A 109,820-nucleotide genomic window follows, 5' to 3' on the forward strand; every position below is an offset into this window, starting at 1 on the left:
AATGACGAGCGCCTGTGGCGGCGGTCGGGGATTTGATTGTCAAAGATCGCGGCACGGCAGAGGGCCCATTATGCGCCGGCCGTCTCCCCAGGCGGGTTCGTGACGCTGGGGTCGGAACGTTGTGTCAGGAATACAGCCGGTTGACTGTTGAAAGTGTGATGGCTGGCGGCGGATTTGCAGCGCAGCAATTCTACTTCCTTCTCCCCGCCGGGGGAGAAGGTGGGCGGCGAAGCCGCTCGGATGAGGGGGATGTTCGAGGGAAGCTGGCAGGCGGTCTGTCCGGAGCCGAATACCCCTCATCCGCCCCTCCGGGGCACCTTCTCCCCAAGGGGAGAAGGATCCGCAGCTCGCTCAATCCGCCCCGTCCTCGATGTGGTGGATCTGGTCGTCGTCGAGGCCGAAATGGTGGCCGATCTCGTGGATCAGGACGTGGGCGATGATCTCGTCGAGGCCGACGTCGCCGCGTTCGCACCATTCGTCGAGGATCGGCCGGCGGTAGAGGAAGATGCGCGAGGCCTCCGGGGCCGGGCCGAGGCCCTCGCGGCGGCCGATGTCGACGCCGTGGTAGAGGCCGGTCAGCTCGAACGGATCCTCCATCTCCATCATCGCCAGGGTCTCGTCGTCGGCGAAGTCGTCGACGCGGATGACCACGTCTCCGGCCAGCGAGCGGAACGGCTCGGGCAGGCCGTCGAACGCCTCGCGCGCCAGCCGGGCGAAGTCGTCGAGGGAGGGGGCGGGTTGGGTGGTCCAGGTGGTCATGGCCGCCACCGTAGAGGCAACAGGCAGCAGGCAACAGGCAGCAGGTGACGTCCGGCGCAGCCAGGCGCTGGCTGGGCCGCCCTGTCCTGCTGCCTGTTGCCTGTTGCCTGCTGCCTGTTGCCTGCTGCCTGCAGCCTGATCCCTCGACCCCCGCCCCCCATCAGGTATGGTTACCGAATCAGGGCGGGAGCTGAACGATCACGATGGCGGAAGCCGACATCGCCTATGTCGCGACCGCGGGCGCCGCGGGGCTGGCGCTGGCGCTCAGCGCCTGGGCGGCGCGGCTGCGCGGGCGGCTGGCCGAGCGGGCCCGGAGCGCCGAGGCGGAACTGGCGGCGGCGCGGGCCGCCCTGGCCGACCGCGACGGGGCGCTGGCGGCGTTCGAGGACGCGCGGCTGGCCCTGACCCCCGACAGCCAGACCCGGCGGCTGGGCGCCCAGGCGGCGTGGGACGCCATCACCCGCGAACTGGCCGGCGGCAAGGCATGGCCCGAGGTCGATCCCGCGCTGGTGGTGCTGGACGCCGTTCGGGCGGCCGCGGGGCCGCGCCTGGACGCGCTGATCGATCAGGGGGAGCCGTTCGACGCGGTGCTGGACGGGGCCGGCGGGGCCTGGGCGGTCGAGGGCCGTTCGTCGGCCGGCGCGGCCTGGCTGAGACTGTCGCGGCTGGGGCTGGTCGGAACGGCGGCGGAGAGCGGCCTGGGACTGCTGGCCGACGCCTATCCGGCTCCGACCTGGATCACCGACGCGGCCGGGCGGCTGGCCTGGGCCAACAAGGCGTGGCTGGCCGAGATGAAGGCCGACAGCATCGAAGCCGCCCGCGAGAAGGGGCTGAGTTTCGATCGCGGGGCGGACGCCATCGTCGCGGAGGCGGGCCGGCTGCACCAGCGCCAGGAGGGCTTCCGCTGGACCACCGGCGGCGGGCGGCGGCGGGCGTGGCGTATCGTGGCCGAGCCGGCGCCCGGCGGGGCCGGGGCGGTGCTGGCCTTCGCCCTGGACATGACCGAGGCGGAGGAGACGCGCGACACCCTGCGCCGTCACGTCGAGGCCCATGACGAGACGCTGAACCACCTCGCCGACGCCGTGGCCATCTTCGGCCCGTCGAAGCGGCTGGCCTTCCACAACACCGCCTTCCAGCAGCTGTTCAACATCGATCCCGCCTGGCTGGACGAGCGGCCGACCCACGCCGAGCTGCTGGACCGGCTGCGCCAGCGCCGCCTGCTGCCCGAGGTGATCGACTACGCCGGCTGGAAGGCCAATGAGCTGGACTTCTACGGCGCCGCCGAGGCCGCGCCCGACGACAGCTGGTCCCTGCCCGACGGCCGGACGCTGCGGGTGGTGCGCCAGCCGCACCCGCTGGGCGGGGTGCTGCTGCTGTTCTCGGACATCACCGACGAGCTGAAACTGCGCAGCCGGTTCAACGCCCAGATCCAGGTGCAGAAGGCGACGCTGGACAAGCTGAACGACGCCGTGGCGGTGTTCGGCTCGGACGGCCGCATCCGCCTGCACAACGAGGCCTTCGACACCTTCTGGGGCGTCAGCGGCGAGGCGCTGGACGCCGCCGGCGACTTCGATGCGGTGGCCGCCCTGTGCCAGTCGACCATGCCCGACCCGGCGCTGTGGCTGGGGCTGAAGGCGCGGGTGGCCGATCCCGATCCGGAAAGCCGGGTGCCGATCTCGGGCGAAGGCCGGACGGCGGACGGGCGCATCGCCTCGTGGCAGACCCGGCCCCTGCCCGACGGCGCGACCCTGGTGGCCTTTTCCGACATCACGGCGCGGCGGGGACTGGAACAGGCGCTGGCGGCCAAGGCCCAGGCGCTGGAGGAGTCGACGGCGCTGAAGCGCGAGTTCGTCGGCAGCGTCAGCTACGAGCTGCGCACGCCGCTGACCACCATCGTCGGCTATTCCGAACTGCTGGAGACACAGGCGGACCTGCCCGAGCGCAGCCGCCAGCACGCCGGGGCGATCCGCGTCGCCGCCAGCCAGCTGGCCGGGTCGATCGACGACGTGCTGGACATGGCCCAGATCGACGCGGGCGAGATGGAGCTGACGCTGGGCGACGTCCGCGTCTGCGACCTGCTGGACGAGGCCGCGGCCAGGGTGCGCGAACGGATCGAGGGCCGGGGCGCGACACTGACCGTGACCTGCCCGGCGGCGCTGAAGCCGATCCGGGCCGACGCCCAGAGGGTCGGACAGGCGCTGGAGTATCTGCTCGACAACGCCGCCCGCGCCGTGTCCGAGGGCGGGGCCGTGACCCTGACTGCCGAGGCCGCGCCGGCCGAGGTGCGCATCCGGGTCCAGGACACCGGGCGGGGCATTCCCTACCATCTGCAGGCCCATGTGTTCGACCGCTTCGTCAAGCGCGAGCGGGGCGGACCGGGCGTCGGCCTGGCCCTGGTCAAGGCGCTGGTCGAACTGCACGGCGGCTGGGCCGAGGTGGAGAGCGAGCCCGGCAAGGGGGCGGCCTTCATCCTGCACCTGCCGCTGGAGGCGACGAGCGCGGCGGCGGCGCCGGAGTTGAGGCTGGGCTAGCTCTCCATCCCGCTCATCCCGGCGAAAGCCGGGACCCAGTGCTTTGGAAGATAACGCTTCGCCAGCAAGCCCCGGTCGGCCGTCCCGTTGCACAGGCGTCAAGCTGGACAGAACTGGGTCCCGGCTTTCGCCGGGATGAGCGGAAGACTATGCAGGGACAGTTCCGCAGGATTCCCCATGGCCAAGCCGCTGAAAACCGCCCTGATCTACGACTTCGACGGCACCCTGGCGCGGGGCAATATGCAGGAGGTCACCTTCATCCCGTCGGTGGGGATGGGGGTCGGCGACTTCTGGGGAGCGGCGGACAAGCTGACCCGCGAGGCGGATGGCGACAACATCCTGATGTACATGCAGCTGATGCTGCAGCGGGCGCGGGAGAACGACCACCCGATCACCCGCAAGCTGCTGGCCGAACACGGCGAGGACGTGAAGCTGTTCGACGGGCTGAGGTCCGACCTGACGGGCCGGGGCTGGTTCGACCGGATCAACGAGGTCGGCGCGAAATACGGACTGGAGATCGAGCACTACATCATCTCGGCGGGCCTTGAGGAGATGATCGACGGCTGCCCGATCCGGCCCGAGTTCCGGCACGTGTTCGCGTCGAAATTCGTCTACGACGAGCACGGGGTGGCGATCTGGCCGGCGGTCGGCGTCAACTACACGACCAAGACCCAGTACCTGTTCCGCATCAACAAGGGCGTGCTGAACCACTGGGAGCACGAGAAGATCAACCGCTTCATGGCCGACGACGACCGGCCGGTGCCGTTCGAGCGGATGATCTTCCTCGGCGACGGCGACACCGACGTGCCGACCATGAAGATGATGCACACCAAGGGCGGCTTCTCGATCGCCGTCTACGACCCGCGCAACTCCGAGCGCGACCAGCAGAAGATCTATGGCCTGATCTCGGAGGACCGGGTCAATTTCGTCGCCGCCGCCGACTATCGCGAAGGCTCGGCCCTGGACCTGATCGTCAAGGGGCTGATCGGGCGGATCGCCATCACCGCCGGAACGATGCCGGACGGCGTGTGATCTCAGCGGCCGCCGGCGCGCAGGAAGGCGGCGCGGGCGGCGGCGAGGCGGGACGGCACCAGCCCCCGCAGCGAGGCGGCGGCGCCGGCGCGCCTGATCCCGGCCTCCATGCCCTTGCGCCAGACCACCTCGGCCTCGACGGCGGTGGCCTGAATCATGTCGATCAGCAGGATGCGGTTCGGCAGGGCGAGGTTGCGGTCCAGCCGCAGGCGGACGCCGGAGTTCGACTGGTCGACGATCAGGCAGGGCAGTTCGAGGCCGGGCGAGACGATGAGGCCGCGCGCATTGGCGGGCGAGCGGGGCTCCAGCCTGCGGTCGTCGGGGCGGCTCATCGCGCGACCGATAGCGGCTGACGGTTTCGATCCAGTTGCACGGTGACGCTCGCCCTGACGCCGCCGTTCAGCATGCGGCGGGTGATGCGCTCGAAATACTGGATGAAGCCGGCGAGTCGGCGGCGCTCCGCCTGCGGCAGATCGTCCGGGGCGAGGCCGAGCAGGTCGGCTTCCTGCTGGCAGCGCCAGTCGAGGACGACGTCGAAGCCGGGGGCCTGCAGGAACAGGACGGAGTCGAAGCGGGCGGCGAAGCCGGCGTAGGGGCCGGAGACGAAGCTGTTGACCGCGCGGCGCCAGCGGCCGTCGGGGTCGTGCTCGCGCTCGAGGGCGTTGACCGGTCCGGCGAGGGCGGACTCGTCCTCCGGCAGGGCGGCGAGGCACCAGGCGTCGATCAGTATGGCCGAGGGGCGACCGGTGAAGCGGCGCCAGCGGTCGGCCGGCCAGCGGTCGTCGCCGCGCTTGTCGAAGTCCGGGATGGCCGTTTCGTCGTCGGGGCCGGCGCTCGAGAGGCGGTCGATCAGGCGCTGGAGCAGGGACAGATCGTGCGTGCCGGGCGGGCCGCGGTGGACGAACAGCGGATGCACCTCGCGGGCCATGGCCTCGCGCCCGGCCCGGGTCAGGTAGACGTCGTCGATGGAGATCTGGGCCGCGCCGAAGCGGGCGGCGGCTTCGCGGGCGAGGGTGGTCTTGCCGGAGCCCTGGGCCCCGACGACGGCGATCAGCGGCGGGCGGTCCTTCGGTCCGGCATCGATCAGCTCGCCGACGAGGTCGACCAGATCCGGGTGCGCGCGGCCCACGGCCGGGTCAGTGCTGGGATTCGGGCAGGCGGACGATCAGGCCGTCGAGATCGTCGCTGACGCGGATCTGGCAGGACAGGCGGCTGTTCGGCTGAACGTTCTCGGCGAAGTCCAGCATCGACTCCTCCATGGCCGAGGCGCGGCCGGTCTCGGCGGCGAAGGCCTCGTCGACATAGACATGGCAGGTGGCGCAGGCGCAGGCGCCGCCGCAGTCGGCGTCGATGCCGGGCACATTGTTGCGGATCGCCCCCTCCATGACGGAGAGACCGTTCTTGACCTCCACGACGTGCTCGCGGCCGTCGTGCTCGATGTAGGTGATCTTCGCCAAGATCAGGCGGCCCCGGTCTTCTTGCGGCCGGGCGAGACCATCAGCTTCTTGGTCTCGGCGATGGCCTTGGCGGGGTTCAGACCCTTCGGACAGACCTGGGCGCAGTTCATGATGGTGTGGCAGCGGTAGAGCTTGAACGGGTCCTCGAGGTCGTCGAGCCGCTTGTCGGTGGCGTCGTCGCGGCTGTCGGCGATCCAGCGGTAGGACTGCAGCAGGGCGGCGGGGCCGAGGTATTCGGTCTGGTTCCACCAGTAGCTCGGGCAGGAGGTCGAGCAGCAGGCGCACAGGATGCACTCGTACAGGCCGTCCAGTTTGGCGCGCTCTTCCGGCGTCTGCAGCCGCTCGGTCTCGGGGTCCGGCTCGTCGGACTGGAGGTAGGGCTGGATGGAGTCGTACTGGGCGTAGAACAGGGTCAGGTCGGTGACCAGGTCCTTGACCACCGGCTGGTGCGGCAGGGGGGCGATCGAGATGGTCGAGGAGGAGCACTCCTCCCAGCCCTTGGTGCAGGCCAGGGTGTTGCGCCCGTCGATGTTCATCGAGCACGAGCCGCAGATGCCTTCGCGGCACGAGCGCCGGAAGGTCAGGGTCGGGTCGATCTGGTTCTTGATGTGGATCAGGGCGTCCAGCAGCATCGGGCCGTGGTCGTCGGCCGAGACCTCATAGACGTCCCAGCGCGGGTCGGCGTCGACCTCGGGGTCGTAGCGGTAGACCTTGTAGGTCTTGACGTTCCTGGCGCCGGCCGGGGCCTTGTGGACCTTGCCGGTGGTGGGCTTCGAGCCCTTGGGGAGGGTAAGCTGGACCATTAGTACACCCGCGCCTTGGGCTCGATGTAATCGATGTCCTTCGACATCGTGTAGTTGTGCACCGGCCGGTAGTCGATCTTCACCGCGTCGCCGGGGACCTTCCAGGCGAGGGTGTGCTTCATCCAGTTGACGTCGTCGCGGTCCGGATAGTCCTCGCGGGCATGGGCGCCGCGCGACTCGGTGCGGTTCAGGGCCCCCTCGATGGTGACCAGGGCCTGGTCGATCAGGTTGTCGTATTCGAGGGTCTCGACCAGGTCGGTGTTCCAGATCAGGCCGCGGTCGGTGGTGCGGATGTCGGCGCCGGCGGCGTGGATGGCGCGCAGCTTGGCCACCCCCTCCTCCAGCGTCTTGCCGGTGCGGAACACGGCGGCGTCGGACTGCATGGCGCGCTGCATCTCGACCCGCAGCTTCGCCGTCGGGGTCGAGCCGTTCGCATGACGGAAGCGGTCGAGGCGGGCGAGGTGGGCGTCGGTGGCCGAGGCGGGGGCGGACGGCACGGCCGAGGCCTTGTCCACCACCTCGCCGCAGCGCAGGCCGGCGGCGCGGCCGAACACCACCAGATCGGTCAGGGAGTTGGAGCCGAGGCGGTTGGCCCCGTGCACCGAGACGCAGGCCGCCTCGCCCACCGCCATCAGGCCCGGCACCACGGCGTCGGCATTGTCGCCGACCTTGGTCAGGACCTCGCCGTGATAGTTCGTGGGGATGCCGCCCATGTTGTAGTGGACCGTCGGCAGGACCGGGATCGGCTGTTTGGTGACGTCGACGCCGGCGAAGATCTTCGCGCTCTCGGAGATGCCCGGCAGGCGCTCGTGCAGGATCTTCGGATCGAGGTGGTCGAGGTGCAGGTGGATGTGGTCCTTGTTCGGGCCCACGCCGCGGCCTTCGCGGATCTCGATGGTCATGGAGCGCGAGACCATGTCGCGCGGAGCCAGGTCCTTCACGGTCGGCGCATAGCGCTCCATGAAGCGCTCGCCCTCGGAATTGGTCAGATAGCCGCCCTCGCCGCGGGCGCCCTCGGTGATCAGGCAGCCGGCGCCGTAGATGCCGGTCGGGTGGAACTGGACGAACTCCATGTCCTGCAGCGGCAGGCCCGCGCGCAGCACCATGGCGTTGCCGTCCCCGGTGCAGGTGTGGGCCGAGGTGGCGGAGAAATAGGCGCGGCCGTATCCGCCGGTCGCGAGGATGACCATCTTGGCGCGGAAGCGGTGCAGCTGACCGGTGTCGAGCTGGAGCGCCGTCAGCCCCGTGCAGGCGCCGTCCTGCATGATCAGGTCGAGGGCGAAATATTCGACGAAGAACTTCACTTCCCGCCGCACCGACTGGCCGTACAGGGTGTGCAGGATGGCGTGGCCGGTGCGGTCGGCGGCGGCGCAGGTGCGCTGCACCGGGCCCTCGCCGAAATTGCGGGTCATGCCGCCGAAGGCGCGCTGGTAGATCTTGCCCTCGTCGGTGCGGCTGAAGGGCACGCCCCAGTGCTCGAGCTCATAGACGGCCTTGGGCGCGTTGCGGACCAGGTATTCGATGGCGTCCTGGTCGCCGAGCCAGTCCGACCCCTTGACGGTGTCGTACATGTGCCACTGCCAGGAATCCTCGCCCATGTTGCCGAGCGAGGCGGAGATGCCGCCCTGGGCCGCCACCGTGTGGGAGCGGGTCGGGAAGACCTTGGTGACGCAGGCGACCTTCAGCCCCTGCTGGGCGGCGCCGAGGGCCGCGCGCAGGCCGGAGCCGCCCGCGCCGACGACGACGACGTCGTATTCATGATCGACGAATTCGTAAGCAGCCACGCGATCAGGCTCCGAAACCAGCCGGCAGCGGGGCCGAACCCAGCGCCAGCCGCACGATGAAGAAGACGCCCGCGGCGGCGAGGACGACGCACAGCAGGCCGATCAGGCCGACGAGCGTGTTCCGCGACACGGGCTTGTGGATGTAGTCGTCGACGATGACCTTCAGGCCCATGTTCATGTGCCAGACGCTGACCAGCAGGGTCACGGCCAGCAGGGTCGCGTTGACGGGGGAGCGGAACCAGGCCAGCGCCCCCTCGTAGCCGGCGCCGGACAGGGTCCAGCCGCTCCACAGGCCCCAGAGGGTGAGCGGGACGAGGATCAGCGACGACAGCCGCTCCTGCATCCACTCGCCGGCGCCGTGGCGCTCGGAGACCTTCACGCCCTTGATGTAGCTCTTGGTCCCGAGGCTCAAAGCGACACCCTCCCGGTCATGAACAGTCCGGCCCAGAAGACGACCGAGACGACGACGCCGAACACGATCGAACCCGTGGCGAGGGCGTTGGCGGACTTCGGCGTCAGGCCCTCCCCGGCGTCCCAGATCAGGTGCCGCACGCCCGCGGCGAGGTGATAGGCGAGGCACAGGGTCAGGCCGAACCAGACCAGCAGACCCAGCGGCGAACCCATCCAGCCGGTGAAGGTCGCATAGGCCTCGGGCCCGAAGGCGAGGGCCAGCAGCCACAGCGCCACCAGGACGGCGCCGCCGGACAGGGCGCCGCCGGTGATCCGGTGCAGGATGGAGCCCAGCATGGTGACGTGCCAGCGCCAGACCTGCAGGTGGGGCGAGAGAGGTCGGACGCGGCCGTTGGGCTGACGCACGAAGCGGCCGGACTGGTCGTCCGTCGGGTCGTTGGAAGAGTCGCCCGGCAAGGGGGAGGTCGACATATGCGAATGGTTCTCAGAAACCTGAGCGAAATCAGCCGCTCGAAATCGGTGATCAGGCTTTAGTCCAGCCGCGCGGCGGGGGTCAAATGAGTGGCGCCGTCGGGACCCCACGATCACGAATTCGCCCCTCCTGCGCGCCGCTTTGCCAGACCGGCGCGAACCCGGCACAGTGGCGCCATGTCCGGGATCGTTCTCGTCGCCCTCGCCGGCCTGCTGGTTCAGCAGGCCGCGCCGCCCCCGTCGACGCTGCAGGCGTATTTCGAGCCGGTGGTCCGTCCCTTCGAGCCGGAGGACGATTTCGGCCGCGACCTGCCGCAAGGCGACGGCGTCGCCGCCCGCCTGGCCCGGCCCCTGACGGCGCCGGTCACGGTCGACGCCTATGACGGGACCTACGAACTTCCTGCGACCCAGCTCGAGATCGCCTATCAGGCCGGAGTCGCCTCGGCCGAGGCGCGCGCCGACCAGTCCGCCGGCCCCCTCGACGGGGTATGGCGCGTCCAGGACGCGGCGGGACAGACCCTCTACGAGATCGCGCTGCTGGATTCCGGCGCCGGACCTGCCGAGGGCGGCTGGCGCGGCGCGGGCGACTCAGGCGCGGCGGTGGCTGACGGGCAGTCGCTGACGCTGGAGGGCGCCGGCGTCATCGCGCTGGAACGCACCAGAACCGGCTGGCGCGGCCAGATGACGCGGGCGGGGAGAACCGTGACGGTAACGCTCAGCCGGCCTGACTGAGCCGGATTCGCGACGCCGCCGCCTGCAGGGCCTGGGCGCCGTAGGGCGCCGCCGGACCGCGCCCCCACACCGGATCAGGCCACAGGCCGTCGTCGTGGCGGCGCCCGACCACATGCAGGTGCAACTGGGCCGTGACATTGCCCAGCGCCGCCACATTGAGCTTCTGCACCGGGCGCAGGGCCGCCTCGCCGAGCATTCGGACCACATCGCCGGCGCGGACGATCTCGTCCATCAGCAAGGTTCGCTCGGGCCCGGTCAGATCCTCGATCTCGTGCAGGCCGGCGCGGCGCGGGATCAGGATCAGCCACGGAAAGCGGGCGTCATCCTGCAGCCGCACCTGGCACAGCGGCCAGTCGCAGACCACGACCGAGCCGGGATCGAAGGCGGGGTCGGCTTTGAAGCGGGGCGTCATCCCCCTCGGTCGCGCGGCTGGCGCGCCGCGTCAACCGGAGCCGCGCCTAGTTCAGCGCATAGACCACGCAGGCGCGGTCGGTCAGTTCGCGCAGCGGCGGCTGGAGGGCGAGGCGGGCGGATTCGATCTGGGCCTCGGTCGGGGCGGCGGCTCCCTGGGCCCTGACAGGAGCCGGCGGCGGCGGCGGCGGGACGAAGGCGGCCTCGTCGAATCCGACGTCTGTGGCGAGGCCGCCGGAGCCATAGGAAGGCCAGCCGGCCAGCACGTCGGTCTCGCAGGCGCGGCCGGTCGGATCGATGACCTTGACCCGGCCCAAGGTCGCCCCGGCGTTGGCGGCGGCTGCACGGGCCCGCGCCGCTGCGTCCTTGACGGCCTCGCCCTGGAGCCAGGTCTTCACGGCGTTGTCCGGCTCGAGATTGAACCCGACCTGACCGATCGAGGTCGGCTGCGAGGCCACCACGGTGGCGTAAACCCGCTCCAGCACCCGGGTGTCACGGACGGTGACGCTGATCGTGGCGTCGGCCTGGTAGCGCTCGATCTGGTCGGCGCGGGCGTTTTCGCGAATGACGCCGTTCTCGTCGCGATACTGGTCGTAGAGGGGCCGGGTCGACACCGTGGTCTCGACGCGAACCGCATCGACGCCGTAGGCGGCGAGGGCCTGGCTGAGGGCGCGGACCTGGTCGGCGGCCTTGCGCGACGCGTCGGGGGCGGTGCGATCGACCGACTGGAAGCTGGCGGTGAAGCCGGCGCGGTTAGCGGCGACCTGGGTGCGAACCTCGCCGATCGAGGCGATCACCGGCTCGCGCATCCACCAAGGGGCGGGGACGTAGCGCTCGCCGATGGTGGCGGGAGGGGTCTGGGCGATGGCGATGGTCGGCACGGCGGTCGGGGTCGCGACGGCGGCGACGAGGGCGGCGGCGATCAGGCGATTCATGAGAGCGCTCCTTGTTCAACTTCACCGTGCCCGACCGCCCTGTGCCGGTAAAGCCATCGGGCCGTCATCGTCAGGCCTCGTCAGCCTATGGCGACAATAGGTAAAATCTATCGAAGAAACCGGACTGCAATCATTGACATTGTGCAGCGCAAACTCCAATTCGCGGCTGCGGCGCCGCTCCCCCGGCGCTCCGGACTTTCCAAACCAGAAACCATCAGGAGAACAGCGCATGCTGGGCGTCGGTCAAAAACTGCCGGAATTCAAGATCACGGGCGTGAAGCCGGGCTTCAACAGCCATGAGGAAAACGGCGTCTCGGCCTTCGAGCCGATCACCCAGGACAGCTTCGAGGGCAAGTGGAAGGTGATCTTCTTCTACCCGAAGGACTTCACCTTCGTGTGCCCGACCGAGATCGCCGAATTCGCCTCGCTGGCGCGCGATTTCGAGGACCGCGACACGGTGGTCCTGGGCGGCTCGACCGACAACGAGTTCGTCAAGCTGGCCTGGCGGCGTGACCACGCCGACCTGAACAAGCTGCCGATCTGGCAGTTCGCCGACAACGGCGGCAAGTTCGCCCGTGCGCTGGGCGTGCTCGACGAGGCCGAGGGCGTCGCCCTGCGCGCCACCTTCGTGGTCGACCCGTACAACGTCGTGCAGCACGTCTATGTGACCAACCTGAACGTCGGCCGCGCGCCGGCGGACACGCTTCGCGTCGTGGACGCGCTGCAGACCGACGAACTGTGCGCCTGCAACCGCCCGGTGGGCGGCGAGACGCTCGCTGCGTAAAGGCGGCTGATCGAGTAGTGAAGGGCGGCGGTGTTCGCGTCGCCGCCTTTTCGCTGCTCGCTTGTTTTTGGGCGCTATGCTCGGCTCGCGGAGCCTCGCGACTTGAGCGCGGTCGCGCCTGTAACCCCACACGCCTCATGCGGCTGAAGCAGCGAGCGACCGCGTCGCGAGCGGCAGCCGCTTCCCGAAGGGAACCCCACACAATGTCCATCGACGCCCTGCGCGACCTGATTCCCGCCTACGCCAAGGACATCTCCCTGAACCTCGGCTCCCTGGCCTCGGAGACGGTTCTGAACGACCAGCAGAAATGGGGCTGTTTCCTCGCCTCGGCCCACGCCGTCGGGGTGGCTCCGGTGGTGCGCGCCATCGAGGCCCAGGCCGCGGCCGTGCTGTCGCCCGAGGCGCTCAACGCGGCGAAGTCGGCGGCCGCCATCATGGGCATGAACAACATCTACTACCGCTCGCTGCACCTGATGAAGAACAACGAGTACACGACCATCCCGGCGCGGCTGCGGATGAACGTCATCGCCAATCCGGGCGTGGAGAAGATGGACTTCGAACTGTGGTCGACGGCGGTCAGCGCCATCAACGGCTGCGGCGCCTGCCTCGACGCCCACGAGGGCGAGCTGCGCAAGCACGGCGTGCCGGCGACCCAGGTCCAGGCGGCGCTGCGTATCGGCGCCGTCGTCCACGCCGCCAGCCGGATCGTGGCCTCGGAGACGGCGCTGGCGGGCTAGCCAGCCACCGGCGGAGGGGCCGGCGTCGCCTTCCCGCCGAGGTGTTCGACGAGCCGGGCGAACTGCCCGGCCATCACATGATCGACGGGGTCGGCGAACCGCGCCGCCTCTTCGCCCCTCACCACATAGACCATGCGGACCATGGATCCGCCGTCCGCCTGGGGGATCGCCTCGAGGGTCAGGATGGCCTCGGTGGTCAGGCCCTGCAGCGGCCCGAAGGCGCCCTGCAGCCTGACGATCCGACTCGGTCCGCGCGGCCACGCCATGATCACCCGGCCGTGCTCGACGCCATCGGGGCCTGAGCGTTCGCAGAAGCAGCCGCCGGGTTCGAGCGACAGGCTCAGGTTGTCGCTGTCGCCGGTGTAGGTGTGGAGAGGATCCCACCACGCCGGCATGTCTCCGAACGCCCTGTAGGCTTCGTCCGCCGACACCGGCATGAAGACTTCGTGGACGCTGTTGAAGCCCTCGTCCGTCCGGCGGGTGATTTCCGCGGCGACCGTGGTCGCAAGGGACATCGTTCCGATCAGGACGGCCGCCTGTAGTGAGTGGCGCCTCATGGTGTTCCTCCCGCCGGCATCCGGACGTATCGCCCGGACGGCGTCAAGTCAGGCCGCCGCGAAGCTCAGCGGCGCACCCCAGAACCGGGCGACGAGGTCGGACTGCGGACCCGGCTTGCCGGTGGTCAGGAAGTCGCGGCGACCGGAGCCGCCCAGCGCATACTCAGGATGGCGCTGGAAATAGCGGTCCAGCGCATCGGCCACCGCCGTCGGCTGGTGGATCACCGGCGTGCCCTCGGGCAGGGCGGCGGCGAACAGGTCGGCGACGATCTCATAGTGGGTGCAGCCGAGGATGGCCTTGTCGGGATGGCGGCCGATGCGGCGGCGCAGGGCGTCGACGTGATCGTTGACCACCACCGTCAGCTCCTCGGCCGGGGCGCCCAGTTCGATCAGGCCGGCGAGGCCGGGGCAGGGCTCGGAGAAGACGGCCAGATCCTCGCGCCGCTTGTCGATCTCGATCTCGTAGACCCGGCTCATGGCGGTGGCGGCGGTGCAGAAGACGCCGGTGACCTCCAGGGCCTCGATCTTGTCGCCGAGGCGCTCTGCCTCATAGGTCCAGGGCAGGCCGGTGGCCGCCTCGATGGTCGGCACGATGATGCCCAGCACATTGACAGGGCGGCCGTGGCGGGCGCGGGCCTCGGGCACCCAGGTCTGCTGCAGGCGGCGCAGGGCGATGGCGCTGGCGGTGTTGCAGGCCAGGACGATGATATTGGCGCCGGCCTCGAACAGCCGCTCGCAGCCGGCCCGGGTCAGGTCGACGATCTCCTCGCCGCCGCGCCCGCCGTAGGGGGCGTTGGCCTGGTCGGCCAGGTAGACGAAGTCCCGGTCGGGAAACCGCCGCGTCAGTTCGCGGTGGACCGTGAGCCCGCCCACGCCGGAGTCGAATACGCCTATCGCCATGCGCGGGTGTTAGCGGCGCGGCCCTTTGTCGTCCATGTCCAAGATTACGGGCCGTTCAGGTGACAGTCAGCGTGCGGAAGGCCTAGGTTGCGCCAACCATCTGAACCGCCGGAGGCCTGTCCATGCATCGACGCCAACTTCTCATCGCCGGAGGGGGCCTGTTCGCCCTGTCGGCCTGCGCCTCGAACGGCATCGACCTCGGCGGCGCCTCGCCCGCCGGCCTGGCGGAAGACGCCCGCATCGGCCGCGCCGTGCTGCCGGCGCAGACGCCGCGCGCCGAGCTGCTGCAGCCGTGGACCGGGCCGTACGAGGGGGTGCCGCCGTGGGACAAGGTCACCGCGCCCAAACTGCGCGAGGCCCTGCTGGAAGGCATCGAGCTGCAGCGCGCCGAGATCGAGGCCATCGCCAACAATCCGGAACCGCCGACCTTCGCCAACACCATGGTTCCCTACCAGATGGCCGGCGAGCCGCTGGACCGCGCGTCCAGCCTGTTCGGGGTGATGACGCAGAACATCGGCTCGGACGACTACCAGGCCGTCGACACCGAGGTGTCGCCCCTGCTGTCGGCCGCCGGTGACGAGATCATCTTCAACGAGAAGCTGTTCGCCCGCATCAAGGCCGTGGCCGACGGCGCGGCCGCGGCGGGCCTGACGGCCGAACAGACCCGGGTGGCGGAGCGCACCCGCGACGCCTTCGTGCGCAACGGCGCCGCCCTCGACGCCGCCGGCAAGGCCGAGCTGGGCCGGATCAACACCGCCCTGTCCAACGCCTTCACCAGCTTCGGCCAGAAGGTCGTCGCCGACGAGAACACCTTCACCCACATCCCGAACGAGGCCGGCGTGGCCGGCCTGCCGGCGTCGAACAAGGCCGCGGCCGCCGCCGCCGCCCGCAGCCGCAATCTGACCGGCTATGCGATCGTCAACACCCGCTCCAGCGTCGACCCCTTCCTGTCCTTCGGCGACGACCGGGGCCTGCGCGAGACGGTCTGGCGCAAATTCGTCAACCGCGGCGACAACGGCGACGCCAACGACACCAACGCCATCATCGCCGAGATCGTGAAGCTGCGCGCCGAGCGCGCCCGGCTGCTGGGCTTCGCCAACCACGCCGAATGGCGGATGCAGGACACGATGGCGAAGACGCCGGCGGCGGCGATGGACCTGATGAACCGGGTCTGGGCGCCGGCCAAGGCCCGGGTGGCGGAAGAGGTGGCGGACATGCGCGCCATCGCCGGCGCCGAAGTCGGAGAGTCTGGTATCGAGCCGTGGGACTATCTGTACTACGCCGAGAAGGTCCGGAAGCAGAAGTACGACCTCGATCAGAACGAGCTGAAGCCGTATTTCGAGCTGAGCAACGTCAAGCGCGGCGCCTTCTACATGGCGGGGCGGCTGTACGGCTACGAGTTCACGCCGCTGCCGAAGGGAACGGTTCCCGTCTTCAATCCCGACGTCGAGGTGTTCGAGGTCACGAACAAGGCCGACGGAAGCCATGTCGGCCTGTTCTACTCCGACGACTTCGCCCGTGCGGGCAAGCGCTCGGGCGCGTGGATGACCACCTACCGGTCCTACTCCACCTATGACGGCGTCAAGAACGTGCTGGCGTCGAACAACAACAACTTCATCAAGGCCGAGGGCGGCGAGCCGATCCTGATCTCGCTGGACGACGCCGAGACCCTGTTCCACGAGTTCGGCCACGCCCTGCACTACCTGTCCTACAAGGTCACCTATCCGGCGCTGGGCGGCACGCCGCGCGACTATGTCGAGTATCCCTCGCAGGTGCATGAACACTGGGTGCTGAGCCGGCCGATCCTCGACGGCTTCATGAAGCATGTGGAGACGGGCCAGCCGATGCCGCAGGCGCTGGTCGACAAGGTCGAGGCCGCCGCCACCTTCAACCAAGGCTATGCGACGGTCAGCTATCTGTCGTCCGCTCTCGTCGACATGGACCTGCACACCCGGGCGACGCCGCCGACCGACATCGACGCCTTCGAGCGCGAGAGTCTGGAGCGCTACGGCATGCCGAAGGAGATCGTGATGCGGCACCGCCTGCCGCAGTTCAATCACCTGTTCACCTCGGACGCCTATTCGGCCGGCTATTACAGCTACCTGTGGTCCGAGGTCATGGACGCCGACACCTGGGCCTATTTCGAGGAGTCGGGCGACGTCTTCAATCCGGACATCGCGGCCCGCTACAAGGCCATCATCCTGTCCGAGGGCAACACCACCGACCGCGGCGAGGCCTACCGCCGCTTCCGCGGCCGCGATCCGGACGTGACCGCCCTGCTGAAGGTGCGGGGTTTCCCGACGTCTTAGTGGCCCTATCGCCCTTCGGGCTGCTTGAGGGCGCCGCTTCGTGGCCCTGTCGCCCTTCGGGCTGCGTGAGGGCGCCGCGCGGAGCGCGGGTGAAAGCGGGAAGGCCCGGCGGAGCAATCCGCCGGGCCTTTTCCGTGCCGGTCAGGCGACCAGCGGGACGCGGCTGAGGGCGTAGTCGACCTGGGCGGCGCCGGGCAGCCGGCTGACGGCCTCGTCGCGCACGGCGGTGTGGCAGGCGGCGCGGCCGCCGATCATCGGCACGCTGCGGCACATCTTGCGGGCCGCGACGCGGACCCGGGCGTCGAAGGCGTCCGCCCCGGCGGCGGTGGACAGGTCCAGGTCGCCCCAGGCGATGCGGGTTTCCTGGGCAGAGGCGGAACCAGCGGCAGCCAGGGTCAGGACGGCGGCGAGAGAAGCGAGAGTTTTCATGGCGATCTCCTGTGGAGAGCTGCGTCGCTCCTTGGCGGCGACGATGCGGGAGATACGGCCACGCTGTTGCGGCCTGATGTGGATTTCGCGGCGGAATAGCGACGCTGGGTGAATTCGCGGCAAACTTATCGGCGATCAGGCGCCTGTCGCCGATTTAACGGGACAGGGGCGCGGCGGGGGGGAATCAATGGCGATGGAGGATTCCGCCATGCATTTCGCCCCCCTCGCCTCTCTCGTCCTGCTGATGGCCGCGACGGCCGCCTCGGCGCAGGTCCCGGACGCGGCCCCGGTGGTCGCCGCCGAGCGGGCCTTCGCCGCCGACGCGCCGTCGATGGGAATCGCCGGCAGTTTCAACAAATGGTCGGTTCCAGAGGCCATCGTGATCGGTGGCGGACAGGCGCGGAGGATCGGCGAGGCCTATCCGGACGGGCCCCGGCCCGCCGACGAGCCGCTGCTGGAGTGGTGGCCGAATTTCGCGGGGATCGCCCGGTCCGGCGACCTCGGCTTCACCACCGGAGGCGTGGCGCTGAACGGCCGGCGCACGGGCCACTATTTCACCATCTGGAAGCGCCAGCCCGACGGCTCGTGGAAATGGGTCTACGACGGCGGCTCGGGGGCCAGTGCGGCGGATGTGCCGGGGCCGGACAGCGAGCCGGTGATCCTGCCGACATCCTCCGCCGGATCCGCGTCGCCCGAGGCCGCCATGGCCGAAGTGCGGGCCGCCGAGGCCCGTCTCGCGGAGCGCGCCGCCAGCGATCAGAAGCTGGCGCATCTGGCCGAACTGGCGGTGGACGGACGCGTGTATGTGGCCCCGCGCCCGCCCGCGATCGGTGCGCGGGCCGCGATGGAGGCGCTGGACGGCTGGCCGGAGACGTTCCGGTTCGGCCCCGCGGAGGGCGGGGGCGCCTCGGACGCCGGGGATCTGGCCTGGACCTACGGCCCGGCGGCCTGGACGAAGGACGATACGGAGCGGCGCGGCCACTATGTCAGGCTGTGGCAGAAGCGGGAGCGTGGCTGGGTGCTGATCCTGGCCCAACTGATCCCGGCCCCTCCGCCAACCCCTCCCGCCGGGGGCTGAGCCGCCCTATCTCCCTTCCATGACCGACCTCTCTCCCCGCGAAATCGTATCCGAACTCGACCGCTTCATCGTCGGCCAGGACGACGCCAAGCGCGCCGTGGCCGTGGCGCTGAGGAACCGCTGGCGGCGCAAGCGCGTGCCCGAGGACCTGCGCGACGAGGTCACGCCCAAGAACATCCTGATGATCGGCCCCACCGGGGTAGGCAAGACCGAGATCGCCCGCCGTCTTGCGAAGCTGGCCGGCTCGCCCTTCCTCAAGGTCGAGGCGACCAAATTCACCGAGGTCGGCTATGTGGGACGCGACGTCGACCAGATCATGCGCGACCTCGTCGAGGCGGCGCTGGTCATGGTGCGTGACAAGCGGCGCACAGGGGTGAAGGCCCGGGCCGAGGCCGCCGCTGAGGAGCGTATCCTCGACGCCCTGGTCGGGCCGGGGTCGCAGCCCGCCACCCGCGAGAGCTTCCGCAAGAAGCTGCGGGCCGGGGAACTGGACGACAAGGAGGTCGAGCTGTCGCTGGCCGACACCGCCTCGCCGATGCAGGGGCTGGATCTGCCGGGCGGTGGCGGCATCGGCATGATCAATCTGTCCGAGATGCTGGGCAAGCTGGGCGGCGGGCGTACGAAAACGGTCAAGCTGCCAGTGCGCGACGCGGTCGGGCCGCTGGTCACCGAGGAGAGCGACAAGCTGCTGGATCAGGAGAGCCTGACCCGCGAGGCCCTGCTGCTGGCCGAGAACGAGGGCATCGTCTTCCTCGACGAGATCGACAAGGTGGCGGCGCGCCAGGGCGCCTCGGGCGCCGACGTCAGCCGCGAGGGGGTGCAGCGCGACCTGCTGCCGCTGATCGAGGGCACCACGGTCTCGACGAAATACGGGCCGGTGAAATCCGACCACGTGCTGTTCATCGCCTCGGGCGCCTTCCATGTGGCCAAGCCGTCCGACCTGCTGCCGGAACTGCAGGGACGGCTGCCGATCCGGGTCGAGCTCAAGGCTCTGACCCGCGACGACTTCGTGCGCATCCTGACCGAGCCCGAGGCCAATCTGATCCGCCAGAACCAGGCCCTGCTGGCCACGGAAGATGTCACGTTGACCTTCACCGACGACGCCATCGCGGCCCTGGCCGACGCGGCGGTGGCGGCCAACGCCACGGTCGAGAACATCGGCGCGCGGCGGCTGCAGACGGTGCTGGAGCGGGTGCTGGAGGAAACCTCCTTCAAGGCCTCGGACCTAGCCGGCCAGACCATCGCCTTCGACGCCGATCAGGTGCGGGAGAAGGTCGCCGACCTCGCCCGCGATGCGGACCTGAGCCGGTTCATCCTCTAGGGCGGCTCAGTCTTCCCGCGCCGCCGCCATCGCTGGCGAGGCGGCGATCTGTTCCGGCAGGGCCTCGACCGTGGCCATGGCCGCCCGGGCGTCCCGGCGGGTGACGTCCGCGCGGAAGACATAGAGGCTCAGAACCGCGACGAGGGTGCAGATCAGGACGTTGATCAGCCACAGGCCCCGGGCGTCTCCATGGTTTCGCCGTGCGCCAGGATCGTCTTCAACCCGCATGTTTCGCGCCTCGCCGAACCCTGATCTCTGATTCATAGGCCCGCCCGGCGAGAGCGCTGCGCGGCGGCTCACCCGCTGTGGACAGCTTGACCGTAGGCGCGTGAGAGCCGGCCCGGTTGAAAACGGAACACAAACGGAACATACAGGAGGCCGTGTCCGCCCTCCTGTCCATCGACCTGGTCTTCAGCCGGCCCGCGACGACGCTGTCGGTCACCCGGGGCGCCGCGCGGCTGATGGCGGACATGGGCTATGCGCCCCTGCTCGAGGTCGGTCTGCCCAATGGCCGGCGCGCCGACGTCATGGCGCTGGGGCCGCGCGGCGAGATCGCCATCTGCGAGGTCAAGTCGGGGCTGGAGGACTTCCGCGTCGACCGGAAATGGGGCGAGTACCGGCCGTACTGCGACCTGTTCTATTTCGCCGTGGCGCCGGAGTTTCCGTCGGACATCCTGCCGGACGAGCCGGGGCTGATCGTGGCCGACGGCTTCGGCGGGGCGGTGGTGCGCGACGCGGTTTCGATCCCGCTGGCTCCCGCGCGGCGCAAGGCCCTGACCATCGCCTTCGCCCGGCTGGGCGCGCTCAGGACGCTGCGGGATCAGGCGGCGGGCTGAGGCGCATCGACGACGCGGCCGCTCTCGCCGGTCGACATGATGGCGGACACCGTGGCGGCGCAGCCCGTCAGCGTCTCCTCGCCGATCCGGACCATGGCCGTCAGCGGGTAGGTCCGGTCGCTCATGCCGTCGCTGCAGTCGGTGGCCGTCAGGGTGACCTTGAGGGGATTGCCCGCACCGGTGGTGGACTCCCAGCTGGCCATGGTGCCCTGCACGACGGGCGGGTTCTGCGGCGCGCGCTGCTCGGGCCGGTCGACTCCGGAGTAGACCATTTCCGAACCGTTCAGCTCCACGGACCAGAACGGCTCGTTGCCACCCACGCGCAGCGGCTTCGTCAGGTCGACGCCTGCCAGGACCGGCGCGGGCGCCGGCGCGGGATCGGGCTGCTTCGGCGCCTCGGCCGGCTGCGAGCAGGCGGACAGGGTCAGGATGGCGGCGGCGGTCAGGGCGAGGGCGCGCATCGGGTGTCTCCGGGTTGGAGGCCATGGAGCGCAGCGGACCGGTCGCGGTCAAGCGTCGCGCTACAGCCAGCCCTTCTTCTTGAACCACGCCAAAGGCATCAGGGCGGAAATCACCATGGCCACCAGAGCGGCCGGATAGCCCCAGGCCTGGGGCAGCTCCGGCATGTGGTCGAAATTCATCCCGTAGATCGAGGCGATCAGGGTCGGCGGCAGGAAGGCGACGGCCGCCACCGAGAAGATCTTGATGATCGACGACTGCTCGATGTTGATCAGCCCGAGCGCCGCCGACAGCTGGAAATTGATCGAGGCCGCCACGGCCTGGTTGTGGGCGATCAGGCTCTGGGCGTCGCGGGTCAGGGAGCCGAGGTGCTCGCGGGTGTCGGGCTGCTGTTCGATCCGGTCGTCGAGGGCGACGAAGGCGAAGATGCGGGCCAGCCCCGCCAGGCTCTGCTCGATGCGCGCATTGGCGATGTGGGCGCGGCCCAGTCTGGTGATCAGCTTCTCGAAGCCGACCGTCTTGCGGCCGCTGAAGACCTGGCCCGACACCGCCTCCACGGTGGCGGCGTTGGCCGCCAGGACGTCGGAGGCGCGGTCGATGATCGCCTCCATCAGGTGCAGGAACAGGTCCGCGCCCGTGCCGCACAGCGCCGGATCGCGGTCCAGCTTTTCCAGCAGCAGGGTGAAGGGCCTGGGATCGACGTAGCGGATCGTGACCAGCGGCCCTTCGGTCAGCACGAAAGTCACCGGATCGAGGCCGGGCATGTCGGCCTCGCCGTGATGCAGGATGTCGGCGGTGACATAGGTGGCGCCGCTCTCGCGATAGAGCCGGCTGGAGGCCTCCAGCTCGGCCATCTCCTCGCGGGTCGGGACGGACAGGCCCAGCGCCCGCTCGACGGCGCGGTCTTCTTCCGGTGTCGGGCCGACCAGGTCGATCCAGACGGCGCCGGGGGGCAGGGTCCAGGCCGAGGCGTCGCCCGCATGGGGGTCGCAGGTCCGGGCGCCGGAGCGGTAGACGCGGATCAAGGGCGGACCCTCCGGGCGAGGGTCAGGGGGTCAGGGCTGGCCGTTGGCGCCCGGAGCCGAGGCCATGAGCAGGCCGTCGGAGGGCTGGGCCGGGGCTTTGTAGATGAAGCCCCAGGTCGGATAGACGGTCGTGCCCAGATCATTGATCGGGTTGTACCACACCTTGACCGCGCTCCAGTCGTTGCCGCCCGAGACGTCGACGACGGTGACGTTCTCCTCGACCTTGCCGCGGCTGCCGCCCCAGTTGGCGTGGGTGACGCGGATGACCCGGTCGGTCAGGACTTCCGAGACGACGGCGACGTGGCCGCGGCTCATCCGGCCGCTCGGCTGGAAGGCGAGCACAGAGCCGGTGCGCGGGCGCTGGCCGGTCTGGAAACGGTCCTGGGCCTGCGACCACCAGGTGTGGGCGTCGCCGAAGATGTCGATGCCCGAGAACATGCGGGCGAAGGTCACGCACTGCCAGTACGGCTCGCCGGCCTTCGCGACCGGAGCCGTTCCGGCCAGTGCGAAAAGTCCGAGGGTCGCCGCAACCGCGGCGGCTGTGAGCCGTTTCATCATGCTGGCTTGGGTCCCGACCTGCCTCAGTGACTTAGCCTTAGACGATAGTTTCCGAGGGTTGAAGAACCCTTTCGGGCGAATCCGCCTGCGATTTCGAGACGGCTTGACCTGAGCCGTGGCGATTGGCGAATCCCCTCAAAGCCTTGCGGGCCGGGCGTTCGACCAGGTGGTAGGTCAGGGCCGCCGCGACCGGAATCAGGGCCAGAACGCCCAGCCACACAATGATGTGAAGCTTCTTGTCCTCGGCCCCGGTCAGGCGCGCGGCGACATTGACGCCCAGCAGCAGCACGGGCGCGCACACCATGTAGATCGAATAGGAGATCTCGCCCAGCCAGACGCCGGCCTTCGAGGCGAGGACGCCGGCGCGGGCGTTGTCGAGCCCGCCCAGTCCGAGGATCAGCCCGCCGGCGCACAGCACCACCAGCGGGTCCCACAGCCCCAGGGCGGCGCTGGCCAGCAGGCCCGCGCCCGAGGCGAGGGCGACCAGGCCCGCATGGGGCACGGGCGCGCGGCGGTGGATCAGATAGAGGGCGCAGCCGAGGGCGAAGCACGGCACGATCCTGAGCGCGCCCCAGCGGAAGGTCGCCTCGGTCAGGGGGAAGCCGGCCAGCCGCTGGAAGGCGGCGTAGAGGGCCAACGCCGCGCCGGCGGCGAGCACCGTGGCCAGCACCGGCCGGCCGCGCATGCGCCAGGCGACGAAGGCGTAGGCCGGGAAGCTCAGATAGGCGAACCACTCGGCCGAGATCGACCACGACGGGTGGTTGAAGGCGGCGCTGGAGGCGAGGCCCCAGGCGTGGGTCAGGCTCAGATGGGCCGGCAGGGAGCGCCAGTCGAGCAGGCTCTCGCTGACCGCCAGGCCGGCGGCGGTGGCCCCGGCGCCGAGGGCGATCATGCCCGCCAGGGTCAGGAGATGCAGCGGATAGACCCGCGCGATCCGGGCCCACAGGAAGCCGCGGTAGCTGAATCCCTCCCGCCGGCCAGCGGCCTCGAGATAGACGTGGCTGAGGATGAAGCCGGACAGGACGAAGAAGACCTCGACGCCCAGATAGCCCTTGGTCACCGCTATGGGGGTGAAGGCGACGTCCAGATGCGGCCAGGCCGCGAACAGCACCACCCACAGGGCGGCGAGGAAGCGCAGCGTGGTCAGGGCGCGCAGGTCAGGCGGGGTCTGGACGGGCGTCATGACCGACCAGACTAGAGGTTCAGGCTCTAGGAACCGTTAAGCGCCGCACTCCGCCGGCCGGGCCTCGCCCGGGCCGTACATCTCGCAGGCGCGGTCGATCTCGCCCTGGATCATGGCGCAGGGATTGGCGGCGTTGCATGGCGGATGGGTCGCCGGGCTGACGGCGATGCAGCGCTGGACCAGGCGGGCCGCGGCGGCCTCGCCGACCTCGCCGAGGCAGGATCCGGGCTCGCCGGCGGGCGCGGCGGCGACCACCGCCGGATCGACCTCTTCCTGCGGCGGGGCGTCGGCGGGCATCTCGGGCGGCGGCGCGGCGGCCGGAGCGGGGTCGGCCGCCGGCGTTTCCGACGGCTGCTGGCAGCCGGCGGCCAGGGCGGCCACGGCCATCAGGGCGAGAACGGTCCGGCGCATCGCATCACTCCGATCGGTCACGAAGCGCCACCTTAGGCACGGTTCGCCACCGGACGAAAGCCGGCCGGGCGAGGCTCAGCCGGCGCGCAGGCCTCGCTCCACCCGCCGGTACGGATAGCGGTCGCGGATGTTGGGACCGAAGAACTGGCCCTTCGAGAAGGCCTCGCGGAAGGCGGCGTTCACCTCCGGGGGCACGCCGTCGTACTCATAGACGTCGCCCGAGGTGAAGGTGACGCGCAGTCGGCGGTGCGGTTCGTCATAGCTGAAGCGGCGGATGACGCTCGAGGGCATGAGGGGGAAACGCCGGATCGCCCCGACGGCTCCCCCGGGCCCTCAGTCGCGCAGGGAGTCCGGCACCAGACCGCCATTCTCGGCCAGCTTGCGCCAGACCGCCTTAGACAGGGCGATGTTCTGTTCGGCGCTGCCATGCGGGCCGGCGTTGACCCCCAGCTCCTGCGCCAGCTCCTTGCGGGCCTCCAGGCTCGAGTCGAGGCCGAGCAGCTTGAGCAGGTCGACGATCGAGGTGCGCCAGTTGCCGGCGCCCTCGCCCTTCAGCTCGGCCATGGAGACGAGCACGGCCTCGACGTCGACCGGCGCTGCAGCGGTTGCGGCCGGCGAGGGCGCGGCGGCGGGCGTCGCCCGGGGCTCCGGCGCCGCGGATCCGGCTTTCGGACGGTTGCCCCGGATGCGGTCCCAGATCGAACTGAAGATGCTCATGCCATGCCACTTTCGTTGGTGAAGGCATGGCAACGCCCCGCCGGGGACGAGGTTCAGTCGGGCTCGCGCTCGCCGACCTCCGCCGGACGCACGGCGAGCAGCCAGCCGTCGGCGATGTGCAGCTCCGGCACGGCGTCCCTTGTGAACGGCAGATACCAGGTAGGTCCGCCGGCCGCCGGGGCGATCTCCAGCATGTCGTCGGCCCCGAAATTCTGCACCGACCGGACGGTTCCGAGCACGGTTCCGGCGGGATCGCGCGCCTCCAGCCCGACCAGATCGGTGAGGTAGAATTCATCCTCGTCCGGCTCGGGCAGGCGATCGCGCGGGACGTGCAGCTTCAGGCCGCGCAGGGCGTCGGCCTGCTCCTTGGTGGCGATCTCCTTCGCCCGGCCGACCACGCCGCTCTTCTCGGGCCGCGCCGAGGTCAGCGTCAGGCCCACCGAGCCGTCGGCCCGCAGGAGCGGCCCGTAGGACAGCAGGGCCATGGGGTCGGCGGTATAGGCGGTCACCCGCACCTCGCCCTTGACCCCGAAGCCGCCGGCGACCTGGCCGACGAGGATGAGTTTGCCGTTGGCGGTCATTTCACCTTCTCCCCTCGGGGGAGAAGGTGGCTCGCGGAGCGAGACGGATGAGGGGGCTGGTCGATCCTGCTCACCCTCATCCATCCCGCTCCACGGCCAGAATCCCCCTCATCCGACCGGCTCCGCCGGTCAACTTCTCCCCCGGAGGGGAGAAGGGTTGTCGGATCAGGCCTCGGTCTTTTCTTCTTCGGTCGCTTCGGCGGCCGGGGCTTCTTCGGTCACGGCTTCAGCGGCCGGAGCCTCTTCGGCGGCGGCCTCGGCCGGGGCTTCCTCGGCGGCGGCTTCCGGCTCGGGCGCCGGAGCGTTCTTGGCGGCCTCGGCGGCGGCCTTGGCCTCTTCCTTGGCGCGGGCGGCGGCCTCGGCGGCCTCGGCCTTGGCGGCGGCTTCGGCCTCGGCCCGGTCGGCTTCACGCTGGGCGCGCTCGGCGGCCCGCTCCTGGGCCTTCTTGCCCGGCTGGGCCTTGTTCGGGTTGTTGCCCTGGGTCCACTTGACCTTGTCGGCCAGCGTCTCGTCCTGCGACAGGAAGCGGGCCACGCGGTCAGTCGGCTGGGCGCCCTTGCCGAGCCATTCGGCGATGCGGTCGGCCTTCAGGGTGACGCGCTTCTGCTCGCCGTCGCGCGGCAGCATCGGGTTGTAGGAGCCGACGCGCTCGATGAATTTGCCGTCGCGCGGCGAGTGGGAGTCGGCGACGACGATGTAGTAGTACGGGCGCTTCTTGGCGCCGCCGCGGGCCAGACGAATCTTCAGCATTTTCAGTCTCTTTCTTTAAGCGATATCATTTCTTGGGAGGAAAGCCCGGCAGGCCCGGAAGGCCTCCCGGCAGTTGTCCGCCGCCCAGGCCGGCGATGCGGTCCTGGATGGCTTTCATTTCATCGGCCGTGGGCTCCGGCATCTTGCCGCCGCCCAGCGCCTTGAGGCGGGCCATGTCGCCGGCCCCGCCGCCGCCCATGCCGGGCATGCCCATCATGGCGGCCATCTGTTTCAGGCCCTTGCCGCCGCCCTTGGACATCGACTTGACCATGTCGGCCATCTGCCGGTGCTGCTTGAGCAGGCGGTTGATCTCCTGGACCTCGACTCCGGCGCCGGCGGCGATGCGCTTCTTGCGGCTGGCGTTGAGCAGGTCGGGCTTCTTGCGCTCGGCCTTGGTCATCGAACTGATGATGGCTTCCTGACGCGCGATCATCCGGTCGTCGACGTTGGCGCTGGCCATCTGGGCCTTCATCTTCGCCACGCCGGGCAGCATGCCCATAATGCCCTGCAGACCGCCCATCCGCTTCATCTGCTGCAGCTGGTTGGCGAGGTCGTTCAGGTCGAACTGGCCCTTGGCCAGCTTGCGGGCCATGGCCTCGGCCTTGGAGGCGTCCAGTTCCTGCGACGCCTTCTCGACGAGGGCGACGATGTCCCCCTGACCGAGAATGCGGCCGGCGACGCGGCGGGCGTCGAACACCTCCAGGGCATCGACCTTTTCGCCGGCGCCCAGATATTTGATCGGCAGGCCGGTGACGGCCCGCATCGACAGCATGGCGCCGCCGCGGCCGTCGCCGTCGGCGCGGGTCAGGACCAGGCCGGTCAGCGGCAGGCGCTCGTGGAAGGCCCGGGCGGTTCGCACCGCATCCTGGCCGGTCAGGCTGTCGGCGACCAGCAGGGTCTCGACGGGTTTGGCGATCGAGGCGACCTCGGCCACCTCGGCCATCAGGCCCTCGTCGAGGGTGATGCGGCCGGCGGTGTCGAGGATCAGGACGTCGAAGCCCTGCAGTTTCGCGGACTGGAGGGCGCGCCTGGTGATCTGGACCGGGCTCTCGCCGGCGACGATCGGCAGGGTCGTCACCTCGATCTGCTTGCCGAGGGTGGCCAGCTGTTCCATCGCCGCCGGGCGGCGGGTGTCCAGCGAGGCCATCATGACCTTCTTGCGGTCGAACTTCGTCAGCCGCAGCGCCAGCTTGGCCGAGGTCGTGGTCTTGCCCGAGCCCTGCAGGCCGGCCATCAGGATGACGGCGGGCGGCGTGGCGTTCAGATTGACCGGGACCGGCTCCTCGCCGCCCAGCATCTCGACCAGGCCGTCGTAGACGATCTTGATCACCTGGTCGGCCGGCTTGACCGAGCGGATGACCTCCTCGCCGGTGGCGCGCTCGGTGGCGAAGGCGATGAAGTCCTTGACGACGGGCAGGGCGACGTCGGCCTCGAGCAGGGCCACGCGCACCTCGCGCATCGCCTCGGCCACGTCCTTTTCGGACAGGGCGCCGCGCCCGGTGATCCGGTCGAAGACGCCTGTCAGCCGCTCGTTCAGAGCCTCGAACATTCACTACCTCATGCCTGCTTTCGCTTCAGGTCACGACGACCTGAATCCCGAAAACGGGCCACTCGACACCGGCGGGTGAAACGGCTCCATACGACAACGGCCCCTGGCGACGATCACGTCGGCAGGGGGTTCTCGCCCACCTCGTCCCGACGGATCGGGGGTCGTGTGGGTGGAGACGCAGGGTTCACTTGCGCCGGAAGCGGCGGCTTATGGCGGAAAAGCCGGGCGAAGACAAGGCAGGCGCCAGGGCGGGCCGGGGCCCGCCCACTACATGCCCTTCGACGGGTCGTCCGACGGCGTGTCCGGATCGGCCTGGCGGGTGGCCTTGCCGCCACGCATCTTCGCCCAGACCAGGGCGAGGCCGAGGAGGACGGGCCCGCCCACGATGACGAGGCCCCAGGGGAAAGCTTCCATGTCGACGTCTCCTTTCCGCGGAGCAACCGCCGACGGCCCGATTTGCTCCGCCGGAACGGCGCCTCAGCCCTCCAGCGTCTCCACCGTCAGGTTGCCGTTGGTGTAGACGCAGATGTCCGCGGCAATGGCCATGGCCCGGCGGGCGATGGTCTCGGCGTCCATGTCGGAATGATCCAGCAGGGCCCGGGCGGCGGCGAGCGCGAAATTGCCGCCCGATCCGACCGCCGCGACGCCATGCTCCGGCTCCAGCACGTCGCCGACGCCGGTGACGGTGAAGATCGAATGCCGGTCCGCGACCAGCAGCATGGCCTCGAGGCGGCGGAGATAGCGGTCGGTGCGCCAGTCCTTGGCCAGATCGACGCAGGCGCGGGCCAGCTGGTCCGGGTACTGCTCAAGCTTGGCCTCGAGCCGCTCGATCAGGGTGAAGGCGTCGGCGGTGGCCCCGGCGAAGCCCGCCAGCACCTTGCCGCCGGCCAGGGTGCGGACCTTGCGGGCCGCGCCCTTGACGATGGTCGGGCCCATCGAGACCTGGCCGTCGCCGGCGATCACGGTGCGGCCGTCCTTGCGCACCGCGAGGATCGTGGTGCCGTGCCAGCCGGGCGATGTGGAGTCGTTCGGGTTCGTCATCCGGCTCAGATGGCGACGAAAATGCGGCGCGGCAAGCCGGTTGCCGTGTGATTCCAACAGCCAGGCCGAGCCATATTTCGACCAATGTAAGCCGTTACCTTGACAATCTATACCCTACAAAATGCCATCTGAGGGAAGCGTCGTGCTTCATCGCGTGATCTACGCCAGCGAAGCCGTCGGCGCCACGGGCGTCTCGACGCTGTCCATCGCCCAGATTCTGGGCGTCTCCGAGCGCAACAACCGGCGCGATCACCTGACCAGCTGCCTGATGTTTCACCAGGGCCATATCCTCCAGGCCATCGAGGGCGCCCGCGCCGACGTGGACCGGCTGATCCGGCGCCTGCTGGACGATCCCCGCCATTCGGGCCTGCGCGTCCTGATCGACACCCCGGTCCTCGCCCGCCGCATCGACGAGCCGATGGGCCTGTGCGGCGATCCGTCCGCCCTGCTGGACCGCGTCGGCCTGTCCTGCCTGTCCCGGGTCACCGCGCGCGAGGCCGAGACCCTGCTGGACATCCGCAAGGCCGCGTGACGCCCGGGGCGTGACCTTCCGCTCATGGCGCCCTAACTGGGGCGGGTGAGCTTTTCCGACGACGAGATCGAACGTTACGCGCGCCATCTGGTGCTCGCCGAACTTGGCGGGCCGGGCCAGCAACGGCTGAAGGCCGCGCGCGTGGCCATCGTCGGACTGGGCGGGGTCGGCGCGCCGGCGGCCCTCTACCTGGCGGCCGCGGGCGTCGGCGCCCTGCGGCTGATCGACCCCGACGAGGTCGGCCTGTCCAACCTGCAGCGCCAGATCGCCTTTGCGGACGACGACCTCGGCGAGCTGAAGGTCGAGGCGGGGGCCCGGCGGCTGGGCGGGCTCAACCCCCATGTGGAGATCGAGGCGGCGCCGGAGCGGCTGACGGCGGCCAACGCCGGCTGGCTGCTTGAGGACTGCGACCTCGTCCTCGACGGGACGGACGATTACGAGACCCGGTTCGCGACCAACGCCGCCTGCGTGGCCGCCGGCGCGCCGCTGGTGTCGGGCGCCCTGGGCCGCTGGAGCGGGCAGGTCGGGGTGTTCGCCGGCCGGCCCTGCTATCGCTGCCTGGTGCCCGGGACGCCGCCGGACGCCGAGACCTGCGCCCGCGTCGGCGTGGTCGGGGCGCTGGCGGGCGTGGTCGGCTCCATGGCCGCCCTGGAGGCGATCAAGCTGATCACCGGCGCCGGCGAGCCCCTGACGGGCCGGCTGCTGATCTACGATGGTCTGGCCGGGACCGCCCGTACGGTGGGCGTCGTCGCCGACCCGGACTGCCCGGTCTGCGGCTAGTCAGCCGGTGACGCCTCCGCCGCCGGAGCCCCGGCCCCGGCCTGGGCGGCGGGAGCGGGCGGAGCCGCCGGAAGGTGCCGGGCGAGGAAGGCCTCCAGCTCCGTCAGGGCCGTGGTGTCGTTGCGGGTCGACCAGTCCGAGTGGCCGGCGGCCTCCAGCACGACCAGTTTCACGTCCTTCCCGGCCCGCCTGAGGGCGCGCTCCATGTCGCGCGACTGGCTGACCGGCACCACGTCATCGTCCTCGCCGTGGATGAGCAGCACGGGCGGGGTCCAGTCGGCGGCGCGCCGCAGCGGCGACACCGCCTCCAGCCGTTCGCGGTCCTCGCGCGGGTCGCCGATGGACTTCAGCCAATAGTCGTAGCGGTCGGAATCGGCGCCGGCCTCCGACCGTTCCCAGCGCATCATCGAAACGAGGTCGCTTGGCCCGGCGACGGAGACCACGCAGCGGTATAGGTCGGCCTGGGTGGCGCCGGCCTGCAGCGCCGCATAGCCGCCGTAGCTGGCGCCGACGACGCAGACCTGGCCGCGGTCGGCCAGCCCCAATGCGATCAGGTGCTCGACCCCGGCCGTCACGTCGTCCTGCATGCGTCCGCCCCACTCGCGGTACCCGGCCTCGGCGAAGGCCTTGCCCATGCCGGAGGAGCCGCGGAAATTGGGCTGGAACACCTGGTAGCCCCGCGTCGCCAGGAACTGGGCCCACTGGTCATAGGTCAGATAGTCGCGGATCTCAGGTCCGCCGTGCGGCATGACCACCAGCGGCAGGACCGCGTCCGCCGCGGCTCCCGGCGGCCGGGTCAGATAGCCGAACAGGGCCTGGCCGTCGGGGGCCGTATAGTCGACCCGCTGCATCACGCCCAGCTCGTGCTCGGGCAGGCGCGGATAGATGGAGCCGACGAACTCCATGTGGCGCCCGGCGACGTTGAAGATGTAGTATTCGCCGGGATTGTTGGGCGCCGAGGCCCGGACCAGCCAGCGCGAGCCGTCGCGGGCCTGCGACACCACCTGGACGCTCCAGCTGTCGCCGAAGAAGCGGCGGATGCCGGTCATCACCGCGTCCTCGCGCCGGTCGGTGAAGTCGCAGCGGTAGATGTCGGCCCAGTAGCACCCGGCCAGCAGCTCCGACGTGTCGGCGTCCAGCACGATGCCCGACACGTCGTACCGGGGATGGCGCCAGATGGTCGGCCCCATGGTGCGGGTGGCGAAGTCGAAGACGTGCACCCCGGCCGTGCTCTCGCCGCCCACGGCCTCGGGCCGGATCGACACATAGATCTTGCCGGGCTCGCTGGTGGCCCCGAGGAAGTCGTAGTCGGGCAGGTTGCGGATCTCGTCCCGGCGCAGGCGATAGACCTCGCTCCAGCCGCCGTCTGCGTTCAGCGCCTCCATCAGCATGATCCGGCCGGTCGAGCCGCGATAGGCGATCCGGCCGACCACGGCGCCGTCGCGGTCGGTGAGATAGTCCAGCACCCGCGGATGGCCGTCGAGGATCTTCGCCGCCTCGCCCGACAGGACGTTGACGCGCGCCACGTTCAGGCCGCCCGACCCGTCGCGATAGCTCATCAGGATGTGATCGGGATCATCGCGCAGGGTGTCGAGCACCTCGCCGGGCAGCGCCTCCCGCGTCCCCGGCGCCTGCAGCGGGACCATGCCCGAGCCGTCCCGCGCGACCGACAGGACGGACTGGCCGAAGGTCCAGCCGCGGATCCGGCCCGTCTCCCGGCCGCCCGAGCGCCTCAGCTCGAAACGGGTCATCCCGATCAGCAGCCGGTCGTCCGTCTTCCAGCGGATCCACTCGACATAGACCCCGCCGAAGCTCTCACGGGCCGACCCCGCCCCCATGACCGAGACCGTGCCCTCCTGCAGGTCGCGGATGTGGACCGCACTCTGCTCGCCGGTGCGTACCGTCCAGACCAGGTAGCGGCCCGTCGGCGAGAGACTGGCGGAGCCGAGCGCGGGCCCGTCGAGGAAGTCCGGGATCGTGAGCGGATCCGCCCGCGCCGGTGCGGCCGCTGCCAGCAGCCAGAAGACCGCGCATGCGGCGGCCAGTTTCCGGAAGACAGTCATCGAAGCGCCCCTACCCCGCTCAAGCTTTCCGCCGGCCCGGATCAGGCGAAGGCGGTCCGGATCAGGTCGACATAGCGGGTCATCAGCGCCATCTCCTGGGCGTCGTCCCAGTCGGCGTGGCCGGCGTCGTCGATCTCGATCAGCTCCACCGTCTTGCCGGCGCCGCGCAATGCGTCGCGCATCCGCCGGGACTGGATCAACGGCACGACCGGGTCGTCCACGCCGTGGACCAGCAGCACCGGGCAGGCCACCTCGGCGGCGCGGCGCCGCGGCGAGGCCGATTCCAGGGCCGGACCCATGGTCCGGGGATCGCCGATGCGCTTCGTCCAGAACTCGTAGATCGGCTGGCCCGGCGTGTCGTCCTGGCGGTCCTCCCAGGCCAGCATGTCCGGCAGGTCGCCGACGCCGCAGATCGAGATGGCCGCCTTGTACAGGTCCGGCCGCCGGACCGCGCCCATCAGGGCCGCATAGCCGCCGTAGCTGGTCCCCATGATGGCGACCCGTCCGGCGTCCAGTCCGCGCAGGGCGATGACGTGGGCGACGGCGTCCTCCACATCCTCCTGCATGCGGTCGCCCCAGCGGGTCCAGCCCTGCTGCGCGAAGCTCTGGCCATAGCCGCCCGAACCCCGGAAATTGGGCCGCAGAACCCACCAGCCCTGCGCGGCGAGAACCTGGACCTGACGGTCCCAGCTCGGCGTGTCCCGAACCTCGGGCCCGCCGTGTGGCAGCACCACCAGCGGTCCCGGCGTCCCGCCCGGAGGCGCGGTCAGATAGGCCTCGATGGCGGCGCCGTCACGGGTCGGCGCCTGCAGCACCTCGCTGGAGCCCAGCCGCGCCGGGTCCAGATTCCGCGCCTGGCCGAGGTTCACGATCGCCCGCGCGTCCTTGTCGTAGAAGAACCAGGCGCCCGGCTCCTCCGGACCGTTGACGTAGGCGATGAAGCGGTTCCGGGCCATGTCGACGTCGGTGAGGTGCACGTCGCACCTGTTGTCGAAGAAGCGGTTCAGGGCGCGGTGGTGGACGGCCAGGGCGGGATCGACGAACTCGTACTCCAGCCGCTCGCGGTAGTAGGCGGCGCCCAGATAGTTGCCCGCCGAGTCCGGCAGGCCGTAGTCGACGTCACGGCCAGGGCGGGCGTTCAGCGGCGGGCCCAGCGCTGTCGTGGTCAGGTCCATCTCGCGAACGCTCAGGACGTCCTCATTGTCGAGACGGGCGATGACCAGCACCTTGCCGGGCGTGTCGCCGGCCCCGACCCAGTGAAAGTCCGGCGCCTCGCGCACCCGGGTGCGGCGCGCCATCTTCCATTCGGTTTCGCCCGGCGCCCGGACCATGATGGTCTCCAGGGTGCCGCGGCTGTTCATGTCGTGGCGCAGGACAGGCACGCCGCCGACGGTCCGCCAGTGATAGGTGCCCGAGCCGCCACGCTCGATCCGGGTCGGCGAACCCGTATTCACATTGACCCGGTGCAGCGCCATCACCCCGTCGGCTTCCCACGCCGCCATCAGGACATGGTCGCGATCGTTGGGCAGCAGGTCGACGATGCGGCCCATGTCGTAGGTGTTGCGCATGCGGGTGCGCTGGTCGCCGAACAGCACGACGACGTCGCCGGTCGTCGCATTCACCGAAACGACGCGGCGCATATAGTATTCGAAGCCCTCCGCCTTGCGGTTGGAGCCTGCGATCGACCGGGCCTCCGTCTCGCCTTTCAGGATCACGCTCGCCAGAACGCGGTCGTCGCTCGCCCAGTCGATGGAACTGACCTGGACCGGGCCCAACTCGATGCGGCGACGCTGACCCTCCGGATCGGCGGCCTCGATGAAGTCGATGGCGCTGCGCGGGGCCTCGTCCGTGCCGAGGTTCTCGGCCATCGCGATCCGGTTGCCCGAGGGCGACAGGCCCGCGCCGCTGCTCATCGTCGGCTTGAAGAATTCGCTCAGGGGATAGGCTGCGTCCCGGGCGCGGGCCACGCCGGGCGGCAAGACCGCCATCCCGGCCAACGCTCCCGCGCCGCCCAGCAGGCCGCGCCGCGACAGGACGGCTCCCGCCGCCCGTGAAAGTCCTGATTGCATCGGTACGCCCCCTACTGACCGCTCAATCAACCGTCCGTTGAGTGCACCGTCAAGCTTCCATTCAAAGCATCGCGGGAATAACCCGGTCCGGCGGCCGATGGCCGTTCCGGAAGGTCAGGATGTTGGCGATGACCCGCTCGCCCATGTCTTGCCGAGCCTCGAGGGTGGCCGAACCGAGGTGGGGCAGCAGCACCACATTGGCATGGCCGGGAAGGCCGGGATGGACGGCCGGTTCGTGCTCGTAGACGTCCAGCCCCACCCCCGCGATGGCGCGGCGCGCCACGGCCTCGGCCAGAGCCGCCTCGTCGATCAGCTCGCCGCGGGCGGTGTTGACCAGAAGCGCGTGCGGCTGGAGCTTCGCCAGGCGCGCGGCGGACAGCAGATGATGGGTCTCGCGGGTGGCCGGGCAGTTCAGCGAGATGATGTCCATCCGCGCCAGCATCTGGTCCAGATCGTCCCAGTAGGTCGCCCCCAGCTCTTCCGCGATCATGTCCGGGACCGGCCTGCGGTTGTGGTAGTGGACCTGCATGCCGAAGGCCCTGGCCCGGCGTGCGACGGCCTGTCCGATGCGGCCCATGCCGACGATGCCCAGCCGCTTGCCCCACAACTTGCGCCCGGTCATCCACGTCGGGGTCCAGCCCTCGAAGCGGCCCTCGGCCATGACCTGGGCGCCCTCGACGATGCGCCGGCTGACGGCGAGAATCAGGGCCATGGTCAGGTCGGCGGTGTCCTCGGTCAGCACGCCGGGGGTATTGGTGACGATCAGGCCCCTGGCTGCCGCCGCCTCGACGTCGATGTGATCCACCCCGGCGCCGAAATTGGCGATCATCTTCAGCCGCTCGCCGGCGGCGGCGATCAGTCCGGCGTCGATGGCGTCGGTGATGGTCGGGACCAGCACGTCGGCCCGCCGCACCGCCGCCTCCAGCGCGGCCCGGTCCATCGGCGTGTCCGTCAGGTTCAGCTCGGCGTCGAACAGCTCGCGCATACGCGTCTCGACCGCGTCGGGCAGGCGTCTGGTTAATACGACCTTAAGCCTGGACGCCGACATTCGGAGCCTTCGATTTCACGGACCGTCTCGTGTCTAGCAAAGCCCGTCGCCACTTCAAAAGGCTGGCCCGCGTCCAAAGGGTGGCTGCAACGGCCGCCGCCGTCTGCGCGGCCGTGCTGGCCGGGGCCGCCCAGACCATGCCCGACGGCCGCCCGACGCCCAGCGGCCAGCCCGTGCCGCGCTGGCTGTCGCTGAAGTCGTCCGAGGTACACGCCCGCTACGGACCCGGCCTCGACCACCGCATCCTGTGGGAATACCGGGTCTCGGGCCTGCCGGTGCAGGTGATCGCCGAGACCACGGAATGGCGCAAGATCTGCGACCCTGAGGGGGCCGTGGCCTGGGTCCACCGCAGCGTGGTGTCCAGCCGCCGCAGCGTCTTCAACGCCTCGGACCGTGAAATCCCCATCCATTCCGGCCGCTCGGAGACCTCCCCCGTGCGCGCCCGGCTGTCGCCACGCTCGCTGGTCTCCATGGACGAGTGCGAGGACGGCTGGTGCCGCGTCCGCGCCGGACGGCTGCGCGGCTGGGTGCGCCAGTCGGCCGTGTTCGGAACCCAGGAGCGGCCGCTGTGCAACGCGGCCCGACCAGCCGGAACGGGGCGGCGCGACTAGCCGCCGTCCACGGCGGTGGTTGAGCCCGCTGCCGCGCTCGTGTAACCCGGCGGCCACACCGGCCTGGAACGGCGTCCGCGCCGCCGGCCCTCTGAGATGCGAGCGTCCGTGACCCAATCGAAATTCCCGTCGTCGTTCGACTACGAGGCGCTGCTGGCCTCGGGCCGCGGCGAACTGTTCGGCGAGGGCAACGCCAAACTGCCCGCCCCGCCGATGCTGATGTTCGACCGCATCACCACGATCAACGGCGACGGCGGGGCCCACGGCAAGGGCTATGTCGAGGCGGAGCTGGATATCCATCCCGACCTCTGGTTCTTCCAGTGCCACTTCATCGGCGACCCGGTCATGCCCGGCTGCCTGGGCCTGGACGCCATGTGGCAGCTGGTCGGCTTCTACCTCGGCTGGATCGGCGGCCCCGGCCGTGGCCGCGCCCTGGGCGTCGGCGAGGTGAAATTCACCGGCCAGGTGACCCCGGACATCAAGAAGGTCGTCTACAAGATCGACCTCAAGCGCGTCATCAACCGCCGCCTGGTCATGGGCATCGCCGACGGGGTTCTCGAAGCCGACGGCGTTCCCATCTATACGGCCACCGACATGCGGGTCGGGTTGTTCGGGGCGACTGAACCCGTCGGCGGCTAAACCCATTCAAAGACCGCGGGCAACGCGGCGATCTGAGTTCAAGAAGGAAGCACCATGCGGCGTGTCGTCGTCACCGGACTGGGTATCGTCTCATCCATCGGCACGGGCCAGGATGAGGTAACCGCCTCCCTGCGCGAGGCGAAATCCGGCGTCCGGCCCGCCGCCGACCACGCCGCCCACGGCTTCCGCTCGCAGGTCTGGGCCCCGCCCGCCCTGGGCGTGACGGCCGAGGACTGGGCTCCCTACGTCGACCGCCGCGCCGCCCGCTTCCTCGCCAACGGCACGGCCTGGGGCCATATCGCCTTCGAGGAGGCGCTGAAGGACTCCGGCCTGACCCCGGACGAGATCAAGTCGGACCGCATCGGCGTCATCGTCGGCGAGGGCGGACCCTCGACCCAGGTCATCCTGCAGGCGGCGCAGACCACCGTCGAAAAGGGCTCGCCCAAGCGCATCGGGCCGTTCGCCGTGCCCAAGGCCATGGCGTCGGGCCCCTCGGCCGTGCTGGCCACCTGGTTCGAGCTCAAGGGAGTCAACTATTCGATCAGCTCGGCCTGCGCCACCAGCGCCCACTGCATCGGCGCGGCCGCCGAACAGATCGCCTGGGGCAAGCAGGACGTGGTCTTCGCCGGCGGCGTCGAGGACATCGACTGGTCGATGTCGAACATGTTCGACGCCATGGGCGCCATGTCGTCCAACTTCAACGACAATCCCTCGAAGGCCAGCCGCGCCTACGACAAGGACCGCGACGGCTTCGTCATCGCCGGCGGCGCCGGCATCGTCGTGCTCGAGGAATACGAACGGGCGAAGGCCCGCGGCGCGACCATCTACGCCGAGGTCACCGGCTACGGCGCCAATTCCGACGGCTACGACATGGTCGCCCCCTCGGGCGAGGGCGCCGAGCGCTGCATGCGCATCGCCCTCGAGATGGCCGGCAATCCGCGCATCGACTATCTGAACCCGCACGGCACCTCGACGCCCGTCGGGGACAGCAAGGAGATGGGCGCGGTGCGCAACGTCTTCGGCGACGACCTGCCGATGATCTCCTCGACCAAGTCCCTGACCGGCCATTCGCTCGGCGCCGCCGGAGCACAGGAGGCGATCTACTGCCTTCTGATGATGAAGCACGGGTTCGCGGCCGAGAGCGCCCACATCGAAAATCTCGACCCCGAGTTCGAGGGCATGCCGATCCTGCGCCAGCGCCACGACGGCGAGCTGACGCACGTCATGTCCAACAGCTTCGGCTTCGGCGGGACCAACGGCACGCTGATCCTGTCGAAGGTCTGAGGGCAACCGGGACGACGCGGACGCGCTATAGTCGGCTTCCAGACATTTGGAGCCGTTTCTGACCTTCGACCCCTACATCCTGTTCCTGCTCGGCCTCGGCGCCGTGGTGCTGCTGGTCTCGTGGGCGCCGGTGGGTCTGAAGCGCGTGCCCCTGACCCTGGCCATACTGTGCGTCGCCATCGGGGTGGCCGTCTTCTCGACCGGTCTGCTGGCCTTCGATCCCGATCCACGCACCTGGGACACGGCGACCGAGCGGCTGACCGAACTGGTCGTCATCATCAGCCTGATGGGGGCGGGGCTGAAACTGGACCGCCCGCCGGGCTGGCGCAGCTGGGCCACAACCTGGCGGCTGCTGGCCGTCGCCATGCCCCTGACGATAGCGGCGACCGCCTGGCTGGGCTGGGCCGGGCTCGGCTTCAGCCTGGCCATGGCGCTGCTGTTCGGCGCCTCCATGGCCCCGACCGATCCCGTGCTGGCCGCCGACGTCCAGGTCGGCCCGCCAAGATCCGGCGACGAGGACGAGGTGCGCTTTGGCCTGACCTCCGAGGCGGGCCTGAACGACGCCCTCGCCTTCCCCTTCGTCCACCTCGCCATTCTCGCCGCCGCCGGCGGCCTCGCCACCCAGTCGGGCCTCACCGACTGGTTCACCGTCAAGCTCGGCTGGAAACTTCTGGCCGGGCTCGGGGCGGGCTGGCTGATCGGCAAGGTGCTCGGCTATCTGCTGTTCCGCAGCCGCCGGGGCCTGTCGCGGCTGGGCGACGGGCTGATCGCCCTGGCCGCCACCCTGATCGCCTACGCCGTCACGGAGCTGGTCCACGGCTACGGCTTCCTCGCCGTCTTCGTCTGCGCCGTGACCATCCGCGCCTCGGAACGGGATCACGATTTCCATCAGGAGATGCACGACTTCTCGGACCAGATCGAACGGCTGCTCATGATGCTGCTGCTGGTGCTGTTCGGCGGGGCCCTGGCCAACGGTCTGCTGGCCAGCCTGACCTGGACCGACGCCCTGGTCGGCCTGGCGGTGGTTTTCGTCATCCGGCCCCTCGCCGGCCTGGTCGCCATGGCCGGATCGGACCAGCCGTGGCGCGAGCGGCTGCTGCTGGCCTTCCTCGGCATCCGCGGGGTCGGCTCGGTCTATTATCTGGCCTACGGCATCAACCACGGCGACTTCGGCGACAGCGAGCGGCTGTGGGCCGTGGTCGGCTTCATCATCCTGGTGTCGATCGTCGTCCACGGGGTCACGGCGACGCCCCTGCTGGCCCGGCTCGCCCGGCGACGCGAAAGCTTCCCCGCCGCCCCGGCCCCTGCTAACCCTCCCGGCTCGAAAAACGGAGACTGACCATGGCGAGCGAGAGCGGCTGGAACATGCCCACGGGCGACCTGATGAAGGGCAAAAAGGGCCTGATCATGGGGGTCGCCAACAGCAACTCCATCGCCTGGGGCATCGCCTCCCAGCTGGCGGCCCAAGGCGCCGAACTGGCCTTCACCTATCTCGGCGAGGGGCTGGAGCGCCGCGTGCGCCCGCTGGCCGAGAGCGTCGGCGCCAGGCTGCTGATCCAGGCCGACGTCACCGACGACGCCTCGATGGACGCCGCCTTCGCCGAACTGGAACGCGAGTTCGGCACGATCGATTTCGTGGTCCACTCGGTCGCCTTCGCCAACAAGGACGAGCTCAAGGGCTCGTTCGTCGACAACACCAGCCGCGACAGCTTCCTGCTGGCCATGAACATCTCGGCCTTCAGCTTCGTCGACGTGGCCAAACGCGCCTCGAAGCTGATGCCGAACGGCGGCTCGCTGGTGACCATGACCTATCTCGGCTCCGAGCGGGCCATCCCCAACTACAACACCATGGGCGTGGCCAAGGCGGCGCTGGAGGCGGCGACCCGCTACATCGCCCGCGACCTGGGCCCGAAGGGCATCCGCGCCAACGCCATCTCCGCCGGCGCCATGCGCACCCTGTCGCTGGCCGGCATCTCGGGCGGCCGCGGCATGATCGCTCAGGGCCGGGCCATGTCGGCGATGAAGGAAGACACCTCGATGGAGGGCGTCGCCGGCTGCGCCCTGTGGCTGTGCTCCGACCTCGGCCTGTCGACCACCGGCGAGGTCATCCACGTCGACGCCGGCTTCCACATGATGGGCCTGCCGGACGGCGAGGAGGGCTGAGGCCCTCAGTCACCGCCCCAGCGCTGCTCGCTGCATCGCGAACAGTTCGGCGCAGCCGCCTTCGGCCAGCTGGAACAGGCGGTCGAACTCGGCGCGGGTAAAACCGCGCTTCTCGCCCGTGGCCTGGATTTCGACGATGGTCCCCGAGCCGGTCAGGACGAAGTTGGAATCGGCCTCGGCGGTGGAGTCCTCCTCATAGTCGAGGTCCAGCACCGGCTGGTCGCTGCACACGCCGCACGACACCGCCGCCACCTGGTCGAGGATCGGATCGGCCTTCAGCACCCCCTCGGCGCGCAGGTAGTCGAAGGCCGAAGCCATCGCCACCCAGGCCCCGGTGATCGCCGCCGTGCGGGTGCCGCCGTCGGCCTGGACCACGTCGCAGTCCAGCACCACCTGCCGCTCGCCCAGCGCCTTGAGGTCGACCACGGCCCGCAGCGAGCGGCCGATCAGCCGCTGGATCTCCTGCGTCCGCCCGGTCTGTTTCCCCGAGGCGGCCTCGCGCCGGCCGCGGGTGTGGGTGGCGCGGGGCAGCATGCCGTATTCCGCCGTCACCCAGCCCTGCCCCTTGCCGCGCATCCAGCCGGGCACATTCTCCTCGACCGAAGCGGTGACCAGCACCTTCGTATGCCCGAAGGTGACCAGGCAGGATCCCTCGGCGTAGCGGTTGACCCCGGTCTCCAGCGTCACGGCGCGGAGCTGTTCGGGGGCGCGGTCGGAGGGGCGGGCGGTGGTCATGGCGGAAATCCTTGGAAGCGGTCGCGGCGCTGCTTATCCTGAAACCGTGAGCCTGTATTCCCCCCTGCCCGCGCCTTCCGCCGTCCGGCTGCGCCCGGCGACTCTGGAGGACGCCGATCTGCTGGCGAGCTGGGACCGCGAGCCGCACGTCATCGCCTGCTCGACGGACGACCCCGACGCCGAGATCGCCTTCGGCGGCATAGAATGGCGCGAGGAACTGGCCGACCAGTCCGACGTCAGCTTCTACCGCATCGCCGAAATCCCCGTGGACGGAGCCTTCCGGCCCATCGGCGTCATGCAGGTCATCGATCCCCATCTGGAGCCGACGCACTATTGGGGCGATATCGACCCGAACCTGCGGGCCATGGACATCTGGATCGGTTCGCCGGATGCGCTGAACAAGGGCTACGGAACACGGATGATGACGCTGGCGATCGACGCCGCCTTCGCCGACCCGAAGGTGACGGCCATGGTCATCGACCCCCTGGCCTCCAACAGCGACGCCCACCGCTTCTACCAGCGGCTCGGCTTCGAGCCCGTCGGCCGCCGGATGTTCGACCAGGACGACTGCCTGGTGCACCGGCTGGAGCGCGCGACATGGGAGGCGCGCCCATGAAGCCGCCCCTGCTCACCTCCACCTCCATGCAGCCCGGCGGCCTCGTGGCCCTTGACGAGCGAGCCCGGGACATCTTCCGCCGCATCGTCGAGACCTATCTGCAGACCGGCGAGCCGGTGGGGTCCCGGACCTTGTCCCTGACGGGCGTGGCGCTGTCGCCGGCCTCGATCCGAAACACCATGCAGGACCTGACCTTGGCCGGCCTGCTGGGCGCGCCCCACACCTCGGCGGGGCGGATCCCGACCCATGCGGGCCTGCGCCTGTTCGTCGACGGCCTGCTGGAGATCGGCGACGTCGGGGCCGAGGAACGGCGCGAGATCGACGCCCGCCTGGCCGGCAGCGGGCGCAGCTTCGACGAGGCGCTGAACGAGGCCTCGTCCCTGCTCTCGGGCCTGGCCGGCGGGGCCAGCATCGTCGCCAGTCCGGTGCGCGACGCCGGCGTCAAGCATGTGGAGTTCGTGGCCCTGGGCCACGACCAGGCGCTGGCGGTGCTGGTCGGCGACGACGGCACGGTCGAGAACCGGCTTATGCCGCTCAAGGCCGGGGTTACGCCCTCGACGCTGCAGGAGGCGTCGAACTTCCTCAACGCCCGGCTCAGGGGCCGGCCGCTGCACGAGGCGCGCACCGAGATGCGCACCGAACTGGATGTCGCCCGCCGCGAGCTGAACGAAACCGCCGCCCGCCTCGTCGAGGACGGCCTCGCCGCCTGGTCAGGCGGGGCCGAGCGCGAGCGGGCCCTGATCGTGCGCGGCCGCGCCAACCTGCTGCAGGACCGCGAGACGGTCGAGGATCTGGAGCGGGTGCGCGTGCTCTTCGACGATCTGGAGCAGAAGGAGCAGCTGATCGGCCTGCTGGACGGCGTCTCGACGGCCCAGGGGGTGCGCATCTTCATCGGCGCGGAAACGCGGTTGTTTTCGCTTTCGGGTTCCGCCGTGATCGCGGCGCCCTATATGACGGGCCGGCAGCGGGTGCTGGGCGCCATCGGCGTCATCGGCCCCGCGCGACTGAACTACGCCCGTGTCATACCGTTGGTGGACTATACCGCCCGGGTGCTGGGCCGGATTCTGGACGGACAAGAGACTTGAGCGACATTCACGACGACACCCCGACCTCCGAAGAGCTGGCCGCCGACATCGGTGAAACCGAACGGTTTGAAGGCGAGCCCGACGACGGCCTCGGGCCGATCGACGCCCTGATCGCCGAGCGCGACCAGTGGAAGGACCGCGCCCTGCGCGCCGTGGCCGAGGCCGAGAACACGAAGAAGCGTGCCGAGGCCCAGAACAACGACGCCCGCGCCTACGCCATCCAGAAATTCGCCCGCGACCTGCTGGGCGTGGCCGACAATCTGGAGCGGGCCCTGCAGGCGGCGCCGAAGAACGCCGAAGCGGGCGAGGCCGGGCTGGTCACCGGCCTGGAGCTGACCCAGAAGTCGCTGCTGCAGGCTTTCGAGGCCAATAATCTGAAACGCGTGGCCCCCGAGCCGGGCGAGGCCTTCGACCCGCATCTGCACCAGGCGATGATGGAACAGCCCTCCGACACGGTCCAGGGCGGCCAGGTGCTTCAGACCCTGCAGGCCGGCTACGCCCTGTTCGGCCGCACCGTGCGCCCGGCCATGGTCGTCGTCGCCGCCAAGGGCTCCGGCGCGGCGGCGGGCAATGCGGCCTATGCGAAGGCGGCCGACCTCGACGGCGGCAATTTCGACGGGAAGGCCTGATCCGGGGGGACTCCCCGCCCTCGACGCTCCTTACACCGTCATCCTCGGGCTTGACCCGGGGATCAGAGGCGAGGGGCGGGCTGTGCGTGCGGGGCGGCCCCGCGTCCGCCACCGTGCGACATTCCACCGAGCACCGGACGGTCTGATCCTCGGGTCAAGCCCGAGAATGACGGCACGAGCGGGAGATCACCCCTTCAGCCGCGCCTCGAACAGCGCCAGCAGCTTGGCCCAGCCGTCCGCCGCGTCGGCGGCGCGGTAGCTGTCGCGATAGTCGGCGTGGAAGCCGTGCGGCGCGCCCGGATAGACCTCGATCCGGCTGTCCGTCTGGCCGGCGCGCTGCAGCGCGCTGCGCATCGCCTCGACGCTGTCCAGCGGAATGCCGCGGTCGGCCTCGCCATAGAGGCCCAGAACGGGGGCCTTGAGATCGTCGGCCACGTCGACCGGCCACGGGGCGCCGGCGGCGGTCTGCTCCGGGGTGGCGTTGGCCGGCGGGGCGAGGCGGCCGTACCAGGCGACCCCGGCGTCGATCGCCGCGAACCGGGCCGCCGCCTGCCACACCACCTTGCCGCCCCAGCACCAGCCGGTGATCCCGACCTTGTCGGCGTTGGCCCACAGCTGCTGGCTGGCCCAGTCGAGGGAGGCGGCGATGTCGCCCATCACCTGCTCGTAGCCGGCCGCCGCCACGATCTCCTGCACCCGCGCCATCTCGGCGCCGGCCGGGTCCGCAACGCGCACGAAGAAGGCCGGCGCGATGGCGGCGTATCCCGCCTTGGCCAGCCGGCGGCAGATGTCGCGGATGTATTCGTGGACGCCGAAGATCTCCGACACGACCACGACGACCGGGAAGGGGCCGTCGCCCGCCGGTCGCGCCACATAGGCCGGCAGGTTGAAGCCGTCCGGCGCCGGATAGGTCACATTGGCCGTCTCCAGCCCGTCCGCCGGCGTGGTCACCGGGCTGGCCTGGGCGGCGAGCGCGGCCGGCGCGTAGCCGGCGAAGAACAGACCCCCGAGCCCGCCCGTGGCGAGCGCGCGACGGCTGAAGCGGAAGTCGTCGGGCTCAGAGCCCTCGGGACGGACGAGGTCTGGCATCGGGGCCTCCATCGTGGAAAGCGGGACAGTGGCGCGGCTTCCCCGGGCCGTCGAGTCACGGGGGAGTGATAGGGGCCCTGTCGGCGCCTGTGGCGACCTTCACCGCGTCAGATAATAATCCGCGATGCGGCAGACGTTGATGTTCTCGCGCAGCAGGACCTGGCCGCCGGCCAGTTCGGCGCGCAGGTCGTAGAGGCAGCCGCCGGCGCCGTCGTCGATGGTCACCGGCGTGCTGGCGCCGCTCGGCACCGGGGTTCCGCCCAGCAGATCGGCCCCGAAGGTCCCGGTTCGCACGTCGGCCGCCTGCAGCTTCTGCAGCGCCACGCCGGTCTGGTTGTGGACGCGGACGCGGCGGTTCTGGCCGTCGCGGGACTGGCCGCCCTGCGCGGCGGCGGCGTCGGCCAGAATCGACACGCCGAGCGAGGCGGCGATCAGGGCGGTGGTGAACAGTCTGCGGGCGAGCATGGCCCCTCCTCCTGACCCGCGCGCCGGCGGATCGTTAACGCCACTATATGCCTTTGCGCGCTTCGTGACACACCTGACGGAGACTGACGCTGAATCGCGATCAGGCCTTGCGGGCGGGGGGCTGTTTCCCATATCCGCGACAGCCGCCGGAAAACCCCGCAGATCGTGGGGCTTTGCGCCGGAACCGTACAATCGACCCAAGACCCTGACACCGGGGGCGGTCACGCGCGGCGCTTAGCTTTGAAAGGCCGCCGCACCGTCCGCTGAAATGGAGTGAAAGACAAAAAACATGGCCAAGATCATCGGCATCGACCTGGGCACCACCAACTCGTGCGTGGCCGTCATGGACGGCAAGAACCCCAAGGTCATCGAGAACGCGGAAGGCAACCGCACGACTCCGTCGGTCGTCGCCATCCAGGACAATGGCGAGGTGCTGGTCGGCCAGCCCGCCAAGCGTCAGGCCGTGACCAATCCGACCAACACCTTCTTCGCCATCAAGCGCCTGATCGGCCGCGCCTTCACCGATCCGGTGGTGGCCAAGGACAAGGGCATGGTGCCCTATGAGATCGTCAAGGGCCCGAACGGCGACGCCTGGGTCAAGGCCCACGGCAAGGACTATTCGCCCCAGCAGGTCTCGGCCTACACCCTCGGCAAGATGAAGGAGGCCGCGGAGGCCTACCTCGGCGAGACCGTCACCCAGGCCGTCATCACCGTCCCCGCCTATTTCAACGACGCCCAGCGCCAGGCCACCAAGGACGCCGGCAAGATCGCCGGCCTCGAGGTGCTGCGCATCATCAACGAGCCGACCGCGGCCGCGCTCGCCTACGGCCTCGACAAGAACGACGGCCAGAAGATCGCCGTCTACGACCTCGGCGGCGGCACCTTCGACGTCTCGATCCTCGAGATCGGCGATGGCGTGTTCGAGGTGAAGTCGACCAACGGCGACACCTTCCTGGGCGGCGAGGACTTCGACCTGCGTCTGGTCGACTACCTGGCCGACGAGTTCAAGAAGGAGCAGGGCGTCGACCTGCGCCAGGACAAGCTGGCCCTGCAGCGCCTCAAGGAAGAGGCCGAGAAGGCCAAGAAGGAGCTGTCCTCGACCACCCAGTACGAGGTCAATCTGCCGTTCATCACCATGAACGCCTCGGGCCCGCTGCACCTCAACATCAAGCTGTCGCGCGCCAAGCTGGAGGCCCTCGTCGAGGATCTGGTCCAGCGCACCATCGAGCCGTGCCAGAAGGCCCTCAAGGACGCCGGCCTCAAGGCCTCGGACATCGACGAGGTCGTCCTGGTCGGCGGCATGACCCGCATGCCCAAGGTGCAGGAGGCCGTGAAGGCCTTCTTCGGCAAGGAGCCGCACAAGGGCGTCAACCCGGACGAGGTCGTGGCGCTGGGCGCCGCGGTCCAGGCCGGCGTGCTGCAGGGCGACGTCAAGGACGTGCTGCTGCTCGACGTGACCCCGCTGACCCTCGGTATCGAGACCCTCGGCGGCGTCTTCACCCCGCTGATCGAGCGCAACACCACCATCCCGACCAAGAAGAGCCAGGTGTTCTCGACCGCCGATGACAACCAGTCGGCCGTGACCATCCGGGTCTTCCAGGGCGAGCGTCCGATGGCGGCCGATAACAAGATCCTCGGCCAGTTCGACCTGATGGGCATTCCGCCGGCCCCGCGCGGCATGCCGCAGATCGAGGTCGCCTTCGACATTGACGCCAACGGCATCGTCCACGTCACGGCCAAGGACAAGGCGACCAACAAGGAACAGTCGATCCGCATCCAGGCCAATGGCGGCCTGTCGGACGAGGACATCGAGAAGATGGTCAAGGAAGCCGAGGCCAACGCCGCGGCCGACAAGGCCCGCAGGGAGCTGGTCGAGGCCCAGAACTCGGCCGACAGCCTGATCCACTCGACCGAGAAGGCACTCGCCGAACACGGCGACAAGGTCGGCGAGGCCGAGAAGACCGCCATCCAGACCGCCCTCGACGACCTCAAGGCGGCCAGGGACGGCACGGATCCGGAAGCCATCCGCGAGAAGACCAACACCCTGGCCCAGGCCTCGATGAAGCTGGGCGAGGCGATGTACGCGGCCTCGCAGGGCGCGGGCGACGGCGCTGCCGCCGAGGCCCCCGCCGACGACGGCGTGGTCGACGCGGAGTTCGAGGAAGTCTCGGACGCCGACGCCGGCGACGAGAAGAAGAGCGCGTAAGCCACAGGCTTCGCGAAACCGCTGCGGCCCCGCTTGTCACCCGACGGGCGGGGCCGTTTCATGGAACTTGCATCAGTCGGCCGGGCGCCCATGTCAGCCCGGTCAGCCTGTTCGGTCAGCGGCCCCCGGAGGCGGCGACGGAACGGCAGGGTAAGAGGACGAACGCCAGATGGCGACGCGTGACTATTACGAGATCCTGGGCGTCGAACGGACCATCGACGCCGCCGGGCTGAAATCGGCCTATCGCAAGCTGGCCATGCAGCACCACCCGGACCGCAACGGCGGCTGCGAGGACGCCATGGCCCGCTTCAAGGAGATTTCCGAGGCCTACAGCGTACTCTCGGACGAGCAGAAGCGCGCCGCCTACGACCGCTTCGGCCACGCCGGGGTCAACGGCGGCGGCGGCAATCCCTTCGGACAGGGCGGCGCGGGCTTCGCCGACGTCAACGACATCTTCTCCCAGGTCTTCGGCGACGCCTTCGGGGACGTCTTCGGCGGCCGGGCCGGAGGCGGCGCCCGCCAGCACGGCCCGCGGCGCGGCTCGGACCTGCGCTACGACCTCGAGATCACCCTCGAGCAGGCCTACAAGGGCGCCGAAGTCGAGATCGCGGTGCCCACCACCGCCACCTGCGAGACCTGCGAAGGCTCCGGCGCCAAGGCGGGGACCAAGCCGGTCACCTGCACCACCTGCCAGGGCGCCGGCCGCGTCCGCACCGCCAACGGCTTCTTCCAGGTCGAGCGCACCTGCCCGCGCTGCGGCGGCCACGGCCAGATGATCGCCGAGCCCTGCACCACCTGCCACGGCCACGGCCAGGTGCGGAAGAACCGCAAGCTCCAGCTCAAGGTCCCCGCCGGCGTCGACGACGGGTCGCGCATCCGCCTGTCGGGCGAGGGCGACGCCGGCCAGCGCGGCGGCCCGCGCGGCGACCTCTACGTCTTCATCTCGGTGACGCCGCACGAACTGTTCGAGCGCGACAACCTCGATCTGCTGGTCACCGTGCCCGTGCCCATGACCACGGCGGCGCTCGGCGGCGAGATCGACGCCCCCTGCCTGACCTCCGACGCCTGCGACGGCCGCTGCAAGGCCGCCGTCTCGGTCCCGGCCGGCTCCCAGACCGGCAAGACCGTGCGCATCAAGGGCAAGGGCATGCCCCACCTGAACGGCAAGAACCGCGGCGATCTGGTGGTCGAGCTGTTCGTCGAGACCCCGACCGACCTGACCCCGCGCCAGAAGGAACTGCTGGAAGAGCTGGCCGCCTCCCTCGGCGACACCCAGACGCCGCGCAACTCCTCCTTCGCCGGCAAGGCCAAACGGTTCTGGGCCGATATCCTCGGGGCCGAAGCCGCGCAGTAGGCCCCTTGAGGATGACGTTCGGCGGGAAAACCTTCACAGTGGCGCCGACATGTTCAGGGGACTGATTTGAGCGCCATCTTCCACGTCGGCATCTCCGGCGCCCGCGGCCGCATGGGCCGGGCCGTCTCGACAGTCCTGGACGCCCGCGAGGATGTCGTCGTGGCCGCCCGGTTCGACCGTGGCGAGACGCCGGACCTGTCCCTGTGCGACGTGATCATCGACTTTTCGACGCCCGACCACTCCGTCGAGCTGGCCCGCGCCTGCGCCGCGCGCGGCGGCCCGGCCCTGGTCATCGGCTCCACCGGCCTCAGCCCTGAACAGGATGCCGAAATCCTCAAGGCGGCCGAGACGGTGGCCATCGTGCGCAGCGGCAATTTCTCGCTGGGGGTGAACATCCTGATCGGCCTGGTCGAACACGCGGCCCAGCGGCTCGACGCCGCCGACTGGGACATCGAGGTGCTGGAGACCCATCACCGCCGCAAGGCCGACGCCCCCTCGGGCACCGCCCTGATGCTCGGCGAGGCCGCCGCCAGCGGTCGCGGCGAGGATCTGGCCGCGGTGCGCAGTCCGCCCTACGACGGCATCACCGGCCCGCGTGAGTCGGGCCGCATCGGCTTCGCCTCGCTGCGCGCCGGCGGCGTTATCGGCGAGCACACCGTGCTGTTCGCCTCGGACGACGAGACCCTTACCCTGAGCCATTCGGCCATCGACCGCTCGCTGTTCGCGAGGGGCGCCGTCGTCGCCGCCGCCTGGGTCCGCAGCCGCAAGCCGGGCCTCTACGACATGCAGGACGTTCTTGGTTTTCGGCAGGCCTAGCCTGCCTGGGCCGCTGCCGCTCGCGACGCGGTCGCTCGCTGCGTGAGCGCCGTCATGCGCGGAGCGCCGGGCCGCGTCGGGTCGGGAGGCCCGAAGGGCCGACGACCGCGGCCCGCCAAGGACAACTGAAGACCGCCAGCTCTCAGTGCGCGTGCTTGCGGTGGCCGACACCGCCGGTGAACAGCGACTTGATCAGGAAGAACACCGCGATGACGATCGCATAGCCGAGGAACAGGGCCAGCACGCCCATCCAGAAGCTCAGGGTCAGCAGGTCCGGCAGGACGAAGGCGGCGCCGTCCAGCACGGGCCGGATCACGCCGATGGCCACATGCACGAGGGCCGCGCCCAGCGCCGTCGCCCACAGCCGGCTCCACGCCGGCATCAGCAGGGCCGCGATCACCGCGATCAGCAGGCCCGTGACCTGGTTGACGCCGTCGAACCCGCCCTGGGCAAGGCCGAACACGCCGCCCAGGATGGCGCCGATCCAATCGAACAGGGACTCCATACGCCAACCTCCGTCTCTCTGCGGCCAGCTTGGCCGTGAGCAGGGTTAACGCCGCTCCGGCGAAATGGCTCCGCTTAGCGCCCGGTCGAGCCGAATCCGCCGGCGCCGCGGGCCGTTTCGTCGAGGGTTTCGACCTCGACCAGGGCGGCCTGCTCGTGCCGCGCGATGACCAGCTGGGCGATGCGTTCGCCGCGCCGGATCACGAACGGCTCCTGTCCGTGGTTGATCAGGATGACCCCGACCTCGCCCCGGTAGTCGCTGTCGATGGTGCCGGGCGAGTTCAGGCAGGTCAGGCCGTGCTTCAGCGCCAGGCCCGAGCGCGGCCGCACCTGGGCCTCGTAGCCCGGCTCCAGCGCGATCTTCAGCCCCGTGGGAACCAGCGCCCGCGCGCCGGGCGTCAGGATCACCGTCGCGTCGTCGGCCAGCGCCGCCCGCAGGTCCATTCCCGCCGAGCCGGAGGTCTCATAGGCGGGCAGCGGCAGGCCTTCGGCGTGCGGCAGGCGTTCGACGCGGAGGGTCGTCATGGTCGGCTGAATCCTCAGGCTCTGAAATGTTCGGCGATCCGGGCGGCCAGCCTGCGCGCCACCTCGGTCTTCGACTGGCGCGGCCAGGACTCGGCGCGGCCGTCGCGGGTGAACAGGGTGACCGTATTGCCGTCGGCCCCGAAGACGTCGTCGGAGACGTCGTTGCCGACGATCCAGTCGCAGCCCTTGCGCGACAGCTTGGCCCGGGCGTTGGCCTCAAGGTCCGTCGTCTCCGCCGCGAAGCCGATGACCAGTTTCGGCCGCGACTTCCCGGGCGCCGACACTCCCGCCAGGATGTCCGGGTTTTCGATCAGGGCCAGCGACGGCGGACCGCCCGGGGCCTTCTTGATCTTGCCCGAGGCCACGCCGTCGACGCGCCAGTCGGCCACGGCGGCGCTCATCACCGCGATGTCCGCCGGCCCCTCTTTCGTATTCAGCGCCGCCTGCACGGCCGCCTGCATCTCCCGCGCGGTCTCGGCCCAGACCCGCTCCACCCCGACCGGCGCCGCCAGCGCCACCGGCCCCGACACCAGCGTCACCCGCGCGCCCAGGGCCGCCAGCGCCTGGGCGATCGCATAGCCCTGCTTGCCGCTGGAGCGGTTGGTCAGGCCCCGCACCGGGTCGATCGGCTCGAAGGTCGGCCCGGCGGTCACCACCGCCGTACGGCCCGCCAGAGGCCGTCCGTCGGGCCCGGCCAGCAGGTCCTCCATGGCTTCCAGGATCGCCGCCGGTTCGGCCATCCGCCCCGGCCCGAACTCGCCGCAGGCCATCTCCCCCTCGTCCGGGCCGACCACCGCCGCCCCATGGAAGCCGTCGAAGCCCTTCAACCGGGCGACATTGGCCTGCACCGCCGGATGCAGCCACATCCGCACGTTCATGGCCGGGGCCAGCAGCACCTTCTTGTCGGTCGCCAGCAGGGTGGTCGAGGCGAGGTCATCGGCGAACCCGTTGGCCGCCTTGGCGATCAGCCCGGCCGTCGCCGGCGCCACCACCACCAGGTCGGCCCAGCGCGACAGCTCGATATGGCCCATGGCCGTCTCGTCCTCGGGCATGAACAGCGCCTGGCGCACGGGATGGCCGGTCAGGGCCGCCAGCGACATCGGCGTGACGAACTCGGCGCCCGCCGCGGTCAGGACGCTCATCACCTCGGCCCCGGCTTTTCTGAGGAGGCGCACCAGCTCCAGCGCCTTGTAGGCGGCGATGCCGCCGCCGACGATCAGCAGGATCTTGCGTCCGGAAAGCGTCGCTGCGGTCATCCCGTTGATCTAGCGATCCCGCCGCACGGCGTCGAGGGAGGCAGACCGAAACAAGAACATTGCATGAACAAGATAACGTCGTTATGGACTCTGCGGGGATTTCGGATGGAGGGTTCGATGATCGGCAGAAACATGCGAACGGGCGCGACGGCGGCGCTGGCGCTGATAGCGCTGGCCGCCTGCGGCAACGGGGGATCGGCGGTCGAGACGCGGGACCGGGCGGCCGAAGGCGCGGAGGCCGTGCTGACCTCGGCCGCGGGCGCTCCGGCGGCGGCGGCCGAGGCCCCGGCGAAGGCGAGGCCTGTGCTGACCGCCAACCGCCGCGAAACCGTCGACGCCAAGGTGGCGCGGCTGTTCGAGCGTAACGGGGCCGACTTCGACGCCGCCTCGGCGGAGGACTATCTGTCGAAGGTGCGGGCCTTCACGGAGCGGCCGCCGTCGGGAACCGAGCGGATCGAGCGGCCCAACGGCGACGTGCTTCTCTACCAGGCCTCGACCAACACCTTCGCCGTGGTGTCGCGCGAGGGGTTGGCCAAGACCATGTTCAAACCGCGCGACGGCGCCGCCTACTGGGCCGAGCAGAAGGCGGCCGCGCCAACCTTCGGGCAGCGGCGGTCGTCGACGGCGGATTAGTGGGCGCCGGCGGGGCTCAGGCCTCGTCGGTTTCCTTGCGGTCGGCCATGTCGCGGATCAGTTCCAGCGCCAGCTTCTGCTGCCGGGTCGACAGCTGGGGCGCCAGGCGGCTGATCTCGATGGTGTAGCGCGTGGCCGGAAAGTCATGGTCGAAGGTCGACCCGCCCTCGGCCATGCCGGCCAGCTGGGCGCCGTTAAGACCCTCGAAGAAATAGCCGATGTCGACCTTGAAGAAGCGCGCGATGTCCCAGAGCTTGGACGCGGAAATCCGATTGGCGCCCTTCTCGTATTTCTGGATCTGCTGAAAGGTCAGGCCGAGGGCGCGACCGAGATCACTCTGGTTGTAGCCGAGCGCCAGCCGCTTCTCGCACACGCGCCGGCCAACATGCCGGTCCACGGGATGGGGTCCATCCTCGCCCTTGCCTCTGGCCATTGTTCGTCGTGCCCTCTCGTGGGTTAAGCTTGCATTGAATGCGCCTGCTTCGCCCCGCTGTCACGGAAAAACGCGCGGTTTCAGGACCGGGCGCAATCAGCGGTAGCGTAACCGTTTAAGCCCCTCTCCGCCCACGAGAAAGTCGCCGAAATGGGACAGAATTAGAGCCGGAAGAGGCCGGCGAATCGCCGCCTCAATCGTCCGGACACGGCCAGGGGAGCGAACCCCGCGAGCAGGCCGAGGGCGAACAGCAGATCGCCGAACCGGCCATAGACGGTCACCCCGGCCGGGGCCGGCAGGCGGGCGTCGATGACGCCGCTCTCGCCGGGCTCCAGCCGCTGATCTCCGACCACCCGCCCCCACGGATCGATCATGGCCGAGACACCGGTGGGGGTGGAGCGGACCACCGGCAGGCCGGTCTCGATGGCGCGATAGCTGGCGAGGTTGAGATGCTGCAGGGGCCCCGAGGTCCGTCCGAACCAGGCGTCGTTGGAGATGTTGGCGATCCAGCGCGGCCGCTCCGCCCCGCCCGGGGTGAAGCCGGGATACAGGCTTTCGTAGCAGATCAGCGGCTGGACCGGCGGCAGGCCGGGGATGGCGATCGGCGCGGGCCGCGGCCCGGCGCTGAAATCCAGCGGCATATGGGTCAGGCTGCGGACGCCGAGCGCCCCCAGCAGGTCCCCGGCGGGCAGGTATTCACCGAACGGCACCAGCCGGTATTTGTCGTAGGTGGCGGTGATGCGCAGGCCGTCGCCGCCCTCGTCGGACAGAGCCAGCAGGCTGTTATAGTAGCGGGCGCCGTCCGGAGCGGCTGGATCGGCGACGCCGCGCCCGAGCCCGAGGATCAGGGTCTGCCCCGGCTGGACCGCCCGCGCGATGGCGATGGCGTCCGGCGATCCGGAGGCGAAGACCTGGTTGGCCGAGGCCGGCAGCGCCCCCTCCGGCCAGATGACGACGTCGGGGACCACCGCGCCCGCGCGCGCGGTCAGGTTCACATAGCGGTCGACGATGCCGCGATAGGCCTCGGGCGTCCATTTGGACTCCTGGGGCACGTCGGCCTGGACGATGCGAACCACCGTATCGGTCAGGACCGGCCTCGCCGCCGAAAGCCGCGTCGCCCCGCCGACGACCAGCGCCGCCAGCGCCAGCGCCCCCAGGGCGGCGGCGCCGATGCGGCCCTTGCGCGATCCAGCCCCCGCCAGCGGAGCGAAGGCCGAAACCGCCGCCACGGTCACCAGGCCGAGGCCGTAGACCCCGACCACCGAAGCGAATTGCGAAGCCGCCGAGCCGGCCTTCCAGCTGGCCCCGGCCGGGTTCCAGGGAAAGCCGGTCAGCACGTGGCCGCGCAGCCACTCCAGCAGGCAGAAGAAGGCCGCGAAGACGAGGGCCCGCCCGACGCCCCCGGGATTGAACCGGCGGTAGAGCGCCGTGGCCGTTCCCCAGAACAGGCCCAGGCCGATGGGCAGCAGCGAGGCTGCGAACGGCGCCATCCAGGCCTGGGCCGGATTGACCAGGAAGGCCTCGGCCACCCACCAGCAGCTGATGAAGAAATAGGCGAAGCCGGCCAGCCAGCCCATCCAGAAGCCGCCCCGCACCGTCGCCGACCGCTCGGCCAGCAGCATCAGCAGCGGATAGCCCAGCAGGCCGGGCAGGACGCCGAACGGAGGATGCGCCAGGGCCGCGCCCGCGCCGGCCGCCAACGCCAGGGCGATACGGCCGAGGCGCAGGATCAGGCGGCCGCGGCGGGAGGCGGGATCAAGCTTGAGCATCGGCCCTGTATGGGTCGGCGACGCCCAGACTGGCAAGGATGCTCCGCTCCTCGGCCTCCATCTCTTCCGCCTCGCCTTCGTCCTCGTGGTCGCGGCCCAGCAGGTGCAGCACGCCGTGGACGGTCAGGTGTGACAGATGGTCCGCCAGCGTCTTGGCCTGCGCCCGGGCCTCTTCCGCGCAGACCCCATAGGCCAGCACCAGATCGCCGAGGTGCGGCGCCCGCCCCGGAAGCGGCATCTCCGCCGCCGGGAAGGACAGCACATTGGTCGCCCGGTCCCGGTCCCGGAAGCGGGCGTTGAGGTCCCGCACCTCCGCGTCGCCGGTCAGCAGCACGACCACGTCGCCCTCGACCGTCCCCAGCGCCGCCAGGGCCGCCCGCTCCGCCACCGCGACCGCATCGGCCAGGGCGGCCGTCCAGGCCTCGTCCTCGACCTCGACCTCGATCATGCGCCCACCCTCACGAGTCCGGGTCTTCCAGGTCGGCGGCCGGGCGGTGCTTCGCCGCGTCGGCGTCGTAGGCGCGCACGATGCGCTCGACCATGGCGTGGCGCACCACGTCCTGGGCCTCGAAGGTCTGGATGGCCACGCCCTTGACGTCCCTCAGGATGCGCAGGGCGTGGCGCAGGCCGGAATCGCGCGGGTTGAGCAGGTCGATCTGCGACGGGTCGCCGGTCACCACCATCCGCGCGCCCTCGCCCAGCCGGGTCAGCACCATCTTCATCTGCAGCCGCGAGGTGTTCTGGGCCTCGTCGACGATGACGAAGGCATGGGCCAGGGTGCGGCCGCGCATGAAGGCGATCGGGGCCGCCTCGATCTCGCCCTTGTCGCGCCGCCGGCGCACGTCGTCCGGCCCGAGGATGTCGTTCAGCGCCTCCCAGATGGGGGCCAGATAGGGATCGACCTTCTCGTTCAGATCGCCAGGCAGGAAGCCCAGCTTCTCGCCCGCCTCGACCGCCGGGCGGGTGATCACCAGCCGGTCGACCTGCCCCCGGCGCAGCAGCGAGGCGCCGTAGGCCGCGGCCAGGAAGGTCTTGCCCGTCCCCGCCGGCCCGACCCCGAAGGTCAGTTCGCAGCGCGACAGCATGTCCAGATAGTTGGCCTGGGCCGCCGTCTTGGGCGCGATCGCCCCGCGCCGCCCCACCGGCAGGGCGATGGCGTTGGGCGCCACGGTCCCCTGCCCGTCCCTCGGCTGCGTCGCCGCCGCGCCCAGCGCCGTGCGCACGTCGGCCTCGGTGATCGTCGCCCCGGTGTCGGCCCGCTCCGCCAGCGTCTGGATCACACGTTTCGCCTGGGCCCGGTCCCGGGTCGAGCCGTTGATGGTCACGCCGCCGCCAGGCGCCTCGACCAGCACCTTGAAGGCGTCCTCGATCAGGGCGACGTGGCGGCTGTGGGGGCCCACGACGGCGCGCAGGGCGGCGTCGTCAAGCGCCAGGAACTCACTCTCACGCGCCATATCTACAGGGTCCCTATCGCTCGACGCGTGGCGTCTCGCTGCTTGAGGGACGCGCCCTCCTGGTTCGTGAGCCGGCCGGTCAAGGAATTCTGCTGTCCCGTCAGTATCTCCACCGGAACGATCCGGCCGATCAGATGATCCGCGTCGTCGACATGCACCGACTGCAGATACGGCGAGCGGCCGACCGCCTGGGCCCCGTGCCGCCCCTTGCGCTCGAACAGCACCGGCAGGGTCCGCCCCGCCTGGCTTTCGTTGAAGGCGACCTGCTGCTCCGTCAGCAGGGCCTGCAGGGCGTGCAGCCGCTCGCGGCTGACGGCGTCCGGAACCTGCGCCGCCATCGTCGCCGCCGGGGTTCCGGGACGCGGCGAATACATGAAGCTGAAGGCGCTGGCGTAGTTGACCCGCCGGACCAGATCGAGGGTCTGCTCGAAATCGGCGTCGGTCTCGCCCGGGAAGCCGACGATGAAATCCCCCGACAGGGCCATGTCCGGCCGCGCCGCGCGGATGCGCTCGACCAGGTCGAGATATTTCGCCCGCCCGTGCTTGCGGTTCATCAGCCTCAGGATGCGGTCCGATCCCGACTGCACCGGCAGGTGCAGATACGGCATCAGGGCGTCGAGCTCGCCATGCGCCGCGATCAGCTCGTCCGACATGTCGTTGGGGTGGCTGGTCGTATAGCGGATGCGGTCCAGCCCCGGGATCTCCGCCAGGGCACGCGCCAGCCGCGCCAGGCTCGACGGCTTTCCGTCCGGCCCCTCGCCGTCGTAGGCGTTGACGTTCTGGCCCAGCAGAGTGACCTCGCGCACGCCCCGCGCCGCCAGCTCGCGCGCCTCGGCCAGCACGTCGGCGACCGGCCGCGACCACTCGGCGCCCCGCGTATAGGGCACCACGCAGAAGGTGCAGAATTTGTCGCAGCCCTCCTGCACCGTCAGGAAGGCCGTCACCCCCTCGCCGCCCCGGGGGACCTGCAGGGCGTCGAACTTCTCGTTCGGCGCGAAGTCGGCGCCGATCCGCTCGCCGCGCGCCCGCGCCGTTCGGGTCAGCAGCTCCGGCAGCTGGTGATAGGCCTGGGGCCCGACCACCAGATCCACCGCCGGCTGCCGCTTCATGATCTCCTCGCCCTCGGCCTGGGCCACGCAGCCGGCCACGGCGATGGTCATGCCGCCCTCGCGCGCCTCCTTCATCGCCCGCAGCTTGCCGAGCTCGGAATAGACCTTCTCGGCCGCCTTCTCGCGGATGTGGCAGGTGTTGAGGATGACGAAGTCGGCGTCCTCGGGCGTGTCCGTGGCCGCATAGCCGAGCGGGCGCAGCACATCGGCCATCCGCTCGGAGTCATAGACGTTCATCTGGCAGCCGTAGGTCTTGATGAACAGGCGCTTGGTCGGCGCGCCCGCCTCGTCCGCGACCGGCGGCGAAACAAGGGTTTCGGTCATGGAGGGACTTCTAATGCCCCCGCGCCCGTCGCGCCATGCCCGCGTCAGTCGACGTCGGCGGGATCGGCCCGGACCGCGTGGCGTCGAAAGATCAGCCCTTCGCGCTTCGACGGTTCGGCCCCGTCGATCGGCTTGCCGTAGAGCTCCAGCTTGTGGCCGATCAGCTCATAGCCCAGCCGCTCGGCGATCTCGGTCTTCAGCCGCTCGATCTCGGGGTCGAAGAATTCGATCACCTCGCCGGTGCGGGTGTCGATCAGGTGGTCGTGGTGGTCGTCCCCGGCCTCTTCGTAGCGCGAGCGGCCGTCGCCGAAGTCGTGCTTCTCGACGACTCCCGCCTCCTCGAACAGCCGCACCGTGCGGTAAACGGTGGCGATCGAGATGTGCGGATCGATCGAGGAGGCGCGGCGGTACAGCTCCTCGACATCGGGGTGGTCGTCGGCGCTGGACAGGACGCGCGCGATGACGCGCCGCTGCTCGGTCATGCGCATGCCGCGCTCGGCGCAGAGTTTCTCGATCCGGTCCATCGGCACAGGATAGGCAAGCCGGGCCGCCTAGGGAAGCGCGCCGTCCAGGTTCAGCGCCAGAAGCAGGGCGTCGCGGCGCGATCCGTCCGGCGCGGCATAGTAGCCGGGGCGCCGGCCGGCCTCGACGAAGCCGGTTCCGGCATAGAGGGCCCGCGCCGCCGCATTGTCTCCGGCGACCTCGAGGAAGACCCGGACCGCCCCCCGCTCCACCGCCCCGGCCAGGCCCTCGAGGACCAGCCGCCGGCCCTCCCCCGCCCGCCGCGCGGCGGGCCGAACCGCCAGGGTCAGGATCTCCGCCTCGTCGGCGACGGCGCGCATCAGGATGAAGCCGTCCCGCGCCTCGACCGCGAACACGCCGGCCTGGTCCAGAAGCCCGGCGAAGGCCGCCGCGCTCCACGGCGTATCGTGCGGTCCGGCGAAGGCCTCGGCGTGGATAGCGGCGAGGCGCGCGGCCCGCTCCGCGGCGGCGGCGGGCGGCTCCCGGCCGGTCACGGAGCGGGGGGCCGGGGCTGCCCCGGCAGACGGGTCGGCGGCGTGGCGTCAGGGGCGCGCAGATACACCGGCCGGGGCGGGGAGGCCGCCGGATCGGCCGCCGCCGTCAGCCGGGCGAGCGCCTCTGGCGTCGGACCGGGAAGGTCCATCACCGCCGCGTCTGGGGCCCCGTCCGCGATCAGGGCGGCGCCCGAACCGATCAGTCGCGCGCCCGACCCCCAGGCCGCCACCCTGTCCCGCGCCGCCTCGAGCGACAGGGCCTCGGCCGGCCCCTGCGCGGCGCCGTCCCGCCAGAAGCGCGCATAGACCTGTCCGCGCCGCGCATCGATCAGCGCCGCCACGGCTCCGTCTCCGCCCGCCGACGCCGCCAGCCCGTCCAGCGTCGAGAGCCCCACCACCGGCCGGTCCAGCGCCGCGCCCAGCCCTTGGGCGAAGGCCAGGCCGACGCGCAGACCGGTGAACGATCCCGGCCCGACCGTGACCCCGATCCGGTCGACGCCGCCGAAGCCCCCGGCCTCGGCCACGGCGTCACGCACCATCCCCGCCAGCCGCTCCTGATGCCCCTTGGCCATCGCCTCGGAGCGCAGGCCGAGCACGCGCGCCTCGCCGCCGTCGACGTCGAACACCCCGGCGCTGCACAGGTCCAGCGCCGTATCGACCACCAGCACCCTCATGCCCCCGCTCCAGGGCCGGCCTTTACTCGTCGCGAGCGAGCGCCCGCACCACCCGGGCAACCGCCTTGCGCAGGTCGCGGTCCTCGATCAGCGGAAAGGCCGAGGCGACCGCCCGCCCGTCCGCCGTGGCCGTGATGTGGCGCAGCGCCTCCCAGCCGGCGTCGGAAGGCCCGCGCGCCGTCTGCACCGGCGGGAAGAAGGCCTCGACCGAGGTGGCCAGCACAGTCGCCACCCGATGCAGCCGCGAGGCCGAGATGCGGTTCTGCCCGGTCTCGTACTTCTGAACCTGCTGGAAGCTTATGCCGAGCTGCTGCGCCAGCGCAGTCTGCGACAGACCCATGGCCGAGCGGCGCAGGCTGATCCTCGCCCCGACATAGGCGTCCACCTCTTCCGGTCCGCCGATCCTGGCCATGGCCGCGCTCCCGCTGTTCACGACGGAACAGTTTCACGTAACCAGGCCATTTGCAACCAAATCGTTTCATCTACATGTCCAGCCGGGCGACGACCGCCGACACCTGCCGGGTCGCGGTCCGCGCGATCCGCTCCTCGCCGCCCCGCACACCGCGCACGAACAGGGCGTCGGCGTCGGCCCGGTCGTAGAGGCGCACCCGCAGCTCCCCGTCGGCCATCTCGATGACGCAGCCCTGGTCCCGGCGCGGCCAGCGCCCCGGTTCATACTCCAGCACCACGCCCGACGCCGCCCAGGGCGCCAGGTCGTCGTCGGACAGCTGCAGCCGACGTGCCCCCGTAAGCGGTCCGGCGAAGGGCCGGCCTGCGCTCTCCATGCCCGAGCCCGGTTCGGCAGCGGCGGCGGGCGGGGGGCCGAGCTTCAGCGCCAGCGCCTCGGGAGAGGCCCCCAGCGCCGTGGTCAGCCGGCGCTGCACATCGGGACGGAAAAGGCCGGGCCGCTTGCCCGATTCGTACAGGCCCCAGCCCTGGCTGGTCATGCCCACCCGCTCGCCGGCCTCGGCCTGGCTGAGTCCGGACTCGCGGCGCAGGGCGGCGAGCGCCTCGCCGAGGCGCCGGGCGTCGCTGTCGCTCTCGAACCGGGGCATGGAAAGAATATGGCTCCGCCAGCCTGCAGAAGCGAGGACGGATTTGTTTCAGCTTCACGCCCGCCGCGCCCTTTGCGACATGCGGCACGCGCTCAAGCAGCGAGCCGCCGCACGGCGAGCGATAGCGCCCTGCCTTAAATGACCTGCTCGACCCGCGTCACCTCGGGCACATAGTGTTTCATCATCTGCTCGACGCCGGCCTTCAGCGTGGCCGAGGACGAGGGGCAGCCCGAACAGGCGCCGCGCATGCGCAGGGTCAGCACTCCGGTCTCCAGATCGAAGGCGTCGAACAGGATGTCGCCGCCGTCCTGGGCCACAGCCGGACGGATGCGGCTGTCCAGCAGCTGCTTGATCTCGGCCACGATCTCGCTGTCCTCGCCGTCGGGCGAGGCGCTGTCGAAGGCGCCGCCGCGCATCAGCGGCGCGCCCGAGACGAAATGATCCATGATCGCCGCCAGGATCGGGGCCTTCATCTGCGCCCAGCCGAGCCCGGCCGGGTCGCGCGTCACCGACACATAGTCCGAGCCGAAGAAGACGCCGGCGACGCCCTCCAGCTGGAACAGCGCCTCGGCCAGCGGCGAGGCGGCCGCTTCATCGATGGTGCGGAATTCGCGCGGCTCGGCCGAGACGTCGCGGCCCGGCAGGAATTTGAGCGCGTTCGGATTCGGCGTCGGTTCGGTCTGGATGAACATGGCCGCTAAGTGCGCTCGCGGAGCGGCCCATTCAAGGCGCCGCGAGGCCGCAGCATTCCTCGACCCTCGGGGGAGAGGGACCGCCGCGGGCGGTGGAGGGGGCCGCGCTCAAGCAGCGAGGCGCCGCGCGCCGAGCGATAGCGCCCTGGCGTCAGGCCAGATCCTCGATCTCTTTCTCGGTCAGTTCCCCCGGCACGATGGTCACCGGCAGCTTGCGGCCGGTGAAGGCCGCGCCCTGTTTGACCACCGCGGCGACCAGCGGCCCCGGCGCGCTCGAGCCGGCCGCCAGCACCAGGATCTTGATGTCCGGGTCCTCGCCGACGACCTTGCGGATGCAGCTTTGCGGGTCGCCGCGCTCGATCAGCAGGATCGGCGTGGACCCCGACCGTTCCGCCGCCTCGGCCGCCCAGGCGTTCAGCGTCGTTTCCGCCTCGGCGCGGGTCTGGCGCTCGATCTCCTCGCGCACCCCGGCCCAGTGGGCGTCGGGCGCGGCCTGGGGAATGATCCGCAGCATGACCAGATGGCCGCCGGTCGAGCGCGCCCGCCGCGCGGTGTAGCGCAGCGCCGCCTCGAACTCCGGACTGTCGTCGACGACGACCAGAAACTTCCGCGGCATCGGCGGCCCTCTTCCTCAGCCCGGACACGCTAGCAGATCACGGCCCGGCTCGCGAAGAGCAAGCGCGCGCCGGGCTCACATCCACCCATCGCCGTCTTCTCGGGTCAACCCGAGGATGACGGACGGACGATGTCCGCGACGGAAACCCCCTCACCCTGCTGACGAGGCGATCTCCCGGATGACGCTGTTGGCGATGGTCAGCTTGGCGAAGGTCCAGCCGGAGCCCGAGGCCTCGATCTCGTCGACCGAGGCGCGAACGCCCTCGACCGTCTTGAGCCGCGGGCCGATCCAGCCGTCGACCGCCTTCTCCGCCGACTTTTCCGTCGCGCCGATCGAGGCGTCGGCCGACCGGGCCACCGCCCGGGTCAGGGCGACCTGTTCGTTCATCAGGTCCTCGATCAGACGGCGCACCGCCAGCCGGTCGAAATGATCGGCCGAGGGCACCGCCCCCGCCGCCGCCCGCAGCCGGTCGAAGTCGAAGGCCGCCCCGACCTGGTGGTACAGGGTGGCCATGGCCGGCTCCGGCCATCCGGCCTCGCGGGCCAGGTCGCCGATGTCGGCCGTGGCCACCAGCGGCCGCAGCATGGCGAAGTCCCGCGCCATCGCCTTCGGCGCGCCATAGCCGGTGAAGGCCGCGATGCGGGCCTCCAGCCGGTCACGCTCGAACCGCGACAGCACCGCCCCGCCGGCCGCGCGCAGGGTGTCGGCCGCCGGGCGGTAGGCGGCGATCAGGCCGTCGACCGAGGCGCCGTCGCGCATCGCCCGGCGGGCCAGCCAGAAGGTCTGGCGGCGCAGCACGGTCGAGATCTCTTGATACAGGGCCGTCTGGGCCTCGGCGGGGATCTTCAGGTCCAGGGCCGAGACCTGGTCCCAGGCCTCGTCGAGACGGAACACCTGCCGCGCCGCCTCGAAGGCGATGACCATGGCCCCGGTGTCGCACTGGGCCGACAGCCGCAGCCGTTCGGGGAAGGTGGCGCCGCACATGTTGACGATCTCGTTCGACAGGATCGTCGAGATGATCTCGCGCTTCAGCCGGTGGCGCTGCATGTCCGGCTCGAACTTCGCCAGCGGGGCGGGGAAGTAGCGGACCAGGGTCTGTCTGAAGAAGGGATCGTCCGGCGCCTGCGAGGCGACGATGTCGTCGAACAGCTCCAGCTTGGAATAGGCCGTCAGCACGGCCAGCTCGGGCCGGGTCAGCGCCCCGCCGGACGCCTTCATCTCGGCCAGTTTGAGGTCGTCGGGCAGGCCCTCGACCTTGCGGTCCAGCCTGCCCCTGGCGCCGAGCTGCTGCATGAAGCGCTGCTGGGCGTCCAGCGCCCCCGCCCCCTCCGCCTGCTGCAGCGTCAGGGCCAGGGTCTGGTCGTAGTTGTGGACCAGCACCTTCAGCCCGACCTCTTCGGTCATCGAGGCCAGCAGTGCGTTGCGATCCTCCGCCTTCAGGGCGCCCGAGGCGATCGCCGCCCCGGTCAGGATCTTGATATTGACCTCGTGGTCCGAGGAATCGACCCCGGCCGAGTTGTCGATGGCGTCGGTGTTGAGGCGGCCGCCGCTTCTCGCAAAGGCGATGCGGCCGGCCTGGGTCAGGCCCAGGTTGGCCCCCTCGCCGACCACCGCCACGCGCAGCTCGGGCCCGTCGACGCGGATGGCGTCATTGGCCTTGTCGCCAACCTGCAGGTCGGTCTCGAACGGCGCCTTCACATAGGTGCCGATGCCGCCGAGATAGAGCAGTTCCGCCGGCGCCTTGAGGATGGCCTTCATCAGCGCCGCAGGGTCGAGCGCGTCCTCGTCGATCTCCAGCAGGGCCTTGATCTCGGGCGACAGTTCGATCGACTTGGCCGAACGCGAGAAGACCCCGCCGCCCTTCGATATCCTGGACCTGTCGTAGTCCTGCCACGACGAGCGCGGCAGTTCGAACATCCGCTTCCGCTCGACCCAGGACGTCGCCGGATCGGGATTGGGATCGATGAAGATGTCGCGGTGGTCGAAGGCCGCGACCAACTTTATCGCCTTGCTGAGCAGCATGCCGTTGCCGAACACGTCGCCGCTCATGTCGCCGACGCCGACGACGGTGAAGGGCTCGGTCTGGATGTCCTTGCCCATCTCGCGGAAGTGGCGCTTGACCGCCTCCCAGGCGCCGCGGGCCGTGATGCCCATCTCCTTGTGGTCGTAGCCGACCGAGCCCCCTGACGCGAAGGCGTCGTCCAGCCAGAAGCCGTAGTCGGCCGAGATGCCGTTGGCGATGTCCGAGAAGGTCGCCGTGCCCTTGTCGGCGGCCACCACCAGATAGGGGTCGTCACCCTCCCACAGCACGACGTCGGCCGGGTGGACCACCGCCCCGTCGGCGGCGATGTTGTCGGTGATGTCGAGCAGGCCGGACAGGAAGGTCCTGTAGGCGCGAATGGCCTCGGCCTGCTGCGCGTCGCGGTCGCCGCCGGCGCGCACGATGGCCGGCAGGTTCTTCGGATAGAAGCCGCCCTTGGAGCCGACCGGCACGATGACGGCGTTCTTGACCTGCTGCGCCTTGACCAGGCCCAGCACCTCGGTGCGGAAGTCGTCGCGGCGGTCGGACCAGCGCAGCCCGCCCCGCGCCACCGGCCCGAAGCGCAGGTGCACGCCCTCGACGTGCGGCGCCCAGACGAAGATCTCGCGGAACGGCCTGGGCAGGGGCAGGTCGTCCAGCTCGCGCGAGGCGATCTTGATCGCGATGTGCGGCCTGGGCAGGCCGTCGGCCGCCGTCTGGAAATAGTTGGTCCGCTTGATGGCCATGACCAGCAGGGCCATGCGGCGCAGGGCCCGGTCGTGATCGAGGCTCTTCACCTCCTGCAGCAGGGCCATCAGCTTGTCGGTCTGCTCGGCCACGGCGGCCTCGCGGGCCCCGGCGTCGCCGCCGTGGGCCGGATCGAATTTGGCGTGGAACAGCGACAGCAGGCCGCGCGCCACCGCCGGATAGTCGCGCAGCGCCTCCTCCTGCACCGCCTGGCTGGGGTCGAGCCCGGTCTGCTGACGGTAGCGGGCGAGGGTGCGGACCAGCGCCGCCTCGCGCCACTCGACGCCCAGCTCGATGACCAGCCGGTTGAAGCCGTCGCTCTCGGTGCGGCCGGTCCAGACCGCCGAAAAGGCCTCTTCGAACGGCTCGCGCACGTCGTCGAAATGCAGGTCGCCGCCGCGCGGGTCCTCGAGCAGGAACTCATGCACATGGATCTGCGGATCGCCCAGCGGCGACAGGGCGTGGCCCCATTCCTCCAGCGTCTTCAGCCCCATGTCGGCGAGGATCGGCAGCACGTCGGACAGCGGCACGGCGGCCCCGCGCCGGTACAGTTTGAAGCGGAAATTGAGCGGCCCGTCCCGCTCCGTCCGGAAGGCGCGCACCGCCACCGGCTCGCCGCCGTCGTTGAGCCCCGAGGCGTTCAGCTGGTCCGCCGCCTGCAGGTCCCGCACCGCCTCGTCGGCGTCGTAGCGGTCGCGGTAGCCGGCCCCGAAGGCCCAGGCCCAGCGGGCGCTCAGCGGCCCCACCTCGACGTCGTCGACGTCGGCGCCCCGCAGGGCGCTCTCGAACCGGTCGACCCAGCTGCGCCCGGCCTCGGCGATCTTCGCCTCCAGTTCGGCCGGGTCGGGGCAGGGATGGTCGCCCGGCGTCACCCCGATGATGTAGTGGATGCGCACCAGCGGCTGGTCCGACAGCTGCGGATACCAGGCCGACAGCCGCCCGCCCCAGGCCTCCGCCAGGATGCGCCCGATCCGCTCGCGGACGCCGGGATTGAAGCGCTCGCGCGGGATGAAGGTCAGCACCGAGACGAAGCGGTCGAACGGGTCCTTGCGGGTGAAGCTCTTGATCCGCGGCCGGTCGTGCAGGTGCAGTATGCCCAGCGCGATCTCCAGCAGCTCGTCCTCGCCGATCTGGAAGAGCTCGTCGCGCGGATAGTTCTCGAGGATGTTCTTCAGCCGCTTGTGGCTGTGCGACCCGGCCACCTTGCCGGCCCGGGCCAGGGCGTTGGCCACCTTGCGCCGCACCAGCGGCACCTGGGTGGCGGTCTTGTCATAGGCCTCGGCGGTGAACAGGCCGACGAAGCGCGTCTCCCCCGAGGGCCGGCCGTCCGGGCCGAACCGCTTGACCCCGATATAGTCCATATAGGCCCGGCGGTGGACGCGCGAGCGGGCGTTGGCCTTGGCCACGGTGACCGGCTCGGACAGGTTCAGCTGGCGCTTCATCGACCGGGTCAGCACCGCCGGCTCGTTGGCGCGGCGCAGCACGGTGCGGTCCGGATCGGCCAGCACGCCCAGCCCCGCGCCCGACTGCGACAGCGGCGCCTCCGCCTCGTAGCCGCCGTCCCTGGTGCGCGGATAGTCGTAGTCGCGGGCCCCGAGGAAGACGAAATGATCCGCCTCCAGCCAGCGCAGGAAGGCCAGGTTCTCGGCCAGGATGTCCGGGTCGACCCCGGCGACGCCGGCTTCCAGATGGGCGATTGAGCGGGCCATCAGGGCGTTCATCGCCGCATGGTCGGCCACCGCCGCGCGTACGTCGGCCATGGTCGCCGCCAGGCTCTCGCCCAGGGCGTCGCGCCGCTCCTGCGGCGTCGGGTCCATAACCACGATGATGATCGAGGTGCGGACCCCGTCCATCTCCACGATCGGGTGGAACATCGAGCGCACCGTGGCCCCGGCCTCGGCCAGCTCGCCCATGACGCTGTCGACGAGGAAGGGCCGGTCGTCCTGAACGATGGCCAGGCTGTCGTAGCCGGTGGACCGGCCGTCGGCGCCGGTCAGGGGGCCGAAGGTGATCACGGCCGCGTCGCCGGGCCGGCGCCCGACCGCCGACTTCCACACCGAGGCCAGCAGATGCGCCAGGTCGGCGCCGCCCAGCTCGGGCGTCTCGTCGGCGACATAGTCGTCGTGGGTCTGGGCCAGATAGGACCGGGCGGCCTCGACGTGGCCGTCCCCCCCGCCACCCCCGGCCGAAACCGCGGTCTGAAAGCTCGCCTCCAGCGCCTCCAGGGTGATCGCCTGAGGGAGCGTGGGGGCGGTGGCGCCGGGCATGGAGTCATCTCTTCGAGGACACGGCCCCCGTGGGGGCCGCCGGGATCGTCGTCAGACTAGGCCGCTTCGCCGCTTCGGCAAGCCGCCCGTCCCGACCGGGCTCAACTAGGACAGGCGGTGCGCGCCGGGAAGCCCCAATTACGCGGCGGCCGGGGCCCGGCGCTGGTCTGTCGATGTCCGGATACGACAAGGCCGCCGGACTTTCATCCGGCGGCCTGTTCGGACCGGCGCCCAGGAGGGGAGGGGTGGCGCCGATCTCTCCGCCGCGGCCATTGGGGGGAGGGGAGCCGCGGCGACAGGGTTGAAATAGGAGCCGGTTGTGGCCGTTCAAGGGCGCCGGGACGGGTCAGTCGGCCTTCGCCTGCGGCGGGTTGACGCGGCGCCGGGCGGGCGGCTTGTCGCCGTTCTCGTCGGCATAGGGCTCGCCGTCGCCGGACAGCAGGATGGCCATCCAGCGCGAGCCCTTGAACTCCGCCAGTATGGCCATGGCCATCACCGCCAGCGGGGTCGACAGGAACATGCCCACCACGCCCCAGACCTTGCCCCAGAAGGCCAGCGCCAGCAGCACCACCACCGGGTCGATGTTCTGGTTGTCGCCCTGCATGCGCGGCTGGATGACGTTGCCGCTGATGAACAGGATGGCCTGCAGCCCGCCCAGCAGGACCGCGGCCTGCCAGTAGGTCTCGAACTGCACCAGGGCGAACAGGGGCGGGACCAGCCCGGCCACGGCCCCGCCGATCACCGGGATGAAGCAGACGATGAAGATCACGAAGGTCCAGAACTCGGCGTTCTGGAGCCCCACCACCCGCATCAGCGCCCAGGCGGCGGCGCAGATCATCGCCCCGGTCACCGTCTGGACCCACAGATAGCCCTCGACCCCGCCGCGGACCCGCTGGAACACCTCCATCGCCTCGCTGCGCGCGGTGCGGTCGGGGAACATGCCGACCAGCTTGCGGCGGAAGCCCGACTGCGAGGCCAGCAGGAAGGCCAGATAGATCAGGACGAAGATCGAGCCGGTGACCACGCCCTGGGCCTGGCGGGCGAAGACGGCCAGGTAGCCGCGGATGTCCAGCTGGCCGATCAGCTCCGAGGCCGTCGGCGCTGTGTCGACGCCGAACAGCTGGGAGACGTCATGGATGATCTGGTCCAGCCGGGGCCCGATCCGGGTCGTCACCCCCGAGGCCTCGTCGAAGAAGTTCAGCGCCCCGTTGGCGATGATGGCGATGGCGGCGAAGAAGCCGAGGATGACCACGATCAGCGCCGCCGCCCCGGCCAGATGGGACGGCACCGGCGTGCGGTCCTCGATGAACCGCTTCACCCCGTCGATCATGATCAGCAGGAAGATGGCCATGGCCAGCGGCGTCAGTATGTCCGCCAGCCAGTACATGGCGCCGCCCACGGCCACGACGGCGATGGCCACCACGGCGTTTCGCCCGACGGTCGAGGTGGGCAGGCTGATCGGCGGTTTCATCGGCATATGGTCACGGTCCCCGCAGCCGGCGTCAACGGGGGCCCCGTCGATCGGCCTTGAACCGCCACGCCGGCCGGTAGAGCATGAGCGCCGAGCCTGTGCAGGAGTTCCCCCCATGCCCGATGCCGCCGACGCCCCCGACGCCGCCCCGGGCCTGTTTCTCGGCCAGGCCTCCGCGGAGGACGGCGGCAGGCCGGAGCTCCTGCTGCTGAACCGCGCCAACCGCCACGGCGTGGTCGCCGGCGCCACCGGCACGGGCAAGACCGTGACCCTGCAGATCATGGCCCAGGGCTTCTCCGACGCCGGCGTGCCGGTGTTCTGCGCCGACGTGAAGGGCGACCTGTCCGGCATCGCCGTGCCCGGCTCGCCCAACGAGAAACTGCTCGCCCGCGCCGCCGGCATGGGGCTGACGCTGCAACCGAAGGCGGCCCCGGTGGTGTTCTGGGATCTCTACGGCCAGAAGGGCCACCCCATCCGCACCACGGTCAGCGAGATCGGTCCGCTGCTGCTGGCGCGGATGCTGAACCTCAACGACGTTCAGGAAGGCGTCCTGTCGGTGGTCTTCCACGTCGCCGACAAGGAAGGCCTGCTGCTGCTCGACCTCGACGACCTGCGCGCCCTGCTGGTCCATGTCGGCGAGAACGCCGAACGCATCGGCCGCGAGGTCGGCAATGTCGCCCCCGCCTCCATCGCCGCCATCCAGCGCTCGATCCTCCAGCTCGAGCAGCAGGGCGGGAAGATCTTCTTCGGCGAGCCGGCCCTGCGGCTCGAGGACATGATGCGCACCGGGCTCGACGGGCGCGGCCAGGTCAATGTGCTGGACGCGACGAAGCTGATGGCCAGCCCGCGCCTCTACGCGGCCTTCCTGCTGTGGCTGCTGTCCGAACTGTTCGAACAGCTGCCCGAGGTCGGCGACCCCGACAAGCCCCGGCTCGTCTTCTTCTTCGACGAGGCCCATCTGCTGTTCACCGACGCGCCCGACGCCCTGCGCGAAAAGGTCGAGCAGGTGGTGCGCCTGATCCGCTCCAAGGGCGTCGGCGTCTGGTTCGTCACCCAGAACCCCGCCGACATCCCCGACAGCGTCCTCGCCCAGCTCGGCAACCGCATCCAGCACGCCCTGCGCGCCTGGACCCCCACGGAACAGCGGGGTCTGAAGGCCGCCTCCGACAGCTTCCGCGCCAATCCCGGCTTCGACACCGCTGAAGCCATCCAGGCGCTCGGGGTCGGCGAGGCCCTGGTCTCGACCCTCGACGAAAAGGGCGCCCCCAGCGTCGTCGCCCGCACCCTGATCCGCCCGCCGGACAGCCGCCTCGGCCCCGCCACCGACGCCGAGCGCGCCGCCGTCATGGCCGCCAGCCCCGTGCGCGGCCTTTACGACACGCCGGTCGACCGGGAGTCGGCCGAGGAAATCCTGCTCGCCCGCCGCGGCGAGGCCGATCAGGCCGCCGCCGAAGCGAAACTGGCCGAGGCCCGCGCGAAGGCCGACGCCGCCGCTGCGAGGGAGGCCGACAGGGCCGCCGCCGCCCGGGCGAAGGAACAGGCCCGCCTCGACCGCGAAGCCCGCGCCCGCGCCCCCCGCCGCTCGACCCGCGAAACCCCCATCGAGGCGGCGACCAAGTCCGTCCTGCGCACCGCCGGCTCGACCCTCACCCGCGAAATCCTCCGCGGCATCCTCGGCGGCATGCGGCGGCGGTGATGATCAGGCCCCTCTCACGATGGGAGAGGGCTTGAGCGCACGACGGCGCAGCCGTCGTTCTCGCGCGAAAGGGTGAGGGCCGAAAGGAGGCATGCGGCGCAAGCCGGTTCGGGTCCGGAGCGGCGGCTACGGCGACTGACCCTGTCGACCCTCATCCGACGGGGCTCCGCCCCGCCACCTTCTCCCACCGGGAGAAGGACGCTGCCCCATGACGCTGTGCTGGCAATCCGCGAAACTATAGTCGGGTTCGGCAGAAACTATACTGTTTTTCCAGTCACTTGACGGATGCCAGAACCAATCTTCCATCCGGACAAACCGGCGGGCGCATAATGGCGCCCGTCCTGTCGTTCCGGCAGGCGCCGCTCTTTGACAATCGCATCCCCGCCGCACCGCCCGAGGCGCGCCGATGTAGACTCTGCCGACTCTGCCCCCGCTGTTCCGGTTGCCGACCCTGCCGACGGCGCCACACCGCTTTCCGGATTTCACCTGGGTGAAACCCGCCGCCCGCTACGGCCGCGGCGCCAGACGCCACATCCTCAGCGGATGCCGCACCGCCCCGGCTTCCTCGCCCGCGGCCGCGCCCCGGCCCATGTACAGGTCGGCCCGCACCGGCCCCCGGATCGCCGAGCCGGTGTCCAGCGCCACCACCAGCCCCCGGTAGCTGCCCCGCGCCCCGGCCAGGTTGCCGCCGTCGGCCGAAAGCCACACCAGGTCGCCGTAGCGCCAGTGGGCCGGGTCGACAGCGATGGCGCGCCGGGCGGGCAGGGGGACGCCGGCCGCCCCGTTCGGATCGCCGCCGTCGTCCGGATCGAGGCTGAAGAAGATATAGCGCGGGTTCAGCGCCATCACCGCCCGCGCCTCCGCCCCCCGGTGCGCCGCCAGCCAGGCCCGGATCGCCTCGCCCGAGGTTCCGTTCGGCGGCAGCAGGCCCTGTTCGGCCATCGGCCGGGCGATGCCGGCGAACGTCTGCCCGTTGTCGGCCGCATAGGCGGCCCGCGCCTTCGACCCGTCCTCGAAGGTCAGATAGCCGGAGCCCTGGATCTGCATGAAGAACAGGTCCTCGGCCCGCATCCAGGCCAGCGGCGCCGACCCCGACACGGCCTCCGGCGCCGCCTCGATCTCCGAACGCGGCGGCAGCATCTGGCCGCGCGTCCAGCCGGCGGGCGGCGCCAGCACCGGCATGTCGAACTCGCCGCCCGGGCTGCGGCGCGCGGCGTACTCCGGCGCGAAATAGGCGGTCAGCAGGCCGGGGCCGCCGTCCTCCGTCTCCGCCGCCAGCACCGAAAAGCCGCTTTCGAAGAAGGCGCGGGCCAGCGACGGGGTCACCGGCTTCGAGGTCTGGCGGATCTGCATCGCCCGGGCGCACTGGGTCTGCGACGCCGGATCGCGGGCCACACGGCAGCTGTCGGTCCAGGCGTTGAAGGCGGCCAGATGGTCCTCGTCGGCCCAGCCGGGCAGGGCGGCGGGGCTCAGCCCCGCGGGGGCGGGGGCGGCCGGGCCGGGAGTTCCGGGCGCCGGAGCAGCGGGAACGGGGGTGGTCGGGGGGGGCGCGGCCGGCGTGGCGCAGGCGGCCAGCGCCAGCAGGCCCAGGGCGAGCGCGGCGGCCCGCGGGAACCTCATGCCGAGGCGGGTTCGGTGCGGGCCAGCAGCCAGTTGGGGTCGCTCGCGCCGAGGCTGCGCTCGAAGGTCCAGACCTCGGCGACGCGGCGCTCCTCGACCTGCTCCTCGGCCGCCGGCTCGGCGGGTTTCACCCGGTTGCGCAGCTCGGCGAGGAAGCGGACCTTGGCGACGGCGCGGTTGTCCTCCGCCGTGGCCAGCTCCAGATCGGCCCGGGCCGGGTGGAGGAATTCGGCCTCCTCGGTTTCGCCACGCGCCTCGCGCGCCGCTATGCCGGCCTCGAACGACTCCATCACGCGGGGGGTCAGCAGCGGCCTGAGCGTCTCCCGGTCGCCTGAGGCGTAGGCGCGCACGATGGTCTCGTGCGCCTGCCGCGCCCCCTCGAGGAAGCGCACCGGGTCGAAATTCGGATCGCGCGCCTTGAGCCCCGCGATCGACGCCAGCGTCGCCGCGTCGAGGATGCTAGAGCGGGCGCCGCCGCTTTCCGCGGGCGCGTTCGGCGCGGCCGGGGCGGCCGGCTGGGCCCGGGCGTCTTCCTCGGGCTGGCGCCCGACCTTCTTGCCCAGCACATTGTACAGCTGGAACAGCACGATGGCCGCGATCACGGCGAAGATGACGATCTGGACCTGGACCGGCACGGGCATTTCCTGATTGGCGCCGGTTGAACGCCGGGCGCGACGAAAGGACGATTAGGGGCTGATATGGGGGCGCGCAAGGCGAACGGCGCCCCGCCCGTCCGGCGACCGATCGCCACGGGGCCGCCGGCCCGCTTGCGCCCCGGGCGAGCGTCGTTGCCGCAACGGGCCCCGCATGCTAGTCGCCGCGCCTTCCGGGCAGGCACGGCCGCGCCCCTCACGCCATTTCCAGACAAGACCGACCGCCATGACCGACGCCGCCCCGCCTGCCGACGCGAACACGCCCGCCCCCGCCCAGAACGGCGCCGAGGCCCCGGCCGGGCCCGGCTTCCGCATCCTCGCCCAGTACGTCCGCGACCTGTCGTTCGAGAACCCCAAGGCCCCGGACTCGCTGCGCGTCGAGGGCAAGCCGGCCATCGACCTCGGCGTCGAGATGAACGCCCAGGGCCGCAAGGACGGCCTCTTCGAGGTCGAGCTGCGCCTCACCGTCAAGGCCACCACCGACTCCCTGACCGTGTTCAATGTCGAGCTGCTCTACGGCGGCCTGTTCGCCCTGTCCGGCGTGGCCGAGCAGGACATCGAGCCGATGCTGCTGATCGAGTGCCCGCGCTACCTGTTCCCGTTCGCCCGCGAGATCATCGCCCGCGCCACCTCGGACGGCGGCTTCTACCCGCCCTTCATGCTCGACCCGATCGATTTCGCCGCCATTTACATGTCGCGCCAGCAGCAGATCGCGCGTGGTCCGGCGGAGACGGCCAAGGCCTGATCCGCCGGTCAGGCCGCTTCGGACGCCGCCTCGACATCGAGCCCATAGGCCGCCCACAGAGAGTGGTCCTTCAGGGTCTCCCGCAGGAAGACCAGATGCGCCGCCCGCTCGGCCTCGGTCGAGCGCGGCGCCAGCGGCCTAGGGCGTGGTCCGTAGGCGCCGGCCGACGCCGCCGCGACATTGGCCGTGGCCGTCCGCGCGCTCGACAGGTCCAGCCGCCGCTCCTTGCCGCCCTTCAGCTCCAGATAGACCTCGGCCAGCAGCCGGGCGTCGATCAGGGCCCCGTGCAGGGTGCGCTCGACCAGGCTGATCTTGAACCGCTTGCACAGGGCGTCCAGCGAGTTGGCCATGCCCGGAAACCGGCTCTGAGCCAGCTTCAGCGTGTCGATCCAGCGCGTTTCCTCGATCAGCGCATGGCCGCACAGGCCGCACTCGTAGTCGATGAACGACCGGTCGAAGGCGGCGTTGTGGGCGATCACCGGCGCATCGCCAATGAAGGCCATCAGCTCGTGCACCACTTCGCGGAATTTCGGCGCGTCCCGCACCTTCTCGTCGGTGATGCCGTGCACGCGGATGGCGTCCGGCGGGATCAGCCGCTCCGGGTGCACCAGGGTGTGATAGGTCCGGCCGGTCGGCAGCAGGTCCTCGATCTCGATGCAGCCGACCTCGATCAGCCGGTCGCCGGTCTTCGGATCGAAGCCGGTGGTTTCGGTGTCGAGGACGATTTCGCGGGCCATGGCCCTTATTGAATCGGTTTGGCGTCTTGCGGAAGCCCGCGGCGCGGAGATGTCCAGCCCGGCGCCAGAACCGTCCCCACGATTTCACGAACCCGGGCCCGCGCCGCCTCCAGTCCCTGGCCAGTGTCGACGATGAAATCGGCCCGCCGGCGCTTCTCCTCGTCGGGCAACTGCCGCGCCAGGATGGCCTCGAAGCGCTCGCGGGTCATGCCGGGGCGGCCCAGAACCCGCTCCGCCTGCACCGCCGGATCGGCCGTCACAACTACCACTGCGTCCACGCTCGCGTCGCCGCCCGTCTCGAACAGCAGGGGGATATCCAGCACCGCCAGCCGCACTCCGCCCCGCTCCGCCGCCGCCAGATCCTCCAGCCGGCCCTTCAGCACCAGCGGATGGACGATCGCCTCCAGCCGCCGGAAGGCGTCCTCGTCCTGTCCCAGCGCTCCGGCCAGGCGGATGCGGTCGACGGCCCCGTCGACCACCACGCCCGGAAAGGCCTGGCCGACCGGCCCGACCGCCGCTCCGCCCCGGGCATAGAGCCGGTGCACCGCCTCGTCGGCGTTCCAGACCAGCGCCCCTTCGTCGGCGAACATCGCCGTCGTGGTGGTCTTGCCCATGCCGATGGAGCCCGTCAGGCCAAGCACGATCATGACGCCTCTCCCAGGGCTTCGAGCACAAGGGCGCGCACATCCACCGCCGGCGGCTCCACACCGAACAGGGCGTGGAATGACGGCCGCGCCTGACCGATCAGCATGGCCAGCCCGTCGACGACGGTCAGGCCTCTCGCCCGACCGGCCGCCAGGAACGGGGTCAGCAACGGCCGGTAGGTCATGTCCATCAGCACGGCGTCCGGCCGCAGCGTCCGTACGTCGAATCCGGGCGCGACGCTGAGGGCGTTGACGACCAGCGCCGCTCCAGCAGCGGCGTCCGGGCTCGCCAGCGCCACGCCGAGTTCCGCCGCCAGCGCCTCCGCCCGGGCCGGCGTCCGGTTCAGCACGGCCACCCTCGCTCCGGCCTGCTTCAGCGCGGCCGCCGCAGCCCGCGCCGCCCCCCCGGCGCCGAGGATCAGCACCGGCTGCCCGTTCACCTCGAGCTCCGGCGCCTGCTCCGCCAGCGCCGCCATCAGGCCCTCGCCGTCGGTGCTGTCGGCTCGCACCCGGCCGTCGTCGAAGACGAGCAGGTTGGCCGAGCCGCACAGGCGGGCCGTGTCGCTCGCCTCGTCGGCCATGGCCAGCGCCGCGCCCTTGAACGGCGCCGTGACGTTCAGGCCCCGCAGCCTCGCGGCCCTGACATCGGCGACCAGGGACGCGAACCCGGCCTCGTCCGCCGGGCCGAAGGCGCGGTAGTCGGCGTCCAGACCCGCCGCGGCGATCCACGCGCGGTGGATAAGCGGGCTCAGCGAATGCGAGATCGGCTGGCCCGCCACTCCGGCGATCGCGGTCATGCAGCCAGCACCCCGGTGCGCCGCAGCTCGGCCAGCACCGGCCACAGCGGCAGGCCGAGAACGGTGAAATAGTCGCCCTCGACCGCCTCGAACAGCTGGGCTCCCATCCCTTCGAGCCGGTAGGAACCGACCGAACCGAGCAGGCCCTCGCCCTCGGCCGCCAGATAGGCGTCGAGGAAGGCGTCCGAGAAGTCGCGCATCCGCATCGTCACGCTGTCGACGCCGGACCAGACGACCTGGCCGTCGCGCGCCAGCGCCGCGCCCGAGTGCAACTGGTGGCTCCGCCCGCGCATGGCCGCCAGCTGCGCCCGGGCCGCCGCCATCGATGGCGCTTTCGAGACCAGTCCGCCGGCGAAGGCGAGGGTCTGGTCGGCCCCCAGCACCCAGGCCTCAGGATCGTGACGCGACACCGCCAGCGCCTTGACCCGCGCCAGCTCGATTGCCAGGCCCGCCGGATCGGCCGGATCATGCGTCGCCTTGACCGCGTCCTCGTCCACATCCGCGACCTGCGCGGAGAACGGAACGCCGGCGCCCTCCAGCATCGCCCGGCGCGCCGCGCTCTTCGAGGCCAGGATGAGTCGCTCGCCGGCGATCACCAGCTGGTCCCCACCCGGTGCGTGCGCCGCTCGTTCAGGACGTTGATGATCGCCGCCGCCGTCTCCTCGACGGAACGGCGGGTCACATCGATCACGGGCCAGCCGCGGCGTTCGAACGCCCGTCGCGCCTTGACCGTCTCCTCGCGCACCGCCTCGTGATCGGTGTAGGCCGAGGCGCGGCCGGCGTTCAGTCCGTCCAGCCGGTTGCGGCGGATCTGCACCAGCCGGTCGGGCGACACCGTCAGGCCGATGATCAGCGGGTTCTTCAGCCCCACCAGCCGTTCTCCGTCCTCTTGTCCCGGCACCAGCGGCACATTGGCGGCGCGGATGCCGCGATGGGCCAGATAGATGCAGGTCGGCGTCTTCGAAGTCCGGCTGACCCCGCACAGCACCACGTCGGCGCTCTCCAATTGCTCGGTCGTGCCCTGGCCATCGTCGTGGGCCATGGCGAAGTCGAGCGCGGCGATGCGGTTGAAATAGTCTGTGTCCAGCGCGTGCTGGGCCCCGACGCGGGTCGACAGGGCGGCGCCCAGGTAGCGCGAGAGGGCGCCGACCAGCGGATCGAGGGCCGCGATCTGCGGCATGTCCAGTCGGCGGCAACCCTCCTCGAGCTGTTCGCGCAGGTCCCTGTCGACCAGGGTGTGCAGGACCACGCCGGGCGAGGCCGCGATCTCTTCCAGCACCCGGTCCATCTGCTTGGCCGAACGGACCAGGGCATAGATGTGCTCGATCGGAATGACGCCATCGAAGCGCGCGACCACCGCCTTGGCCATGGCGTTCAGGGTTTCGCCGGTGGAGTCGGAGACCAGATGGACGTGGAAATAGGTCGCCAGTCGCGAGACGCCGGCGGGACGGGCCGGACTCATGAGGTCAATCCGGTGGATCGGCTCATCGGAAGCTGTCCATGGCGGCGAGACTCCTGTGGACGGGGCCGGGCGCCGATCGCCCCGGCCGGTGCGCCGATCTCTATAGCCGGGTGGACCGGACCCGGCGAGCCGGGATGAAGGTGGATGGCGGCTGTGGCCTTCCGGCGAGTCGTCCCGTCCCGCGGCCCGTGGTTCTGATCGGGTGTGGACAGCCTTAACGAGACCTTAACGGCGCCCAACCACCCCCCGGGCCCGGCCCCCCTTGGAAGCCCGCGCGTTAAGGCCTCGTTAGCATTTATCCCCGCTTTCACCAGCCCGGTGGAGCCGTGGGGATGACGCCGCAGGAGGCTGCGGAAAATCTCTTCCGAAGGGGGCGCCGCGCCCATCTTATCCCCGTCATCCCCGGCCCTGCCTTCTTCCACCATCCTTCTCGAATCTCTTTTCAAGGAAGGATTGGGAGGTGCGACATGTCCGGGCTTGAGCGGGACCCGGCCCCCCGGTAAGCCCGACATCAGATGACCGTCTCCGACACCCCCCTGCTGCTCAAGGTTCTCGCCGGCGAGGCGACGCCGCGCCCACCGGTATGGTTCATGCGCCAGGCCGGACGATATCTCCCGGAGTACAGGGCTCTGCGGGCGACGACGCCGGATTTCATCTCCTTCTGCCTCGACCCGGAGAAGGCGGCCGAGGCGACGCTTCAGCCGATGCGGCGGTTCGGCTTCGACGCCGCCATCGTCTTCGCCGACATCCTGCTGATCCCCCGCGCCCTCGGCCAGGAGGTCTGGTTCGAGGCGGGCGAAGGGCCGCGGCTCGGGGCCCTGCCGCCGGTGGAGGCGATGCGGGCGCTGGCCTCCGGGGCCGGAGAGGCGCTGAAAGAGGTGGGCCAGACCCTGTCGATCGTCAGGGGCGGGCTGGAGCCGGACCGGGCCCTGATCGGCTTCGCCGGCGCCCCGTGGACGGTGGCGACCTATATGCTGGACGGCGAGGCCCGCAGCATCGGCAAGGGCGAGCGGGCCCAGGCCCGGACCTATGCCTATGCCGAGCCGGAGAAGGTGGCGGCGCTGCTCGACGTCCTTGTGGAGGCCACGGCCCATTATCTGAAGATGCAGGCCGACGCCGGGGCGCAGGTGCTGAAGATCTTCGAGAGCTGGGCCGAGGGACTGCCGGACGACCTGTTCGAAAGCCTCGTGCTCAGACCCCACCAAGCGCTGGTGAAGCGGGTCCGGGAGCTCGGCGTGGCCATCCCGCTGATCGGCTTCCCGCGCGGCTCGGCGGCGCTGGCCGAGCGCTACGCCGCCGAGTGCGACGTACAGGCCGTGGCGCTGGATACCGCCTGTCCGCTGGCGGTCGGGCGCCGGGTGCAGGCGATCAAGCCGATCCAGGGGGCGCTGGATCCGCTGCTGCTGCGCGCCGGCGGGCCGCTGCTGGACCGCCGGGTCGACCAGCTGCTTGAGGCCTGGGGGCAGGGGCCGTGGATCTTCAACCTCGGCCACGGCATCCTGCCGGACGTGCCGATCGCCCATGTCGAGCAGGTGCTGAAGCGGATCGGGGCCCAATGAGATCGCTCGCTGGCCGCCGCATCGCCGTGGTGCTGTTCAATCTGGGCGGGCCCGACGACCAGGCCTCGGTGAAGCCCTTCCTGTTCAACCTGTTCAACGATCCGGCGATCATCGGCCTGCCCGCGATCCTGCGCCGGCCCCTGGCGCGCCGCATCTCGAGCCGCCGCGAGAAGACCGCCCAGGCCAACTACGCCCTGATGGGCGGCGGCTCGCCCCTGTTGCCGGAAACGCGAAAGCAGGCCGCGGCGCTGAAGGCCGCCCTGGCTCCGCGGCTGCCCGAGGACGAGGTCCGCACCTTCATCGCCATGCGCTACTGGTCGCCGCTGACCGAGGAGACCGCCGCCGATGTGGCGGCCTTCGGGCCCGACGAGATCGTCCTGCTGCCGCTGTATCCCCAGTTCTCCACGACCACGACGGAATCCTCGCTGAAGCGCTGGAATGCGGTCTATGGCGGCGGGGGCGAGAGCCGCACCGTGTGCTGCTGGCCGGAGGCCCACGGCTGGGTCGAGGCCCAGGCCGCGGGGATTGTCGAGCAGCTGGACAAGGTCGGCGACCGTCCGGTGCGGGTGCTGTTCTCGGCCCATGGCATCCCCGAGTCCCTGATCCGCCGCAAGGGCGATCCCTATCAGGAGCAGGTCGAGAGCACGGTCGCCGCCGTCGTCGGCAAACTGGCGGCCATGGGTCGGCCGGTGGATCACGCCATCTGTTACCAGAGCCGGGTCGGGCCTCTGAAATGGCTGGGCCCGTCGACGCCTGAGGCGCTGGAGCGGGCGGGGGCCGACGGCGTCGGCGTCGTGGTCGTGCCGATCGCCTTCGTCTCCGAGCACGTCGAGACCCTGGTCGAGCTGGACACAGAATACGGCGAACTGGCCCACCGCCTCGGCGTCGCGCCCTATCTGCGGGTTGCGGCCGTCGGCACGGCCCCGGCCTTCATCACCGGCCTGACGGAGGCCGTGCTCCACGCCCTGTCGCGCACCGGGGTGGCGCCCTATGGTCCGGGCTGCAAGGGGGACTGGAAGGCCTGCCCCTGTCAGGCGGAGAGCCGGGCGGCATGAGTTTCGAGACGTTCAACATCGTGCGGGGCCTGCACATCCTGGCGGTGATCGCCTGGATGGCGGGGATGCTGTTCCTGCCCCGCCTCTACGCCTACGACGCCGAACAGGCCGACAAGCCGGAGCCGCTGCGCTCCGAGATGCAGGGTCTGTTGCGGGTCTGGCAGCGCCGCCTGCTCAAGATCATCATCAATCCGGCGATGAACACGGCCTGGATCTTCGGCGTGTGGCTGATCCTCATCCACGTCTACGGCTTCGGCGAAGGCTGGGGCTTCGTGGCCCGGCCGTGGGTGGCGACCAAGCTCGTGGCGGTCATAGCCCTGAGCGGCTGGCACGGCTTCCTGGCCGGCGAGCTGAAGCGCATCCATGCCGGTACCTCGACCCGCTCCGGCCGTTTCTGGCGAATGACCAACGAGATCCCGTTTGTGATCGCCGTCGTCGCGGTGCTGGCTGTGACGACCGAGGGCGTTTTCCGCTGACGATCGTTTGGCACTGTTTCCGGATTCGGGGCGCCAACCGTGCCAAACCGACAGCTCAACCATTTCAAGCGGATGAGCCGGTGGAACGCTGGTCTGGACCCTGAACCGTGCCAGATTTATGCGAAATGCCGCCTGCTGAAGCGCCGCTGGGCCGCCGCGCCTGTTCCGAATTTTCAAAGACCGCGCGCTGTCTTCGGAGCGCGGTCAGGACATGGGCGCCCGCGCGCCACGGTCAAGGCGGATTGCGGAATAAATTCCTTTCGCGCCAGCCGCCGATCCGCTCACGCTTGACCTGACCGCTCCAGCGTGGTTTCGCTGGCGGTGAACCGGTCCTGGCCTTCGCCGGACGGTCCCTCTCTCTCAACGATGCCGGCCGACGACACGGGCGGAGTCCATCGTTTCCCCTTCGGCCGCGAGGCCAGACATCGACAGCCGCCCAGACCCCGCCGGTTCGCGGGCGTCCCGGCGCGCACGCCTGAAGAAGATTTCCATGACCGACGTCCGCGACACCGATCCGACCGCCCCCGAGGCCGAAACCCTCGACGGCGACATGCCCTCCAACGAAGTGGCCGCGGCCGACCTGCCGATGGTCGACCAGGAGGCCGACGAGGACGAGGACGACGGCGAGCCGATCGTCCCCAACGGCCGCATCACCCTGGCCGAGCTGAACGAGAAGACGCCGGCCGACCTGGTCGCCTTCGCCGAAGGCCTCGAGATCGAGAACGCCTCCAACCTGCGCAAGCAGGACCTGCTGTTCGCCATCCTCAAGGCCCTGGCCGACGAGGAGGTCGAGATCATCGCCGACGGCGTTCTGGAGATCCTGCCGGACGGCTTCGGCTTCCTGCGCAGTCCCGACGCCAACTATCTGCCGGGACCGGACGACGTCTATGTTTCGCCCTCGCAGATCCGCCGCTTCGGCCTGCGCTCGGGCGACACCATCCACGGGGCCGTGCGCGGCCCGCGCGAGGGCGAGCGCTATTTCGCCCTGCTCAAGGTCGACACGATCAATCTGGAAGACCCGGAAACGGTCAAGACCAAGGTCCTGTTCGACAACCTGACGCCGCTCTATCCCGAAGAGCGGCTGCACATGGAAATCCAGGATCCGACGCTGAAGGACCGCTCGGGCCGGGTCATCGACATCGTCGCCCCGCTCGGCAAGGGCCAGCGCTGCCTGATCGTCGCCCCGCCGCGGGTCGGCAAGACGGTGATGCTGCAGAACATCGCCAAATCGATCGAGAAGAACCACCCCGAGGTCTTCCTCATCGTCCTGCTGATCGATGAGCGGCCGGAGGAAGTCACCGACATGCAGCGGACGGTGAAGGGCGAGGTCATCGCCTCCACCTTCGACGAGCCGGCCACCCGCCACGTCGCCGTCGCCGAAATGGTCATCGAAAAGGCCAAGCGCCTGGTCGAGCACAAGAAGGACGTCGTCATCCTGCTCGACTCGATCACCCGCTTGGGCCGCGCCTACAACGCCACCGTCCCGTCGTCGGGCAAGGTCCTGACCGGCGGCGTCGACGCCAACGCCCTGCAGCGTCCCAAGCGCTTCTTCGGCGCGGCGCGCAATGTGGAGCAGGGGGGATCGCTGACCATCATCGCCACCGCCCTGATCGACACCGGCTCGCGGATGGACGAGGTCATCTTCGAAGAGTTCAAGGGCACGGGCAACTCGGAGATCGTGCTGGACCGCAAGGTCGCCGACAAGCGCATCTTCCCGGCCATCGACGTGCTCAAGTCCGGCACCCGCAAGGAAGAGCTGACCACGCCGAAGGATCAGCTGGCCAAGACCTATGTCCTGCGCCGCATCCTCAACCCGATGGGTCCGCAGGACGCCATCGAGTTCCTGATCGACAAGCTGCGGCAGTCAAAGAACAATGCCGACTTCTTCCAGTCGATGAACACCTGACGGCGGGGTCGCCGTTTCACGTGAAACAGGAGCGACGCGATGAAGGTCAATGTCGAGATCGACTGTACGCCGGCCGAGGCGCGAGCCTTTCTCGGCCTGCCCGACGTCGCGCCGCTGAACGAGGCCATGGTCGCCGAAATGCAGAAGCGCATGGCCGACAATGTCGCGGCCATGCAGCCGGACGAATTGATGAAGACCTGGACCAGCTTCGGCCTTCAGGCCCAGGACCAGTTCCGCAAGCTGATGGAGGCGGCGGTCAAGCCGTGACCATCGCCTCCTCTCCCTGCGGGGGAGGGGGACCATCCGAAGGATGGTGGAGGGGCCAGCCCCGGACGCCCGCGGATGCCGTTTCGCCCCTCCCTCGCTTCGCGGTCCCCCTCCCCATCGGAGATGGGGAGGGGACATGAGCGCCGACACCATCTTCGCCCTCGCCACCCCGCCGGGCCGCGGGGCCATCGCCATCATCCGCCTGTCGGGACCGGGCACGGACGAGGCGCTGGCCCGCCTTGGCGCTGCCGGCCTGAAGCCGCGCATGGCCGCCCTGCGCGACCTCTCGCTCGACGGACGGGCCCTCGACCAGGCGCTTGTCCTCCGGTTCCCCGCCCCGAATTCCTACACCGGGGAGGACTGCGCCGAGCTGCACCTTCATGGAGGGCGAGCAGTCGTGGAGGCGGTCGGCGAGGCCCTGGTCGCGCTGGGCCTGCGGCCGGCGGAGCCGGGCGAATTCACGCGACGGGCCTTCGAGAACGGCCGCATGGATCTGGCCCAGGCCGAGGCCGTGGCGGACCTGATCGACGCCGAGACTACGGCCCAGGCGGCCCAGGCGCTGGGCCAGCTGGACGGGGCCCTGTCGCAGACCTACGCCGGCTTCCGCCGCGACCTGCTCAAGGCCCTGGCCCTGGTCGAGGCCGAGATCGACTTCCCCGACGAGGAGGTGCCCGACAATCTGGCCCGCACGGCAGGTCCGGTGCTCGACGGCCTGGTCGCCGACCTCAGGGCCGCCCTGGCCGACGCCCGGCGCGGCGAACGGGTGCGCGAGGGCTATCGCATCGTCCTGATCGGCGAAACCAACGCCGGCAAGTCGTCGCTGTTCAACGCCCTGGTCGCTCGCGAGGCGGCCATCGTCACGCCGATCGCCGGCACCACCCGGGATGTGCTCGACGCCGACCTGGTCATCGGCGGCTATGCGGTGACCCTGTCCGACACAGCCGGACTGCGCGAGAGCGATGATCCGATCGAGGCCGAGGGGGTCCGCCGGGCCCGGGCGCGGGCGGGACAGGCCGAGCTGCGGCTCTGGGTCCGCGCGCCCGGCGATCCGGAAGGCCCGGCCGCCGAATTCGTCCGGGCCGACGACCTGCTGGTCCTGACCAAGGCCGACATCGACCGGGCCGCGCCGCCGCCGGACCGGGAAGCGATCGTCGTCAGCACGGAGACGGGGGAAGGGCTCGCCGCCCTGCACGACTGGCTGGCCGCCCGGCTGGCCCGGGACCTGTCGGGCGCGGACTTTCCGGCGGTCACGCGAGAGAGACATAGGCGCCGGCTGGCCGAGGCGCTGGCGGCGGTCGAGGCGGGGCGGCGGGCGCTCGACCTCTCGCCCGAGATGGCCGGCGACGACCTGCGCCGCGCCGCCGACAGCCTGGCCCGGGTCACCGGCGCCATCGGGGTCGAGGATGTCCTCGGCGAGGTGTTCTCGAGCTTCTGTATCGGCAAGTGATCGTCTCCTCCCCATGCAATGGGGAAGGGGACCGCGAAGCGGTGGAGGGGCTCCGTCCGCGCCCCGGTCCGCCAACCCCTCCGTCTCGCCGGCTGCGCCGGCGATCCACCTCCCCATCGCATGGCGACGGGGAGGAGACACTTCTCTGTTTCACGTGAAACAGCCTACGGCGCCGGTGGCGAAGGCGGCGGTTTTCCCCTATGTCCCCGCCCATGAAGCGTTTCGATGTCATCGTCATCGGCGGCGGGCATGCCGGCTGCGAGGCCGCGGCGGCGTCCGCGCGCGCGGGCGCGGCCACCCTTCTGCTGACCCAGAAGCTCGAGACCATCGGCGAGATGTCGTGCAATCCGGCCATCGGCGGGCTCGGCAAGGGCCATCTGGTGCGCGAGATCGACGCCATGGACGGGCTGATGGGCCGGCTGGGCGATCTGTCCGGCATCCAGTTCCGCCTGCTCAACCGGTCCAAGGGAGCGGCGGTTCAGGGGCCGCGCAGCCAGATCGACCGCCGCCTCTATCGCGAGGCGATGCAGGCCGAGCTGGCGGCCACGCCGAACCTGACCCTGATGGCCGGTACGGCCGAAGGCCTGATCCTCGATGGCGGCCGGGTGGCGGGCGTCGTCACGGGGGAGGGGACGGAGCTGCGCGCCGGCGCCGTCGTGCTGACGACCGGCACCTTCCTCAACGGCGTGATCCACAAGGGCGACCAGCGCATCCCCGCCGGCCGGCATGGCGAGGCGCCCTCGACCGGCCTGGCCGCCGACCTGTATGGCGCGGGCCTGTCGATGGGGCGGCTCAAGACCGGGACTCCGGCGCGGCTGGACGGGCGGACCATCGCCTGGGACCGGCTGGAGATGCAGGCGGCCGACGAGGACCCCGTGCCGTTCAGCTTCCTGACCGATCGCATCGACGTGCCCCAGATCGCCTGTGGCGTGACCCACACGACGGCCGAGACGCACCGGATCATCGCCGACAATCTCGGCGACAGCGCCGTCTACGGCGGCCACCTGTCCGGCCGCGGCCCCCGCTACTGCCCCTCGATCGAGGACAAGGTGGTGCGGTTCGCCGACAAGACCTCGCACCAGATCTTCCTCGAGCCGGAGGGGCTGGACGACCCCACGGTCTATCCCAACGGCATCTCGACCTCGGTGTCCGACGCCACCCAGGCCGCCTTCCTGCGCACAATCCCGGGGCTGGAAGAGGTGGAGGTGTTCCGCTTCGGCTACGCCATCGAATACGACTACGTCGATCCGCGCGAACTGACGCCGGCGCTGGAGGTCAAGAAGCGGCCGGGCCTGTATCTGGCAGGCCAGATCAACGGCACCACGGGCTATGAGGAGGCGGGGGCGCAGGGGCTGATCGCCGGGCTGAACGCCGCCCGGGCGGCGGGCGGCTCCGATCCGGTCGTGCTCGGCCGGGACCAGGCCTATGTCGGGGTGATGATCGACGATCTGGTCACACGCGGGGTGACCGAGCCCTACCGGATGTTCACCAGCCGGGCCGAATACAGATTGACGCTGCGGGCCGACAATGCCGATCAACGGTTGACCCCCATCGCCATCGAAGCGGGCATCGTCTCGGCCGCGCGCCAGGCCGCGTTCGAGGCCAAGGCCGCGCTTCTGGCCGAGGCCGCGGCGCTGGTGCGCGGCGCGAGCTATACCCCGAAGGAGGCGGGCGCGCTGGGCGTCGCGGTCAACGCCGACGGGCAGCGCCGCTCGATACGCGACCTGCTGGCCTTCCCGGGCGTCGATCTGAAGACCTTCGAGGCGGCCCACCCGGAGATCGCCGCCTGGCCGCGCCAGGTGCGCGAACAGATCGAGATCGACGCGGGCTACGCCGGCTACCTCGATCGCCAGGCGTCCGACGCCGAGGCGCTGCGGCGGGAGGAGGCCCTGGCCCTGCCGGTCGACCTCGACTACGCCGCCATCGGCAGCCTGTCGAACGAGGTGCGCGAAAAGCTGATGCTGATCCAGCCTCGCACGCTGGGGCAGGCGGGCCGGATCGAGGGTATGACCCCTGGCGCCCTCACGGCCCTGCTGTCGCACGTGAAGCGGACCCGGGTGGCGGCGTGACAGTTGAACGTCTTGTCTCCTCCCCACGCCGTGGGGAGGGGGACCGCGAAGCGGTGGAGGGGCTGTCCGCTCGCCGCGTCGGCGTGTCTGGGGGGAACCCCTCCACCACCCTTCGGGTGGTCCCCCTCCCCATCGAGGATGGGGAGGAGACGCGGTCGTGACCCCTTCCGAATTCCAGGCGCTGACCGGCGCCCACAACGTTCAGCTTGCCGATCTCGAGACCTTCGTCGCTCGCCTGGCCGAGGCCAATGCGGTGATGAACCTCGTCGGGCCGGACACAATTCCGGACGTGTGGACCCGGCACCTGTGGGACTCGGCCCAGTTGCTGGACTTGGCCCCGGAGGCCCGGACCTGGGCGGATCTCGGGGCCGGGGCGGGCTTCCCCGGCGTCGTGCTGGCCATCCTGCTCAAGGGGCGGCCGGAGGCGCACGTCTGGCTCATCGACAGCCTGGGCAAGCGCTGCCGCTTCCTGCAGGCGGTGGTCGACGAACTGGCCCTGCCGGCGACGGTGATAAACAGCCGGGCCGAGGATCAGGCCCTGAAAGTCGACGTCGTCACCGCTCGCGCGGTCGCCCCGATGGAGAAGCTGCTCGGCTATGCACAGCCTTATCTACAGCGCGGCGCACAGGGGCTGTTTCTCAAGGGGGAAAAGGCCGAGGCTGAGTTGATCGAAGCCCGCAAGGTCTGGCATTTCGAGAGCAGCCTGTCCGTCTCGCGCAGCGATCCGCGCGGCCGTATCGTTTCCGTCCGGAGCCTCCGCCGTGTCCATAGCCGGTAAGACTCGCGTCCTCGCCGTTTCCAACCAGAAGGGCGGTGTGGGCAAGACCACCACGGCGATCAACCTCGGCACCGCCCTGGCGGCGATCGGGGAGAAGGTGCTGATCGTCGACATGGACCCGCAGGGCAATGCCTCCACGGGCCTCGGTGTTCCACGTGAAACACGACGGGTGACCATCTACGACGTCATCGTCGACGGGCGGTCGGTGGACGACTCCGCGGTGCAGACGGCGGTGCCGGGGCTGCACATCATTCCCGCGGACGCCGACATGTCGGGCGTGGAGATCGAGCTGAGCCAGGCCGACCGGCGCTCGTTCCGCCTGCGCGACGCCCTCGCCGGCCAGGGGGCGGAGGGGCAGACCCGGTATGACTATGTGCTGATCGACTGCCCGCCGTCGCTGAACCTGCTGACCTTGAACGCCATGGCCGCGGCCGACGCCGTGCTGGTCCCGCTGCAATGCGAATTCTTCGCACTGGAGGGCCTGACGCAGCTGATGAAGACCATCGAGATGGTGCGCCAGAGCCTCAATCCGACGCTGGAAATCCAGGGCCTGGTCCTGACCATGTACGACCGTCGCAACGCCCTGTCGGGACAGGTCGCCGCCGATGTGCGCGCCCATTTCGGCGACAAGGTCTATGAGGCGGTGATCCCGCGCAATGTGCGGGTCTCGGAGGCGCCGTCGTTCGGCAAGCCGGCGCTGATCTACGACCTGAAATGCGCCGGCAGCCAGGCCTATCTGCGTCTCGCCCGCGAGGTGGTGGCGCGCGAGAAAACGCGGCGGCTGCAGGCCGCCTGATGCAATTTCATAGAACGGAATCAGTCTCTTGAGCGAACGTCAACGCGGCCTGGGCCGGGGATTGTCGGCCCTTCTCGGGGAACAGGCGAGCGAGGCCGTGCCGGTCGACGGCTCGGCGGCGCCGGCCGGCGTCCGCTTGGCCCCGATCGAGGCCCTGAAGCCCAATCCCGATCAGCCGCGCAAGATCTTCGGCCAGGCCGAACTGGCCGAACTGGCCGAGTCGATCCGCGACAAGGGCGTGCTGCAGCCGATCCTCGTCCGCCCGCATCCGACCGAGGACGGCGTCTGGCAGATCATCGCCGGCGAACGCCGCTGGCGCGCCGCCCAGCTGGCGCGGCTGACGCAGGTCCCGGTCATCGTCCGCGAGATGGACGACGTCGCGGTGTTCGAGGTGGCGATCATCGAGAACGTGCAGCGGGCCGACCTGAATCCGCTGGAGGAGGCCGAGGCCTACCGCCTGCTGATGGAGCGGTTCGGCCGCACCCAGGACGCGGTCGCCGGCGTCGTCGGCAAGAGCCGCAGCCATGTGGCCAACACCCTGCGCCTGCTGCAGCTGCCGGAGGAGGTGCTGTGGTACGTCCGGAACGGCAAGATGAGCGCGGGGCACGCCCGGGCCCTGATCACCGCGCCGAACCCCGCGGCGCTGGCCGAACAGATCGTCAACGAGGGCCTGAACGTGCGCCAGGCCGAGGCGCTGGCGCGGCGCGCCGCCGAAGGCCCGAAGGCGGGCAAGGCCAGGCCGCGCGCGGGGGCGCAGGCCGGCGAGGGCGGCGCGGATATCGCGGCGCTGGAGCAGGACCTGACCGATGCGCTGGGCCTGCAGGTGCAGCTGGCGGACCGCGGTGGCAAGGGCGAGCTGATCCTGCGCTACGCCACGCTGGAGCAGCTGGACGACCTGTGCCGCAGGTTGATGCGCGGCTAGTCCATGGGGCGTGCTAGGGTGACGGCATGACCGAGAAACCGAGCAATCCGACCGCCGAAGCGATGAAGAAGGCGCTGGCCGCCAAGAGGGCCGGCGGCGGCCCGGCCCACACCGGCCTGCAGGGCTCCGCCCGGGCCGAGGAGAAGGCCCAGAAGGCGCGCAATGTCGCGCTGGCCAAGCCGGCGTTCCGGAAGGCGTCGAAGCGCGGCTAGACCCTACAGACCCAGCCGCCGCGCCCGCGCCGAAATCTCCAGCAGCAGGCGTTCGGCGATAAGCTGGTCGGGCGAACCGGTCGTCTTGGTGGCGACGTCGGCGGCGTTGACGCTGTCCAGCACCTTGTCGAGATCCTCGAGCCGCCAGCTGCGCGCCTGACGCAGCATCTCCGCCTCCTGCTTCCAGAACACGCCGGCGGCCTTGGCCGCCTCCTTCGCCCCCGCGCCATTGGCTTGCAGCACGTTGATGCGGCGCAGCTTGCCGAGGTGTATCGACGCCTGGCGCACGGCCATGACAGGCGACTCGCCCTCGGCCAGGGCGCGGCGCAGGCCGGACTGGGCCGGGGCGGGCCGGCCGCCGAAGGCCTGCAGCGCCGCATCCTGGAGAGAGGCGTCGGGCTCGACGCCGAGGTGCGCCTCCAGTTCGGCGACGTCGATGGTCTTGCCCGAGCCGGGGCCGATGTAGAGGACCAGCCGCTCGATCTCCTGGCGCATCAGGCCACGCTCGCGAGGCAGGCGGGCGACGAAGCGGTCGAGCGCGTCCTGGGTCAGGCCGACCTTGTCGGCGGCCAGCGCCTCGCGCGTCATCCGCGCCACGTCGCCGGTCTCGTCCTCGTAGCAGGCGATGGCCACCGCGCCCTGCGCCGCTTCCGCCGCCTTGCGCAGGGCTGAGTCGCGGCCCAGCGCCCCGGCCTCGACGACCAGCATGGCGTCGGGGTTGTAGGCGCCGTCCGCATGGGCCTTGAGCGCCGCGGCGATCAGCTTGTCGACCGAGGCCTTCTCGCTGCCCAGCCGCACCCGGACAAGGCGGCGGCCGCCGATCATCGACAGGGCGGTCAGGGCTTCGTCGAGCCGCGCCTCGTCGCCGTCTATGTCGCTGTCGGTCAGGACGGTGACGTTGAAGGGGTCGTTCAGGTCGGGGGTTATGGCCCGGCACAACTGGGTCGCGCGCTCGGCCACGCCGGAGCGGTCCTTGCCGTGGATGACGGCGGCGCGCACCGCACGGTCGGGCGACTTGAGGAAGCGATCGACCTCGGGCCGTTTCGCCAGGATCATCGGGGGCCCGTCACGGCTGGTCCGGGAGGGCCCGCATCAGGTCCAGACGGATCTGGCGCGCCAGTTCGGCGGCGGCGCGCTCCTCGCCGTCCTGCTGGGCGGCGATGGCGGCGTAGGGCTGGTCCGCGGCGGCGTAGGTCGTGGTCACCGTCTCGACACCCGACAGCGGCGAGCCGCCGCCCATCGGGGTGAGGGTCCAGGCGCCGCGCACGGTCAGCTCATAGCGGGTGGCGGTGTCGTCGATGCGCCGGCCGAGCGGACGGCGCGACTGCTCGACCGTGGTCTGCAGCCGCCACAGCGGAGCCTGGGCTCCGTCGTAGCCAAGCGCATCCTCCAACTGCTCGCGCAGCCGGTAGCCGAGGCGGTCGTCCTGGGTCGTCACGGCGATGCGCGACAGGCTGGAGCCGACCCCGGCGTCGCCGTAAAGCGGCGTGAACCCGCAGCCGGCCAGCGCCAGTCCCACAAGCGCGACTATGGCCGCCGCGGGCGCGCGCATCAGCCGACCACCAGATTGACGATCCGATCCTTGACCACCACGATCTTCTTCACCGTCTGACCCTCCAGCCGCGCCCGCACGTCCGCATCGGCCAGGACGATGGCCTCGACCTCGGCCGGTTCCAGTCCGCGGGCGACGCGGATCTCGCCGCGGCGCTTGCCGTTGACCTGTATCGGCAGGGTGACCTCGTCATCGGCCGCCAGGGCCGGATCGTACTCCGGCCACGGCGCGTCGAGGATCATCCCCGCTTCGCCGAGCCGCGTCCAGCCTTCCTCGGCCAGGTGAGGGGTGAAGGGGGCGACCAGCCGCAGCAGGGCCGACAGGGCCTGCCGTTTTGCGTCGCCGCCGGCCGCATTGTGATCTCGCACCGTGGCGACGAAGGCATAGAGCTTGGCGATCGCCGAGTTGAAGCGGAAGCCGGAAATGCCTTCCGACACCGCCTTGATCGCCTTGTGGGTCTCGCGGATCAGGGAGGCGTTGGCGGTCTCGTCTCCGGCGACAGCGGGGTCGAAGCTGTCGACCTCGGTCCAGACGCGCTGGACGAAGCGGCTGGCGCCCTCGACGCCGCCGGGAGTCCACTGCACGTCGCGCTCGGGCGGACTGTCCGACAGGACGAACAGGCGGCCGGCGTCGACGCCGTAGGCATCCACGATCTCCTGGGGGGCCACGACGTTCTTCTTCGACTTCGACATCTTCTCGATGTCGCCGATGGTGAGCGTGGCGCCGTTCGACAGACGCCGGGCGATGCGGACGCCATCCACCGTCTCGATGCGTACGTCGGAGGGTTCGACCCAGTTCGGACGCCCAACCTCGTCAACGCCGTCGAAATAGGTCTCGTGGACCACCATGCCCTGGGTGAACAGGCCGGCGAACGGCTCGCGGACGTTCATCAGGCCGGCGTCGGTCAGGGCGCGCGAGATGAAGCGGGCGTAGAGCAGGTGCAGGACCGCGTGCTCGACCCCGCCGATATACTGGTCGACCGGAAGCCATTTATCGGCCGCCGCCTTCGAGATCGGCCCGGCGGCCGTGGGATCGGCGAAGCGGGCGAAATACCAGCTGGAGTCGACGAAGGTGTCGAGCGTGTCGGTCTCGCGCTCGGCCGGGCCGCCGCAGGACGGGCAGCTGACGTGTTTCCAGGTCGGGTGGCGGTCGAGCGGATTGCCCGGGGTGTCGAAGGTCACGTCCTTCGGCAGCTCGACCGGCAGGTCCGCGGCCGCGACGGGGCCGCAGGACGGGCAGTGGACGATCGGGATCGGGCATCCCCAGTAGCGCTGGCGGCTGACGCCCCAGTCGCGCAGGCGGTAGATGGTCGCGCCCTGGCCCTGACCGGCCGCCTCGACGCGGGCGATGGCCTCCGCCTTGGCTGTCTCAATATCGAGACCGTTGAGGAAGTCCGAGTGGAAGATCGAGCCGGGGCCGACGTAAGCCTCTGTTCCGACGTTGAAATCGTCGCCCGCACCGTCAGGTCTCACCACCGGGATCACCGGCAGACCGTATTTGCGTGCGAAATCGAGGTCGCGCTGGTCGTGGGCGGGGCAGCCGAAGATGGCGCCGGTGCCGTATTCCGACAGGATGAAGTTGGCGATCCAGACGCTGACTTCGCGGCCGTCGAACGGATGCAGCACCTTGAGGCCGGTGTCGAAGCCGATCTTTTCGGCCTGCTCGATCTCCGCCTGGGTCGAGCCGCCCTTGCGGCATTCGGCGATGAAGGCGGCGGCGCGGGGATCGCGTTCCGCCAGCTCCCTTGCGACAGGGTGGTCCGGCGCAACGCCCATGAACGAGGCGCCGAACAGGGTGTCGGGGCGGGTGGTGTAGATCTCCAGCCCTTCGGGCGCGGTCTCGGGCGCGGTCCCCGCCCAGCGCCAGGTCATCTGCAGGCCCTTCGAGCGGCCGATCCAGTTCTCCTGCATCAGCCGGACCTTGTCGGGCCAGCGGCCCTCAAGCTCCTTGAGGCCTTCGATCAGGTCGTCGGCGTAGTCGGTGATGCGCAGAAACCACTGGTTCAGCTTGCGCTTCTCGACGATCGCGCCGGAGCGCCAGCCGCGGCCGTCGACCACCTGTTCATTGGCCAGGACGGTGTTGTCGACCGGATCCCAGTTGACCACGGAGTCCTTGCGGTAGACGAGGCCGCGCTTGAACAGTTCGAGGAACCAGGCCTGCTGCTGGCCATAGTAGGCCGGGTCGCAGGTGGCGAATTCGCGCGACCAGTCCAGGGACAGGCCCAGCAGCTTCAGCTGTTCGCGCATCGTGGCGATGTTGGACCAGGTCCAGTCGCCGGGGTGAATGCCGCGTTCGATGGCGGCGTTCTCGGCGGGCAGGCCGAAGGCGTCCCAGCCCATCGGGTGCAGCACGTCGAAGCCCTGGGCCCGCCTGGAGCGCGCCACCACGTCGCCCATCACATAGTTGCGGGCGTGGCCCATGTGGATGTTGCCCGACGGATAGGGAAACATCTCGAGCACATAGTATTTCGGCCGGCCGGTCTCGCCGGTCGGCGTGCGGAAGGCGTCGGCGGCCGCCCAGCGGGCCTGCTGGCGGGGTTCGGCGGTCTTGGGCTCGTAACGGGCCACGATAGTCCTTCAGGCTGCTCCTGAAGGACGCGGCCTTGAGGAGGCTATGGTCGGGGAGAGGGGATCAGCCGGCGTTCTGCAGGTTGAGCTGGCGCGCCTTGGTCAGGATGGCGTTTTCGAGGTCGGTCTCGGTCTGGGCAGCCACGGGAGCGCCGGTCCAGCCGCCGTTGGCGTCGCGCACTTCCTTGGTCACCGTGACGTTCAGCGCGTCGGCGCGAAGACGGGTGTCGAGGATGAAGACGGTGGCCTTGAAGCGCTCGTTCGGAGTCTGGGGGTCGGTGTACCAGTCGTAGTTGATGACGCCGCCCCACGGATCGGCGTTGGCCAGCGGCATGAAGCTGAGGGTGTCCAGGGTGGCGCGCCACAGGAAGGCGTTGACGCCAATGCCCGTCTGGCCCGCCGTAGCGGGCTTGGCGCCGCCGCCCAGGCCCGGAACCCCGCCGCATCCGCCCAGCATCAGACCCGAGGCGATCAGGGCGATCGCTGCGCCGCGAACCAGCACCATCGAGAAACTCCATTCCATCGAGACGTGCGGCGGGCCGTCCCGCGCACGCGCCGGCTCACCCACGGGGGCGCAAAGCCGAAGCGACGCTCTATAACACGGTGAAAAGGGGCGATGACAAGGCGAAGTCGCGGCGCAGGCCCCGCTTGAAGGCGATCCGGCGTCCCGAACGCGTCCGGCGCGACTTGGGACCCGTGACGCTCGCGCCACAGGAGTCCCTCCGAGTCTTGCGGAACCATAGGTAAGAGGCCACGTTTCGTTGACCGGGCTGACCAGCGGTGTCTAATCGCTGGCAAGGACCGTGGCGGGAAACTCCGCCGCGGCATGAAGGGCAGGACATGCGCAAGACGAGCGCCGTCATCGCTGGACTCGCCGCGGGGCTTGCGCTCCTGGCCGTGGCCGACGCCGCCTCGGCCCAGGCCGCTTCCTCGCGCACCCGCGCTCCCGCCGTCAGCCTGTCGGAGGCCCAGGCCGCCCGATCCGCGGCCCCGGGCCAGTCGCGCCTGCGCTTCACCGAACGCGGCCGCTGGGGCCTGGACCTGAACCTGAGCCAGCCCGTCGGCCGCGAGAGCAACCTCGGCGACGTCGAGGCCGGGGCCTACTACCGCGTCAACCCGCGCCTGCGCGTCGGCGCCACCGCCGGCCTGGCTGAGCCGGAAGCCGATCCGGCCCGCGCGCCCCAGACCGACCGCCGCGCCGCGCCGCGTTTCCGGCTGGAATCGATCTTCCGCTTCTAGCGTCAGTCCGGGCCGAACGCCGCCTGGATCGCCGACACCCCCGCAATTCCGCACGCGCCCGAGCCAGCCAGCCGGCGGGCGGCGCCGCTGTCTATGCCGCCGAGGGCGTAGACCGGCGGCGTCGCGCCGAGCGCGGTCGCCCGGAATGCCTCGACTCCCAGCGGCGGCCGGTCGGCGGATGAGCCGCCGGCGGCGAACACCGGCGACAGAACAGCCGCATCGAGGCCTTCCGCGCCCGAGAGCGCCCCGGCGGAATGAACCGCGCCGGTGATCCGCCAGTCCGGCCGCGCGGCGGCCAGGGCGGAGGCCCGGCCGAGCGCCCGTTCGGGCAGGTGGACGCCGTCGGCCTCGACCGCTTCGGCCAGTTCGGCGTCCAGTCCGACCAGCAGGAGGCCGTCGCGGCGGCGGGTGGCCTCGCGCAGGCGAAGGCCCGTCTCTCGCGCGTCGGCGGCCCCGAAGGCCCGGAACACCACGCCCGATCCGGCTGGCAGGCGGACGGCGGTCTCCCACGGGCGCGGGGTGCGCACCGGGTCGGTGAAGAACAGCAGCGGCGGCAGGTTCGGGCCCGGCCGGCCGGCGGCGCGGCTGACATTGGCCGCGTCCCGTGCGAGGAGGCTGGCGACCTCCCACAGGATTTCCGCGTCGGACCGGTTCATGGCTTCCTCTTCTCCCGATCCCGCCGATACGTCCAGCGCCGTCGCCGCGCGGTTCGCGGCCGTGCGCCGGCGCATCGCCGACGCCTGCCGGGCGGCGGGACGGAACCCCGGGGACGTCGTCCTGACCGCGGTCGCCAAGACCCAGTCCGGGGAGGCGCTGGCGGCCGCCCTCGCCACGGGCCAGCGGGTGTTCGGCGAGAACCGGGTGCAGGAGGCGCAGGCGCACTGGCGCGAGCTCCGGCATGGCCTGCCCGATCTGCAGTTGCGGCTGATCGGGCCGCTGCAGACCAACAAGGCGGCCGACGCCGTCGCCCTGTTCGATGTGATCGAGACCCTGGACCGGCCGAAGCTGGCCGATGCGCTGGCGGCGGCGGCCGAAAAGGCGGGTCGGACGGTGCGGGTGCTGGTCCAGGTCAACACCGGGGCCGAGCCGCAGAAGGCCGGGGCGCTGCCCGGGGACGCCGACGGCCTGGTGGAATACGCCCGGGCGAGGGGTCTCGCGGTAGAGGGCCTGATGTGCATCCCGCCGGCGGAGGAGGCGGCCGGGCCCCATTTCGCCCTGCTGCGCAAGATCGCCCGCCGCAACGGCCTGGGCGTTCTGTCGATGGGCATGAGCGGCGACTATGAGACCGCCATCCGCTTCGGCGCGACGCATGTGCGGGTCGGATCGGCGTTGTTCGGGGAACGAAACCGGCCCGAAACGCCCTCTAGAGACTGAAAACCGCTCCGCTTCGGGCCAAACCCTTGGCGTAACGGCCGACGCTCGCCATTCTGGTATCCATGCCCACGCCCAAGACGATCCTGATCATCGACGACGACGACGACCTGCGCGAGGCGCTGGCCGAGCAGCTGGCCCTTCACGAGGCCTTCCGTCCGGTTCAGGCCGCCACGGCCGCCGAGGGGGTGAAGCTGGGCCGCGAGACCCGGGCCGACCTGATCCTGCTCGACGTCGACCTGCCCGACATGGACGGGCGCGAGGCCTGCCGGCTGCTGCGCAAGGACGGGGTCTCGACCCCGATCATCATGCTGACCGGCCAGGCGTCCGACGCCGACACCGTGCTGGGACTGGAATCCGGGGCCAACGACTATGTCACCAAGCCCTTCCGTTTCGCGGTCCTGCTGGCCCGCATCCGCGCCCATCTGCGCAGCCACGAGCAGTCGGAGGACGCCGTCTTCCGCATCGGCCCCTACGAATTCCGGCCCGCCGCCAAGGTCCTGATCGACGACAAGGGTCGCAAGGTGCGGCTGACCGAGAAGGAAACCAGCATCCTCAAATATCTCTATCGCGCCGGGGCCAAGGCCGTGTCGCGCGAGGAGCTGCTGACCGAGGTGTGGGGATACAACGCCGGCGTCACCACCCACACGCTCGAGACCCACATCTACCGCCTGCGCCAGAAGATCGAGCCGGAGCCCGGCCAGGCGCGGCTGCTGCTGACCGACGCCGGCGGCTACCGGCTGCAGCCCTAGACCGCCTTTGCTTCAGGTCGGATCGACCTGAAGCCAGAGACTGGTCCACTATCATGATGGAGCGAGATCTGAGCCGAGTTGGACTGCGCCCGACTCATCCGATTTCGCTCTAGCCGGGTCGCCACTCGCTGAGCGTCTCTCCGGTCGCGCCGTCCTCGTAGGCGAGCCGGTCGAGGACCACGCCGACCGCGCAGGGCGGCCGGCTGTCAGCGCGGTTCACCCGGCAGCGGATCACCCGGCCCCCGGCCCATGGCGTCAGCCGGCCCTCCAGAACCAGGCGGTAGCCCCGCGCCGGATCGGGCGCGGGGGCGTCCCCCTGGGGCCGGACGGTGAAGGTGAAGGCCCGGTCGTCGGCCCGCCCGAGACGCGAGGCGCCCTCGGCGCGGAGCAGCGCCAGCGCCACTTTCGGCGGGGCGGGCAGGTCGAAGGCGTCCAGCACGGGCAGGCCGGGCGCGGGGCAGCCCTCCGACCGCATCCAGGGCTGGTTGACCCAGAGGCCGCCGACCCGCTCGAACCCGTTCACCGCCGGCCCGGTCGCGTCCCCCGCCGTCCAGTCGGCAGGCGTGAAGCGAAGCCGGATCGTCCGGCCGTCGGGGCCGCGGCTCCAGCGGGGCGCCCCGGCGTCGACCGCGCCCTCCGGCGGCGCCGGTTCCGGCCCGAGGCAGCCGAAGGCGATGCGCATCCTGAACCGGCGATTGGCGAGGGAATCCTCCGCCACGGGCGGCAGTCCGGCCGCGGTTCTGGAGGCCGCCGCGTCGACGGCGGAAAGGATCGCCGCCCGGTCCAGGACCGGATCGGCCAGTGGAGCCGCCGCCGGCGGGGCGGGCCGCGGCGTCTCGGGAACGGCCGGCCGCCGCTCGCCGCAGGCCGCCACGGCCAGTCCGGAGACGCCGGCGAGCAGGAAAAGGCGCGCGGGCCGGAGGGCGTTACGGGCGTTCACGGCTCTGTCAGACATGGAACGAGGCTAGCACGTCACGCGCTGGAAACTCGACCTTGACCGTCAGCGAGGGGTTGACGGGGACGGCCGGGGAGGGTCGGGAAGGGCATGACCTTCGATCAGATCGCGGCCCTGCTGGTGCTCGTCGCCGTGGTCGGGGTGCTGATTCACGGCCGGGTTCGCGCCGACGTGGTGGCCCTGACCGGCGCCGCCGCCCTTCTGCTGCTCGGCGTTGTGCGGCCGGTCGAGGTCCAGTCCGCCTTCGCCAGTCCGGCCGTCATCGCCCTGGCCGGCCTGTTCGTCATCGCCTACGCCATCGAGCTGTCGGGCCTGCTGGGTCTGATGATCCGCCAGGCCACGCGGCTGGCCTCGCGGGTTGGCGCGATCGGCATCTGGGCGGTGCTGGGCATGTGCGGCGGCCTTGGCGGCTTCCTGAACAATACGCCCGTGGTGGTGCTGGCCGCGCCGGTGATCCGCGACGTGGCGCAGTCGCTGAAACTGTCTCCGAAGCGATTCCTGATGCCGCTCAGCCATATCTCGGTGCTCGGCGGCCTGCTGACGCTGATCGGCACCTCGACCAATCTGCTGGTCAACGACATGGCCCGCAACGCCGGCCAGCCCGTGTTCAGCCTGTTCGAGATCACCCCGGTGGGCCTGTCCATCGCCGCCGTTGGGGCCCTGTGGCTGTATTTCGTAGGGGCGCGGCAACTGGGCCGCAGCGTGGCCGCGGACGAGGCCGAACAGGCGCGGCTGGCGGAGCTGGAGGAGAGCCGCCGCAAGGCCGAGGCGGAGGCGGCGGCGAGGCGGCGACGCATCCTGCCGTTCAACCTGCCGCGACTCGGCGAGGCGCGCACCAATGACGACGGCTCGGGCGACGCGCACCTGGGCGACGTGGCGCTGTTCGGGGCCGCCGACCGACCGTTCGATCTGAGGCGATCGCTGATCGCGGCCGGGGTCTTCGTCGTCGTCGTGGCCGCGGCCGGGCTCGGCTGGGCCCCCATCGCGGCCTCGGCCTTCGCCGGGGCCGTCGCCCTGATCCTGCTCAAGGTGATCACCCCGGAGGAGGCCTATGCGGGCCTCAGGCCGGAGATCCTGCTGCTGATCGCCGGCATGGTCGTCGTCGGCATCGCCATCGAGGTGACGGGGCTGGCGGCGGCGGGGGCGGGCGTCCTGATCGAGGTGCTGCGGCCGTTCGGCCCGCTGGTCGGGCTGATCATCCTGTACGGCGTCACCCTGTTCGCCACCGAGCTGTTGTCGAACGCGACGGTGGCGGTGCTGATCACGCCGATCGCGGTGGCGCTGGCGGAGAGCTTCGGCGTCGATCCGCGGCCGTTCCTGGTCGGGGTGATGATGGCCGCCTCGGCCGCCTTCGCCACGCCGTTCGGCTACCAGACCAATGTGCTGGTCTTCCAGATGGGCGCCTACAGCTACATGGATTTCGTGCGCGTCGGCGTGCCCCTGAACCTGGTGACCTGGGCGGCGGCCATGGTCGCCATCCCGATCTTCTTCCCGTTCTAGGGTCCGGCTAGACGTCGAGGTCCATGGTCACCGGGGCATGGTCGCTGGGCTGGGTCCATTCGCGGACGGTGTCGTGGATGCGCGCGCTTCCGGGCTTCACCGCGGGCGTCAGACCGGGCGATGTCCACAGGTGGTCGAGGCGCAGGCCGCGGTTCGACTTGCGGAAGTCGGCGGCGCGGTAGCTCCACCAGCTGGCCAGCTTGACCGGCTCCGGTATCTGGGCGCGCACGACGTCGGTGAAGCCGCCGGCGGCCTGCAGGCGGCGCAGGGTCTCGACCTCCAGCGGCGTGTGGCTGACGATCTTCGACATGTAGCGGTGATTCCAGACATCGTTCTCGCCGGGCGCGATGTTGAAATCGCCGGCCAGCACCAGCGGGCGCTGGCGGTCGCGGATCGACATCTCCGCGGTCAGCCGCTCGTAGAAATCCATCTTGTGATCGAATTTCGGGTTCAGCTTGCGGTCGGGCGTGTCGCCGCCGGCCGGGATGTAGAAATTCTGGATCTCGACGCCCTCGACCATGGCCGCCACGCAGCGGGCGTGGCCCTCGCGGCAGACGTCGAGTTTCGGGGCCTCGGCGATCGGCCTGCGGCTGGCGATGGCGACGCCGTGCCAGCCCTTCTGGCCGCCGATCTTCAGATGGGGCAGGCCCATGGCCTCGAAGGCGGCGCGGGGGAACTGGTCCTCCAGGCATTTGATCTCCTGCAGGCACAGGACATCGGTTCCGCTTTCGGCGACGAAGCGGGCGACCTGGTCGATGCGCAGGCGGACGGAGTTGATGTTCCAGGTGGCGATGCGAAGCATGGAGGGTTCTTAGTGGGAGCGCGTCCAAAAGGCTCCGCCTTTTGACGCTTCGCGCCGCCCTTCGGGTCGACCCATTCGCTTTCGGGCCGCATCGGGTCGGGAGATCCCGCAGAGCCGACGATCGGGGCCCAACAAAAAGAGACGCCCGGTCCTTGCGGGCCGGGCGTTCAGAGGTTCGTCTCTCTCGCCGCCGGGAAGGGGATGAAATCCGTAGCGGGTCAGACCGGCTCCCGCCGATCTGTGGCCAAAACAACACGCCCGCGAGAAAAAGTCAACGCGACCGTCCCCAAGGGCACGGGAGAGAATTCGCGTGGGAGGCGATCTAGTTGCGGCGCGGACGCCGGGTCGGGTCGCGCAGCTGGAACAGGCTGGCGGCGAGGCCGGAGGCGGGGCGCAGCGTGGTCAGCTGGGTGCGGGTCGCGCCACCCTGGGCGTCGCGGATGGTCCATTCCTGCAGCCGGAGCGGATTGCCGGCGAAGGCCAGCACCACCGAGCCGTCGTTGGGCCGGCGCGCGTCGCGGGCGGTGATGGCGAAGGCCCCCGACTCCATGCGGGTGACGCGGTCGATGCGCACGCCCTGGTCCAGGCGGACCGTGCGGGCGAGGAAGGTCGACAGCGGCGTCTGGCTGAGCGGAACCTGCTGGAAGTTCTCGAGGCGCGGATCGTAGCGCTTGACGTTGTTCCCGTCGGACACGACCAGCAGGCCGGCCGGGTTGGTGTATTCGAAGCGCATCTTGCCGGGGCGCTGCAGATAGAAGCGGCCTTCCCGGCGCTGGGCGCCCGAGGTCTCGACGAAGGTCCCCTGGGCCGAGGTCAGGCCCTGCAGATAGGTCTGGGCCCGGGCGAGGACGGCGCGGTCCTCGGCGGACAGGCTGGTCTGGGCGTGAGCCGGCAGGGCCGCAACAGCGGCGAGGGCGGCGGATCCGAGCGCGAAGGCGCGGCGTGAGACGGTCATCATGTCTTCTCCCGTTCGGGATGGTTGGAGTCTGCCGTCTTGCGGAACGGGTCTGGCGAGGGCGTGGCCCCAGCCTGACCATATTCAGGCGCTCCGATGAAGCCCTGTTCAGCATTGTCCGGCGGACGGCGGCCCATCCTAACGCGGCGGACCCGCCTCCGTTGCCCGAAGGCGACCTACATCGGCGGCGGGCCGGCGAGGATGTCGCGCTTGCCGGCGTGGTTGGCGGGGCTGACGACGCCCTCCTGCTCCATCCGCTCGATCAGCGAGGCGGCGCGGTTGTAGCCGATCTGCAGGCGGCGCTGGACGTAGCTGGTCGAGGCCTTGCGGTCGCGGGTGACCACGGCCACGGCGCGGTCGTACAGGTCGTCGCCGGAGCCGCCGCCACCCTCGTCGAAGCCGCCGGCGTCGCCGTCGCCGTCCGGGTCGTCGGTGATCAGGTCGAGGTAGTCGGGCTCCGCCTGGGAGCGCAGGTGCTTGCAGACCTCGTCGACCTCCTGATCGGTGACGAACGGTCCGTGCAGGCGGGTGATGCGGCCGCCGCCGGCCATGTAGAGCATGTCGCCCTGGCCCAGCAGCTGCTCGCCGCCCTGTTCGCCGAGGATGGTGCGGCTGTCGATCTTGGAGGTGACCTGGAAGCTGATCCGGGTCGGGAAGTTCGCCTTGATGGTGCCGGTGATGACGTCGACCGACGGCCGCTGGGTGGCCATGATCAGGTGGATGCCGGCGGCCCGGGCCATCTGGGCCAGACGCTGCACCGCGCCCTCGACGTCCTTGCCGGCGACCAGCATCAGGTCGGCCATCTCGTCCATGACCACGACCAGATAGGGCATGGGCTCGGGACGGATCTTCTCGGACTCGTAGACGGGCCGGCCCTGGTCGTCGAAGCCGGTCTGGACGGTGCGCTCGAAATGCTCGCCCTTGGCCTGGGCCTCGCGGGCGCGTTCGTTGTAGCTGGCGATGTTGCGCACGCCGAGCTTGGACATGCGGCGATAGCGGTCCTCCATCTCGCGCACGGTCCACTTCAGGGCCACGACGGCCTTCTTGGGATCGGTCACGACCGGAGCCAGCAGGTGGGGGATGCCGTCATAGACGCTGAGCTCCAGCATCTTCGGGTCGATCATGATGAAGCGGCACTCGGCCGGACTGTGCCGGTAGAGGATCGACAGGATCATGGCGTTGACCCCGACCGACTTGCCCGAGCCGGTGGTGCCGGCGATCAGCAGGTGGGGCATGCGCGCCAGGTCGGCGACATAGGGCTCGCCGCCGATGGTCTCGCCCAGGGCCAGCGGCAGCAGGTGGGCCGGCTTGTCGTATTCGGCCGAGGCCAGCAGGTCGCGCAGATAGACGGTTTCGCGTTTCGCATTGGGCAGTTCGATGCCGATGGCGTTGCGGCCCGGCACGACCGAGATGCGGCAGGCGCGGGCGGACATGGAGCGGGCGATGTCGTCCGACAGGGCCACGACGCGGCCATGCTTCACGCCCGGGGCGGGCACCAGTTCGTACAGGGTGACCACCGGGCCGGGGCGGATCTGGTCGATGACGCCGCGCACGCCGAACTCCTGCAGCACGCCCTCCAGCATCTTGGCGTTCTGCTTCAGCGCCTCCTCGTCGACCGAGGCGACGCGCTTGGCCGGCTTGGTCAGCATGCCGAGCGGCGGCAGGTCGAAGCCGGTCGAGGGGCGGGCGAAGTCGAAGGCGGCCTGGCTGTCGTCGATCTCGCGGCGCGAGGCCCTGGGGGCCTTGGTCGCCGCCACCTTCGGTTCGGGCGCGTTGCGGGCGGGGAGGGGCTCCTGCCAGGGCGGGCCGTCGTCGGCCTCGAGCGAGACGGGGGCGTAGTCTTCAGGCTCCAGGGCCGGCCGGGGGCGCGGCGGGGCCTTGGCGGCGTTGCGGCGGGCGACCGGCGGGGCCGGTCCGGCCCGGCGCGAGCCGCGCGCCCAGTCGATTCCGTCGCGCACATCGGAGACGCGCAGGCCGATGGCGTAGCCGAGGCTCCACAGGCTCAGCGGCAGGAACAGCACCGCCGCGCCGATCGCGGCGCCGGGCAGGCGCAGGGCGTCGAAGGCCATCCGCACCAGACCGACGAGGGCGTCGCCCCACAGGCCGCCGAGCCCTGCGGCCAGCGGCCAGGCGGCCGGCGGCGCGAGGGCGGAGAGGGCCGCCGACAGGGCGAGCACGCCGATGGTCGCCGACAGCGCCTTGAACGGCGTCGGCTTCAGCCGTTGCTGCACGGCGTCGCCGATCGCCCCCGCCAGGCCGAAGGCGATCAGCAGCAGGGCCGCGGGCCAGGCGGCCAGACCCAGCGACTGCATGAACAGGTCGGCGAACAGGGCGCCATTCAGGCCGAGCCAGTTGGTCGGGGCGGCCGAGGAGGCGGCGTTGAGGCTGGGATCGGCCGGGTTCCACGAGATCAGCGCCGCCAGCAGAAGGGCCGCGAGCAGGGCCTGCAGCACGCCCCGGAAGCGCACCACGAACGGCGCGGCCCACAGGATGCGGGCGCTCTCGATGGCGCGGTGGCCGAGGGCGAGGGCGGCGGACATGACGGGCGGCGGACTCCGGGACACGGGACTGCGGCTGTTGTCGCCCGGGCAGGGTTAAGAGGCTGTTTACCCACCGCGACGTCACGGCGCTGGACGGGGAGCCACGGGAGCGCGAAACAGGGCCATGAGCCAGAGCGACCGTTACGACGTGATCATCGCCGGCGCCGGGTTGGCGGGCGCAACCTTCGCCCTCGCCGCCGCCCAGGGCGGGTTGAAGGTGGTGCTCGTCGATCCGCAGCCGTTTTCCGCCCAGTTGGCGCCGTCGTTCGACGGACGCTCGACGGCGATCGCCTTCTCGACCTTCCGCATGCTCGACGCCCTCGGCGTGGGCGAGGCGCTCAGGCCCCATGCCTGCCGGATGGACCGGATCCTCGTCACCGACGGCCGCCGCCCGGGGGCGGCGTCGCGCGCGGCCTCGTCGGCCTTCCTGCGCTTCGACGCCGACGAGATCGGCGACCGCACCGACGGCGAGCCGCTCGGCTACATGGTCGAGAACCGGCGCATCCGCGTCGCCCTCGCCGATGCGGTGACGGCCGCGGGGATCGAGGTCCGCGCCCCGGCCTCGGTCGAACGGGTCGAGGCCGGGCCGGGTCTCGCCACGGTCACGCTCGCAGACGGCGCGACGCTGCGCTCGCCTCTGGTGGTCGGGGCGGAGGGGCGGGGCTCGCGGGTGCGCAGCGAGGCGGGCATCGACACGGTCGGCTGGGGCTATGGCCAGAGCGGCGTCGTCGCCACGGTGCGGATGGGCCGCGACCACGGCAATGTCGCCCACGAGTATTTCCTGCCCTCGGGCCCGTTCGCCATCCTGCCCCTGACCGAACGGCGCGCCAGCCTGGTGTGGACCGAGACGACGCGACGGGCCGAGGCGCTGAAGGCCTGTTCTGACGAGGCCTTCCACGCCCATCTGATGCGGCGTTTCGGCGATTTCCTGGACGATGTCTCGGTGGTGGGGCCGCGCTTCGTCTATCCGCTGTCGCTGCAGCTGGCTGAGCAGCTGACCGCCCCCCGCACCGCCCTGATCGGCGACGCCGCCCATGGCGTGCATCCGGTCGCGGGGCAGGGTCTGAACATGGGGCTGAAGGACGCCGCCGCCCTCGCCGAGGTGCTGGTCGAGGCCGTGCGGCTGGGCGAGGATATCGGATCGGAGACGGTGCTGGACCGCTACGCCCGCTGGCGCCGCTTCGACAATGCGGCCCTGGCGGCCGGCTTCGACGGCTTCGTGCGGCTGTTCTCCAACGACATCGCCCCGGTGCGTCTGGCGCGGGATCTGGGCATAGCGGCGGTCAACCGCATCGCCCCCCTGCGCCGCGCCTTCATGCACGAGGCCGGCGGCGCCACCGGCGACCTGCCCCGGCTGCTGCGCGGTCAGGCCATCTGAGCCGTCCTAATCCAGCTTGCGCGCCTCTTCGGCCAGCATGATCGGCACGCCGTCACGGATCGGGAAGGCCAGCTTGGCGCCCTTCGACACCAGCTCCTGGCGCTCACGGTCATAGGTCAGGCGGCCGCGCGTCACCGGGCAGACCAGCACTTCGAGCAGGCGCGGATCGACGGAGGCGGGGGTGTGGAAGGCGTCGGACATGGCGAAAGGGTATAGGAACGGGGGGCCAGGGGACAGGGGACAGGGGACAGGGAAGAGTACGGCAGGGCGATCCGCTGATAGCTACCTGGTCCCCGGACCCTGGCCTACTGCATCGATCCCGCGTCGCCGTCGCCGTCGCCCGCCGCGTCGATGGTCATCAGGGCGGTGAGGACGGTGGAGCGGTCGGTCAGGCTGGCCGCCTCAAGCAGCGCCTGCTTCTCCGGCGGCTCGAACGGCAGGGCCATCGACAGGCTGTTGATCAGGGCCTCGGGGGGGGCGGTCTCGGCGGTGTCCCAGTCGATGTCGAGCCCACGGGTCTCCAGATAGGCGCGCAGGGCGTCGAGCAGCTCGTCGCGGTCGAGACCGACGTCGTCGACGGGCGGAGCCGCCAGGTCGGCCTCGAAGCCCGAGAAGTCGGCGCGGACCTGGCGATACGGCGTCTGGGTCGGCAGTTCGCTGGAGAGGCGGAAACGGGCGCAGCCGGTCAGGGTGATCAGATAGCGGCCGTCCGAGGTCTCGGCGAAGCTCGTGATGCGGCCCGCGCAGCCGACCGGCGACAGCTTGGGGGCCGCGCGCGAACCGGGCTGGGGCTGGATCATGCCGATGATCCGGTCCCCGGCCATCGCGTCGTCGATCATGTTCAGGTAGCGCGGCTCGAAGATGTTCAGCGGCAGCTGGCCGCGCGGCAGCAGGATGGCGCCGGGCAGCGGGAAGACCGGAATGACCTGCGGCAGGTCGGCGGCCCTGACATAGCCCTGCGCCATGCGAACTCTCCTAGGCGAACAGGATGGAGGAAAGGCGCCGGCGGCCGTCGCGGGCGACTTCCGAGGCGGGACCGGCGGCCTCGAACACGGTCAGCAACTGCTTGCGGGCGGCCTGGTCGTTCCACTCGCGGTCGGCGGCGACGATCTTGAGAAGGCTGTCGACCGCGCCCTGCAGGTCGCCGGCGGCGGCCTGGGCCAGGGACAGGTCGTAGCGGGCCTGGTGGTCGGAGGGATCGGCGGCGACGCGCGCCTCCAGTTCCGAACTCGCCCCGTTCGGGGCCGCCGAGGCCAGCGACAGCTGCGCCCGCACCGACTGGACCTGGGCGTTCTTCGACGCGGCCGGGGCCATGGCGATGGTCTGGCGGGCCTGGTCGACGTCGCCGTCGGCCAGATAGACCCGGGCCATGCCGGCGATCGCACCCTCATGCCCGGGTTCCAGCGTCATCACCTGGGCGAAGGCCTGGGCCGCGCCGCCGAGGTCGTTGAGCGACAGCGATTCCTCGCCCATCGACATCAGCTGTTCGATGTCCGAATTGGCGCTCGTGCCGCCGGTCAGCTTGTCGATGAAGGCCTTGATCTGGCTTTCCGGCACCGCGCCCTGGAAGCCGTCGACCGGCTGGCCGTTGACGAAGGCGTAGACGGTGGGGATCGACTGCACCCGCAGCTGGCCGGCGTAGGCCGGGTTCTTGTCGACGTCGATCTTGACCAGTTTCACGGCGCCCCCGGCGGCGCGAACCGCCTTTTCGAGCATCGGCGTCAGCGCCCGGCACGGCCCGCACCAGGTGGCCCAGAAGTCGACCAGCACCGGCTGACTCTTCGAGGCCTCGACCACATCGGCCATGAAGCCGGCGTCGGAGCCTTCCTTGATCAGGTCGCCGTTTGCATTCGGGGGCAGGGTGGTCGGGTCGGCGAAACTCATCAGTCGATCCTGTCGGTGTGAAGGCCTAACGCGGCAGGTCCAAGATGGTCGCGGCGACCGCCGGCCTCAAGTGGCGCCGCCGCTCAGGTCGGATCGCCGCCGGCGCCGGCCGGGCTGAGCTTCCACCGGATCTTCGTCTCGGAATCGGTGCGGGCCGAGCCGCGCACGACGATCTGGAGCGAGCGGCGGGTGAGCCCGTCGTCGACATGGACCGACGGCTCGATGGCCACGTCTGGCCCGTCAGTGCGGAACCACCAGCCCCGCCCCGAGTGGCCGCGCAGCAGAATGGAGCGGCGGTCGCGGGCCAGGGACGCCTGCACGCCCGGTTCCAGCTGGAAGCGCACCGCATAGGGTGCGGCGATGGCGCGCACCGCATCCTTCTGGCCCGGCGCCGGATGGAGGCGTTCCTCGGCGCGGAGTTCGTCCAGCCTCTGGTCGAGATAGAGGCGGCGCTGGTGCAGCAGGCCGAAGGCGTGGGCCCAGCCGTCGTGCTCGGCCTCGAGCCAGACCGCGCCCTCGCCGTCGCGGCGGTGGACCTCGACGTGCAGGGGCCGGCCGATCAGCCTCTGGCCGAGCAGGTCGCCCTTCCAGCCCCCGAGCGGGGCCCCGATCGAACTCTCGCCAAGGGTCAGGGTCGAATGGCCGGGGGCGAGGCGCAGGCCCTGCCGGTCGGCGGCGCGGGGCGTCCAGCCGCAGCCGGTCACCAGCCGGTCGCGGCCGCAGACGATCTCCAGCGCCAGCGGCTGGGCGCAGGCGGCGGCGGACCAGCCGCCCCGCGCCGGCGCCGCGACGTCGGCGGCCACCGTGAGCAAGGGGCTGCGAATGCGGGCCACTCCTCCGACCGTGCCGACCGGCGGCTCGCCGTCGGCCGCCTCGTCGTGGGCCAGGGCGGCGGCGACCCGGGCGGGGTTCGACGGGCCACCCCCTTGCATGGTCACCAGCCGGCCGTCGGGCAGGCGATGGAACCGGGCTGCGACGGTCAGGCGGCGGATGGCGGTCCGCACCGGGTCGGGCAGGGCCTCGGAGAGCTGGGCGAGGGCGTCCTCGAGGGTCAGCAGGTCGAGCAGCAGCTCCAGCCCCGCCTCCGGACTGCGCGAGGCATGGCCGCCGTCCTCGCCAACGGTTCGGGACAGGGCCGCCGGGAGACGATTCAGGGCCTTTCGGCGCAGGGCCGTTCCCGGCGCGCCGGCCAGGACGCAGCCGGCCACGGCGGCGGCGGCGAGGCGCTCGGCCCTGCCCGCCACGCCGCCCGGCGGACGCAGCAGCTGGCGCCCCTGCCGCCCCAGAACATCGGCCAGCCGCAGCCGCTCGGCCTCGGTCGCCACCTGGCCCATGCGGCGGGCGGCGCAGGCGAGATTGAAGGTGCGGCGGGCCAGGATCGCCGGATCCCAGGCGAAGGGAGACCAGCGGGCGAAGACCGTCGCCCAGGTCAGCGTCAGGCGAAGGGCCTCGCGGGCGCCGCGCTCGCCCTCGAGCATCAGGGACGGCAGCCAGGCGAAGGCGTGCAGCTCGACGGCGAAGGCGCGGGTCGGGCTTGGCCGGTTCCAGGGATCCTCGGGCGCGGCGGCCTCGAGGCTCGAGCCGGCGAGAATGAATTTGCCGCCCAGGAGCGTCTTGCCGGAGGCCGGATCGACGGGGCGGAAGTCACGCGGCGTTGCGGCGAAGCCCTGCGCCGGCCGCCCCTTCAGCGTCATGGCGTAGCCGGGCAGGCCATAGAGCTCGATCCACAGCTGGCGGGTCAGCAGCCGGCCGGCGAGGGCGGGCCACAGGCCGGGGCCGGTGGCGGCGTCCGTGGTGCGGATCGGCGTGCGCATAGGCGCCCCGCGCACGCCCGGGATCGCGCCGGGGACCGGGGCGTCGGCTTCCACGCGGGCGAAGGGGCCGAGCGGGCTCATTCCGGAGCTTGGATCGCCGGAGCGTTGGCGGCCTTCAGGGCCCGGATGTTGTCGGCGTAGGCGGATGGACCGCCCCGGAACACCGCCGTGCCGGCGACGAGCGCGTCGGCGCCGGCGGCGACGCAGGCGCCCGCGTTGGCGGCGGTGACGCCCCCGTCGACCTGCAGGTGCGCCTTCGATCCGGCGGCGTCGAGCAGGGCCCGGGCGCGCTCGATCTTGCGCAGGGTGGACGGGATGAAGGATTGGCCGCCGAAGCCTGGGTTGACCGACATCAGCAGCACCAGGTCGACGAGGTCCACGACCTCCTCCAGCACGGAGAGCGGCGTTCCAGGGTTCAGCACGACGCCCGCCTTCGCGCCCAGCTGGCGGATGCGGCCCAGGGTGCGGTGCAGGTGCGGCCCGCTCTCCGGGTGGACGGTGAGATAATCCGCCCCGGCCTCGCGATAGGCTTCCAGCCAGGGATCCACCGGCGCGACCATCAGATGCACGTCGAACGGCAGGCTGGTGTGCGGTCTGAGCGCCTTCACCACCTCAGGGCCGATGGTGATGTTGGGCACGAAATGGCCGTCCATCACATCGACGTGGACCCAGTCGGCGCCGGCGGCTTCGAGGGCCGCGACCTCCTCGCCGAGGCGGGCGAAGTCGCTGGCGAGGATCGACGGGCAGATCAGGGGCGAGGACATGATCCGGGGATAAGGCGGGTCGCGGGCCGTATCAAGGCGCGGACTGGGTTTCCGCGGCCGCACGGGCTAAACGGTTGGTCATCGCACCGACCCCCCAGCGGAGACCGCCATGAGCGAACACGTCGCAACCATCGAGTGGAGCCGGGACGGGCAGGTCTTCTCCGACAACCAGTACGGCCGGGCCCACGACTGGCGCTTCGACGGCGGGGCGGTGGTGCGCGGCTCGTCGGCCCCGTCCAGCGTGCCGGCGCCGATGTCCGACCCGGCCGCCGTCGATCCGGAGGAGGCGCTGGTGGCGGCCGTGTCCAGTTGTCACATGCTGTTCTTCCTCGCCTATGCGCGGAAGGACGGGTTCATCGTCGACCGCTATCGGGACGGGGCGAGCGGCCTGCTGGGCCGCGACGAGCGGGGCCGGATGTCGATCACGGCGGTGACCCTGCGGCCGGAAGCGGCGTTCTCGGGTGAGACGCGGCCGGACGCCGCCGCGCTCGCCGACCTGCATCACCGCGCCCACGAGGCCTGCTACATCGCCAACTCGATCCGGGCCGCGGTCACGGTCGAGCCCCGCTGAGCCGCCGACAGCCGTTCACAGGCCGGAACAAATGAGGCACAAGGCGGCGATGCCCGCCGACTCGATCCTGACCGCCGTCGCCCCTTCGCTGGCCGAGGCGCGCGCGACGCTGGAGCGCGTCTGGGGCCACGCCGACTTCCGCGGCCGCCAGGCCGAGGTGGTGGCCGAGGTGCTGGCCGGGCGGGACGTGCTGGCGGTGCTGCCGACCGGCGGCGGCAAGAGCGTCTGCTACCAGATCCCCGCCATGCTGCGGCCGGGTCTGGGCCTTGTGGTCTCGCCGCTGATCGCCCTGATGACGGACCAGGTCGAGGCGCTGAAGCAGCAGGGCGTCGCGGCGGCGCGGCTCGACTCCGGCGTCTCGCTGGACGACCGGTCGGAGATCTGGCGCGCAGCCCGGGCCGGCGAACTGGACCTGCTCTATGTCTCGCCCGAGGGACTGGCCCAGCCGCACCTGATCGACCGGCTGCGCGACCTGCCGCTGTCGCTGATCGCCATCGACGAGGCGCATTGCGTCTCGCAATGGGGACATGACTTCAGGCCCGACTATCGAACCCTTGGTCGGCTGGCGGAGCTGTTCCCCGGCGTGCCGCGGATCGCCGTCACGGCCACCGCCGACGCCCGCACCCGCGAAGACATCGTCCGCTCGCTGCGGCTCGGCGACGCGCGGGTGGTGGTCGACAGTTTCGCGCGGCCCAACCTGCAGCTGTCGGCGGTGCGCAAGGAGAACGGTTCGCGGGCCCGCACCGACGCCGCGGTCATCGATCTGGTCCGTCAGCGGCGCGGCAAGTCCGGCGTGGTCTATTGCGGCTCGCGCGACGGCTGCGAGCGGGTGGCCCAGGCGCTGCGCGAGGCGGGGACCAACGCCATCGCCTATCACGCCGGCATGGAGGCGCGCGACCGCGACCGCCGGCTGGAGCGGTTCCTGGCCGAGGACGGCGCGGTCATGGTGGCGACCATCGCCTTCGGCATGGGGGTCGACAAGGCCGACGTCCGCTTCGTCATCCACGCCGATCCGCCCGGTTCGCTGGAAGCCTACTGGCAGGAGATCGGCCGGGCCGGGCGCGACGGCGAGCCCGCCGAGGGCATCACCCTTTACGGCCCCTCCGACATCGCCTGGACGCTGAGGCGGCTGGAAGGCCGACCGATGGCCGAGGAGGTCAAGGCGGTGCAGGTGCGCAAGGCCCGCCAGCTGTTCGCCATGCTCGACGGCGCGGTGTGCCGGCCGCAGGCGGTGCGCCGCTATTTCGGCGAGGGCGACGCCGGGCCGTGCGGCGTCTGCGACATCTGCCAGGATCCTCCGGCCCAGTTCGACGCCACCGTCCAGGCCCAGAAGGCGCTGGCCGCGGTGCAACGGCTGGGCGAGCGTTTCGGCCGCGGCCGGGTGGTCGACCATCTGCTGGGCAAGACGAAGGACGTCCAGCCCTGGGAGACGGCGCTGTCGACCTGGGGCATCGGAGCCGACACGGCCCTGCATGGCTGGCGCGACGTGCTCGATCATCTGATGTTCGAAGGCCTGCTGGTCGAGGACCCGAACGAGGGCAAGCCGCTGGTCAGACTCGGCGATCCCGAGGCGGTGCGCGGGGTCTACCGCGGGGAGCGCAAGATCGAGGTGCGGCTGACGCCGGCGCGCGCCGGGGCCTCGCGAGATCGCGTCCGGACGGGACGCAACGCCGCCCTGGAGTCGATGGACGCCGACGTGCGGGCCCGCTTCGAGACGCTGCGCGCCTGGCGACGCGACCGCGCGGCGGAGCAGAGGGTGCCGCCCTATGTGATCTTCCAGGACAAGACCCTGCTGGAAATCGCCCTCGCGGAACCCGGGGACCTCGAGCGGCTGTCGCATATCCCCGGCGTCGGTCAGACCAAATTGGACCGGTATGGCAAGGGCGTACTGGCGGCTCTCGGGCAATTCGCCGCCTGAGGCGCAACCGGCGACCGGCGTTCCGCTGGTAAGATTCGGTCAAGGTCTCGGAAGGAGGGCCTTAAACTTTCGCCGTCACAGTCCGGCGGTGATCCCCAGTCGCGCGCCCTCTCCGAT

At 70.7% G+C, this 109,820-nt stretch carries 114 protein-coding genes (1 of these 114 running past the window's edge); 44 read left to right on the plus strand and 70 right to left on the minus strand.

The window, feature by feature from the left end; genetic code table 11:
- Positions 1–351: 351 nt before the first annotated feature.
- Positions 352–759, minus strand: coding sequence for a metallopeptidase family protein (locus tag VEA62_RS11835; protein ID WP_324821870.1), 408 nt, complete (start codon positions 757–759; stop codon positions 352–354).
- A 203-nt stretch (positions 760–962) separates the two neighbouring features.
- Between VEA62_RS11835 and VEA62_RS11840 the strand changes: the two genes are divergently transcribed.
- Together VEA62_RS11840 and VEA62_RS11845 are read left to right on the plus strand one after the other, a co-directional pair.
- A complete protein-coding gene (locus VEA62_RS11840) occupies positions 963–3,290 on the plus strand; it encodes a PAS domain-containing sensor histidine kinase (RefSeq protein ID WP_324821872.1) in 2,328 nt (775 codons plus the stop codon).
- Between the two features lie 177 nt (positions 3,291–3,467).
- Entirely contained in the window at positions 3,468–4,322 is an 855-nt protein-coding gene (locus tag VEA62_RS11845; protein ID WP_324821874.1) for an HAD family hydrolase, read from the plus strand.
- Between the two features lie 2 nt (positions 4,323–4,324).
- On the opposite strand, the gene VEA62_RS11850 is transcribed toward VEA62_RS11845, so the two are convergent.
- From VEA62_RS11850 to sdhC, 7 genes are read right to left on the minus strand one after another with little or no spacing between them, the layout of a single operon-like run.
- Positions 4,325–4,654 (minus strand): PilZ domain-containing protein, encoded by a 330-nt coding sequence (locus tag VEA62_RS11850; RefSeq protein ID WP_324821876.1) that lies wholly within the window; start codon positions 4,652–4,654, stop codon positions 4,325–4,327.
- Positions 4,651–5,451 (minus strand): kinase, encoded by an 801-nt coding sequence (locus VEA62_RS11855; protein WP_324821878.1) that lies wholly within the window; start codon positions 5,449–5,451, stop codon positions 4,651–4,653. Before VEA62_RS11855 ends, VEA62_RS11850 begins: the two co-directional genes overlap by 4 nt.
- Positions 5,452–5,458: 7 nt before the next feature.
- Positions 5,459–5,779 carry a 2Fe-2S iron-sulfur cluster-binding protein gene (locus tag VEA62_RS11860; RefSeq protein WP_304930971.1) on the minus strand — a complete coding sequence of 107 codons (321 nt, stop codon included), beginning with the start codon at positions 5,777–5,779 and terminating at the stop codon, positions 5,459–5,461.
- A 2-nt stretch (positions 5,780–5,781) separates the two neighbouring features.
- Positions 5,782–6,582 (minus strand): succinate dehydrogenase iron-sulfur subunit, encoded by an 801-nt coding sequence (locus VEA62_RS11865; RefSeq protein WP_324821882.1) that lies wholly within the window; start codon positions 6,580–6,582, stop codon positions 5,782–5,784.
- Positions 6,582–8,366, minus strand: coding sequence for a succinate dehydrogenase flavoprotein subunit (gene sdhA / locus VEA62_RS11870; RefSeq protein WP_324821884.1), 1,785 nt, complete (start codon positions 8,364–8,366; stop codon positions 6,582–6,584). Before sdhA ends, VEA62_RS11865 begins: the two co-directional genes overlap by 1 nt.
- Positions 8,367–8,370: 4 nt before the next feature.
- Positions 8,371–8,778 (minus strand): succinate dehydrogenase, hydrophobic membrane anchor protein, encoded by a 408-nt coding sequence (sdhD, locus tag VEA62_RS11875; RefSeq protein ID WP_324821886.1) that lies wholly within the window; start codon positions 8,776–8,778, stop codon positions 8,371–8,373.
- Complete coding sequence (gene sdhC, locus VEA62_RS11880; protein WP_324821888.1) at positions 8,775–9,248, minus strand: succinate dehydrogenase, cytochrome b556 subunit; 474 nt, start codon at positions 9,246–9,248, stop codon at positions 8,775–8,777. Before sdhC ends, sdhD begins: the two co-directional genes overlap by 4 nt.
- 177 nt (positions 9,249–9,425) lie before the next feature.
- On the opposite strand from sdhC, the gene VEA62_RS11885 reads away from it, so the two are divergent.
- The gene (locus VEA62_RS11885; protein ID WP_324821890.1) at positions 9,426–9,980 is read left to right on the plus strand and encodes a hypothetical protein; all 555 of its coding nucleotides are present in this window, start codon (positions 9,426–9,428) and stop codon (positions 9,978–9,980) included.
- Here VEA62_RS11885 and VEA62_RS11890 read toward each other — a convergent pair.
- Entirely contained in the window at positions 9,964–10,392 is a 429-nt protein-coding gene (locus tag VEA62_RS11890; protein WP_324821892.1) for an HIT domain-containing protein, read from the minus strand. The genes VEA62_RS11885 and VEA62_RS11890 overlap by 17 nt on opposite strands.
- 46 nt (positions 10,393–10,438) lie before the next feature.
- On the minus strand, positions 10,439–11,326 hold the full coding sequence (locus VEA62_RS11895; protein ID WP_324821893.1) for an SIMPL domain-containing protein: 888 nt from the start codon (positions 11,324–11,326) through the stop codon (positions 10,439–10,441).
- Positions 11,327–11,555: 229 nt separating this feature from the next.
- On the opposite strand from VEA62_RS11895, the gene VEA62_RS11900 reads away from it, so the two are divergent.
- Both VEA62_RS11900 and VEA62_RS11905 read left to right on the plus strand, forming a co-directional pair.
- On the plus strand, positions 11,556–12,110 hold the full coding sequence (locus VEA62_RS11900; RefSeq protein WP_324821895.1) for a peroxiredoxin: 555 nt from the start codon (positions 11,556–11,558) through the stop codon (positions 12,108–12,110).
- A 203-nt stretch (positions 12,111–12,313) separates the two neighbouring features.
- Entirely contained in the window at positions 12,314–12,847 is a 534-nt protein-coding gene (locus tag VEA62_RS11905; protein ID WP_324821897.1) for a carboxymuconolactone decarboxylase family protein, read from the plus strand.
- On the opposite strand, the gene VEA62_RS11910 is transcribed toward VEA62_RS11905, so the two are convergent.
- Both VEA62_RS11910 and VEA62_RS11915 read right to left on the minus strand, forming a co-directional pair.
- Positions 12,844–13,404 (minus strand): hypothetical protein, encoded by a 561-nt coding sequence (locus tag VEA62_RS11910; RefSeq protein WP_324821899.1) that lies wholly within the window; start codon positions 13,402–13,404, stop codon positions 12,844–12,846. The two genes, VEA62_RS11905 and VEA62_RS11910, sit on opposite strands and share 4 nt — an antisense overlap.
- 48 nt (positions 13,405–13,452) lie before the next feature.
- On the minus strand, positions 13,453–14,304 hold the full coding sequence (locus VEA62_RS11915; protein ID WP_324821901.1) for a glutamate racemase: 852 nt from the start codon (positions 14,302–14,304) through the stop codon (positions 13,453–13,455).
- A 122-nt stretch (positions 14,305–14,426) separates the two neighbouring features.
- Between VEA62_RS11915 and VEA62_RS11920 the strand changes: the two genes are divergently transcribed.
- Positions 14,427–16,613, plus strand: a complete 2,187-nt coding sequence (locus VEA62_RS11920) for a M3 family metallopeptidase (RefSeq protein ID WP_324821903.1) — start codon at positions 14,427–14,429, stop codon at positions 16,611–16,613.
- 141 nt (positions 16,614–16,754) lie between these two features.
- Here VEA62_RS11920 and VEA62_RS11925 read toward each other — a convergent pair whose 3' ends face one another.
- Positions 16,755–17,042: a UrcA family protein gene (locus tag VEA62_RS11925; RefSeq protein WP_324821905.1), complete on the minus strand. Its 288-nt coding sequence runs from the start codon at positions 17,040–17,042 to the stop codon at positions 16,755–16,757.
- A 208-nt stretch (positions 17,043–17,250) separates the two neighbouring features.
- Here VEA62_RS11925 and VEA62_RS11930 point away from each other — a divergent pair, with 208 nt between their 5' ends.
- Together VEA62_RS11930 and hslU are read left to right on the plus strand one after the other, a co-directional pair.
- Complete coding sequence (locus VEA62_RS11930) at positions 17,251–18,120, plus strand: DUF4440 domain-containing protein (protein WP_324821907.1); 870 nt, start codon at positions 17,251–17,253, stop codon at positions 18,118–18,120.
- 19 nt (positions 18,121–18,139) lie between these two features.
- Positions 18,140–19,441, plus strand: a complete 1,302-nt coding sequence (gene hslU / locus VEA62_RS11935; protein ID WP_324821909.1) for an ATP-dependent protease ATPase subunit HslU — start codon at positions 18,140–18,142, stop codon at positions 19,439–19,441.
- 6 nt (positions 19,442–19,447) lie between these two features.
- On the opposite strand, the gene VEA62_RS11940 is transcribed toward hslU, so the two are convergent.
- On the minus strand, positions 19,448–19,669 hold the full coding sequence (locus VEA62_RS11940) for a hypothetical protein (protein ID WP_324821911.1): 222 nt from the start codon (positions 19,667–19,669) through the stop codon (positions 19,448–19,450).
- A gap of 164 nt (positions 19,670–19,833) precedes the next feature.
- Here VEA62_RS11940 and mmcB point away from each other — a divergent pair, with 164 nt between their 5' ends.
- Complete coding sequence (gene mmcB, locus VEA62_RS11945; protein WP_414641898.1) at positions 19,834–20,277, plus strand: DNA repair putative endonuclease MmcB; 444 nt, start codon at positions 19,834–19,836, stop codon at positions 20,275–20,277.
- On the opposite strand, the gene VEA62_RS11950 is transcribed toward mmcB, so the two are convergent.
- The 12 genes from VEA62_RS11950 to hslV form a co-directional block, all read right to left on the minus strand.
- Positions 20,262–20,738, minus strand: a complete 477-nt coding sequence (locus tag VEA62_RS11950; protein ID WP_324821914.1) for a hypothetical protein — start codon at positions 20,736–20,738, stop codon at positions 20,262–20,264. The two genes, mmcB and VEA62_RS11950, sit on opposite strands and share 16 nt — an antisense overlap.
- 60 nt (positions 20,739–20,798) lie before the next feature.
- A complete protein-coding gene (locus tag VEA62_RS11955) occupies positions 20,799–21,761 on the minus strand; it encodes a magnesium transporter CorA family protein (RefSeq protein ID WP_324821916.1) in 963 nt (320 codons plus the stop codon).
- A 30-nt stretch (positions 21,762–21,791) separates the two neighbouring features.
- A complete protein-coding gene (locus VEA62_RS11960) occupies positions 21,792–22,316 on the minus strand; it encodes a CHAP domain-containing protein (protein ID WP_324821918.1) in 525 nt (174 codons plus the stop codon).
- A gap of 40 nt (positions 22,317–22,356) precedes the next feature.
- On the minus strand, positions 22,357–23,502 hold the full coding sequence (locus tag VEA62_RS11965) for an acyltransferase (RefSeq protein WP_324821920.1): 1,146 nt from the start codon (positions 23,500–23,502) through the stop codon (positions 22,357–22,359).
- 36 nt (positions 23,503–23,538) lie between these two features.
- The gene (locus tag VEA62_RS11970) at positions 23,539–23,913 is read right to left on the minus strand and encodes a hypothetical protein (RefSeq protein ID WP_324821922.1); all 375 of its coding nucleotides are present in this window, start codon (positions 23,911–23,913) and stop codon (positions 23,539–23,541) included.
- A 75-nt stretch (positions 23,914–23,988) separates the two neighbouring features.
- Complete coding sequence (locus VEA62_RS11975) at positions 23,989–24,204, minus strand: KTSC domain-containing protein (protein ID WP_324821924.1); 216 nt, start codon at positions 24,202–24,204, stop codon at positions 23,989–23,991.
- 42 nt (positions 24,205–24,246) lie between these two features.
- Positions 24,247–24,630: a DUF3597 domain-containing protein gene (locus VEA62_RS11980; RefSeq protein WP_324821926.1), complete on the minus strand. Its 384-nt coding sequence runs from the start codon at positions 24,628–24,630 to the stop codon at positions 24,247–24,249.
- Between the two features lie 53 nt (positions 24,631–24,683).
- A complete protein-coding gene (rimM, locus tag VEA62_RS11985) occupies positions 24,684–25,211 on the minus strand; it encodes a ribosome maturation factor RimM (RefSeq protein ID WP_324821928.1) in 528 nt (175 codons plus the stop codon).
- A gap of 165 nt (positions 25,212–25,376) precedes the next feature.
- The gene (gene rpsP / locus VEA62_RS11990; RefSeq protein ID WP_324821930.1) at positions 25,377–25,961 is read right to left on the minus strand and encodes a 30S ribosomal protein S16; all 585 of its coding nucleotides are present in this window, start codon (positions 25,959–25,961) and stop codon (positions 25,377–25,379) included.
- Between the two features lie 25 nt (positions 25,962–25,986).
- Entirely contained in the window at positions 25,987–27,510 is a 1,524-nt protein-coding gene (gene ffh / locus VEA62_RS11995) for a signal recognition particle protein (protein WP_324821932.1), read from the minus strand.
- Between the two features lie 267 nt (positions 27,511–27,777).
- Entirely contained in the window at positions 27,778–27,924 is a 147-nt protein-coding gene (locus VEA62_RS12000) for a hypothetical protein (RefSeq protein WP_324821934.1), read from the minus strand.
- A 63-nt stretch (positions 27,925–27,987) separates the two neighbouring features.
- A complete protein-coding gene (gene hslV, locus VEA62_RS12005; RefSeq protein WP_324821936.1) occupies positions 27,988–28,551 on the minus strand; it encodes an ATP-dependent protease subunit HslV in 564 nt (187 codons plus the stop codon).
- Positions 28,552–28,693: 142 nt separating this feature from the next.
- Here hslV and VEA62_RS12010 point away from each other — a divergent pair, with 142 nt between their 5' ends.
- Positions 28,694–29,083 carry a BLUF domain-containing protein gene (locus VEA62_RS12010; RefSeq protein WP_324821938.1) on the plus strand — a complete coding sequence of 130 codons (390 nt, stop codon included), beginning with the start codon at positions 28,694–28,696 and terminating at the stop codon, positions 29,081–29,083.
- A 45-nt stretch (positions 29,084–29,128) separates the two neighbouring features.
- Positions 29,129–29,863, plus strand: a complete 735-nt coding sequence (locus VEA62_RS12015; RefSeq protein ID WP_324821940.1) for a HesA/MoeB/ThiF family protein — start codon at positions 29,129–29,131, stop codon at positions 29,861–29,863.
- Here VEA62_RS12015 and VEA62_RS12020 read toward each other — a convergent pair.
- The 3 genes from VEA62_RS12020 to VEA62_RS12030 form a co-directional block, all read right to left on the minus strand.
- A complete protein-coding gene (locus tag VEA62_RS12020) occupies positions 29,860–31,926 on the minus strand; it encodes a S9 family peptidase (RefSeq protein ID WP_324821942.1) in 2,067 nt (688 codons plus the stop codon). The two genes, VEA62_RS12015 and VEA62_RS12020, sit on opposite strands and share 4 nt — an antisense overlap.
- 41 nt (positions 31,927–31,967) lie before the next feature.
- Positions 31,968–33,995, minus strand: a complete 2,028-nt coding sequence (locus tag VEA62_RS12025) for an alpha/beta hydrolase family protein (RefSeq protein WP_324821944.1) — start codon at positions 33,993–33,995, stop codon at positions 31,968–31,970.
- A gap of 61 nt (positions 33,996–34,056) precedes the next feature.
- Positions 34,057–35,043, minus strand: a complete 987-nt coding sequence (locus VEA62_RS12030) for a D-glycerate dehydrogenase (protein WP_324821946.1) — start codon at positions 35,041–35,043, stop codon at positions 34,057–34,059.
- Between the two features lie 80 nt (positions 35,044–35,123).
- On the opposite strand from VEA62_RS12030, the gene VEA62_RS12035 reads away from it, so the two are divergent.
- The 5 genes from VEA62_RS12035 (at position 35,124) to VEA62_RS12055 (ending at position 39,740) form a co-directional block, all read left to right on the plus strand.
- Positions 35,124–35,654, plus strand: coding sequence for an SH3 domain-containing protein (locus VEA62_RS12035; protein WP_324821948.1), 531 nt, complete (start codon positions 35,124–35,126; stop codon positions 35,652–35,654).
- Positions 35,655–35,762: 108 nt separating this feature from the next.
- On the plus strand, positions 35,763–36,293 hold the full coding sequence (gene fabA, locus VEA62_RS12040; protein ID WP_414641896.1) for a 3-hydroxyacyl-[acyl-carrier-protein] dehydratase FabA: 531 nt from the start codon (positions 35,763–35,765) through the stop codon (positions 36,291–36,293).
- A gap of 54 nt (positions 36,294–36,347) precedes the next feature.
- Complete coding sequence (gene fabB / locus VEA62_RS12045; RefSeq protein ID WP_324821952.1) at positions 36,348–37,577, plus strand: beta-ketoacyl-ACP synthase I; 1,230 nt, start codon at positions 36,348–36,350, stop codon at positions 37,575–37,577.
- Between the two features lie 46 nt (positions 37,578–37,623).
- On the plus strand, positions 37,624–38,916 hold the full coding sequence (locus VEA62_RS12050; RefSeq protein WP_324821954.1) for a cation:proton antiporter: 1,293 nt from the start codon (positions 37,624–37,626) through the stop codon (positions 38,914–38,916).
- A 26-nt stretch (positions 38,917–38,942) separates the two neighbouring features.
- Entirely contained in the window at positions 38,943–39,740 is a 798-nt protein-coding gene (locus VEA62_RS12055) for an enoyl-ACP reductase (protein ID WP_324822163.1), read from the plus strand.
- Between the two features lie 9 nt (positions 39,741–39,749).
- On the opposite strand, the gene rph is transcribed toward VEA62_RS12055, so the two are convergent.
- Positions 39,750–40,475, minus strand: a complete 726-nt coding sequence (gene rph, locus VEA62_RS12060) for a ribonuclease PH (protein WP_259553658.1) — start codon at positions 40,473–40,475, stop codon at positions 39,750–39,752.
- A gap of 46 nt (positions 40,476–40,521) precedes the next feature.
- Between rph and VEA62_RS12065 the strand changes: the two genes are divergently transcribed.
- Genes VEA62_RS12065 through grpE form a run of 3 tightly spaced genes read left to right on the plus strand, consistent with a single transcriptional unit; the run spans position 40,522 to position 42,805 of the window.
- Positions 40,522–41,091 carry a GNAT family N-acetyltransferase gene (locus VEA62_RS12065; protein WP_324821959.1) on the plus strand — a complete coding sequence of 190 codons (570 nt, stop codon included), beginning with the start codon at positions 40,522–40,524 and terminating at the stop codon, positions 41,089–41,091.
- 26 nt (positions 41,092–41,117) lie between these two features.
- Positions 41,118–42,176: a heat-inducible transcriptional repressor HrcA gene (gene hrcA / locus VEA62_RS12070; RefSeq protein ID WP_324822166.1), complete on the plus strand. Its 1,059-nt coding sequence runs from the start codon at positions 41,118–41,120 to the stop codon at positions 42,174–42,176.
- A 35-nt stretch (positions 42,177–42,211) separates the two neighbouring features.
- Positions 42,212–42,805, plus strand: coding sequence for a nucleotide exchange factor GrpE (gene grpE, locus VEA62_RS12075; protein WP_414641899.1), 594 nt, complete (start codon positions 42,212–42,214; stop codon positions 42,803–42,805).
- 186 nt (positions 42,806–42,991) lie between these two features.
- Here grpE and VEA62_RS12080 read toward each other — a convergent pair whose 3' ends face one another.
- Both VEA62_RS12080 and VEA62_RS12085 read right to left on the minus strand, forming a co-directional pair.
- The gene (locus VEA62_RS12080; protein WP_324821963.1) at positions 42,992–43,894 is read right to left on the minus strand and encodes a dienelactone hydrolase family protein; all 903 of its coding nucleotides are present in this window, start codon (positions 43,892–43,894) and stop codon (positions 42,992–42,994) included.
- A gap of 99 nt (positions 43,895–43,993) precedes the next feature.
- The gene (locus VEA62_RS12085) at positions 43,994–44,359 is read right to left on the minus strand and encodes a hypothetical protein (protein WP_324821965.1); all 366 of its coding nucleotides are present in this window, start codon (positions 44,357–44,359) and stop codon (positions 43,994–43,996) included.
- Between the two features lie 289 nt (positions 44,360–44,648).
- Between VEA62_RS12085 and dnaK the strand changes: the two genes are divergently transcribed.
- From dnaK to dapB, 3 genes are all read left to right on the plus strand, one after another.
- Positions 44,649–46,565: a molecular chaperone DnaK gene (gene dnaK / locus VEA62_RS12090; protein WP_324821967.1), complete on the plus strand. Its 1,917-nt coding sequence runs from the start codon at positions 44,649–44,651 to the stop codon at positions 46,563–46,565.
- A 169-nt stretch (positions 46,566–46,734) separates the two neighbouring features.
- On the plus strand, positions 46,735–47,919 hold the full coding sequence (dnaJ, locus tag VEA62_RS12095; protein WP_324821969.1) for a molecular chaperone DnaJ: 1,185 nt from the start codon (positions 46,735–46,737) through the stop codon (positions 47,917–47,919).
- Positions 47,920–47,985: 66 nt separating this feature from the next.
- Entirely contained in the window at positions 47,986–48,735 is a 750-nt protein-coding gene (dapB, locus tag VEA62_RS12100) for a 4-hydroxy-tetrahydrodipicolinate reductase (protein ID WP_324821971.1), read from the plus strand.
- Positions 48,736–48,877: 142 nt separating this feature from the next.
- On the opposite strand, the gene VEA62_RS12105 is transcribed toward dapB, so the two are convergent.
- The 3 genes from VEA62_RS12105 to coaBC form a co-directional block, all read right to left on the minus strand.
- Positions 48,878–49,240, minus strand: coding sequence for a hypothetical protein (locus VEA62_RS12105; RefSeq protein ID WP_324821973.1), 363 nt, complete (start codon positions 49,238–49,240; stop codon positions 48,878–48,880).
- 74 nt (positions 49,241–49,314) lie between these two features.
- Positions 49,315–49,764, minus strand: coding sequence for a dUTP diphosphatase (dut, locus tag VEA62_RS12110; protein ID WP_324821975.1), 450 nt, complete (start codon positions 49,762–49,764; stop codon positions 49,315–49,317).
- Between the two features lie 14 nt (positions 49,765–49,778).
- Complete coding sequence (coaBC, locus tag VEA62_RS12115; RefSeq protein ID WP_324821977.1) at positions 49,779–51,020, minus strand: bifunctional phosphopantothenoylcysteine decarboxylase/phosphopantothenate--cysteine ligase CoaBC; 1,242 nt, start codon at positions 51,018–51,020, stop codon at positions 49,779–49,781.
- Positions 51,021–51,137: 117 nt separating this feature from the next.
- On the opposite strand from coaBC, the gene VEA62_RS12120 reads away from it, so the two are divergent.
- Complete coding sequence (locus VEA62_RS12120) at positions 51,138–51,653, plus strand: S-type pyocin family protein (RefSeq protein ID WP_324821979.1); 516 nt, start codon at positions 51,138–51,140, stop codon at positions 51,651–51,653.
- Positions 51,654–51,669: 16 nt separating this feature from the next.
- Here the strand turns inward: VEA62_RS12120 and VEA62_RS12125 are convergent, their stop codons facing one another.
- The 14 genes from VEA62_RS12125 to VEA62_RS12190 all read right to left on the minus strand — a co-directional run bounded on the left by VEA62_RS12125 (position 51,670) and on the right by VEA62_RS12190 (position 67,300).
- Positions 51,670–52,086 (minus strand): helix-turn-helix domain-containing protein, encoded by a 417-nt coding sequence (locus tag VEA62_RS12125; protein ID WP_324821981.1) that lies wholly within the window; start codon positions 52,084–52,086, stop codon positions 51,670–51,672.
- Positions 52,087–52,247: 161 nt separating this feature from the next.
- Entirely contained in the window at positions 52,248–53,855 is a 1,608-nt protein-coding gene (gene lnt / locus VEA62_RS12130; protein WP_324821982.1) for an apolipoprotein N-acyltransferase, read from the minus strand.
- A complete protein-coding gene (gene ybeY, locus VEA62_RS12135; RefSeq protein WP_324821984.1) occupies positions 53,842–54,303 on the minus strand; it encodes an rRNA maturation RNase YbeY in 462 nt (153 codons plus the stop codon). The genes lnt and ybeY overlap by 14 nt, the downstream gene beginning before the upstream one ends.
- Positions 54,304–54,313: 10 nt before the next feature.
- Positions 54,314–55,309, minus strand: a complete 996-nt coding sequence (locus tag VEA62_RS12140; RefSeq protein ID WP_324821986.1) for a PhoH family protein — start codon at positions 55,307–55,309, stop codon at positions 54,314–54,316.
- A 2-nt stretch (positions 55,310–55,311) separates the two neighbouring features.
- Complete coding sequence (gene miaB, locus VEA62_RS12145) at positions 55,312–56,742, minus strand: tRNA (N6-isopentenyl adenosine(37)-C2)-methylthiotransferase MiaB (protein ID WP_324821988.1); 1,431 nt, start codon at positions 56,740–56,742, stop codon at positions 55,312–55,314.
- A gap of 44 nt (positions 56,743–56,786) precedes the next feature.
- Positions 56,787–57,266 (minus strand): Fur family transcriptional regulator, encoded by a 480-nt coding sequence (locus tag VEA62_RS12150; protein ID WP_324821990.1) that lies wholly within the window; start codon positions 57,264–57,266, stop codon positions 56,787–56,789.
- Between the two features lie 27 nt (positions 57,267–57,293).
- Positions 57,294–57,758, minus strand: a complete 465-nt coding sequence (locus tag VEA62_RS12155; RefSeq protein ID WP_324821992.1) for a GNAT family N-acetyltransferase — start codon at positions 57,756–57,758, stop codon at positions 57,294–57,296.
- Entirely contained in the window at positions 57,755–58,432 is a 678-nt protein-coding gene (gene tsaB / locus VEA62_RS12160; RefSeq protein WP_324821994.1) for a tRNA (adenosine(37)-N6)-threonylcarbamoyltransferase complex dimerization subunit type 1 TsaB, read from the minus strand. The genes VEA62_RS12155 and tsaB overlap by 4 nt, the downstream gene beginning before the upstream one ends.
- Positions 58,433–58,454: 22 nt before the next feature.
- Positions 58,455–58,844, minus strand: a complete 390-nt coding sequence (locus tag VEA62_RS12165) for a helix-turn-helix transcriptional regulator (RefSeq protein WP_324821996.1) — start codon at positions 58,842–58,844, stop codon at positions 58,455–58,457.
- A 70-nt stretch (positions 58,845–58,914) separates the two neighbouring features.
- Positions 58,915–59,487, minus strand: a complete 573-nt coding sequence (locus VEA62_RS12170; protein ID WP_324821998.1) for a helix-turn-helix transcriptional regulator — start codon at positions 59,485–59,487, stop codon at positions 58,915–58,917.
- A 134-nt stretch (positions 59,488–59,621) separates the two neighbouring features.
- On the minus strand, positions 59,622–60,179 hold the full coding sequence (locus tag VEA62_RS12175) for a NifU family protein (protein WP_324822000.1): 558 nt from the start codon (positions 60,177–60,179) through the stop codon (positions 59,622–59,624).
- A gap of 151 nt (positions 60,180–60,330) precedes the next feature.
- Positions 60,331–60,795, minus strand: coding sequence for a universal stress protein (locus VEA62_RS12180; protein WP_324822002.1), 465 nt, complete (start codon positions 60,793–60,795; stop codon positions 60,331–60,333).
- 150 nt (positions 60,796–60,945) lie between these two features.
- Positions 60,946–65,829 (minus strand): NAD-glutamate dehydrogenase, encoded by a 4,884-nt coding sequence (locus tag VEA62_RS12185; protein WP_324822004.1) that lies wholly within the window; start codon positions 65,827–65,829, stop codon positions 60,946–60,948.
- Between the two features lie 346 nt (positions 65,830–66,175).
- Complete coding sequence (locus VEA62_RS12190) at positions 66,176–67,300, minus strand: AI-2E family transporter (protein WP_324822006.1); 1,125 nt, start codon at positions 67,298–67,300, stop codon at positions 66,176–66,178.
- A 115-nt stretch (positions 67,301–67,415) separates the two neighbouring features.
- On the opposite strand from VEA62_RS12190, the gene VEA62_RS12195 reads away from it, so the two are divergent.
- A complete protein-coding gene (locus VEA62_RS12195; RefSeq protein WP_324822008.1) occupies positions 67,416–68,996 on the plus strand; it encodes a helicase HerA-like domain-containing protein in 1,581 nt (526 codons plus the stop codon).
- Positions 68,997–69,503: 507 nt separating this feature from the next.
- On the opposite strand, the gene VEA62_RS12200 is transcribed toward VEA62_RS12195, so the two are convergent.
- Together VEA62_RS12200 and timA are read right to left on the minus strand one after the other, a co-directional pair.
- Positions 69,504–70,616: an MltA domain-containing protein gene (locus tag VEA62_RS12200; RefSeq protein WP_324822010.1), complete on the minus strand. Its 1,113-nt coding sequence runs from the start codon at positions 70,614–70,616 to the stop codon at positions 69,504–69,506.
- The gene (timA, locus tag VEA62_RS12205; protein ID WP_324822012.1) at positions 70,613–71,257 is read right to left on the minus strand and encodes a TIM44-related membrane protein TimA; all 645 of its coding nucleotides are present in this window, start codon (positions 71,255–71,257) and stop codon (positions 70,613–70,615) included. Before timA ends, VEA62_RS12200 begins: the two co-directional genes overlap by 4 nt.
- A gap of 238 nt (positions 71,258–71,495) precedes the next feature.
- Here timA and secB point away from each other — a divergent pair, with 238 nt between their 5' ends.
- A complete protein-coding gene (gene secB, locus VEA62_RS12210) occupies positions 71,496–72,014 on the plus strand; it encodes a protein-export chaperone SecB (protein WP_324822014.1) in 519 nt (172 codons plus the stop codon).
- A gap of 8 nt (positions 72,015–72,022) precedes the next feature.
- Here the strand turns inward: secB and dnaQ are convergent, their stop codons facing one another.
- From dnaQ to VEA62_RS12235, 5 genes are read right to left on the minus strand one after another with little or no spacing between them, the layout of a single operon-like run.
- Entirely contained in the window at positions 72,023–72,751 is a 729-nt protein-coding gene (gene dnaQ, locus VEA62_RS12215) for a DNA polymerase III subunit epsilon (RefSeq protein WP_324822016.1), read from the minus strand.
- A 5-nt stretch (positions 72,752–72,756) separates the two neighbouring features.
- Positions 72,757–73,398: a dephospho-CoA kinase gene (gene coaE, locus VEA62_RS12220; RefSeq protein WP_324822018.1), complete on the minus strand. Its 642-nt coding sequence runs from the start codon at positions 73,396–73,398 to the stop codon at positions 72,757–72,759.
- Positions 73,395–74,192 (minus strand): shikimate dehydrogenase, encoded by a 798-nt coding sequence (locus tag VEA62_RS12225; RefSeq protein ID WP_324822020.1) that lies wholly within the window; start codon positions 74,190–74,192, stop codon positions 73,395–73,397. Before VEA62_RS12225 ends, coaE begins: the two co-directional genes overlap by 4 nt.
- Positions 74,189–74,734 carry a Maf family protein gene (locus tag VEA62_RS12230; protein WP_414641900.1) on the minus strand — a complete coding sequence of 182 codons (546 nt, stop codon included), beginning with the start codon at positions 74,732–74,734 and terminating at the stop codon, positions 74,189–74,191. Before VEA62_RS12230 ends, VEA62_RS12225 begins: the two co-directional genes overlap by 4 nt.
- A 50-nt stretch (positions 74,735–74,784) precedes the next feature.
- A complete protein-coding gene (locus tag VEA62_RS12235; protein WP_324822025.1) occupies positions 74,785–75,654 on the minus strand; it encodes a pyruvate, water dikinase regulatory protein in 870 nt (289 codons plus the stop codon).
- Positions 75,655–76,169: 515 nt separating this feature from the next.
- On the opposite strand from VEA62_RS12235, the gene hemE reads away from it, so the two are divergent.
- From hemE to VEA62_RS12290, 11 genes are all read left to right on the plus strand, one after another.
- The gene (hemE, locus tag VEA62_RS12240; protein ID WP_324822027.1) at positions 76,170–77,213 is read left to right on the plus strand and encodes a uroporphyrinogen decarboxylase; all 1,044 of its coding nucleotides are present in this window, start codon (positions 76,170–76,172) and stop codon (positions 77,211–77,213) included.
- A complete protein-coding gene (gene hemH / locus VEA62_RS12245; protein WP_324822030.1) occupies positions 77,210–78,268 on the plus strand; it encodes a ferrochelatase in 1,059 nt (352 codons plus the stop codon). The genes hemE and hemH overlap by 4 nt, the downstream gene beginning before the upstream one ends.
- Positions 78,265–78,744, plus strand: a complete 480-nt coding sequence (locus VEA62_RS12250) for a CopD family protein (protein WP_324822033.1) — start codon at positions 78,265–78,267, stop codon at positions 78,742–78,744. The genes hemH and VEA62_RS12250 overlap by 4 nt, the downstream gene beginning before the upstream one ends.
- A gap of 490 nt (positions 78,745–79,234) precedes the next feature.
- Complete coding sequence (rho, locus tag VEA62_RS12255; protein WP_324822036.1) at positions 79,235–80,650, plus strand: transcription termination factor Rho; 1,416 nt, start codon at positions 79,235–79,237, stop codon at positions 80,648–80,650.
- Positions 80,651–80,689: 39 nt separating this feature from the next.
- Positions 80,690–80,917, plus strand: coding sequence for a DUF6489 family protein (locus tag VEA62_RS12260; RefSeq protein ID WP_324822038.1), 228 nt, complete (start codon positions 80,690–80,692; stop codon positions 80,915–80,917).
- Positions 80,918–81,053: 136 nt separating this feature from the next.
- On the plus strand, positions 81,054–82,364 hold the full coding sequence (gene mnmE / locus VEA62_RS12265; protein ID WP_324822041.1) for a tRNA uridine-5-carboxymethylaminomethyl(34) synthesis GTPase MnmE: 1,311 nt from the start codon (positions 81,054–81,056) through the stop codon (positions 82,362–82,364).
- 212 nt (positions 82,365–82,576) lie between these two features.
- Positions 82,577–84,433 (plus strand): tRNA uridine-5-carboxymethylaminomethyl(34) synthesis enzyme MnmG, encoded by a 1,857-nt coding sequence (gene mnmG, locus VEA62_RS12270; RefSeq protein WP_324822044.1) that lies wholly within the window; start codon positions 82,577–82,579, stop codon positions 84,431–84,433.
- Between the two features lie 157 nt (positions 84,434–84,590).
- Positions 84,591–85,211, plus strand: a complete 621-nt coding sequence (rsmG, locus tag VEA62_RS12275) for a 16S rRNA (guanine(527)-N(7))-methyltransferase RsmG (RefSeq protein ID WP_324822047.1) — start codon at positions 84,591–84,593, stop codon at positions 85,209–85,211.
- On the plus strand, positions 85,201–86,007 hold the full coding sequence (locus VEA62_RS12280) for a ParA family protein (RefSeq protein WP_324813668.1): 807 nt from the start codon (positions 85,201–85,203) through the stop codon (positions 86,005–86,007). The genes rsmG and VEA62_RS12280 overlap by 11 nt, the downstream gene beginning before the upstream one ends.
- 28 nt (positions 86,008–86,035) lie before the next feature.
- Positions 86,036–86,929: a ParB/RepB/Spo0J family partition protein gene (locus VEA62_RS12285; RefSeq protein ID WP_324822050.1), complete on the plus strand. Its 894-nt coding sequence runs from the start codon at positions 86,036–86,038 to the stop codon at positions 86,927–86,929.
- Positions 86,930–86,955: 26 nt separating this feature from the next.
- Positions 86,956–87,141 carry a hypothetical protein gene (locus VEA62_RS12290; RefSeq protein WP_324822053.1) on the plus strand — a complete coding sequence of 62 codons (186 nt, stop codon included), beginning with the start codon at positions 86,956–86,958 and terminating at the stop codon, positions 87,139–87,141.
- A 3-nt stretch (positions 87,142–87,144) separates the two neighbouring features.
- Here VEA62_RS12290 and holA read toward each other — a convergent pair whose 3' ends face one another.
- The 4 genes from holA to VEA62_RS12310 form a co-directional block, all read right to left on the minus strand.
- On the minus strand, positions 87,145–88,197 hold the full coding sequence (holA, locus tag VEA62_RS12295) for a DNA polymerase III subunit delta (protein ID WP_324822056.1): 1,053 nt from the start codon (positions 88,195–88,197) through the stop codon (positions 87,145–87,147).
- Between the two features lie 10 nt (positions 88,198–88,207).
- Entirely contained in the window at positions 88,208–88,693 is a 486-nt protein-coding gene (gene lptE, locus VEA62_RS12300; protein WP_324822059.1) for an LPS assembly lipoprotein LptE, read from the minus strand.
- Positions 88,693–91,260, minus strand: coding sequence for a leucine--tRNA ligase (leuS, locus tag VEA62_RS12305; RefSeq protein ID WP_324822062.1), 2,568 nt, complete (start codon positions 91,258–91,260; stop codon positions 88,693–88,695). Before leuS ends, lptE begins: the two co-directional genes overlap by 1 nt.
- 64 nt (positions 91,261–91,324) lie before the next feature.
- The gene (locus VEA62_RS12310) at positions 91,325–91,765 is read right to left on the minus strand and encodes a DUF3576 domain-containing protein (RefSeq protein ID WP_324822066.1); all 441 of its coding nucleotides are present in this window, start codon (positions 91,763–91,765) and stop codon (positions 91,325–91,327) included.
- Between the two features lie 335 nt (positions 91,766–92,100).
- Between VEA62_RS12310 and VEA62_RS12315 the strand changes: the two genes are divergently transcribed.
- Complete coding sequence (locus VEA62_RS12315) at positions 92,101–92,499, plus strand: NtrZ family periplasmic regulatory protein (RefSeq protein ID WP_324822069.1); 399 nt, start codon at positions 92,101–92,103, stop codon at positions 92,497–92,499.
- A 2-nt stretch (positions 92,500–92,501) separates the two neighbouring features.
- Here the strand turns inward: VEA62_RS12315 and VEA62_RS12320 are convergent, their stop codons facing one another.
- The gene (locus tag VEA62_RS12320) at positions 92,502–93,155 is read right to left on the minus strand and encodes a thiamine phosphate synthase (RefSeq protein ID WP_324822072.1); all 654 of its coding nucleotides are present in this window, start codon (positions 93,153–93,155) and stop codon (positions 92,502–92,504) included.
- Between VEA62_RS12320 and VEA62_RS12325 the strand changes: the two genes are divergently transcribed.
- Positions 93,154–93,873: a YggS family pyridoxal phosphate-dependent enzyme gene (locus VEA62_RS12325; RefSeq protein ID WP_324822075.1), complete on the plus strand. Its 720-nt coding sequence runs from the start codon at positions 93,154–93,156 to the stop codon at positions 93,871–93,873. The two genes, VEA62_RS12320 and VEA62_RS12325, sit on opposite strands and share 2 nt — an antisense overlap.
- A 62-nt stretch (positions 93,874–93,935) precedes the next feature.
- On the plus strand, positions 93,936–94,622 hold the full coding sequence (locus tag VEA62_RS12330) for a response regulator transcription factor (protein ID WP_324822078.1): 687 nt from the start codon (positions 93,936–93,938) through the stop codon (positions 94,620–94,622).
- Positions 94,623–94,731: 109 nt separating this feature from the next.
- Here VEA62_RS12330 and VEA62_RS12335 read toward each other — a convergent pair whose 3' ends face one another.
- Positions 94,732–95,577 (minus strand): hypothetical protein, encoded by an 846-nt coding sequence (locus tag VEA62_RS12335; protein ID WP_324822079.1) that lies wholly within the window; start codon positions 95,575–95,577, stop codon positions 94,732–94,734.
- 90 nt (positions 95,578–95,667) lie between these two features.
- Here VEA62_RS12335 and VEA62_RS12340 point away from each other — a divergent pair, with 90 nt between their 5' ends.
- A complete protein-coding gene (locus VEA62_RS12340; RefSeq protein ID WP_324822081.1) occupies positions 95,668–97,077 on the plus strand; it encodes an SLC13 family permease in 1,410 nt (469 codons plus the stop codon).
- 7 nt (positions 97,078–97,084) lie between these two features.
- Here the strand turns inward: VEA62_RS12340 and VEA62_RS12345 are convergent, their stop codons facing one another.
- The 3 genes from VEA62_RS12345 to VEA62_RS12355 all read right to left on the minus strand — a co-directional run bounded on the left by VEA62_RS12345 (position 97,085) and on the right by VEA62_RS12355 (position 101,374).
- Entirely contained in the window at positions 97,085–97,879 is a 795-nt protein-coding gene (locus tag VEA62_RS12345; RefSeq protein WP_324822084.1) for an exodeoxyribonuclease III, read from the minus strand.
- Between the two features lie 322 nt (positions 97,880–98,201).
- Positions 98,202–98,834, minus strand: a complete 633-nt coding sequence (locus VEA62_RS12350) for an outer membrane lipoprotein carrier protein LolA (protein WP_324822087.1) — start codon at positions 98,832–98,834, stop codon at positions 98,202–98,204.
- A gap of 176 nt (positions 98,835–99,010) precedes the next feature.
- Positions 99,011–101,374, minus strand: coding sequence for an FtsK/SpoIIIE family DNA translocase (locus VEA62_RS12355; RefSeq protein WP_324822090.1), 2,364 nt, complete (start codon positions 101,372–101,374; stop codon positions 99,011–99,013).
- Between the two features lie 124 nt (positions 101,375–101,498).
- Here VEA62_RS12355 and VEA62_RS12360 point away from each other — a divergent pair, with 124 nt between their 5' ends.
- Entirely contained in the window at positions 101,499–102,752 is a 1,254-nt protein-coding gene (locus tag VEA62_RS12360) for a UbiH/UbiF/VisC/COQ6 family ubiquinone biosynthesis hydroxylase (RefSeq protein WP_324822093.1), read from the plus strand.
- Between the two features lie 6 nt (positions 102,753–102,758).
- Here the strand turns inward: VEA62_RS12360 and VEA62_RS12365 are convergent, their stop codons facing one another.
- The 5 genes from VEA62_RS12365 to rpe all read right to left on the minus strand — a co-directional run bounded on the left by VEA62_RS12365 (position 102,759) and on the right by rpe (position 107,214).
- A complete protein-coding gene (locus tag VEA62_RS12365) occupies positions 102,759–102,953 on the minus strand; it encodes a Trm112 family protein (RefSeq protein ID WP_324822096.1) in 195 nt (64 codons plus the stop codon).
- A gap of 104 nt (positions 102,954–103,057) precedes the next feature.
- Entirely contained in the window at positions 103,058–103,717 is a 660-nt protein-coding gene (locus VEA62_RS12370; RefSeq protein WP_324822098.1) for an LON peptidase substrate-binding domain-containing protein, read from the minus strand.
- 10 nt (positions 103,718–103,727) lie between these two features.
- Entirely contained in the window at positions 103,728–104,636 is a 909-nt protein-coding gene (gene trxA, locus VEA62_RS12375; RefSeq protein ID WP_324822101.1) for a thioredoxin, read from the minus strand.
- 83 nt (positions 104,637–104,719) lie between these two features.
- A complete protein-coding gene (locus VEA62_RS12380) occupies positions 104,720–106,531 on the minus strand; it encodes a heparinase II/III family protein (RefSeq protein WP_324822104.1) in 1,812 nt (603 codons plus the stop codon).
- On the minus strand, positions 106,528–107,214 hold the full coding sequence (gene rpe / locus VEA62_RS12385) for a ribulose-phosphate 3-epimerase (protein WP_324822107.1): 687 nt from the start codon (positions 107,212–107,214) through the stop codon (positions 106,528–106,530). The genes VEA62_RS12380 and rpe overlap by 4 nt, the downstream gene beginning before the upstream one ends.
- Positions 107,215–107,323: 109 nt before the next feature.
- Here rpe and VEA62_RS12390 point away from each other — a divergent pair, with 109 nt between their 5' ends.
- The 3 genes from VEA62_RS12390 to VEA62_RS12400 form a co-directional block, all read left to right on the plus strand.
- Positions 107,324–107,785: an OsmC family protein gene (locus VEA62_RS12390; protein ID WP_324822110.1), complete on the plus strand. Its 462-nt coding sequence runs from the start codon at positions 107,324–107,326 to the stop codon at positions 107,783–107,785.
- 49 nt (positions 107,786–107,834) lie between these two features.
- On the plus strand, positions 107,835–109,703 hold the full coding sequence (gene recQ, locus VEA62_RS12395; protein ID WP_324822113.1) for a DNA helicase RecQ: 1,869 nt from the start codon (positions 107,835–107,837) through the stop codon (positions 109,701–109,703).
- Positions 109,704–109,791: 88 nt separating this feature from the next.
- On the plus strand, positions 109,792–109,820 hold the 5' portion of the coding sequence (locus tag VEA62_RS12400) for an aldo/keto reductase (RefSeq protein WP_324822116.1). Its footprint extends 892 nt past the window's final position; the window shows 29 of its 921 coding nt (coding positions 1–29); it begins with the start codon at positions 109,792–109,794; its stop codon lies off the right edge, out of view.

The organism is Brevundimonas sp. (assembly GCF_035627475.1).
GTDB lineage: Bacteria > Pseudomonadota > Alphaproteobacteria > Caulobacterales > Caulobacteraceae > Brevundimonas.

What these genes read in the sequence shown, in the direction of transcription:
- VEA62_RS11835 (WP_324821870.1), bottom strand. Translation starts at nt 759, where the DNA reads ATGACCACCTGGACCACCCAACCCGCCCCCTCCCTCGACGACTTCGCC.
- VEA62_RS11840 (WP_324821872.1), top strand. Translation starts at nt 963, where the DNA reads ATGGCGGAAGCCGACATCGCCTATGTCGCGACCGCGGGCGCCGCGGGG.
- VEA62_RS11845 (WP_324821874.1), top strand. Translation starts at nt 3,468, where the DNA reads ATGGCCAAGCCGCTGAAAACCGCCCTGATCTACGACTTCGACGGCACC.
- VEA62_RS11850 (WP_324821876.1), bottom strand. Translation starts at nt 4,654, where the DNA reads ATGAGCCGCCCCGACGACCGCAGGCTGGAGCCCCGCTCGCCCGCCAAT.
- VEA62_RS11865 (WP_324821882.1), bottom strand. Translation starts at nt 6,582, where the DNA reads ATGGTCCAGCTTACCCTCCCCAAGGGCTCGAAGCCCACCACCGGCAAG.
- sdhC (WP_324821888.1), bottom strand. Translation starts at nt 9,248, where the DNA reads ATGTCGACCTCCCCCTTGCCGGGCGACTCTTCCAACGACCCGACGGAC.
- VEA62_RS11885 (WP_324821890.1), top strand. Translation starts at nt 9,426, where the DNA reads ATGTCCGGGATCGTTCTCGTCGCCCTCGCCGGCCTGCTGGTTCAGCAG.
- VEA62_RS11890 (WP_324821892.1), bottom strand. Translation starts at nt 10,392, where the DNA reads ATGACGCCCCGCTTCAAAGCCGACCCCGCCTTCGATCCCGGCTCGGTC.
- VEA62_RS11895 (WP_324821893.1), bottom strand. Translation starts at nt 11,326, where the DNA reads ATGAATCGCCTGATCGCCGCCGCCCTCGTCGCCGCCGTCGCGACCCCG.
- VEA62_RS11900 (WP_324821895.1), top strand. Translation starts at nt 11,556, where the DNA reads ATGCTGGGCGTCGGTCAAAAACTGCCGGAATTCAAGATCACGGGCGTG.
- VEA62_RS11905 (WP_324821897.1), top strand. Translation starts at nt 12,314, where the DNA reads ATGTCCATCGACGCCCTGCGCGACCTGATTCCCGCCTACGCCAAGGAC.
- VEA62_RS11910 (WP_324821899.1), bottom strand. Translation starts at nt 13,404, where the DNA reads ATGAGGCGCCACTCACTACAGGCGGCCGTCCTGATCGGAACGATGTCC.
- VEA62_RS11915 (WP_324821901.1), bottom strand. Translation starts at nt 14,304, where the DNA reads ATGGCGATAGGCGTATTCGACTCCGGCGTGGGCGGGCTCACGGTCCAC.
- VEA62_RS11920 (WP_324821903.1), top strand. Translation starts at nt 14,427, where the DNA reads ATGCATCGACGCCAACTTCTCATCGCCGGAGGGGGCCTGTTCGCCCTG.
- VEA62_RS11925 (WP_324821905.1), bottom strand. Translation starts at nt 17,042, where the DNA reads ATGAAAACTCTCGCTTCTCTCGCCGCCGTCCTGACCCTGGCTGCCGCT.
- VEA62_RS11930 (WP_324821907.1), top strand. Translation starts at nt 17,251, where the DNA reads ATGCATTTCGCCCCCCTCGCCTCTCTCGTCCTGCTGATGGCCGCGACG.
- hslU (WP_324821909.1), top strand. Translation starts at nt 18,140, where the DNA reads ATGACCGACCTCTCTCCCCGCGAAATCGTATCCGAACTCGACCGCTTC.
- VEA62_RS11940 (WP_324821911.1), bottom strand. Translation starts at nt 19,669, where the DNA reads ATGCGGGTTGAAGACGATCCTGGCGCACGGCGAAACCATGGAGACGCC.
- VEA62_RS11950 (WP_324821914.1), bottom strand. Translation starts at nt 20,738, where the DNA reads ATGCGCGCCCTCGCCCTGACCGCCGCCGCCATCCTGACCCTGTCCGCC.
- VEA62_RS11960 (WP_324821918.1), bottom strand. Translation starts at nt 22,316, where the DNA reads ATGAAACGGCTCACAGCCGCCGCGGTTGCGGCGACCCTCGGACTTTTC.
- VEA62_RS11965 (WP_324821920.1), bottom strand. Translation starts at nt 23,502, where the DNA reads ATGACGCCCGTCCAGACCCCGCCTGACCTGCGCGCCCTGACCACGCTG.
- VEA62_RS11970 (WP_324821922.1), bottom strand. Translation starts at nt 23,913, where the DNA reads ATGCGCCGGACCGTTCTCGCCCTGATGGCCGTGGCCGCCCTGGCCGCC.
- VEA62_RS11975 (WP_324821924.1), bottom strand. Translation starts at nt 24,204, where the DNA reads ATGCCCTCGAGCGTCATCCGCCGCTTCAGCTATGACGAACCGCACCGC.
- VEA62_RS11980 (WP_324821926.1), bottom strand. Translation starts at nt 24,630, where the DNA reads ATGAGCATCTTCAGTTCGATCTGGGACCGCATCCGGGGCAACCGTCCG.
- rimM (WP_324821928.1), bottom strand. Translation starts at nt 25,211, where the DNA reads ATGACCGCCAACGGCAAACTCATCCTCGTCGGCCAGGTCGCCGGCGGC.
- rpsP (WP_324821930.1), bottom strand. Translation starts at nt 25,961, where the DNA reads ATGCTGAAGATTCGTCTGGCCCGCGGCGGCGCCAAGAAGCGCCCGTAC.
- ffh (WP_324821932.1), bottom strand. Translation starts at nt 27,510, where the DNA reads ATGTTCGAGGCTCTGAACGAGCGGCTGACAGGCGTCTTCGACCGGATC.
- VEA62_RS12000 (WP_324821934.1), bottom strand. Translation starts at nt 27,924, where the DNA reads ATGGAAGCTTTCCCCTGGGGCCTCGTCATCGTGGGCGGGCCCGTCCTC.
- hslV (WP_324821936.1), bottom strand. Translation starts at nt 28,551, where the DNA reads ATGACGAACCCGAACGACTCCACATCGCCCGGCTGGCACGGCACCACG.
- VEA62_RS12020 (WP_324821942.1), bottom strand. Translation starts at nt 31,926, where the DNA reads ATGACTGTCTTCCGGAAACTGGCCGCCGCATGCGCGGTCTTCTGGCTG.
- VEA62_RS12025 (WP_324821944.1), bottom strand. Translation starts at nt 33,995, where the DNA reads ATGCAATCAGGACTTTCACGGGCGGCGGGAGCCGTCCTGTCGCGGCGC.
- VEA62_RS12030 (WP_324821946.1), bottom strand. Translation starts at nt 35,043, where the DNA reads ATGTCGGCGTCCAGGCTTAAGGTCGTATTAACCAGACGCCTGCCCGAC.
- fabB (WP_324821952.1), top strand. Translation starts at nt 36,348, where the DNA reads ATGCGGCGTGTCGTCGTCACCGGACTGGGTATCGTCTCATCCATCGGC.
- VEA62_RS12055 (WP_324822163.1), top strand. Translation starts at nt 38,943, where the DNA reads ATGCCCACGGGCGACCTGATGAAGGGCAAAAAGGGCCTGATCATGGGG.
- rph (WP_259553658.1), bottom strand. Translation starts at nt 40,475, where the DNA reads ATGACCACCGCCCGCCCCTCCGACCGCGCCCCCGAACAGCTCCGCGCC.
- hrcA (WP_324822166.1), top strand. Translation starts at nt 41,118, where the DNA reads ATGCAGCCCGGCGGCCTCGTGGCCCTTGACGAGCGAGCCCGGGACATC.
- VEA62_RS12080 (WP_324821963.1), bottom strand. Translation starts at nt 43,894, where the DNA reads ATGCCAGACCTCGTCCGTCCCGAGGGCTCTGAGCCCGACGACTTCCGC.
- VEA62_RS12085 (WP_324821965.1), bottom strand. Translation starts at nt 44,359, where the DNA reads ATGCTCGCCCGCAGACTGTTCACCACCGCCCTGATCGCCGCCTCGCTC.
- dnaK (WP_324821967.1), top strand. Translation starts at nt 44,649, where the DNA reads ATGGCCAAGATCATCGGCATCGACCTGGGCACCACCAACTCGTGCGTG.
- dnaJ (WP_324821969.1), top strand. Translation starts at nt 46,735, where the DNA reads ATGGCGACGCGTGACTATTACGAGATCCTGGGCGTCGAACGGACCATC.
- VEA62_RS12105 (WP_324821973.1), bottom strand. Translation starts at nt 49,240, where the DNA reads ATGGAGTCCCTGTTCGATTGGATCGGCGCCATCCTGGGCGGCGTGTTC.
- dut (WP_324821975.1), bottom strand. Translation starts at nt 49,764, where the DNA reads ATGACGACCCTCCGCGTCGAACGCCTGCCGCACGCCGAAGGCCTGCCG.
- coaBC (WP_324821977.1), bottom strand. Translation starts at nt 51,020, where the DNA reads ATGACCGCAGCGACGCTTTCCGGACGCAAGATCCTGCTGATCGTCGGC.
- VEA62_RS12120 (WP_324821979.1), top strand. Translation starts at nt 51,138, where the DNA reads ATGATCGGCAGAAACATGCGAACGGGCGCGACGGCGGCGCTGGCGCTG.
- VEA62_RS12125 (WP_324821981.1), bottom strand. Translation starts at nt 52,086, where the DNA reads ATGGCCAGAGGCAAGGGCGAGGATGGACCCCATCCCGTGGACCGGCAT.
- lnt (WP_324821982.1), bottom strand. Translation starts at nt 53,855, where the DNA reads ATGCTCAAGCTTGATCCCGCCTCCCGCCGCGGCCGCCTGATCCTGCGC.
- ybeY (WP_324821984.1), bottom strand. Translation starts at nt 54,303, where the DNA reads ATGATCGAGGTCGAGGTCGAGGACGAGGCCTGGACGGCCGCCCTGGCC.
- VEA62_RS12140 (WP_324821986.1), bottom strand. Translation starts at nt 55,309, where the DNA reads ATGGCGCGTGAGAGTGAGTTCCTGGCGCTTGACGACGCCGCCCTGCGC.
- miaB (WP_324821988.1), bottom strand. Translation starts at nt 56,742, where the DNA reads ATGACCGAAACCCTTGTTTCGCCGCCGGTCGCGGACGAGGCGGGCGCG.
- VEA62_RS12150 (WP_324821990.1), bottom strand. Translation starts at nt 57,266, where the DNA reads ATGGACCGGATCGAGAAACTCTGCGCCGAGCGCGGCATGCGCATGACC.
- tsaB (WP_324821994.1), bottom strand. Translation starts at nt 58,432, where the DNA reads ATGAGGGTGCTGGTGGTCGATACGGCGCTGGACCTGTGCAGCGCCGGG.
- VEA62_RS12165 (WP_324821996.1), bottom strand. Translation starts at nt 58,844, where the DNA reads ATGGCCAGGATCGGCGGACCGGAAGAGGTGGACGCCTATGTCGGGGCG.
- VEA62_RS12170 (WP_324821998.1), bottom strand. Translation starts at nt 59,487, where the DNA reads ATGCCCCGGTTCGAGAGCGACAGCGACGCCCGGCGCCTCGGCGAGGCG.
- VEA62_RS12175 (WP_324822000.1), bottom strand. Translation starts at nt 60,179, where the DNA reads ATGTTCATCCAGACCGAACCGACGCCGAATCCGAACGCGCTCAAATTC.
- VEA62_RS12180 (WP_324822002.1), bottom strand. Translation starts at nt 60,795, where the DNA reads ATGCCGCGGAAGTTTCTGGTCGTCGTCGACGACAGTCCGGAGTTCGAG.
- VEA62_RS12185 (WP_324822004.1), bottom strand. Translation starts at nt 65,829, where the DNA reads ATGCCCGGCGCCACCGCCCCCACGCTCCCTCAGGCGATCACCCTGGAG.
- VEA62_RS12190 (WP_324822006.1), bottom strand. Translation starts at nt 67,300, where the DNA reads ATGAAACCGCCGATCAGCCTGCCCACCTCGACCGTCGGGCGAAACGCC.
- VEA62_RS12195 (WP_324822008.1), top strand. Translation starts at nt 67,416, where the DNA reads ATGCCCGATGCCGCCGACGCCCCCGACGCCGCCCCGGGCCTGTTTCTC.
- VEA62_RS12200 (WP_324822010.1), bottom strand. Translation starts at nt 70,616, where the DNA reads ATGAGGTTCCCGCGGGCCGCCGCGCTCGCCCTGGGCCTGCTGGCGCTG.
- timA (WP_324822012.1), bottom strand. Translation starts at nt 71,257, where the DNA reads ATGCCCGTGCCGGTCCAGGTCCAGATCGTCATCTTCGCCGTGATCGCG.
- secB (WP_324822014.1), top strand. Translation starts at nt 71,496, where the DNA reads ATGACCGACGCCGCCCCGCCTGCCGACGCGAACACGCCCGCCCCCGCC.
- dnaQ (WP_324822016.1), bottom strand. Translation starts at nt 72,751, where the DNA reads ATGGCCCGCGAAATCGTCCTCGACACCGAAACCACCGGCTTCGATCCG.
- coaE (WP_324822018.1), bottom strand. Translation starts at nt 73,398, where the DNA reads ATGATCGTGCTTGGCCTGACGGGCTCCATCGGCATGGGCAAGACCACC.
- VEA62_RS12225 (WP_324822020.1), bottom strand. Translation starts at nt 74,192, where the DNA reads ATGACCGCGATCGCCGGAGTGGCGGGCCAGCCGATCTCGCATTCGCTG.
- VEA62_RS12230 (WP_414641900.1), bottom strand. Translation starts at nt 74,734, where the DNA reads ATGCTGGAGGGCGCCGGCGTTCCGTTCTCCGCGCAGGTCGCGGATGTG.
- VEA62_RS12235 (WP_324822025.1), bottom strand. Translation starts at nt 75,654, where the DNA reads ATGAGTCCGGCCCGTCCCGCCGGCGTCTCGCGACTGGCGACCTATTTC.
- hemE (WP_324822027.1), top strand. Translation starts at nt 76,170, where the DNA reads ATGACCGTCTCCGACACCCCCCTGCTGCTCAAGGTTCTCGCCGGCGAG.
- hemH (WP_324822030.1), top strand. Translation starts at nt 77,210, where the DNA reads ATGAGATCGCTCGCTGGCCGCCGCATCGCCGTGGTGCTGTTCAATCTG.
- VEA62_RS12250 (WP_324822033.1), top strand. Translation starts at nt 78,265, where the DNA reads ATGAGTTTCGAGACGTTCAACATCGTGCGGGGCCTGCACATCCTGGCG.
- rho (WP_324822036.1), top strand. Translation starts at nt 79,235, where the DNA reads ATGACCGACGTCCGCGACACCGATCCGACCGCCCCCGAGGCCGAAACC.
- VEA62_RS12260 (WP_324822038.1), top strand. Translation starts at nt 80,690, where the DNA reads ATGAAGGTCAATGTCGAGATCGACTGTACGCCGGCCGAGGCGCGAGCC.
- mnmE (WP_324822041.1), top strand. Translation starts at nt 81,054, where the DNA reads ATGAGCGCCGACACCATCTTCGCCCTCGCCACCCCGCCGGGCCGCGGG.
- mnmG (WP_324822044.1), top strand. Translation starts at nt 82,577, where the DNA reads ATGAAGCGTTTCGATGTCATCGTCATCGGCGGCGGGCATGCCGGCTGC.
- VEA62_RS12290 (WP_324822053.1), top strand. Translation starts at nt 86,956, where the DNA reads ATGACCGAGAAACCGAGCAATCCGACCGCCGAAGCGATGAAGAAGGCG.
- holA (WP_324822056.1), bottom strand. Translation starts at nt 88,197, where the DNA reads ATGATCCTGGCGAAACGGCCCGAGGTCGATCGCTTCCTCAAGTCGCCC.
- lptE (WP_324822059.1), bottom strand. Translation starts at nt 88,693, where the DNA reads ATGCGCGCGCCCGCGGCGGCCATAGTCGCGCTTGTGGGACTGGCGCTG.
- VEA62_RS12310 (WP_324822066.1), bottom strand. Translation starts at nt 91,765, where the DNA reads ATGGTGCTGGTTCGCGGCGCAGCGATCGCCCTGATCGCCTCGGGTCTG.
- VEA62_RS12315 (WP_324822069.1), top strand. Translation starts at nt 92,101, where the DNA reads ATGCGCAAGACGAGCGCCGTCATCGCTGGACTCGCCGCGGGGCTTGCG.
- VEA62_RS12325 (WP_324822075.1), top strand. Translation starts at nt 93,154, where the DNA reads ATGGCTTCCTCTTCTCCCGATCCCGCCGATACGTCCAGCGCCGTCGCC.
- VEA62_RS12320 (WP_324822072.1), bottom strand. Translation starts at nt 93,155, where the DNA reads ATGAACCGGTCCGACGCGGAAATCCTGTGGGAGGTCGCCAGCCTCCTC.
- VEA62_RS12330 (WP_324822078.1), top strand. Translation starts at nt 93,936, where the DNA reads ATGCCCACGCCCAAGACGATCCTGATCATCGACGACGACGACGACCTG.
- VEA62_RS12335 (WP_324822079.1), bottom strand. Translation starts at nt 95,577, where the DNA reads ATGTCTGACAGAGCCGTGAACGCCCGTAACGCCCTCCGGCCCGCGCGC.
- VEA62_RS12340 (WP_324822081.1), top strand. Translation starts at nt 95,668, where the DNA reads ATGACCTTCGATCAGATCGCGGCCCTGCTGGTGCTCGTCGCCGTGGTC.
- VEA62_RS12345 (WP_324822084.1), bottom strand. Translation starts at nt 97,879, where the DNA reads ATGCTTCGCATCGCCACCTGGAACATCAACTCCGTCCGCCTGCGCATC.
- VEA62_RS12350 (WP_324822087.1), bottom strand. Translation starts at nt 98,834, where the DNA reads ATGACCGTCTCACGCCGCGCCTTCGCGCTCGGATCCGCCGCCCTCGCC.
- VEA62_RS12355 (WP_324822090.1), bottom strand. Translation starts at nt 101,374, where the DNA reads ATGTCCGCCGCCCTCGCCCTCGGCCACCGCGCCATCGAGAGCGCCCGC.
- VEA62_RS12360 (WP_324822093.1), top strand. Translation starts at nt 101,499, where the DNA reads ATGAGCCAGAGCGACCGTTACGACGTGATCATCGCCGGCGCCGGGTTG.
- VEA62_RS12365 (WP_324822096.1), bottom strand. Translation starts at nt 102,953, where the DNA reads ATGTCCGACGCCTTCCACACCCCCGCCTCCGTCGATCCGCGCCTGCTC.
- VEA62_RS12370 (WP_324822098.1), bottom strand. Translation starts at nt 103,717, where the DNA reads ATGGCGCAGGGCTATGTCAGGGCCGCCGACCTGCCGCAGGTCATTCCG.
- trxA (WP_324822101.1), bottom strand. Translation starts at nt 104,636, where the DNA reads ATGAGTTTCGCCGACCCGACCACCCTGCCCCCGAATGCAAACGGCGAC.
- VEA62_RS12380 (WP_324822104.1), bottom strand. Translation starts at nt 106,531, where the DNA reads ATGAGCCCGCTCGGCCCCTTCGCCCGCGTGGAAGCCGACGCCCCGGTC.
- rpe (WP_324822107.1), bottom strand. Translation starts at nt 107,214, where the DNA reads ATGTCCTCGCCCCTGATCTGCCCGTCGATCCTCGCCAGCGACTTCGCC.
- VEA62_RS12390 (WP_324822110.1), top strand. Translation starts at nt 107,324, where the DNA reads ATGAGCGAACACGTCGCAACCATCGAGTGGAGCCGGGACGGGCAGGTC.
- recQ (WP_324822113.1), top strand. Translation starts at nt 107,835, where the DNA reads ATGCCCGCCGACTCGATCCTGACCGCCGTCGCCCCTTCGCTGGCCGAG.